Source organism: Paenibacillus polysaccharolyticus, from assembly GCF_900102085.1.
Lineage (GTDB): Bacteria > Bacillota > Bacilli > Paenibacillales > Paenibacillaceae > Paenibacillus > Paenibacillus polysaccharolyticus.
Genome location: NZ_FMVM01000001.1, coordinates 461,374 through 576,716, shown reverse-complemented (window position 1 = coordinate 576,716; position 115,343 = coordinate 461,374). Strand labels below are relative to the sequence as shown.

92 protein-coding genes, 1 pseudogene and 2 riboswitches (2 of these 95 only partly in view) are annotated in these 115,343 nt (G+C 46.7%); of the genes and pseudogenes, 76 read left to right on the top strand and 17 right to left on the bottom strand.

Features of this window, described 5'->3' with window-relative positions:
- The 11 genes from BLQ13_RS02435 to BLQ13_RS02390 form a co-directional block, all read left to right on the top strand.
- Positions 1-1,123: the 3' portion of a RelA/SpoT family protein gene (locus tag BLQ13_RS02435; protein WP_090915582.1), read on the top strand. Its footprint begins 1,055 nt before the window's first position; the window shows 1,123 of its 2,178 coding nt (coding positions 1,056-2,178); its start codon lies beyond the left edge, outside the window; the stop codon is at positions 1,121-1,123.
- Positions 1,124-1,135: 12 nt separating this feature from the next.
- Positions 1,136-1,585, top strand: coding sequence for a D-aminoacyl-tRNA deacylase (gene dtd, locus BLQ13_RS02430; protein WP_090915580.1), 450 nt, complete (start codon positions 1,136-1,138; stop codon positions 1,583-1,585).
- Between the two features lie 103 nt (positions 1,586-1,688).
- Positions 1,689-1,856, top strand: coding sequence for a hypothetical protein (locus BLQ13_RS28405; RefSeq protein ID WP_167375617.1), 168 nt, complete (start codon positions 1,689-1,691; stop codon positions 1,854-1,856).
- Positions 1,857-2,102: 246 nt separating this feature from the next.
- The gene (locus BLQ13_RS02425; protein ID WP_090915578.1) at positions 2,103-2,609 is read left to right on the top strand and encodes a type 1 glutamine amidotransferase domain-containing protein; all 507 of its coding nucleotides are present in this window, start codon (positions 2,103-2,105) and stop codon (positions 2,607-2,609) included.
- A 72-nt stretch (positions 2,610-2,681) separates the two neighbouring features.
- Entirely contained in the window at positions 2,682-3,128 is a 447-nt protein-coding gene (locus tag BLQ13_RS02420; RefSeq protein WP_090915576.1) for a hypothetical protein, read from the top strand.
- 969 nt (positions 3,129-4,097) lie between these two features.
- Complete coding sequence (gene hisS / locus BLQ13_RS02415) at positions 4,098-5,351, top strand: histidine--tRNA ligase (protein WP_090915575.1); 1,254 nt, start codon at positions 4,098-4,100, stop codon at positions 5,349-5,351.
- 190 nt (positions 5,352-5,541) lie between these two features.
- Positions 5,542-7,320 (top strand): aspartate--tRNA ligase, encoded by a 1,779-nt coding sequence (gene aspS / locus BLQ13_RS02410; protein ID WP_090915574.1) that lies wholly within the window; start codon positions 5,542-5,544, stop codon positions 7,318-7,320.
- Positions 7,321-7,338: 18 nt separating this feature from the next.
- On the top strand, positions 7,339-8,097 hold the full coding sequence (locus BLQ13_RS02405) for a tRNA threonylcarbamoyladenosine dehydratase (RefSeq protein WP_090915572.1): 759 nt from the start codon (positions 7,339-7,341) through the stop codon (positions 8,095-8,097).
- A gap of 203 nt (positions 8,098-8,300) precedes the next feature.
- Positions 8,301-9,599 carry an NCS2 family permease gene (locus BLQ13_RS02400; RefSeq protein WP_090915570.1) on the top strand — a complete coding sequence of 433 codons (1,299 nt, stop codon included), beginning with the start codon at positions 8,301-8,303 and terminating at the stop codon, positions 9,597-9,599.
- A gap of 38 nt (positions 9,600-9,637) precedes the next feature.
- Entirely contained in the window at positions 9,638-11,473 is a 1,836-nt protein-coding gene (locus tag BLQ13_RS02395; RefSeq protein WP_090915568.1) for an ABC transporter ATP-binding protein, read from the top strand.
- A 226-nt stretch (positions 11,474-11,699) separates the two neighbouring features.
- Entirely contained in the window at positions 11,700-13,886 is a 2,187-nt protein-coding gene (locus BLQ13_RS02390; protein ID WP_090915566.1) for a HelD family protein, read from the top strand.
- A 52-nt stretch (positions 13,887-13,938) separates the two neighbouring features.
- Here BLQ13_RS02390 and BLQ13_RS02385 read toward each other — a convergent pair whose 3' ends face one another.
- A complete protein-coding gene (locus BLQ13_RS02385; protein ID WP_090915564.1) occupies positions 13,939-14,916 on the bottom strand; it encodes a DMT family transporter in 978 nt (325 codons plus the stop codon).
- Positions 14,913-15,656, bottom strand: a complete 744-nt coding sequence (locus BLQ13_RS02380; protein ID WP_090915562.1) for an SDR family NAD(P)-dependent oxidoreductase — start codon at positions 15,654-15,656, stop codon at positions 14,913-14,915. The genes BLQ13_RS02385 and BLQ13_RS02380 overlap by 4 nt, the downstream gene beginning before the upstream one ends.
- Positions 15,657-15,800: 144 nt before the next feature.
- Here BLQ13_RS02380 and BLQ13_RS02375 point away from each other — a divergent pair, with 144 nt between their 5' ends.
- From BLQ13_RS02375 to crcB (BLQ13_RS02360), 4 genes are all read left to right on the top strand, one after another.
- A complete protein-coding gene (locus tag BLQ13_RS02375; protein WP_090915560.1) occupies positions 15,801-16,652 on the top strand; it encodes a LysR family transcriptional regulator in 852 nt (283 codons plus the stop codon).
- Between the two features lie 90 nt (positions 16,653-16,742).
- Entirely contained in the window at positions 16,743-18,050 is a 1,308-nt protein-coding gene (locus tag BLQ13_RS02370; protein WP_090915558.1) for a replication-associated recombination protein A, read from the top strand.
- Between the two features lie 2 nt (positions 18,051-18,052).
- Positions 18,053-18,454: a fluoride efflux transporter CrcB gene (gene crcB / locus BLQ13_RS02365; protein ID WP_090915556.1), complete on the top strand. Its 402-nt coding sequence runs from the start codon at positions 18,053-18,055 to the stop codon at positions 18,452-18,454.
- Positions 18,451-18,810 carry a fluoride efflux transporter CrcB gene (gene crcB, locus BLQ13_RS02360; protein ID WP_090915554.1) on the top strand — a complete coding sequence of 120 codons (360 nt, stop codon included), beginning with the start codon at positions 18,451-18,453 and terminating at the stop codon, positions 18,808-18,810. The genes crcB (BLQ13_RS02365) and crcB (BLQ13_RS02360) overlap by 4 nt, the downstream gene beginning before the upstream one ends.
- 132 nt (positions 18,811-18,942) lie before the next feature.
- Here the strand turns inward: crcB (BLQ13_RS02360) and mnmA are convergent, their stop codons facing one another.
- Positions 18,943-20,067, bottom strand: a complete 1,125-nt coding sequence (mnmA, locus tag BLQ13_RS02355) for a tRNA 2-thiouridine(34) synthase MnmA (protein WP_090915552.1) — start codon at positions 20,065-20,067, stop codon at positions 18,943-18,945.
- A 234-nt stretch (positions 20,068-20,301) separates the two neighbouring features.
- Between mnmA and cymR the strand changes: the two genes are divergently transcribed.
- The 16 genes from cymR to BLQ13_RS02275 all read left to right on the top strand — a co-directional run bounded on the left by cymR (position 20,302) and on the right by BLQ13_RS02275 (position 37,806).
- Positions 20,302-20,721, top strand: a complete 420-nt coding sequence (gene cymR, locus BLQ13_RS02350) for a cysteine metabolism transcriptional regulator CymR (protein WP_090915550.1) — start codon at positions 20,302-20,304, stop codon at positions 20,719-20,721.
- Between the two features lie 301 nt (positions 20,722-21,022).
- Positions 21,023-21,490, top strand: a complete 468-nt coding sequence (locus BLQ13_RS02345; protein ID WP_244159185.1) for an acetylglutamate kinase — start codon at positions 21,023-21,025, stop codon at positions 21,488-21,490.
- A gap of 309 nt (positions 21,491-21,799) precedes the next feature.
- On the top strand, positions 21,800-22,951 hold the full coding sequence (locus tag BLQ13_RS02340) for a cysteine desulfurase family protein (RefSeq protein ID WP_090915548.1): 1,152 nt from the start codon (positions 21,800-21,802) through the stop codon (positions 22,949-22,951).
- 164 nt (positions 22,952-23,115) lie between these two features.
- Positions 23,116-23,637 (top strand): PRC-barrel domain-containing protein, encoded by a 522-nt coding sequence (locus BLQ13_RS02335; RefSeq protein ID WP_090915545.1) that lies wholly within the window; start codon positions 23,116-23,118, stop codon positions 23,635-23,637.
- 10 nt (positions 23,638-23,647) lie between these two features.
- The gene (locus BLQ13_RS02330) at positions 23,648-23,857 is read left to right on the top strand and encodes a hypothetical protein (RefSeq protein ID WP_090915543.1); all 210 of its coding nucleotides are present in this window, start codon (positions 23,648-23,650) and stop codon (positions 23,855-23,857) included.
- A 341-nt stretch (positions 23,858-24,198) separates the two neighbouring features.
- Positions 24,199-25,266 (top strand): AI-2E family transporter, encoded by a 1,068-nt coding sequence (locus BLQ13_RS02325; RefSeq protein WP_090915541.1) that lies wholly within the window; start codon positions 24,199-24,201, stop codon positions 25,264-25,266.
- Positions 25,267-25,771: 505 nt separating this feature from the next.
- Positions 25,772-28,393, top strand: a complete 2,622-nt coding sequence (alaS, locus tag BLQ13_RS02320) for an alanine--tRNA ligase (protein ID WP_090915539.1) — start codon at positions 25,772-25,774, stop codon at positions 28,391-28,393.
- 129 nt (positions 28,394-28,522) lie between these two features.
- Positions 28,523-28,783 (top strand): IreB family regulatory phosphoprotein, encoded by a 261-nt coding sequence (locus BLQ13_RS02315; RefSeq protein ID WP_090915537.1) that lies wholly within the window; start codon positions 28,523-28,525, stop codon positions 28,781-28,783.
- Between the two features lie 124 nt (positions 28,784-28,907).
- On the top strand, positions 28,908-29,324 hold the full coding sequence (gene ruvX, locus BLQ13_RS02310; protein ID WP_186809628.1) for a Holliday junction resolvase RuvX: 417 nt from the start codon (positions 28,908-28,910) through the stop codon (positions 29,322-29,324).
- A 12-nt stretch (positions 29,325-29,336) separates the two neighbouring features.
- Positions 29,337-29,636, top strand: a complete 300-nt coding sequence (locus BLQ13_RS02305) for a DUF1292 domain-containing protein (protein ID WP_090915532.1) — start codon at positions 29,337-29,339, stop codon at positions 29,634-29,636.
- Positions 29,637-29,951: a DUF1292 domain-containing protein gene (locus tag BLQ13_RS02300; RefSeq protein WP_090915530.1), complete on the top strand. Its 315-nt coding sequence runs from the start codon at positions 29,637-29,639 to the stop codon at positions 29,949-29,951. It abuts the gene before it with no gap.
- A gap of 75 nt (positions 29,952-30,026) precedes the next feature.
- Entirely contained in the window at positions 30,027-31,067 is a 1,041-nt protein-coding gene (gene mltG / locus BLQ13_RS02295; RefSeq protein WP_244159184.1) for an endolytic transglycosylase MltG, read from the top strand.
- Between the two features lie 14 nt (positions 31,068-31,081).
- Positions 31,082-32,011 (top strand): peptidase U32 family protein, encoded by a 930-nt coding sequence (locus BLQ13_RS02290; protein ID WP_090915528.1) that lies wholly within the window; start codon positions 31,082-31,084, stop codon positions 32,009-32,011.
- Positions 32,012-32,028: 17 nt separating this feature from the next.
- Positions 32,029-33,357: a peptidase U32 family protein gene (locus BLQ13_RS02285; protein WP_090915526.1), complete on the top strand. Its 1,329-nt coding sequence runs from the start codon at positions 32,029-32,031 to the stop codon at positions 33,355-33,357.
- Positions 33,358-33,596: 239 nt separating this feature from the next.
- On the top strand, positions 33,597-35,879 hold the full coding sequence (locus BLQ13_RS02280; RefSeq protein ID WP_090915524.1) for a methyl-accepting chemotaxis protein: 2,283 nt from the start codon (positions 33,597-33,599) through the stop codon (positions 35,877-35,879).
- Positions 35,880-36,006: 127 nt separating this feature from the next.
- Positions 36,007-37,806, top strand: a complete 1,800-nt coding sequence (locus BLQ13_RS02275; RefSeq protein WP_338060857.1) for a peptidoglycan D,D-transpeptidase FtsI family protein — start codon at positions 36,007-36,009, stop codon at positions 37,804-37,806.
- A 33-nt stretch (positions 37,807-37,839) separates the two neighbouring features.
- Here BLQ13_RS02275 and BLQ13_RS02270 read toward each other — a convergent pair whose 3' ends face one another.
- Positions 37,840-38,988, bottom strand: a complete 1,149-nt coding sequence (locus BLQ13_RS02270) for an AI-2E family transporter (RefSeq protein WP_090915521.1) — start codon at positions 38,986-38,988, stop codon at positions 37,840-37,842.
- 172 nt (positions 38,989-39,160) lie between these two features.
- Between BLQ13_RS02270 and BLQ13_RS02265 the strand changes: the two genes are divergently transcribed.
- The gene (locus tag BLQ13_RS02265; protein ID WP_090915518.1) at positions 39,161-40,582 is read left to right on the top strand and encodes a polysaccharide deacetylase family protein; all 1,422 of its coding nucleotides are present in this window, start codon (positions 39,161-39,163) and stop codon (positions 40,580-40,582) included.
- 222 nt (positions 40,583-40,804) lie between these two features.
- Here the strand turns inward: BLQ13_RS02265 and ilvD are convergent, their stop codons facing one another.
- The 3 genes and pseudogenes from ilvD to BLQ13_RS02250 form a co-directional block, all read right to left on the bottom strand.
- Complete coding sequence (ilvD, locus tag BLQ13_RS02260) at positions 40,805-42,490, bottom strand: dihydroxy-acid dehydratase (protein ID WP_090915516.1); 1,686 nt, start codon at positions 42,488-42,490, stop codon at positions 40,805-40,807.
- Between the two features lie 325 nt (positions 42,491-42,815).
- Positions 42,816-43,064, bottom strand: a pseudogene (locus tag BLQ13_RS02255) (KGG domain-containing protein); the annotation flags it as partial.
- A 120-nt stretch (positions 43,065-43,184) separates the two neighbouring features.
- On the bottom strand, positions 43,185-44,225 hold the full coding sequence (locus tag BLQ13_RS02250; protein ID WP_090915512.1) for an acyltransferase family protein: 1,041 nt from the start codon (positions 44,223-44,225) through the stop codon (positions 43,185-43,187).
- 232 nt (positions 44,226-44,457) lie between these two features.
- Here BLQ13_RS02250 and BLQ13_RS02245 point away from each other — a divergent pair, with 232 nt between their 5' ends.
- The 6 genes from BLQ13_RS02245 (at position 44,458) to mgrA (ending at position 49,783) form a co-directional block, all read left to right on the top strand.
- A complete protein-coding gene (locus tag BLQ13_RS02245; protein ID WP_090915510.1) occupies positions 44,458-45,423 on the top strand; it encodes a sugar kinase in 966 nt (321 codons plus the stop codon).
- A gap of 90 nt (positions 45,424-45,513) precedes the next feature.
- The gene (locus tag BLQ13_RS02240; protein WP_090915508.1) at positions 45,514-46,179 is read left to right on the top strand and encodes a bifunctional 2-keto-4-hydroxyglutarate aldolase/2-keto-3-deoxy-6-phosphogluconate aldolase; all 666 of its coding nucleotides are present in this window, start codon (positions 45,514-45,516) and stop codon (positions 46,177-46,179) included.
- Positions 46,180-46,262: 83 nt separating this feature from the next.
- Entirely contained in the window at positions 46,263-47,039 is a 777-nt protein-coding gene (locus BLQ13_RS02235) for an alpha/beta hydrolase (RefSeq protein WP_244159183.1), read from the top strand.
- Between the two features lie 27 nt (positions 47,040-47,066).
- Complete coding sequence (locus BLQ13_RS02230; protein WP_090915506.1) at positions 47,067-47,834, top strand: HAD family hydrolase; 768 nt, start codon at positions 47,067-47,069, stop codon at positions 47,832-47,834.
- Positions 47,835-47,882: 48 nt separating this feature from the next.
- Entirely contained in the window at positions 47,883-48,623 is a 741-nt protein-coding gene (locus BLQ13_RS02225; RefSeq protein WP_090915504.1) for an NAD-dependent protein deacylase, read from the top strand.
- A 143-nt stretch (positions 48,624-48,766) separates the two neighbouring features.
- Positions 48,767-49,783: an L-glyceraldehyde 3-phosphate reductase gene (gene mgrA, locus BLQ13_RS02220; RefSeq protein WP_090915502.1), complete on the top strand. Its 1,017-nt coding sequence runs from the start codon at positions 48,767-48,769 to the stop codon at positions 49,781-49,783.
- 84 nt (positions 49,784-49,867) lie between these two features.
- Here the strand turns inward: mgrA and BLQ13_RS02215 are convergent, their stop codons facing one another.
- Positions 49,868-50,836: an AraC family transcriptional regulator gene (locus BLQ13_RS02215; RefSeq protein ID WP_090915500.1), complete on the bottom strand. Its 969-nt coding sequence runs from the start codon at positions 50,834-50,836 to the stop codon at positions 49,868-49,870.
- Positions 50,837-51,002: 166 nt separating this feature from the next.
- Here BLQ13_RS02215 and BLQ13_RS02210 point away from each other — a divergent pair, with 166 nt between their 5' ends.
- The 11 genes from BLQ13_RS02210 to ptsP all read left to right on the top strand — a co-directional run bounded on the left by BLQ13_RS02210 (position 51,003) and on the right by ptsP (position 64,669).
- Positions 51,003-52,184, top strand: a complete 1,182-nt coding sequence (locus BLQ13_RS02210) for a galactokinase (RefSeq protein ID WP_090915715.1) — start codon at positions 51,003-51,005, stop codon at positions 52,182-52,184.
- A gap of 1 nt (position 52,185) precedes the next feature.
- Complete coding sequence (galE, locus tag BLQ13_RS02205) at positions 52,186-53,175, top strand: UDP-glucose 4-epimerase GalE (RefSeq protein WP_090915498.1); 990 nt, start codon at positions 52,186-52,188, stop codon at positions 53,173-53,175.
- Positions 53,176-53,189: 14 nt separating this feature from the next.
- Complete coding sequence (locus tag BLQ13_RS02200; protein ID WP_090915496.1) at positions 53,190-54,788, top strand: UDP-glucose--hexose-1-phosphate uridylyltransferase; 1,599 nt, start codon at positions 53,190-53,192, stop codon at positions 54,786-54,788.
- A gap of 189 nt (positions 54,789-54,977) precedes the next feature.
- Positions 54,978-55,508, top strand: a complete 531-nt coding sequence (locus tag BLQ13_RS02195) for an MSMEG_1061 family FMN-dependent PPOX-type flavoprotein (protein ID WP_139168843.1) — start codon at positions 54,978-54,980, stop codon at positions 55,506-55,508.
- Between the two features lie 92 nt (positions 55,509-55,600).
- The gene (locus BLQ13_RS02190; RefSeq protein ID WP_090915492.1) at positions 55,601-56,764 is read left to right on the top strand and encodes an iron-containing alcohol dehydrogenase; all 1,164 of its coding nucleotides are present in this window, start codon (positions 55,601-55,603) and stop codon (positions 56,762-56,764) included.
- A gap of 306 nt (positions 56,765-57,070) precedes the next feature.
- A complete protein-coding gene (locus tag BLQ13_RS02185; protein WP_090915490.1) occupies positions 57,071-57,607 on the top strand; it encodes an NfeD family membrane protein in 537 nt (178 codons plus the stop codon).
- 86 nt (positions 57,608-57,693) lie between these two features.
- Positions 57,694-59,247, top strand: a complete 1,554-nt coding sequence (locus tag BLQ13_RS02180; protein ID WP_090915488.1) for a flotillin family protein — start codon at positions 57,694-57,696, stop codon at positions 59,245-59,247.
- Positions 59,248-59,414: 167 nt separating this feature from the next.
- The gene (glcT, locus tag BLQ13_RS02175) at positions 59,415-60,269 is read left to right on the top strand and encodes a glucose PTS transporter transcription antiterminator GlcT (protein ID WP_090915486.1); all 855 of its coding nucleotides are present in this window, start codon (positions 59,415-59,417) and stop codon (positions 60,267-60,269) included.
- 287 nt (positions 60,270-60,556) lie between these two features.
- Entirely contained in the window at positions 60,557-62,611 is a 2,055-nt protein-coding gene (gene ptsG / locus BLQ13_RS02170) for a glucose-specific PTS transporter subunit IIBC (RefSeq protein WP_090915485.1), read from the top strand.
- 77 nt (positions 62,612-62,688) lie between these two features.
- Positions 62,689-62,964, top strand: a complete 276-nt coding sequence (locus tag BLQ13_RS02165) for an HPr family phosphocarrier protein (protein WP_036617010.1) — start codon at positions 62,689-62,691, stop codon at positions 62,962-62,964.
- Positions 62,957-64,669: a phosphoenolpyruvate--protein phosphotransferase gene (gene ptsP, locus BLQ13_RS02160; RefSeq protein WP_090915483.1), complete on the top strand. Its 1,713-nt coding sequence runs from the start codon at positions 62,957-62,959 to the stop codon at positions 64,667-64,669. Before BLQ13_RS02165 ends, ptsP begins: the two co-directional genes overlap by 8 nt.
- A 256-nt stretch (positions 64,670-64,925) precedes the next feature.
- Here the strand turns inward: ptsP and gcvPB are convergent, their stop codons facing one another.
- The 3 genes from gcvPB to gcvT form a co-directional block, all read right to left on the bottom strand.
- Complete coding sequence (gcvPB, locus tag BLQ13_RS02155) at positions 64,926-66,434, bottom strand: aminomethyl-transferring glycine dehydrogenase subunit GcvPB (RefSeq protein WP_090915713.1); 1,509 nt, start codon at positions 66,432-66,434, stop codon at positions 64,926-64,928.
- A gap of 86 nt (positions 66,435-66,520) precedes the next feature.
- On the bottom strand, positions 66,521-67,876 hold the full coding sequence (gene gcvPA, locus BLQ13_RS02150; protein ID WP_090915481.1) for an aminomethyl-transferring glycine dehydrogenase subunit GcvPA: 1,356 nt from the start codon (positions 67,874-67,876) through the stop codon (positions 66,521-66,523).
- Positions 67,873-69,015 (bottom strand): glycine cleavage system aminomethyltransferase GcvT, encoded by a 1,143-nt coding sequence (gcvT, locus tag BLQ13_RS02145; protein ID WP_090915479.1) that lies wholly within the window; start codon positions 69,013-69,015, stop codon positions 67,873-67,875. The genes gcvPA and gcvT overlap by 4 nt, the downstream gene beginning before the upstream one ends.
- Before the next feature lie 229 nt (positions 69,016-69,244).
- Positions 69,245-69,345: riboswitch (glycine riboswitch) on the bottom strand.
- Between the two features lie 3 nt (positions 69,346-69,348).
- A riboswitch (glycine riboswitch) is annotated at positions 69,349-69,471 on the bottom strand.
- 344 nt (positions 69,472-69,815) lie between these two features.
- Here gcvT and gcvH point away from each other — a divergent pair.
- The 5 genes from gcvH to BLQ13_RS02120 all read left to right on the top strand — a co-directional run bounded on the left by gcvH (position 69,816) and on the right by BLQ13_RS02120 (position 75,868).
- On the top strand, positions 69,816-70,208 hold the full coding sequence (gcvH, locus tag BLQ13_RS02140) for a glycine cleavage system protein GcvH (RefSeq protein ID WP_090915477.1): 393 nt from the start codon (positions 69,816-69,818) through the stop codon (positions 70,206-70,208).
- Between the two features lie 443 nt (positions 70,209-70,651).
- A complete protein-coding gene (locus BLQ13_RS02135) occupies positions 70,652-72,115 on the top strand; it encodes a PTS mannitol transporter subunit IIBC (RefSeq protein WP_090915475.1) in 1,464 nt (487 codons plus the stop codon).
- Between the two features lie 66 nt (positions 72,116-72,181).
- Positions 72,182-74,290, top strand: coding sequence for a BglG family transcription antiterminator (locus tag BLQ13_RS02130; RefSeq protein WP_090915473.1), 2,109 nt, complete (start codon positions 72,182-72,184; stop codon positions 74,288-74,290).
- Position 74,291: 1 nt separating this feature from the next.
- The gene (locus BLQ13_RS02125) at positions 74,292-74,726 is read left to right on the top strand and encodes a PTS mannitol transporter subunit IIA (protein ID WP_090915471.1); all 435 of its coding nucleotides are present in this window, start codon (positions 74,292-74,294) and stop codon (positions 74,724-74,726) included.
- Complete coding sequence (locus BLQ13_RS02120; RefSeq protein WP_090915469.1) at positions 74,723-75,868, top strand: mannitol-1-phosphate 5-dehydrogenase; 1,146 nt, start codon at positions 74,723-74,725, stop codon at positions 75,866-75,868. Before BLQ13_RS02125 ends, BLQ13_RS02120 begins: the two co-directional genes overlap by 4 nt.
- Positions 75,869-76,160: 292 nt before the next feature.
- On the opposite strand, the gene BLQ13_RS02115 is transcribed toward BLQ13_RS02120, so the two are convergent.
- Together BLQ13_RS02115 and BLQ13_RS02110 are read right to left on the bottom strand one after the other, a co-directional pair.
- A complete protein-coding gene (locus tag BLQ13_RS02115; RefSeq protein WP_090915467.1) occupies positions 76,161-76,391 on the bottom strand; it encodes a cysteine-rich CWC family protein in 231 nt (76 codons plus the stop codon).
- A gap of 184 nt (positions 76,392-76,575) precedes the next feature.
- Entirely contained in the window at positions 76,576-78,621 is a 2,046-nt protein-coding gene (locus BLQ13_RS02110) for an endonuclease MutS2 (RefSeq protein ID WP_090915465.1), read from the bottom strand.
- 520 nt (positions 78,622-79,141) lie between these two features.
- On the opposite strand from BLQ13_RS02110, the gene BLQ13_RS02105 reads away from it, so the two are divergent.
- From BLQ13_RS02105 to BLQ13_RS02040, 14 genes are all read left to right on the top strand, one after another.
- Positions 79,142-81,478, top strand: a complete 2,337-nt coding sequence (locus BLQ13_RS02105) for a helix-turn-helix domain-containing protein (protein WP_167375616.1) — start codon at positions 79,142-79,144, stop codon at positions 81,476-81,478.
- Between the two features lie 294 nt (positions 81,479-81,772).
- Positions 81,773-82,726: an ABC transporter permease gene (locus BLQ13_RS02100; protein ID WP_090915459.1), complete on the top strand. Its 954-nt coding sequence runs from the start codon at positions 81,773-81,775 to the stop codon at positions 82,724-82,726.
- Positions 82,727-82,771: 45 nt separating this feature from the next.
- Complete coding sequence (locus BLQ13_RS02095; protein WP_090915457.1) at positions 82,772-83,644, top strand: carbohydrate ABC transporter permease; 873 nt, start codon at positions 82,772-82,774, stop codon at positions 83,642-83,644.
- Positions 83,645-83,728: 84 nt separating this feature from the next.
- Positions 83,729-85,228 (top strand): extracellular solute-binding protein, encoded by a 1,500-nt coding sequence (locus BLQ13_RS02090; RefSeq protein ID WP_090915455.1) that lies wholly within the window; start codon positions 83,729-83,731, stop codon positions 85,226-85,228.
- Positions 85,229-85,251: 23 nt separating this feature from the next.
- Positions 85,252-86,355, top strand: a complete 1,104-nt coding sequence (locus BLQ13_RS02085) for a glycoside hydrolase family 88/105 protein (protein ID WP_090915453.1) — start codon at positions 85,252-85,254, stop codon at positions 86,353-86,355.
- 122 nt (positions 86,356-86,477) lie between these two features.
- Positions 86,478-88,007, top strand: coding sequence for an extracellular solute-binding protein (locus tag BLQ13_RS02080; RefSeq protein WP_244159182.1), 1,530 nt, complete (start codon positions 86,478-86,480; stop codon positions 88,005-88,007).
- A 359-nt stretch (positions 88,008-88,366) separates the two neighbouring features.
- Complete coding sequence (locus BLQ13_RS02075) at positions 88,367-89,623, top strand: S-layer homology domain-containing protein (RefSeq protein ID WP_090915709.1); 1,257 nt, start codon at positions 88,367-88,369, stop codon at positions 89,621-89,623.
- Between the two features lie 26 nt (positions 89,624-89,649).
- Entirely contained in the window at positions 89,650-93,318 is a 3,669-nt protein-coding gene (locus BLQ13_RS02070) for a DUF5704 domain-containing protein (protein ID WP_090915451.1), read from the top strand.
- Between the two features lie 220 nt (positions 93,319-93,538).
- Positions 93,539-95,686, top strand: coding sequence for a type I pullulanase (gene pulA / locus BLQ13_RS02065; protein ID WP_244159180.1), 2,148 nt, complete (start codon positions 93,539-93,541; stop codon positions 95,684-95,686).
- A gap of 324 nt (positions 95,687-96,010) precedes the next feature.
- Complete coding sequence (gene pulA, locus BLQ13_RS02060; protein ID WP_090915449.1) at positions 96,011-98,887, top strand: type I pullulanase; 2,877 nt, start codon at positions 96,011-96,013, stop codon at positions 98,885-98,887.
- A gap of 289 nt (positions 98,888-99,176) precedes the next feature.
- A complete protein-coding gene (locus BLQ13_RS02055; RefSeq protein ID WP_090915447.1) occupies positions 99,177-99,809 on the top strand; it encodes a 50S ribosomal protein L25 in 633 nt (210 codons plus the stop codon).
- A gap of 148 nt (positions 99,810-99,957) precedes the next feature.
- Positions 99,958-100,473 (top strand): hypothetical protein, encoded by a 516-nt coding sequence (locus tag BLQ13_RS02050; protein ID WP_090915446.1) that lies wholly within the window; start codon positions 99,958-99,960, stop codon positions 100,471-100,473.
- Between the two features lie 288 nt (positions 100,474-100,761).
- The gene (locus BLQ13_RS02045; RefSeq protein ID WP_090915444.1) at positions 100,762-101,733 is read left to right on the top strand and encodes a helix-turn-helix transcriptional regulator; all 972 of its coding nucleotides are present in this window, start codon (positions 100,762-100,764) and stop codon (positions 101,731-101,733) included.
- A 38-nt stretch (positions 101,734-101,771) separates the two neighbouring features.
- Entirely contained in the window at positions 101,772-102,134 is a 363-nt protein-coding gene (locus BLQ13_RS02040; protein ID WP_090915442.1) for an HIRAN domain-containing protein, read from the top strand.
- 14 nt (positions 102,135-102,148) lie between these two features.
- On the opposite strand, the gene BLQ13_RS02035 is transcribed toward BLQ13_RS02040, so the two are convergent.
- On the bottom strand, positions 102,149-103,252 hold the full coding sequence (locus BLQ13_RS02035) for a glycosyltransferase family 4 protein (protein ID WP_090915440.1): 1,104 nt from the start codon (positions 103,250-103,252) through the stop codon (positions 102,149-102,151).
- A gap of 206 nt (positions 103,253-103,458) precedes the next feature.
- On the opposite strand from BLQ13_RS02035, the gene BLQ13_RS02030 reads away from it, so the two are divergent.
- From BLQ13_RS02030 to msrA, 6 genes are all read left to right on the top strand, one after another.
- Entirely contained in the window at positions 103,459-103,776 is a 318-nt protein-coding gene (locus BLQ13_RS02030) for a DUF3817 domain-containing protein (protein ID WP_244159179.1), read from the top strand.
- Between the two features lie 273 nt (positions 103,777-104,049).
- Positions 104,050-104,871: a TerC family protein gene (locus tag BLQ13_RS02025; protein ID WP_420848890.1), complete on the top strand. Its 822-nt coding sequence runs from the start codon at positions 104,050-104,052 to the stop codon at positions 104,869-104,871.
- A 560-nt stretch (positions 104,872-105,431) separates the two neighbouring features.
- A complete protein-coding gene (locus BLQ13_RS02020; RefSeq protein WP_090915704.1) occupies positions 105,432-106,883 on the top strand; it encodes an RtcB family protein in 1,452 nt (483 codons plus the stop codon).
- Complete coding sequence (locus BLQ13_RS02015) at positions 106,883-108,196, top strand: AAA family ATPase (protein ID WP_420848893.1); 1,314 nt, start codon at positions 106,883-106,885, stop codon at positions 108,194-108,196. The genes BLQ13_RS02020 and BLQ13_RS02015 overlap by 1 nt, the downstream gene beginning before the upstream one ends.
- 363 nt (positions 108,197-108,559) lie before the next feature.
- Entirely contained in the window at positions 108,560-108,817 is a 258-nt protein-coding gene (locus BLQ13_RS02010; protein ID WP_090915436.1) for a GlsB/YeaQ/YmgE family stress response membrane protein, read from the top strand.
- A gap of 224 nt (positions 108,818-109,041) precedes the next feature.
- Positions 109,042-109,557, top strand: a complete 516-nt coding sequence (gene msrA / locus BLQ13_RS02005) for a peptide-methionine (S)-S-oxide reductase MsrA (RefSeq protein ID WP_090915434.1) — start codon at positions 109,042-109,044, stop codon at positions 109,555-109,557.
- 77 nt (positions 109,558-109,634) lie between these two features.
- Here msrA and BLQ13_RS02000 read toward each other — a convergent pair whose 3' ends face one another.
- Complete coding sequence (locus BLQ13_RS02000) at positions 109,635-110,918, bottom strand: PQQ-binding-like beta-propeller repeat protein (protein ID WP_090915431.1); 1,284 nt, start codon at positions 110,916-110,918, stop codon at positions 109,635-109,637.
- Between the two features lie 239 nt (positions 110,919-111,157).
- Here BLQ13_RS02000 and BLQ13_RS01995 point away from each other — a divergent pair, with 239 nt between their 5' ends.
- Complete coding sequence (locus BLQ13_RS01995) at positions 111,158-111,748, top strand: restriction endonuclease (RefSeq protein WP_090915429.1); 591 nt, start codon at positions 111,158-111,160, stop codon at positions 111,746-111,748.
- A 125-nt stretch (positions 111,749-111,873) separates the two neighbouring features.
- Here BLQ13_RS01995 and BLQ13_RS01990 read toward each other — a convergent pair whose 3' ends face one another.
- Positions 111,874-113,520, bottom strand: a complete 1,647-nt coding sequence (locus BLQ13_RS01990) for an RNA polymerase sigma factor (RefSeq protein WP_167375615.1) — start codon at positions 113,518-113,520, stop codon at positions 111,874-111,876.
- 447 nt (positions 113,521-113,967) lie between these two features.
- Between BLQ13_RS01990 and BLQ13_RS01985 the strand changes: the two genes are divergently transcribed.
- Entirely contained in the window at positions 113,968-114,249 is a 282-nt protein-coding gene (locus BLQ13_RS01985; protein WP_090915425.1) for a hypothetical protein, read from the top strand.
- Between the two features lie 49 nt (positions 114,250-114,298).
- On the opposite strand, the gene fabV is transcribed toward BLQ13_RS01985, so the two are convergent.
- Positions 114,299-115,343, bottom strand: partial view of an enoyl-ACP reductase FabV gene (fabV, locus tag BLQ13_RS01980; protein WP_090915423.1) — the 3' portion only. The gene runs 152 nt beyond the window's last position; only the last 1,045 of its 1,197 coding nucleotides appear in the window; its start codon lies beyond the right edge, outside the window; its stop codon occupies positions 114,299-114,301.

Here is a 115,343-nt window from a genome sequence, read left to right as displayed (position 1 = left end):
TAAAATTACCTTTTTCCGGGAAATTCTTGAACTTCAAAATGAAGCGCAGGATGCTTCCGAATTTGTCGAATCGCTCAAAATGGATTTCTTCTCCGATCTGGTGTTTGTATTTACGCCAAAAGGGGAAGTTATTGAATTGCCAAGTGGCTCCGTACCGCTAGATTTTGCCTACCGTATTCATACCGAGGTGGGAAATCGAACCATTGGTGCCAAAGTAAACGGCCGAATTGTTCCGCTCGACTATCATCTCAAAACGGGCGATATTATCGAAATTTTAACTTCCAAGCATTCTTATGGTCCAAGTCAGGACTGGTTGAAAATTGCGAAATCTTCTCATGCAAGGGCGAAGATCAAACAATGGTTCAAGAAGGAACGTCGTGAAGAGAACGTAGAAAAAGGCCGGGAGAGCTGCGAGCGAGAGCTGAAACGTATGGGACTTGATCCTTCTGCGTGGATGACTGATGACAAGCTAATGGAAGCGGCCAAGAAATTTGCGTTTAATGATATCGATGATATGTTAGCGGCGGTTGGTTTTGGCGGGATTACAGCCGCTCAGATCGTCACAAAAGCAACGGAGAAGCTCCGTAAAGAGCAGGAAGAATCCAATCTGCTGGAACTGAATTCCGAGATGCGTGAACTGAAGCCGGCTCCTGAACGCAGAAACAGACCAACCAACGGTATTCGTGTCAAAGGCATTGATAACCTGCTGGTTCGCTTTGCGAGGTGCTGTAACCCTGTGCCTGGAGATGACATTATCGGTTATGTTACACGCGGCCGTGGCGTTTCTGTTCACCGCAGTGACTGTCCAAATATCCCTACAAGTGCGGATGGAGAAGAGGCAGCACGGGTAATTGAAGTCGAGTGGGAAGAGAATATCGAATCGAGCTACAGTGTCGATATTGAGATTACAGGTCATGATCGCAATGGACTGCTCAACGAGGTGCTTCAGGCTGTTTCCGAAAGTAAAACAAATATATCTGCTGTCACCGGACGGACGGATAAAAATAAATTAGCATTGGTGCACGTCACCATTCTGATTCGTAATACAGATCATTTGCATGCCGTTGTGGAACGAATCAAACGGGTGAAGGATGTTTATTCTGTACACCGAATTATGCAGTAAGGAGTCCGTAAGATGAGAGTGCTGGTACAACGCTGTAAAAAGGCTCAGGTAACCGTGGGAGATGAATTGACAGGCAGAATCGAATCCGGTTTAATGCTGCTTGTAGGCATAACTCATGATGACACGGAGAAAGATGCGATTTACTTGGCAGATAAAATTAGCGGGCTTCGCATTTTCGAGGATGAACAGGAAAAGATGAATCTCAGCTTGCTGGATGTAGGTGGTGCGGTTCTGTCCGTTTCCCAGTTTACGCTGTATGGTGATTGTCGTAAAGGCAAACGCCCAAGCTTTGTTGCGGCGGCTCGTCCAGAAGCAGCTGAACGTTTGTATGAAACGTTTAATCAGTTGTTGCGAGATAAAGGGATTCAGGTGGAAACGGGACGTTTCGGAGCGATGATGGATGTTACGTTTACGAACTGGGGACCGGTTACCCTTATGTTAGAAAGTCCTTCGCGAGACTGAAGTTCGCATAAATGCGCAGTGAAGGGGTCATAATGAGAGAGAAGTAAACGTTGGTATTACATTGTACTTGTAACTTTGTTGACCAAAGGAGTTTCTCTTAATTATGCGCCAATCTGCAAAAGTAACCAAGAACCAGAACGAGCCGCTAATGATGCCTGGCAATCTGGCGGAGTCACTTCAACTTGCCCGCTCTGCCGCTGCTCATGTGTCCACATTGTGGATGTTGCAAACATCAGATAAAGACAGGCAGGAGCATCATCCACGACCATAGCTTAACCATGTAATAAAACAAAATAGTTATGCTCAAAACCCCGGTTGTCTGACAATCCGGGGTTTTTTGCTGTATGATTCAAATTTAATCTTGGAGGCAGGCCGCAAAATCAATTCAAAATGAATGGATTGTTATAAAAGGCACTCCTTGGGGTAATAACAAAACGAGGCACAAAAGAAGTGCCAAGGATAGAATTAATCTCTCTAGGTTTAATCACATTCGAATACGGAAAGGAGACCATAGATCATGAGTAAAGTTGCTTTTTTGCTTGCGAATGAGTTTGAGGATTCAGAAATGAAGGTTCCGTACGATGAGGTGAAGAAGGCTGGACATGAGGTACACATTATCGGGTTAAAAGCGGGTGAGACGCTTCAAGGCAAGGGCGGCAAGGCTTCCTATACGACGGACAAAGCGATCTCAGAGGTTAACGCATCAGATTATGATGCTGTCGTTATTCCGGGTGGGTCTTCGCCGGAAAATTTGCGAACAGACGCAAATATCCTGAAATTTGTTACGGAAATCAATGCGGCTAACAAACCAATCGCTGCAATCTGCCATGGTCCGCAAATTTTGGCTAGCGCAGGTCTGCTCAAGGGACGAACAATTACATCTTATCCTCCACTCAAGGATGACATGGTCAATGCAGGAGCCGACTTCAAGGATCATGAAGCGGTTGTCGATGGGAACTACATTACTTCCCGTACACCTGAAGATGAACCAGCATTTGTTCGTGAATTGATGAAAGTAATATAAGCATTAAAGGGTAAACTGAATACGTTGATGGCATTCTAATGATATATTTTATTCCATAAAGGAGGGTTTGACATGGCAAAACATATTCAGGCGTATTTTCGAACCGAGGACGAGGCAGAGGGTGCAAGAACTTCACTATTGACGTTCCATACCGAGCAGCTTGAAGTAGGTCAACTGGATGCTGCCATTGGCAGGGATACACGAGTTATGGTTCCACTGGTTCCTTATAATACGGCTGGTGGTGTAGGCACGAACGGTGCTATGGGTGTAGGGGCAGCTCCTGGGGTTCCAGCTAGCGAAAATGTAATTCCAGTTGTCACTGATGTCAATCGTGACACTGAACGCGATCCCCGCAACAGAGTGAACGAGGACGGAGATATGCTGGATGCCTCAGATGTGACTTCGGCTGATTATAGTGACCTGCATTATGTTCTGTCTGCCAAAGTAAGAGATGAGGATTATGATGCGATTGTTCATAAGCTTCGCTCTAACCATGCCTATGTGGAAGAACTCGATTAAATTAATAGATATTAAGCTAGCCCTTACGTTGCCCGGTCTTCAATTACCGGGAAGACGTAAGGGCTTTTAATTATATGCGAAGATTTGTTGCATACTGCAAATGTGCTGGCGAAAATGAAAAGATGTTGTGGGAAAAACAAATATTAAAGCGCTATCATTTTTGTAATATTCCTGTAATGTTAGTAACACAAGCCTTTAACAATGTGCGTTTATAATAACAGACATGACCCCCTTTTTTTATATATCCTTTGAACCTGCACACCGTGTGCAGGTTATTTTTTTCTGTTTTTTTTCTATCTTAGGATGTTAGCCCTTGACTTTAGTACTGCGGTTCATTACAATCAGAAAATAATACGTTGACTGTAGTCAACAAAAGTCGTTTTTTTGAAACATATGACTGATTTGATGACGGGACCAAGTACTCCGTACCCACATGACCAGAGAGGAATCCCCAAGGCTGTAAGGATTCTCTTGATGAGCGGACGAATGACTTCCCCGAGAACAGACGGCGAACAAGGCAGAGAAAATCTGCGGATCTTAGTAGCTGGCCTGCGCATGACGTGCGTTATACGTGGAGCGGAAGAGCTGTTGATCTGGATGTAGCATTGAAAACATCCTGACGTAATAGCAATAACCTGAACGGCTACAGGCTCAGGCTTCCGGAATGTGGGTGGTACCACGGGTGAATGTATATAAAATCTCTCGTCCCTTTGTTTGCTTTTGATAAGCACACAGGGCGAGGGATTTTTTTGTTTTCACGTTGATTCTCCCTGTACACCGGAACGTAGAGTGTAGAACCAATCTGTAGAAGCGAAGCGTTCGCCTTTATCCCCGGATTTTAAACATTTTGAAATTGGATCAAAAAAATCCGGGGATAACAGCGATCGGAAGATGGTACTACAATCGAAGTGGTCAAGTGTACATTGAGAATTAACGTTTACAGAGAAAATCAATGCTGGAGGGATACAGATGGGTTTTCAGAAACCGACAGGAACACAGGATTTGCTGCCTGGTGTAGTGGAGAAGTGGCAGTATGTAGAAGAAAAAGCACGGGATCTGTGTAGACGTTTTAATTATCGCGAGATTCGCACGCCGATCTTTGAGCAAACGTCTTTGTTTGTACGCGGCGTAGGAGAAACGACAGATATCGTTGAGAAAGAAATGTATACCTTTGATGACAAGGGCAATCGTAGCATGACACTTCGTCCGGAAGGAACAGCTGGCGTAGTTCGTGCTTACGTAGAAAATAAGCTATATGGCGAACCGGATGTGAGCAAGCTTTATTATATCGGTCCGATGTTCAGGTATGAGCGTCCGCAGGCTGGTCGTCAGCGTCAGTTCCACCAGTTCGGTGTAGAAGCTCTTGGTGCAGTTGATCCGGCAATTGATGCTGAAGTTATTGCACTTGGTTATCAATTGTGTGTGGAGCTTGGCCTAAAGGATGTCAAAGTGGAAATCAACTCGGTGGGGAATGCAACTAGTCGGGCGGAATACCGCGAGACACTGCTGGGTTTCCTTAGACCAATGAAAGATACACTTTGCAAAGACTGCCAATCCCGGATGGAGCGTAACCCGTTACGTGTACTGGATTGTAAGGTGGATCAGGATAAATTCGTTGGGGCTCCGTCCATCTTGGACAGCCTGGATGAAGAATCATTGAGTCATTTTGCTAAACTACAAGCGTACCTGGACGATTTCGGCGTAGACTACGCGGTGAACAACCGTCTGGTGAGAGGGCTGGATTATTACACCCTGACTGCATTTGAGCTAAAAGCACAAGGGATTGGAGCCATTGATACCGTTGGTGGCGGCGGCAGATATAACGGTCTGGTTGGCGATATTGGCGGACCGGATCAGCCGGGCATCGGCTTTGGTATTGGTCTGGAGCGTATTCAGCTCATTCTGGAGCACCAGAATATTGAAGTAACAACACTGGCTCCGCTCGACGTATATTTCGTCGCTCTTGGTGAGTCAGCGGATCGTGAGGTCAATCGACTGTTGTTCAAGTTACGTCAATCCGGCTTATCTGGTGAGCGTGATTATCTGGGCCGTAAGATGAAAGCACAGATGAAATCGGCTGACCGTTTCAAAGCTCGCTATACGGCGATCCTTGGGGATGACGAACTGGAGCGTGGCGAGATATCACTCAAAGCGATGGATACAGGTGAGCAGCAGACCGTGAAACTGGATGATCTAGTTGCTACGTTACGCGGAAATAATTAAGAACCTAAGATGGAATGACAATTGTAGAATCGGCAAGTGGCTATGGTGAAAGGATTCCGGTTGTACGGATGGTAATCTCCAGAGACAGGATGCCTTTCGAATAATAAATCTTCACGTAACCGGATTGTGGGTGGCATGCTACAAGCTTGTCTTACACAGAACGGAAATTTAACATAAGAGGAGTTTGGTTATGAAAAGAAGTCATCATTGCGGCGCATTAACAAACGCACATATCGGTGAAACAGTAACATTGAACGGCTGGGTACAGACCCGCCGTGACCTGGGGGGCGTACTCTTCATCGATCTGCGTGACCGCAGCGGAATTGTACAAGTTGTGTTTAACCCGGCATATTCCGGTGAAGCATTGCAAATCGCAGATCGTGTACGCAGTGAATATGTCATTGCGGTAACAGGTAAAGTGGTTAAACGTGATGCAGAGACCGTAAACAAAAACTTGCCAACAGGCGAGATCGAAGTTCAAATTACCGAAATCGAAGTGTTGAACGCAGCCAAAACACCTCCATTCTTCATCGAAGATGGCGTTGAGGTAGATGAATCCCTGCGATTGAAATATCGTTACCTGGACCTGCGTCGTCCGGAAATGTTCGAAACATTAAAACTGCGTTCCAAAGCGTCTAAAGTGTTCCGTGATTATCTGGACGGAGAAGAGTTCGTTGAGGTAGAAACACCAATCTTGACCAAGAGCTCGCCGGAAGGTGCGCGTGACTATCTCGTACCAAGCCGTGTGCATGAAGGTGAATTTTTCGCTCTTCCACAATCCCCACAAATCTACAAACAATTGTTGATGGTTGGTGGACTTGAGCGTTACTACCAAATCGCACGTTGTTTCCGTGATGAGGACTTGCGTGCAGACCGTCAACCGGAATTCACTCAAGTCGACATCGAGACGTCCTTCTTGCAACAAGATGACCTGTTGCCGATGATGGAACAATTGATGGCGAAATTGCTGCGTGAAACGAAAGGCATTGAGCTGGAGCTGCCTTTCCAACGGATTACGTATGCTGATGCGATGGGTAAATACGGTTCCGACAAACCGGATCTGCGTTTTGGCATGGAACTGGTGGAAATGAACGATATCGTAGCAAACAGCGGTGTGAAAGTATTTGCTTCCGTCATTGAGAAAGGCGGCGAAGTGAAAGTACTGAACGCTAAGGGCTGTGGTACTTGGAGCCGCAAAGAGATCGACGATCTCGGACCATTCGCTGCCCGCTACGGCGCTAAAGGCCTTGCTTGGATTCAAGTAAAAGATGGCGAGTTCAAAGGGCCAATCGTGAAGTTCTTTACGCCGGAAGAGATTGAAGCTGTTAAAGAACGTACAGGCGCTGAAGAAGGCGACTTGTTGCTCTTCTCCGCTGACACGAAAAAAGTGGTTGCTGATGTTCTCGGTGCTCTGCGTCTGAAAATCGGACGTCAACTCGGTCTGATCGATGACAGCAAATTCAAGTTTGCTTGGGTTGTGGACTTCCCGCTGCTCGGCTATGATGAAGAAGCGAAACGTTATGTGGCGGAACACCATCCGTTCACACGTCCAAAAGACGAAGATGTACATCTATTCGACACAGATCCGGGTGCAATCCGCGCTCAAGCCTATGACCTTGTACTGAACGGTTATGAAGTTGGTGGCGGTTCGATGCGTATCTACAAGCGTGATGTACAAGAAAAAATGTTTGCTGCGCTCGGACTTACGCCAGAAGTGGCTAATGATAAATTCGGTTATTTGCTCGAAGCATTCGAATATGGTACACCACCACATGGCGGTATCGCCTTTGGTCTGGACCGTCTCGTGATGTTGCTGGCAGGACGCACAAATCTGCGTGAAACCATTGCCTTCCCGAAAACGGCAAGTGCAACTGATCTGTTGATGAATGCACCATCCGAAGTAGATGGATCTCAACTCGAACAACTTCACATCCGTGTAGCCCGTAAACCTGTCGCGGAAAAGAAATAAAGGAGGCATCGATTTTCAATGCTCCATCAATTTTCAAGAACAGAGCTTGCGATCGGACCTGAAGGTCTGAATACGCTCAGAAATAGCACGGTAGCCGTACTTGGCATCGGCGGTGTGGGCGGGATTGCTGTAGAAGCACTTGCCCGCAGCGGCGTTGGCCGGATCATCCTGATTGACAAAGATGTAGTGGATATCACGAACATCAACCGGCAAATTCATGCACTTACCACGACAGTAGGTCAGAAAAAAGCCGACTTGATGGTAGAACGTGTGAAATTGATCAATCCGGAATGTGACGCCATTGCGCTGAACATGTTTTATACGGAGGAAACGTATGAGGAATTGTTCAAGTACGATCTGGATTATGTACTGGATGCTTCCGATACGATTATCTACAAAATACATCTCATTAAAGAGTGTCTTAAACGCAAAATTCCGATCATCTCCAGCATGGGCGCTGCGAACAAAATGGACCCGACGAAATTCCAGGTTGCGGATATTTCGAAAACGTCCATGGACCCGATTGCCCGTGTGGTGCGCACCAAGCTGCGTAAAGACGGCATCAAAAAGGGTGTGAAGGTAGTATTCTCCACCGAAGAGCCACTCAAGCCACGTGCAGACGTGACGCAAAAGATCGTTCCAGAGAATGCGCCGGAGATTCGCAAAGCGAAACAGCCGCCGGCAAGTAACGCTTTTGTCCCGCCGGTAGCTGGTCTGATTATGGTCAGTGTTGCCGTGAAAGACTTGCTTGAAAAAGCAGAGAAGTCAGAGGCATAAGCCGAAACAACAGATCAAATTAAGCCACATCGTATACAGATACACAAATAAAGCGCGGGTGCTATGAGCACCTGCGTTTTTTGGTGCCGATATGTCAGGATTACGTCATGTACTTCACTTTGAAAACGGTGTATGATATGTTTTGCTGCGCGAAATGATGATACATATATAATGGTTTGCGGCTAGAGAGGGGAACAGAACAAATGAAACACGGGTGGTTGTCCAGACAACTGGGCATGGAACCAGAAGATCAGTGGAAGAAGGAAATTGTGGCTGGCGCCATATCCTATTTTGCGGTCGTTTATATTGTGATGGTGAATGCCAAGATTCTTTCCGATGCGGGGATGCCGTTGCAGGCGGCCATGGTAGGTACATTGCTCACATCCATTGTAGGATGTTTACTGATGGCTTTTGGGGGTAAATCACCGATTGTTGTAGTGCCCGGCATGGGAATTAACGCATTTTTCACATACACGCTTGTGCACTCGATGAAACTGACTTGGCAGGAAGCACTGGCTGTAGTGGCTGTAACTGGTGCTTTGTTTGCTGTCGTTGCCTTTACGTCGTTATATAAAATGATCAGCGAAGCGATTCCAAAAAATCTGCAGCATGGCATCACGGTTGGAATTGGATTGTTTCTAACCTTTATCGGATTGCAAAAGAGCAGCATTGTGATTGCTCATCAGACAACCTTTGTTGCCATCGGGCACTTCAATGATCCCAATGTCATTACGGCATGTGTAACACTTGTGCTCGCCGTTATTTTATTTATTCGAAATGTGCAAGGCGGTTTGCTCATCAGCATTTTAATTGGGACAGGACTTGCTTATGTGCTCGGAGCGGTACATCCCGGTGAAGCGGTATCTGCCATGGAAGCACTGCGGCAATATGGCGGTCTGTTTGGTGAATTATCTCTGATGAAACTGGCGGATATTGCATTCTGGATTGCTGTTTTTCTACTGTTATTAATAGTTGTGTTTGAAAATATCGGGCTCATCACCGCGCAAACGAATATGATTGGTCGTCCGGAACGTTTCAAGGGCAGTCTGCGTGCACTGTCGGTTAGCACGGTGCTGGCTGGTATCTTGGGTAGCAGTCCGCCGGTAGCGGCAGCGGAGACTACAGCGGGCATCGCGGCAGGTGGCCGTACGGGTTTGACTCCGCTGGTAACAGCTGTGCTGTTCGGCGCGACCTTTTTCTTCATTCCGCTGCTCGGGTATATTCCCGACAGTGCGATTGCCCCTATTTTGATCATCATCGGTGGTTTGATGGTACAGGGTGTCAGAGATATGGATTTCAGCGATTTTACCGAAGCATTTCCGGCGTTTCTGATCATGGTCATGATTCCTTTTACATATAGCATTGTGGATGGAATGGCCTTTGGCTTTATCGCGTATCCGCTGGCCAAACTGGCCGCTGGAAAAGGAAAAGAAGTGCCTGTCGTGATGTATGGCATTTCGATTCTGTTCCTGGCGAACTTTGTATTGCATGGTATTTTGTAAAACAAAAAGTGATGAGATAGAGAACGGGAGGAAGATGGATGGAAGAACAGGGAATGCAAGAACAGCAACAGCAACACTCGGAGTCGAATAAACCGAAAGTCGGAACAAAAGGATTCAAGGATTTTGTTAGACTGATCGCTTCCACAAATCCGCCAAAATTGATCCTGACCGTGGCTCTCATCTTGACATTGATTCAAACGACGGCGGGACTTATCGTTCCTTTGATGACCAAAGGTCTCATTGATGGACTGACCACATCTGCTCTAAATAAATCCGTTATATTTCTGCTACTCGGGGCGTTTGTGATCCAAGCCATTGCTTCAGGAATTAGCATCTATATGTTGAATTATGCCGGGCAACGTGTCGTGGCGACGCTCCGCACCAAGCTGTGGAACAAGGTACTGTCCCTCCGTATGCCATACTTCGACCGCAATCGTACGGGGGATACAATGAGCCGCATCACCAATGACACCAGTCAGATTATGACATTAATTGCGGATTATCTCGTATCATTTGTTTCTAACATCGTTGCGGTAATCGGTGGGGTTGCACTGCTCTTTTATCTGGATTGGGTGATGTCACTCATCATTCTAAGCCTGGTGCCGCTGACCATGCTGATCTTGTTGCCAGTCGGCAGAAAAATGTACAAAATCTCCAAAAAACAGCAGGATGAGATGGCTGGACTGACGTCGGTGCTCAGTCAGGTGATTAGTGAAATTCGTTTGGTCAAAGCGTACGGAACCGAGAAGCAGGAATCGGAGGCGGGAGATTCCCGCATTCGTAAAATGTTCGCTTTTGGATTACAGGAAGCACGCATTCTGGCGTTGATCGGGCCTTTGTTTACTTTTGTTATGACGGCTGTGCTCGTCGTTATTCTTGGTGTCGGAGGGATGCGGGTTGCTTCGGGGATATTGTCGCCGGGGGAACTGGTTGCGTTCATTCTGCTACTTTTCCAAGTTATAATGCCTATGGGGCAGTTCACAACGCTGTATTCACGTTTGCAAAAAGTCGTAGGTGCTACCGAACGCATCCAGGCGATTCTTGCGGATGAGGAAGAACCGGATCATAACACAAAGCTGGCTCCCCAAGGCAATGAAACAATTGCATTTCACGATGTGCATTTCTCTTATGTTACAGGCGAAGAAGTGTTGCATGGCATTAATCTAACGGTGCCGACTCGCAAAGTAACAGCCATTGTGGGTCCGAGCGGAAGTGGTAAGTCTACGCTGTTCTCCTTGCTGGAGCAGTTTTACTTGCCTGATTCGGGTCACATTTCGTATGGGGGAGAAGAGATAACAACGTATTCGCTCGCTTCCTGGCGTAGCAAAATTGGCTATGTATCACAAGAAAGTCCGCTGATGGCAGGTACGATTAAGGATAATATCACGTATGGCCTCAATCGTGAAGTAACGATGGAGGAGATCAGAAGAGCCGCGGAGATGGCTTATTCGGCTGATTTTATCGACAAACTGCCACAAGGCTTTGACACTGAAGTGGGTGAACGCGGAATGAAGTTATCCGGGGGACAGCGTCAGCGGATCGCCATAGCCCGTGCGTTGCTGCGTAGCCCGGATATTCTGATGCTGGATGAAGCCACCTCTAGTCTGGACAGTACATCCGAGTACGAAGTTCAGCAGGCGTTATCCAATCTGATGGAGGGTAGAACCACCATTGTCATTGCACATCGATTGTCCACTGTCGTGGATTCAGATCAGATTGTAGTATTAGAACATGGTCATGTGACTGGAACGGGAACTCACGCAGAATTAATCAACACACATCCCGTTTATCGTGAACTGGCGCAAAAACAGTTTGTGGCACAGGATGGAGAAGGTAGTACAAGCAGCAATGGGGAAATACAAAACAAAGAGTAGCGCTCGACAAATAAAGGGATGAGGAATGAAGGATTTCTGCGATACCTGTGAAGGTACCATTCAGCAGAGTCCTTCTTTTTTTGGCAAGGACTTCATGGTTTGATTTGTTCATATGGAAAATGGATATGGCTTTCAGTTGCCCTTTGTGATATATTGGGTATCCTTTTGTATTGCACGATCTACAGCGATGCAGAGCAAACATATATTCTTAGGAGGTAACTGAAACATGTCAGACAGCTTTCAAAGTGCCTATCAAGAAGAAGAGTACAGGTTAGCGCGAACGATGGATGAAGTGGATCGTCAGCTTACACGGTTACGGAACTTTCCGGTGTACACTGGTCACGATTTCACGGAGCAAGTGCTGGAAGCCGGACGTGAAGAACGCCGGAATGCCTTGTCCAAGAGCGCGCAACAACCCTATTTCGGACGCTTGGATTTCGAAGAGCAGGGCAGTGGTGAACGGAAACCGCTGTATATTGGCAAAGTCGGCGTAGACCGCGAAGAGATCGGTGAGCATCCGCTTGTCATCGATTGGCGCGCTCCTGTCGCGAGCCTGTTTTACTCTTTTACCGGAGGGGAAGCCTCTGCAACGTATGAAGCCCCTGAAGGGCTGATTGAAGGTCTGGTGTACCTGAAACGAAATGTCGTGATTCGTCAGCGCATACTGGAACGTGTGGCAGATACGTATAACCGGGACAGTGACCAGCCTGCCGTATCCGATGAGTTCCTCGTGTACCGCCTTGGTGAAAATAAGGACAATAAGTTGCGGGACATCGTATCCACGATCCAGGCCGAGCAGGATCAGATCATTCGGGCGGCGAGAAACACCGCATTGATCATTCAGGGGGTCGCCGGATCAGGGAAAACTACAGTGGCTCTGCATCGCCTTGCTTTTTTGCTGTACCAGTACAAGGAGCAGGTGTCGGCGGAGAAAATGGTTATTTTTGCACCCAACCATATGTTTCTCGATTACATCTCGGATGTATTGCCAGAGCTTGGTGTAGGGGATATTCAGCAACAAACTTTTCCCGATTGGGCGATGAATCTGCTAGGGCTGGAAATGCCACTTGCAGATGCGTCAGAGACGTTGCAGACGTGGTTCGAAACCCCTGCTACTCGGCCTGAACTGAACGATGATGTCCCTGGACGTTACAAAGGCTCGATTCGTTTCATGGAACTGATCCGGGAGTGGTTGTCGGGGATGGAAGAAGCATCTGTGCCGGATGGCGATTTCAGTCCATGGGACGGTGCGGTGCTCAGTAAACAGGAGATCGATAACTGGTTTGGAACGGAGTACAAACATTATCCGCTGGCTAAACGCAAAGAGCGGGTCATGGCACGTGTTCACCGCTGGATCGAAATGGAATTGAAAAAGCCGATGCCAGAAACGGTGCGTAAAGAACGTAAGAAAAAGGCAGCAACGCGGGAGAAATCCTATGCCAAAAAGTGGCCTGAATACAATCCGCTGACGTTGTACAAACAGCTGTTCAAGGCGGTGAAAGGCGGGGCTGTACCTGCTGAGCTAAGCAACTTGATACCCAAAGCAATCATGAAACAAACTGGTGCAGATTTGAAGAAAGATGTCATTCGAGAAGAGGACCTGCCGGCACTGGTCTATATCCATACGCTGGTGCATGATATTGAAGGAGCTGAGCGTTTTGACCACGTTGTCATTGACGAAGCCCAGGATTTCTCTCCGTTTCATGTTGCGCTGCTGGATCAGTTCGTGAAAGGACATTCCTTCACTATTTTGGGGGACTTGTCCCAAGGTATTCATGAGTACCGCGGTGTTCATGCGTGGGAAGAGATGAGTTCGTTGTTCCCGGAAGAACAGAATGCGTATTTTGCCTTAACCCGAAGCTATCGTTCCACGATGGAGATTATTGATTATGCCAATACCATCCTGGAGCAGGGTGTGAAGAGTGGGATTACGGCGATTCCCGTGTTCCGGAGCGGTGATCCGGTGCGTACGCTTGCATACGGGAGTGAAGGACGGACGGGGAGTTTAGAGCGGGCACTGAAGATGCTTACCTCGAAAGATTATCGGACGGTGTCCATCCTGACGCGAACATTGCATGAAGCCGAAGAACTCCATCGTGAGCTTCAGGCGGCGGGCTGGGATTTGAACCTGATCGACGGTGGTAAAAAGCAGTACAGCGGTGGACATTCGATTTTGCCTGTGTATCTGTCCAAAGGGCTTGAATTCGATGCAGCTATCGTGGCTGATGTTGATCAGGAGCACTATTATCCTGGCGCGGGTGATGCGAAGTTGCTCTATGTCGGCTGTACACGGGCTCTGCATGAATTGTGGTTATTCCACGACGGCAACATGCCGGCGTATGCGGCGACAACGCATAATCCCGAAGGTGAACAGGTTACGATTCAAGGCTGGCCGGATGAGACTGTTTCATAGATAAATAGATCACATAGTACTAAGCTATATAGATATAGAGGCATGACGCAGGTTAACCCTGACGCATGCCTTTTTTGTATTGGAAGATGAAGGTAGGTTTCTTATACAGAGGGAGATACGTCTTGTTTTTTCTTAGCTGAACGCGGTTCACTAGATAGATGCCCACCCCGATTAGTACTCCTCCAGCTCCGACAAACCATTGAACTTCTTCATTCAACAAAATCCAGCTTGAAAGAACGCCGAAGAACGGTGCGAGAAACAGGTAGCTGCTGGTCTGGGCGGGATCACTGTTCTGTAACAGATAAAACCAGAGGGAAAACTGCATGATGGAACAAATCAGCGTTAGATATAACAACGATAGGATAGAGACTGGAGTTATTGTAAAATGAGGCTGCTCCGTCCATACACTTAGCAGAAGCAATGCTACACCTCCGGCGAGCATCTGATAAGCCGTAAGCACGAAAGTGTCATAATCAACGCCCCAGCGCTTAATCAGGAGTGTGGATACGGCAAATGAAATTGCTCCGCCAAAACCGATCCAGGTCCCCGGGGTGAAGCTCATATGCCATCCAAAGGTAAACAAAATGCCGACAAACCCAACAATTACGCCAATCCACTGGCTTAATCGATATCTCAGGTTATATAGTAGCGCACTGAGAACAATGACGATCAATGGATTCGTAAATGTAATAATGGCCGATTCACCGGATGAAATCCAGTTCATGCTGTAATAGGCGCAACCCATCACCCCGGCGGATTGAAACAAACCGATGAGCATGATTTTACCCCAAGATCGCCATCCCCTCGGTAAGGGGTGCTTACGCAGGGCCAGGGCCATCAAACCACCAGCAAGGATGTACCGCAAGCCCATCAATAGAAAAGGTGGTGCGTAATTGAGTCCTATTTTACCTACAGGAAAAGAAGTTCCCATAATGAGCGTCGTCACGATAATTAAAACGATGTATTTGACTGGTTTTAAGGAAGCTGGTACGCGTTTCGCTCTAGCTGGATTATGAATTGTTGCGCTCATAATGTCTGTCCTCCATCGACAGTAATAAGTTGTCCTGTCATGGATCGCTGTTCAAGAGCAGCGCAGACCATGTGGGCGATGTCCTCTGGCTGAGCGATTTGCTGTAGTAACAATTGTCCGCCGAGTTGGTGCATTCGTTCCTCATTGCCAGCCCACCAACGTGTGGAGACAGCTCCAGGAATGATGGCATTTACACGTATGAGCGGGGAGAGTGCATGGGCTAGAGATAAAGTCAGACCATGTACTGCTGCTTTGGATACGGCGTATGGAAGAGATGAACCCGAACCGGTGCTGCCTGCAATACTGCCCATATTTACAATGGCACCTCCACCGGCCTGCTTCATTCCTTCTGTTACGGCACGAGCACAATGAAACATACCTTTCACATTCACATCCATCAGTTCGTTCCAGATATCATCTGTGACAGCTTCCAGATCGCTGAGGGGGATATGATGGGTCATGCCCGCGTTATTTACAAGGTCGGTGATGGGGCCATAGATTTCGGTTACTTTTGCGACCATTTGGCGAACCTCTTTGTCATTTGCAATATTCCCCTGAATGGAAAATGCTTGCCCGCCTTGATTTAGGATATGCTGAACGGTTTCTTCTGCGGCCTGCTGTGATCGAGAATAGTTCAATACGACCCGTGCACCGCGTTCAGCCAGCAAGGTACTGACCGCGCGGCCTATACCTGTTCCTCCGCCTGTAATTAAAACCACTCTATCGGTCCAGTATGTCATCTCGAACACTCCTTCTTTTGTTTTCAACCATTGAATTTCGAACAACAGATGAATATGTCATCATTGTAGTACGCTCTGGCAAGAGAGTATAATGATTACAAATGAACTGGATATCATTTTGAATGATGTCAGAGCGGAGGCATGATGGAGAGCGGGGATCTTCGAATATTTCAATGTGTTGCACAGGAAGGAAATCTGACCAGAGCTGCAGCCAAGCTGGGGTACGTTCAATCCAACGTTACGGCACGCATCAGGCATCTGGAAGCTGAAGTAGGCACACCTTTATTTATCCGTCACAATCGGGGAATGACGTTGTCTCCAGCGGGAGAGACGTTATTAACTTACGCAGATAAAATCATTGGTATGTTGAATGATGCATCCAAAGCGCTCCAGGCTACCAATACACCGTCTGGCCCTTTGCAAATTGGTTCCATACAGACAGCCGCGGCGGTAAGGTTGCCACGTCTTCTTGCAACATATTACAGCCAGTACCCGGAAGTTTCACTAGCGCTGGCTACAGGTCATTCACAAATGCTTATTGACCAGGTTATCGGGTATGAATTGGAAGGCGCATTTATTGGTTGTTCTTGCGACCATCCTGATATTAAATCTGTGGATGTATTTGATGAAGAACTTTTTGTGATATCGTCTCCTAGTCTGTCAGAGGAGGAACTGATCCGAAAGCCGATATTGGTTTACAGTATGGGGTGCTCTTACCGTAAAATTTTGGAGGACTGGATGCTTCTGAGTGGTGTTCACAGGCCTGTTATTATGGAATTTGGGACGCTCGAGGCGATTATCAGTGGCGTTGCCTCTGGAATGGGCATCTCTCTATTACCTGAAATCGTCATTCACCAGCAGATCAAAAGTGGTTTGCTGCGTAAATATGCTCTTCCGGTTGGCATGAACCGTATGATGACAAGATTTATTACTCGTAAGGATGCGTTTGTCAGCAGTGCGCTTGGGGCATTTATGGCGATGCTTCCGCAGGAATGATATGATAGCGAGTGGAGATTCATTTTAACATTTTGATCACGTTAATAACTGAATATCAGATTGGCAATCCGTTAAGGAAGTGATAAAACCATGGATTTATTTTCGTTTCAACAGGATACACAACCACAGGCCAGATTGCTTGCAGACCGCATGCGGCCTGAGCATCTGGATGAATATATAGGGCAGGAACATATTATCGGGCCAGGGAAGCTGCTACGCCGAGCCATTGAAGCTGATCAGATTTCATCCATCCTGTTGTACGGGCCTCCGGGATGTGGCAAGACAACACTTGCTCACATCATCTCTCAGCACACTCAAGGACAATTCGTGCGACTGAATGCTGTGGATGCCTCTGTGAAGGATGTACGAGAAGTCATTGAGCAGGCGCAGACGAATAAACAACTGTATGGAACCAAAACGATTCTTTTCCTCGATGAGGTACATCGTTTTAACAGTTCACGCCAAGATGCACTGCTACCAGCGGTGGAGAAGGGCACGATCATTTTTATCGGGGCAACGACGGAAAACCCCTTCCATTATGTAAACGGAGCCTTGATGAGTCGATCCACCCTTTTTCAACTGGAATCCTTAAATAAGGAGCATTCCCTGATTGCGATGCGCAGAGCGCTAAGCGATGCGGATAAAGGCCTTGGGTTTATGGAACTGAAAGCCGATGATGAAGCGCTGGCACACATTGCTACGATGGCGAATGGTGATATTCGCCGTGCCCTGAATGCTCTGGAGCTTGCCGCGCTAACGACACCGCCTGAGCAGGATGGAACGGTTCACATCACGCTGGCTGTCGCGGAAGAGTCGATCCGTCGTCCCATTGTCAAGGCAGACGAGTCCACGCAGTATGACGTATTATCCGCTTTTCACAAAAGCATTCGTGGTTCGAGTGATGCGGCACTGTTCTGGTTTCTGTATGCCGTGGAGAAACTGGGCATGGACCCCATGACGTTCATCCGTCGTCTGATTGCCGCGAGCAGTGAGGACATTGGACTGGCAAATCCGCAGGCGATGACCCAAGCCATTGGGGCGCTTGATGCGTACCGAAATAACGGCTGGCCGGAGGCCAAGCTAAATATTGCGCAAGCCATATTGTTTGCGGTGGAAAGTCCGAAGTCCAATGCAGTATATACTGCGATATCCAAAGCGATGAGCGCCATTGATGAGGTGAAGTCGGCCGAAGTACCGCTGCATTTGAGGGATACCCATTACTCAGGTGCTGCCAAGCTGGGACATGAAGGATACCAGTATCCTCATAACTACCCGGGACATTATGTGAAACAGGAGTATCTGCCAAAACAGCTGTCTCGAAGAGTATTTTACGAGGCGACAGAGCAGGGGAATGAGTCGAAGATCAGGCTGAACCAACAGCGGCGCAGGGAGCTGTAGAGATGAAAGAGTTAGCATATATCGGAGCTGGCGGGTTTCTGGGCACATTAACCAGATACACCATTCAACTGATGCTCCCCTCGGCCAATACAGGTTTTCCATGGGCAGTGCTGTTGATCAATGCGATCGGCAGCCTGTTTTTGGGCTTTTTTTTTACTATCGCTATTCCTGAGAAAATAACACCACAGCTTCGCCTCGCCATTGGCACAGGTTTTACTGGAGCCTTCACGACCTTTTCCACATTCACACTGGACTTCGTTCGTTTAACGGAGGGTGGAGAATGGTTGAAAGCAGCGGCTTATCTCCTTTTGAGTGTTGTGGCAGGACTGGTGCTCTGCGCCCTTGGGATCAAGCTGGGCAATCGAATGTTAAGTGTCTCCCCCAAAGAGGGTGATGGCCTATGATCATCTGGATAGGATTAGCAGGTGTGTTAGGCGCACTAGTCCGTTATAGTCTAGGAAAGGTTGTCTCCGGCAAACTTGGCACCGCTTTTCCTTGGGCAACGTGGGTAATTAATATCAGCGGTTCTATTATTTTGGGAATGTTGTACGGCGGGCATCAAGCAGGAAGTTTGCCAGACGCAATGTGGGTAGTATGGGGAACTGGCTTCTGCGGAGCGTACACCACGTTCTCTACCTTTGGGTATGAAACATTAACGTTAATGGGGCAACAGCGACAAGCCAGAGCCGTTATTTACGTGGTAAGTTCAGTGGTGGTGGGAATATTAGGTTGTCTGGCAGGAGTTTGGCTCACTGCATAAGTTAAATATTTAAATTTTTTTGCAAAAAAAGCAGGAAAAAAGCCATCCTTCATGGTATTACATGAAAGACGGCTTTTTTTGTAGGAATACAGGGAATTGACTTCACCACTCTCAAGTGATGAGTAAGTCCTGTTATTGCATCGCTGGTACAGGGACTTTCTGTACCTGATCAATCGTACCACCGCCAAGGCAAACCTCTCCGTCGTAGAAAACAACGGCTTGTCCTGGCGTGATCGCTTTTTGCTGTTGATCAAACTGTACATCCACACTGCCGTCCTTTTGCCAAGTCAATGTAACGCCTTGGTCCGGTTGACGATAACGGAACTTGGCTGTGCAGCGGAAAGGCACATTCGGTGTGCGCTCTGCACCTGCAATCCAGTTTACGCCTGTAGCCGTCAGACCTGTAGAGTACAAGCTGGCATGAGCGTCGCCCTGCACTACGAGCAATTGATTTTTCTCCAGGTTTTTATCAGCGACAAACCAAGGCTCGCCGTTGCCGGAACCGCCAATGCCAAGTCCTTGACGTTGACCCAGCGTGTAGTACATCAGACCGTCGTGACGGCCTTTGACTTCACCAGTTACGATATCAACCATGTCTCCGCCTTTGGCTGGCAGATAGTTGCTCAGGAACTCCTTGAAATTGCGTTCGCCGATAAAGCATACACCTGTGCTATCTTTTTTCTTGGCTGTGTACAGACCGGCAGCTTCAGCAATTTTGCGCACTTCCGGTTTAGGCAGGTGACCAATCGGGAACATGGCTTTGGAGAGCTGCTTTTGATTAAGAGCATTCAGGAAGTAAGTCTGATCTTTGTTGTTGTCCACACCGCGCAACAATTTGAACGTGCCGTCCTCTTCAATGAGGCGCGCATAATGGCCAGTAGCTACATAATCTGCGCCGAGATCCAGCGCTTTGTTCAGGAACTCACCGAATTTGATCTCACGATTACACATGACATCCGGGTTCGGCGTACGACCCGACTTATATTCATCAAGGAAATAGGTAAATACTTTATCAAAGTATTCTTTCTCGAAGTTGACAGTGTAGTACGGAATGCCGATCTGTTCGCACACCCGGCGCACATCCTCTGAATCTTCTTCAGCGGTGCAATGGCCGAACTCGTCCGTATCATCCCAGTTTTTCATGAAAATGCCGATGACATCGTAACCTTGCTCTTTCAGAAGCAATGCGGTAACCGATGAATCCACACCTCCGGACATGCCAACGACGACCCGTGTATTTTCATTTGTTTTGGACATCGTTATCACCATTTCTATATATAAATGTGTTTCGTTACTATTCTAGCATAACCCGACCGAACTTACGATACACCCGGCCAACTTTGGATAGTGTCCACTCCAGACGCACATTTTGCAATATCGTCAATCTTTCTTTTCCATAACGCATGCAGATATGTTAACATTACTTGAGGGTTATGATCGGAATACGGAGGATTAGATGTATTTTTTCGAAAATTGAAAGAGGTGACTCCTTTGAAAATATCGACAAAAGGCCGTTACGGCCTCACAATCATGATGGAGCTGGCCGCAAGAACCGGCGAAGGTCCAACATCACTGAAGAGCATTGCTGAGCGCAACCAGCTCTCTGAACATTATCTGGAGCAACTGATTGCGCCACTGCGTAATGCTGGCCTTGTTAAGAGTATCCGCGGTGCATATGGCGGTTACATTCTGGCAGGTGATCCTGCAACGGTGACCGCAGGGGATGTCATTCGTGTACTGGAGGGACCGATCTCGCCAGTAGACTTTACGGAAGAAGATGACCCGGCTAAGCGTGATTTGTGGCTACGCATCCGTGATGGCATTGCAGAAGTGCTGGATTCAACAACGTTGAAAGACTTAATTACTTTTGAGGATCAGGAAAAGAAAGATTCGTACATGTTCTATATTTAGTTTCCTTATAGTGTTTCAATCAACGCCAGCAAAAAACAACTTTACTGTTGATAGCAGTGAGGTTGTTTTTTTGTTCCGACTCCCGATTTTGATCAACATCTATTTGGGATGCACCAATGTAGGCTGCTCCCTATATATTGTTGTAAAAAGGAGTTGACGGATGATGTTTAATTATGTTCCGACGTATTATTATCCAACTTTTCGAAAAACGGATTCCTTGCAGTGCACAACAGCTAGCGTAGATTTGAACAGGAAACTCAGATCACTATGGGAACAGCATGTGTTCTGGACGAGATTAACCGTGAATAGTATCGTTGATGGACTTGGTGACATCCAACCTACAACCGCAAGACTGTTAAGAAATCCAAGTGATTTTGCTCAGGTACTTGCACCGATCTATGGGGCTGCTATTGCCAGTCAATTTGAAAAACTGCTTAGAGAACATTTAACGATTGCCGCAGAACTTGTTACTGATTTGAAGTCAGGCAATAGTACAGCAGCAGCAGATGCCCAGAAACGTTGGTATGCCAATGCTGATGAAATTGCTACTTTTTTAGCGCAAATTAATCCATATTGGTCAAAAGTGGAATGGCAAAGGATGATGTATGAGCATTTACGTCTTCTTACGGAAGAGGTCGGCAGTCGCATTGCGAAAGATTACGTAAGGAATGTTGAATTAAGTGATTCTATTGAGCCACAGGCTTTGGGGATGGCTGATATGATGACAAGTGGAATTGTCCAACAATTTCCTTCCGTATTTCAATATTAACAAGACACATAGAACGTATAGGATCATCACCAATTCTGCGTTTGACTCATAACATTCATGAATGAAAATAGGTTACTTTAGTTGAAAAAAAGTGGTAGAATATAATATGCACTCACGAAAGAATAGCGGCAATTAAATCTAAAGATGCGCTACATTTAGGAAGAAATTAAGAAATGAAGTTGATCATCTAGAAGATAACATAGAAGCCCCCATAATGGGGGCTTTAGCCATGCCAACAGAGATCAAAGCCTGCCTGTACCAGTGTTAAGATCATAAAAACGAAATCCAATAACTAACGGGGTGATATCGATGAATCGTATATATTTAGATCACGCCGCATCGACACCTATGCATCCACGCGTCGCAGAAGCGATGATGAACGTGATGACAGGGCAATATGGTAATCCATCCAGCATTCATGCCTTTGGACGTGAAGCCAAACGCACGGTCAGTGGAGCGAGAGACAGTATCGCGGCATCTTTGGGATGTAAACCGGACGAGCTTGTATTTACAGGTGGCGGGACAGAGAGCGACAATCTGGCGATTTTTGGGGCGGTTGCTGCCAGAGCAGATCAAGGCAAACATGTGATTACGACGGAGATTGAACATCATGCTGTACTGCACTCATGTCAAGAACTTGAGCGGCAGGGATACGATGTGACCTATCTGTCTGTGGACGAGTCTGGGCGCATCAAGCTGGAGGAACTGCGTGAAGCCATCAGACCTGACACCGTGCTGATCACAATGATGTATGCCAACAACGAAGTAGGCACGATTCAGCCGATTCGTGAGGTTGGTGAACTCGCGCGTCAGCATGATATTTTATTTCATACAGATGCGGTTCAAGCACTGGGCAGCCAGCCGATTTCCTGTAGAGACTTGCCTGTAGATCTGATTAGCTTCTCTGCGCACAAGATTAACGGACCGCAGGGTGTGGGTGCGCTGTATGTTAGACGTGGTGTAACATTGGAAGCCAGATCACATGGTGGCTTACAGGAACGACAACGTCGTGCAGGTACAGAGAACATTGCGGGGATTGCAGGTTTTGCAGAGGCGTTAAAGATCATTACAGAGAATGCAGAGGAGCACCAGCAGCATGCACTGGAATTAAAAAAAATATTGCTTGATCAGCTTGCCATTCATGTAGGGACAGAACATTTTCATGTCAACGGACATCATGATTATACGCTTCCCAATATTCTCAATATCAGCTTCCCCGAGGTATCTACTGAAACGATGCTGATGAATCTGGATATGGAGGGCATCGCTGTAGCAAGTGGTTCAGCTTGTACTTCTGGTTCCCTGGAAGTATCCCACGTACTCAAAGCGATGAACTTGCCAGAAGCATTTTTACAGTCTGCGATTCGATTTAGCTGGGGTTTGGGTAATACTACAAAAGAAATCATCACAACCGCCGAAAAAATTGGAACCATTCTTCAACGGCTACGTAATAAACCTTAAGGGGTTCTTTACACATGGAACAGAAGGAGGGAAGGAGTTCCATTTTCATCGGTTGAATAGTAGCGGTTTGATGATCGGCGTCTGATTGCCACTCATCAACTTTGGGCATACCTAGCAATAGCGCCGCGCCTATACAATGTGAAGAAGATGAGGGGGACCCAGCGATGAAGCTTCAGGAAATGATCGGACTTGCCGTTTTTGATGTTGAGGACGGGAAGCAGGTCGGTAAAATCCAGGATTTCATTGTGAATGATGATTGGGAGATTGAAGGCATTGAACTTGAGAATAAGGGCCTGTTTACCAATCATGTCAAAATGGTGCAATGGGAAGATATCGTTGCCTATGGCGAAGATGCCGTCATGATCCGTAATCAACAGGCTGTCCGCAAGACGGGGGCCGACGACATAAAATACACATACCTCCTTGGTCGTTCTAAATTGAAGGAGATGTCCGTGCTCACCGAAGAAGGTTTGCTGCTTGGACGTGTCTCTGATGTTTATTTTGACCAAGAGTTGGGAAATACAATAATAGGGATTGAAATTACGGACGGTTTTGTGTCCGATCTGATCGAGGGCCGTAAATGGCTGCCATGTACAAGTGATATGTCAATCGGAGAAAGTGCCATTATGGTACCGCCACTGAGTGAACAGCGCTTGGAAAATGCCATTCATTCTGTTAATGGATAGGTGAATGAATATGAAATGTCCAAATTGTAGTTCGAAAGATATCGGAAAAATTGGCTCCCATCAGTTTTATTGCTGGGGATGCTTTATTGAGTTAACGGTAAACGGTGAGAAAATGTCTGTGTATCAGGTGGAAGAGGACGGCACTTTAAGCTCTCTGGATGATTTGTTCTTCGGAGAAGAGTTGCCACAAGACTTCCCACATATTCACGCTTCTTCTTAATACGCGGTTTAACTTCCTCTATATGCGGTTTCATGACAATACATGTCATTTAATGATGTCGCAATCTGGCGACAGAAGGATATAGATGTAGTTACATAGTGGTCAGGAAGCATATGGTTGATTATATGAGGCAATGATTCATAAAATTCGCTTTCCTCTTTTTTAGAGGAGAGCGTTTTTTTGTTATGCAATGATGAACACAGAACATATTCTTATTCCCTTCCTCTTCTCATTTACCACATCTGCACGGAGTTAATAAAAATTCCCTCTCCTACATATACTGACTTTCAGAGCCAGTCCATATACTGAACTGTAGAGGCAGTCCAAAGGGGAGAATCGAAGTGGAGCAACTAACCAAAAATAAAATGTTTCGTTACGCGATCTGGCTCTTGCTCGGATTAATCATTCTATATTTTATCTGGCTGTTACGGCCGTTATTGTTACATATCTATGGATTTTTGAAAACGGTACTGGCCCCATTCATCGTTGCACTGATCATATCTTATGTGCTTAATCCGATTGTGAGCATGCTTGGTGGACGCAAAGTTCCACGTTCCATTGCGGTTCTGTTAATCTATGCTTTTTTTCTGACCTGCATTGGAGTCATCTTAATGAATGTCATCCCTGTGCTGATTGAACAGCTGGAAGAGTTAAATGAACATATGCCGGAATTGTCCATGCGGGCGCAAAACCTGATGAACAATATGGATCACAAATTAATGCCGCCAAGCATACGCACAGGCATGAACAGTTGGTTTTTTCAGATGGAAGACCGACTTACGCAAGGAATCACCGTGCTAATGGACAATATCGGAGCGACGATTAATGTGCTGTTTAACGTATTTATTGTGCCGTTTCTGATTTTTTATATGTTAAAAGATTTTGATGTATTTGAACGCACAGTAGTGGCTTATCTGCCTCGTTCTCGCCGTAAAGCCATTGTTTCTGTGATGAAAGAGATCGACACCGCACTCGGCAATTATATCCGGGGACAATTTATCGTCTGTGTGATTGTGGGGATCTTTGCCTATATCGGATATATCGTGATCGATATGCCTTATGCTCTGCTTCTGGCAAGTATTGTGGCGGTATTCAACATCGTGCCGTATCTGGGTCCTTTTCTGGGGGCGGCACCTGCGGTCGTGATGGCTTCAACGGTTTCTTTCAAAATGGTACTACTGGTCATCGCGGTGAACACACTCTGCCAAGTGCTAGAGAGCAATGTAGTTTCCCCGCAGGTGGTTGGACGAACGCTACACTTGCATCCACTCTCCATTATCTTTGCGCTTCTGGTCGGTGGAGAACTGGCGGGGATCGTCGGTCTGATTTTGGCAGTACCGGTCTTTGCCGTGTTGAAGGTTATCGTGCAACACTTCTTCGCCTATTACATCAAGCGGAGAACCGAGTGATCAAATGGCCGAGTGAAACAGGAAATCATCTGGAATCGCCTCAGAAGGCGCGTTGACACTGGGTAACTCTATCGATATAATGAGGGTGTATGTTTACTAAATTAAAATCGATGATGAAATGAAGTATGCCGAGGGTTCCTTTCCTCAGAGAATAGACTTCTTCGAATTCAGACATGTTCTGAGTTCGCTGGCTGGGAGAGTCTTGAAAGTTGAAGCGGCAGAAAGCTGATTTCGGAGTGCAGGACAACCCTGCCGGGCGCGACCGTTACTCGCATGAACGAGGCGATTGTTCGTTTTATCCTTCCAATGACGGGAGTTGAATCCTTTCAATAAGGGAAGAAGAACAATAACCAGGGTGGTACCGCGATAACATCGTCCCTGATCATTCAGGGGCGTTTTTTGTGTTTGTTTTTACAGATGTGTTACCTGGAAAACGTACAAACAATCTGTTAACCAACCGGGGCGATCTCGCTGCGGAACTTATAATTTGATGGGGGCAACCAGTATGAAAGCTAGTGAAATCCGATCCAAATGGATCCAGTTTTTTGCAAGTAAAGGTCACAAAATTGAACCAAGCGCGTCGCTTGTACCACACAACGATCCTTCCCTGTTGTGGATTAATGCGGGTATGGCACCGCTGAAACCTTACTTTGACGGACGGGAGAAGCCGGAGAACCCACGTCTTGCAAACTCACAAAAATGTATCCGTACCAACGATATCGAGAATGTCGGCAAAACGCGTCGTCACCATACGTTCTTTGAAATGCTCGGTAACTTCTCCATCGGTGATTACTTCAAGGAAGAAACAGTGACTTGGGCTTGGGAGTTCTTAACGAGCAAAGAGTGGATTGGATTCGATCCGGAACGTTTGTCTGTTACCGTATACCCGGAAGATGAAGAAGCCTTCAAGCTGTGGAACGAAAAAATCGGATTGCCAGCTGAACGCATCATCAAGTTAGACGAAAACTTCTGGGATATCGGCGAAGGCCCATGTGGACCTTGTACTGAAATCTTCTATGACCGTGGGGAAGCTTACGGTAACGATATGAACGATCCTGAAATGTACCCAGGTGGAGAGAACGAGCGTTATCTGGAAGTGTGGAACCTTGTATTCTCGCAATTTAACCATAACAAAGACGGTAGCTATACACCGCTACCGAACAAAAATATTGATACAGGTGCGGGTCTGGAACGTTTTGCTTCCATTCTGCAAAATGTAGATTCCAACTTTGACACCGATCTGTTCCAACCGATGATTCAGAAAACGGCTGCACTGGCAGGCGTTAAATATAATGATAGCGTTGAGATTGATGTTGCGCTCAAAGTCATTGCCGATCATATCCGTACCGTGGCATTTGCTGTAGGTGATGGCGTATTGCCAAGCAATGAAGGCCGCGGATATGTCATTCGCCGTTTGCTGCGTCGTGCTGTTCGTTACGGTAAAGTATTGGGCCTGGATCGTCCGTTCCTGTATGAGCTGACAACGACTGTTGGTGAAGTGATGGGCATGTACTATCCTGAAGTGGTAGAGAAGCAAGAATTTATTGCCAAAGTGATCAAAACCGAGGAAGAACGTTTCCACGAAACGTTGTCAGACGGACTTTCCATTCTGGCAGATATCAGTGCTGCAGCCAAAGCCGAAGGACGTACAGTGATTAGCGGACCAGAAGCATTCAAACTATACGATACGTACGGATTCCCGTTTGACCTGACTGAGGATTATGCGTCTGAACATGGTCTGACCGTAGATCGTGAGGGCTTCGATGAATCCATGCAGGAGCAACGTGATCGTGCGCGTGCAGGGCGTCAAGAGAACGAAAGCATGAAGATTCAAGGTGGACCGCTGGCTGACCTGGAGGTTAAAAGCGAGTTTGTTGGATATACTGACCTTTTGACGGAAGCAAAAGTGGTAGCTATTGTTACCGGAGATGTTCTTGCAGACTCTGTAGGAGAAGGACAGACTGCTCAGGTTATTCTGGATCAAACTCCATTTTATGCAGAAAGTGGCGGTCAAGTCAGCGACCAAGGCCTGCTTCGCAGTGGAAGTGCTGTAGCAAAGGTTCAAGGTCTGTTCAAAGCTCCGCAAGGGCAGCATGTGCATGTGGTGACGATTGAGTCCGGTGAGCTTCGTGTGGGTGATGTTATTCAAGCAGAAGTGGATGCAACCAAACGCGGCGATATCATTAAAAACCATACGGCAACACACTTGCTGCACAAAGCATTGAAAGATGTGCTGGGTACGCATGTTAATCAGGCTGGTTCCTTGGTGGAACCGCAGCGTCTGCGTTTTGACTTCTCTCACTTCGGCAGCATTACGCCGGAAGAGTTGACAGAGATTGAACGTCAAGTTAACGAGCAGATCTGGAATCGTCTGAATGTAAACATTGAGCTGAAAGGCATCGATGAAGCGAAGGAAATGGGAGCTATGGCTCTTTTCGGCGAAAAATATGGAGATATTGTGCGCGTCGTGCAAATTGGAGATTACAGTTTGGAACTTTGTGGCGGCTGTCACGTAAATAATACTTCAGAGATTGGAATTTTCAAACTGGTCAGCGAAAGTGGAATCGGCTCCGGTGTACGCCGGATTGAAGCTGTGACAGGCCGTGGTGCATATTTGTATGTGGAAAGCCAGCTGGAACTGCTCAAACAGTCCGCAAACCTTCTTAAGGCGAATGTAGCGGATGTGCCGAAGCGGATTGAAGGTCTGAATCAACAACTGAAAGAAGCTGCGAGAGAGACTGAATCGCTGCAAAGCAAACTCAGCGCGATGGAAGCAGGCCAGTTGACGGATCAAGTGGTACAAGCAGGTAATACCCAATTGCTGGCCGCTCGTGTAGATGCACCGAATATGGATGCACTTCGTACCGTCGCGGATGAGCTGAAAGTAAAACTGCCAGATGCTGTTCTTGTACTCGGTGCGCCGGCGGATGGCAAAGTGAATTTTGTAGTCGCAGTACCTGCTGAGCAGGTGAAACAAGGTCTGCATGCCGGTAAGATTGTGAAGGAAGTTGCTGCAGTATGCGGCGGCGGCGGCGGTGGACGTCCGGATATGGCTCAGGCCGGAGGCAAGGACGCAAGTAAGCTGGATGAAGCATTGAAATTGGCGATTTCCATCGTCAGCCAGTAAAGGACAAGCAAAAAACACAATTGCCTTATCCTTTGTGTACTTGTGGCAGTCAGAATATGTTATTATATAAACAGAAATCAATTCGGCAGGACATGGTCCCCATGTTCATGCAGGAGCGAGGTGTCATCAATGGACTCCATGGATAAGACGGTTAAATTTAATGTGAAAGGTGACGAACAGGAGGCATCTTCACAAGAGATTCTTCTCACGGTATATGACGCGCTGGTCGATAAAGAGTATAATCCCATTAACCAGATCGTTGGATATCTGATATCCGGCGACCCCGCGTATATTCCGCGTCACAACAACGCACGCAGTCTGGTCCGGAAAAAGGAGCGCGACGAGCTGATTGAAGAGCTTGTTCGTTCTTACCTGGCCAATCACCGGTAATATACGCCACTTCCGTTTGTCTGCAGCCTTGTAGGCAAACGGATAATGAACCGACAGAAGACAGACTGAAGTCTGCACAGACGAAAGCATATCGTTCTGAACAGGCTCAGGATGGGAGAGCATGATGAAAAAATTAGGTTTGGACTATGGGGACCGCAGAATCGGAGTTGCTGTCAGTGACGCCTTCGGTTGGACTGCCCAGGGATTGGAAGTGCTTGAACGCCGCCGGGATGAAGGTGAGTTCACACGGATTGCTGAGTTGGTGCGTGAGCACGAGATCAGTGAAATCGTGGTTGGACTTCCCAAAAACATGAACGGCACCGTAGGACCGCGCGGTGAAATATGTATTGCTTTTGCCGAACGTCTGCGTGGCGAACTGAATTTACCTGTTCACCTTTGGGATGAACGGCTGACAACGATGGCAGCAGAACGTACGCTGATTGAAGCGGATGTCAGTCGCAAAAAACGCAAACAGGTCGTGGACAAAATGGCCGCTAGCCTGATTTTGCAAAATTATTTGGATGCCAATAGTACAAGGTGAGGGGGATCAACAATGGCTGAAGATCAACTGGGTATGGAAGAAGAAGCTGAGATCATTTACATTGCAGATGATGAGGGTAACGAAGAGGAATTCGAAGTCATCATGAAATTCGAAGTGGACGGTTCGGAGGCCAAGTATATGATGGTTGCTCCGGTTGAACCTGAAGATGGCGAGACGGATGTGTATGCATTCCGTTATGAAGAAGACGGCGATGATATCAAACTTTTTGTGATCCAAGATGATGCCGAGTGGGATATCGTCGAGGAGACCTTTAATACATTTCTTGCTGAAGATGAAGAGGAAGCGAACTAAATGACGGAATATAATCGCAAGGACCTGAAATGGACAGATTCGCTGCGTCTGGCATTCGGTGCTCATGTGGAGCTCGAGGAAGAGAACGGTAAATCACATCCGTATGAACTGCTCGCTGAGTTTGAGGTACATGGGCAGCAATACGCGGTGCTCCGCAGTTCATTGCGTCCGTATGACGAGGTTGAACTGCTACGGGTTGTTCCGGGCAGCGAAGACCAGATCATGCCGGAGTTAGTTACGATTGATGATGACGATGAGTGGGAGAGCATTTCAGAGCTATATGATGAATGTACACTCCCGATTGACGAAGATTAATCAGCTTCAAATTGAAAAAACCGGAAGGGCGGAGAAGTCCGCTCTTTTTGGTTGTGTAAAGGAGTTGTGTCTCTGTTGAAAGGCAAAGTCATAGGTATTCTGCTTCTAATACTATTAATTCTGGCCGGAGGAGCTGGCGGGTATGTATGGAGCATGATGCGTCCGGTACAAGCTTCTTCCGAGCCTGTTGTATTTGAAATCAAGAGCGGATCGGGCATTTCCAAAATTGCGGACCAACTGCAGCAAGAAGGATTGATTCGAAACAGTCTCGTTTTCAAAGGTTATTTAAAGTGGAATAAGCTGGGTAGTAATTTTATGGCTGGAAAATACGCCATGAATCCAGGTGTAACATACGATGAGATTATTCATAAACTGAGTAGCGGCGAGGTTGTACCCGAAGAAATGGTGAAGTTTACGATACCGGAAGGGTATACCGTCTTGCAGACGGCAGGTAAGCTCGCTTACGAACATGTTGTTGATCGGGATGAATTCATCAAGCTGGCCAACGATCCCTCGGCCTTTGATGTGGATATCATCAAGGGAATTCCTGTGGATGAAGAACTTCGCTACGCATTGGAAGGTTATCTTTTCCCGGAAACGTACGAGTTGAAAAAGGGAAGTTCCACCCACGATGTTATGCAGAGAATGCTGGAAGAATTCGAGACCAAAATCAATTCCATACCGGATCTGGAAGCGAAGCTTCAGGAAAAGAAACTCTCCTTGCATGAATTGCTGACGATTGCGTCACTTGTGGAGAAGGAAGTTGTGGTGGAGAAGGAACGTGCTCTGGTTGCAGGTGTAATCTACAATCGGATTAATAAGGATATGAAGTTGGAAATTGATGCAACTGTGCAGTATTTGCTCGATAGACCGAAGGAGCGACTGTTTTTCAAAGACCTGAAGGTACAGAGTCCGTACAATACTTACTTAAACAAGGGTCTACCACCTGGCCCGATTGCCAGTCCGAGTCTTGCTTCCATCAAGGCAGCGTTGAATCCGGAAGCTTCGGAATATTTGTTTTATGTGACGAAAAAGGATGGAACTTCAGGGCATCTGTTTGCCAAGACATACAAGGAACATCAGCAAAATATAGCCAAAAGTAAGGCTGCGCAATAAGCGGAGGGGATTAGATGAGTACTAAACATGAACTGCTCGTGACAGCAGCAAATGTAACAGAAGCAGGAGCATTGCTTCAAGCCGGAGCTGACGCTTTATTAATTGGAGATGATCGCTTTGGCATGCGTCTGCCAGGTAACTTTAGCCTGGAAGAAACTGCAGAAGTGGTGGCTATGGCTACCAAACACGAAGCTCGGGTTATTGTTTCTATGAACAACCTGATGTCGAATGAATTATTAAAAGAATTGCCTGACTATGTGCAAGCGTTAGGCCGAATTGGCGTGCACGCGGTCGAGTTCAATGATCCATCTGTACTGGCTGCGATCAAGGAACATGCACCGCATATTCATTTGCATTGGAACGCAGAGATGACGTCTACAAACTATGCAACGGCCAATTACTGGGGAACCAAGGGGGCCAGCCGCGTTGTCCTTGCCCGTGAGTTGAACATGGACGAAATCACGGAGATGGTTCCATTTTTAAAAGTGGAGGCGCAGGTGCAGGTTCATGGCATGACCAATATTTATCACTCCAAGCGCAGCCTGGTTCAGAGTTACATGGCTCATCAAGGACGTCCAGTGGAAGGGCATCTCGGCAAGGAACGCGGATTGTTCCTGATTGAAGCCGAGCGACGGGATGAGAAGTTTCCGATCTATGAGGACATCAATGGAACGCATATTATGAGTTCAGAGGACATCTGCATTCTGGAAGATCTTCATCTGATGATGGAAGCAGGTGTGCACAGTTTCAAGGTAGAGGGGATTTTGAAATCTCTTGCTTACAATGAAGCGGTTGTTCGTGCTTATCGTAAAGCGATAGATCTTTATGAGGCAGACGCAGAGGCTTATGCATACGACGAAGAATGGTTACGTGAGGTCCGTGAGCTGCAAGACCCTGAGCGGGAATTGTCATTTGGATTTTTCTATAAAGAACAAGTGTATTAATAGACGAGGTGAACAAGATGGAAACAGTGGCGGTCAAACGGAAGTTTTCCGGTAAACGTAACCGTCTGGATAAACCGGAGCTCTTGGCTCCGGCGGGAAATCTGGAAAAATTAAAATTTGCGATTCACTATGGGGCTGACGCCGTATATATCGGTGGACAGGCTTATGGACTTCGTTCGAATGCGGATAACTTCAGTTTTGAAGAAATGCGTGAAGGAGTAGAATTCGCGAAAAAGTATGGAGCTAAAGTATTCGTAGCAACGAATATCTATGCCCATAACGAAGATGTGGCTGGCATTGAAGCATATTTGCAGAACCTGTATGATGCAGGCATCTCCGCGGTTATTGTTGCAGATCCGGCCATCATTGAAGTGGCTTTGCGTGCAGTACCGGGCTTGGAAGTGCATCTTAGCACACAACAGTCCACTTTGAACTGGCAAGCCGTGAAGTTCTGGAAGGACGAAGGACTGCCACGGGTTGTGCTTGGCCGTGAGACAAGCTTTGAAGAAATTGAAGAGATCAAGGCGAATGTGGATATCGAGATTGAGGCGTTCATTCACGGAGCGATGTGTTCTTCCTATTCGGGTCGTTGTGTATTGTCCAATCACTTTACAGACCGTGACTCTAACCGTGGAGGCTGCTGTCAGTCTTGCCGCTGGAAGTATGATCTGTTCGAGGATGCGAGAGAAGATGCGGTCTGGGTAAGCGAAGAGGAGATGCAGATGCAGGCTCCTGCTCCGTTTAAACTGGGAGATAATCAGTTGCCTCTGTTCCAGGAACAGGATAATTCCTTCTCCATGGGCTCGAAGGATTTGTGCATGATCGGTCATATCCCAGAATTGATTGATGTGGGTGTGGACAGCTTCAAAATCGAAGGACGGATGAAATCCATTCACTATGTAGCTACGGTCGTCAACGTATACCGTCAGGCGATTGACGCTTACATGGCTGATCCTGAAAATTATGTGTTGAAACCGGAGTGGGTGGAAGAAATGAATAAAGCGGCAAATCGTCCGCTGAATACCGGTTTCTTTTACGACACCCCTGATCATGAAGATCATATCTATGAGCCGGAAGAGAAAGCAGTGCCTTACGACTTTGCTGGTCTGGTTATGGGTTATGATGAAGAAACAGGCATGGCGACCATTCAGCAGCGGAATCACTTTAAGCCGGGAAATGAAATCGAGTTCTTCGGCCCCAATGGTACTTTTTTCAAACAAGTGGTAGGAGAAATTCAGGATGAAAAAGGCAATGTTCTGGATGCTGCCAGACATCCGTTGCAACTAGTGAAAATGAAAGTAGATCAGCCAGTTTCTTATTTTGATATGATGCGGAAAAAGAAGTAGGCTTATATTCCTAGTTTGAAACAAAATAATGTTAACGAATCGCAAATTTGTGTTATAAATTACAGGAATGGACCTCCGTATATCGGTATATGGGGGTCTTTTTTTTATAGAAAAATAGGAAAAAAGTTGTAATATATTTCTGAGGGAATGGAGGGAAAGCGGGAAAGCTGTCGAATACTACATATTTATAGGGGAGAGATTGAAAAATCTAACAAGAAAATTACTGGCAGGTGATTGGGATGGTACAAAAGAAGGGTAAAGACAGTGGGGAACACAGCACACAACCCGAGCAGGCTAAGCCTGATAAGACACAGAATGTAAAGAAAGTTAAACCGGTCAAAATCAAAAAAGAAGGGATACATAAGAAAACTTTTAAATTTGATCGTAGTAAGATCCGATTTGATTGGATCAAAGTGGATTGGTTGAAGAAACAACTGAAGAATCGTGATTGGAAAGGGCTTGGAGGCAGTTCCTTCAAACAGATTAGAAAGGTGAATCCGGTCAAATCTGTAGGGGTTAAACTATTCTTAATCTTTTTTGCAGCCATTATGATTGTTGTTATTAGTTTGGGTCTATTATCCTATTCCAAAGCTAAAAATACGATCGAGGCTAATGCATCCAGAGCAAATCAGGAGACGATTGATCAAACCAAGCAGAAGCTGGATATCATTTTGGAGCGTTTTGTGGATACGTCCACACAGATCTTCTTTGATCCAGAGATGCAGTCTTTGCTTCAGAAAATGTCAGATCCGAATCTGACGGCATATGATACGTTCGTCAATTCGAGTTCAATTAATAAACAGTTATCCAATGTAGCTTTTACAAACAAATCCATGGAAGCGATTTATTTGGTGCCAACAGATGAATCTAAATCCGTTATGGGAACTGGGAACAGCAGTTCAACGATGGGAAGCATTCGTCAGGAATCATGGTACACGGACCTTGTAGCACAGGGTGGATACCGCTGGCTCCCGACACAAGAGAAGACCGATGGCACAACACAGACTTTCCGAATTGCACGTTCGATGAAGAACCTGCAAGGTACAACACAGTCTTATGTACTGATTATTGAGTTGAAACTGGATGTGCTCGAGGAGCAACTGAAATCACTGGATCTGGGGGCAGGCTCGGTCATTCAATTGATTGCTCCGGATAACAAAGTCGTTGCTTCGTCTATGGCGGGACGTGCAGGAAAAGAAACGGAACTTGCATTTGTGAAAGATTTGAAAGAGCCTGCAGGAAGTACAAATACCGAATATGATATCGATGGCAAATCGACGAATATGCTGGCTGTATACAGTACGCTGGATTCATCTGCGTGGAAGATGGTCGGTATGGTTCCCACTTCGTTGCTGGTTAAGGATGCCAAAGGCATCTTGACAATGACCTTGTGGATGGCACTTGCATTTGCAGCTCTGGCTGTGGTAATCGGTGTCTGGATGGTTCGTATGATCGCTCGTCCGCTTAGCGGATTGAAAGATCTGATGCAAGAGGGTGCAAAAGGAAATCTGAAAGTGCGCACTCCGTATAGTTCCCAAGATGAGATTGGACAGCTTTCCGCTGCATTTAATACGATGATGGAACAAATTACGAAGCTGGTCGAGCAGACCAATCGTTCTGCACAGGAAGTATTGGATACAGCTACAGAACTGAGCAATGCTTCGAAGAAAACAGCTGTATCTGCTTCTGAAATTGCTGTAGCAACTGAAGAAATTGCTGGTGGTGCAGGCAGTCTGGCAACGGAAGCGGAACGAGGCAATGAGTTGACGGATAATATCTCTCGTCAGATGGAAAGTGTGATTGCAGCAAATGAAGAGATGGGCAGTTCTGCCCGTCATGTAGAGAAATCCAGTCAAACAGGAACACAGCATCTGAATCAGTTGATGACCAAAACGCAGAAGACCGAAGAAATGATTGGAGCGTTGGTTAACAAAGTGGATTCGTTAAAAGAGAGCACATCCTCTGTATTAAAGGTGCTCGATGTTATGCAAAATATTACGAAGCAGACCAACATTTTGTCTCTGAATGCAACGATTGAAGCAGCGCGTGCTGGTGCAGCTGGCCGTGGCTTTATGGTCGTAGCGGATGAAGTGCGTCAACTCGCTGCACAGTCCAGACAGTCCATTGATATGGTTGGGGAAATTACCGACAAGATCATGTCAGAGATGAACGAAACGGTAAAAGCTCTGTCCGATGCATATCCTTTGTTTAAGGAACAGATGGATGCTGTAAAAGATACGAATGTGATCTTTGCTTCTGTACAGGAGCAGATGGGTGCCTTCGTGCAACGTCTGGGTATGGTTACAGGCTCCATTGGAGAGTTGAGCAAATCTCAAGCAACGTTGTCTGAAGCGATGAGCAATGTTAGCGCTGTTGCCGAAGAGTCCTCGGCAACTTCAGAGGAAGTAGCTTCCTTGAGCAGTGAACAGCAAAACATCAGTAATCAACTCGTCAGCCTCTCTGGCAAGCTGGAGAATGTATCAACTGAACTGAAAGAAACACTCTCACGTTTTACGGTGTAATCAGCAGACACAACATGCTACAAATTACAAACGAACCTGCCTTTTCGAGGCAGGTTTTCTTTTGTTTTCCGGATAATTCCAGACAGGGCAGCGCATAATACACGAAAAAGGTGAGGGTGGAACAGGTGTGCAGTTGCAACTGGTGTGGAAACGTCGTATAGCCATAATAAGCGCCGGACTTACTATTCTCTTCGCAGTGTTGGTACTGAGACTGGGCTGGATTCAAATGGTTCAAGTGAACCGAATCATGCCAGGGTTTCAGCGAACCGTGCGGGAGATGTCGGTGCTGCAACGTGAACAGGGTGTGATGCTGGATTCTGGCCGTGGGCAGTTTACGGATGTCCACGGGCGTCCATTAACAGGAAAGTTGCAATGGGGGCTTGTGCTTTATCCATCCAATGGGAAAGTTAAGCATGATCTTAAGCTCAAACAACTTGCCTCCTTCCTTCATACAGACGTGAATCAGCTAAATAGGGAATGGCATAAAGCGAGAACGCCACATCTTTGGACTGGAGGCGGAGGCGGCTCAGAGCCTGTTTTATTAACGGATGCTCAAGTTGTAAATGTACGGGACCTGCACCTCCAAGGAGCTGATGTGTATCCTGTTATGACGAGGTATTTCCCGAAGGCCAGTGGAAGCCAGTGGCTGGGCTATTTGAACGAACAGCCCAAAGATCATGGGAGATTTCACAGACATCAAGATGAAGTAAAACAGCCTTTTGCCATGAAATCGGGAGCAGCTGGACTGGAAAGGACGCTGGAACCGTTGCTAAGAGGTGTGGGACCTACGTTAATAACTCGTATGGTAACAGGGAATGGGCAGGTCATTCCTGAGATGGGACCGCGCGTGATCGCACCTACGAATTCGCACTATCCATTAGTGGTGGAGACCACTGTTGATGCACGTATACAGCAAGGCATCGAAGAATTAACAGAAGTCACCGGGTTACAGGAAGGCGCCATAGTGGTTCTTGATACTGCAAATGCAGATGTACGCGCAATGGTATCACGTCCCTTTTATCAACCGCAGCATGTCACTCCACAGCACTCCTCCTGGGGGAATCGAGCGATACAAGCGGCTGCACCAGGCTCTATTTTCAAAATCGTAACGGCTGCAGCAGCTTTGGAAAATCAGGTTGTTTCTCGTGGTGAGAAGTTCCACTGCGAAGGAGCTTATGGAAAATATGGACTATCCTGCTGGAAAGAGCATGGACATGGTGAATTGAATTTGGAAAAGGGATTCGCGGAGTCATGTAACATTGTGTTTGCTGAGACTGCACGTAGACTGCACATGGAGCAATTGGAACAAACCGCTGATCGTCTGGGGCTTGCACGTTCTGTCGGCTGGCAGGCACAACATATCGCGGGGATGCCGGTATTAAAACATTTTGATCATGAAGAAGCCGGGCGTATTCGGACAGAAGCCGTGAAGTCTGCAGACGAAGGAGCCAAAATTCAGACAGCCATTGGACAGCGGGATGTTCTGGTGACTCCGCTACAAGCAGCAAACCTGATCGTGACATTGTTGCATGATGGAAAGGTAAATGCCCCCCGGCTTGTGCAACGAATCCGTTACGCGGATGGAGGTACGATGCTGGACATGCCTTTACATGCATTTCCTTCAGCAGAAGGACAGGTTTCTCCGACCACAGCTCATCTGCTGTTAAGCTGGATGAATACCGTAGTACGAGAGGGAACAGGAAAATCCCTGCAACACGCGAGATGGCATGTTGCAGGGAAGTCAGGGACAGCTCAGGTACAACAAAATGGGAAAGCCAAAAACAATCAATGGTTTATAGGATATGGGCCCGTAGAGAAGCCGAGATACGCGGTTGCTGTGTTAGTACAGAATGTCTCTCCAGAAGCCCCACATCAGGCTACAGCTCTGTTTCGCAAAGTTATGGACTATCTGGCAGAGTGCTCGTGATTGGTTCACAGGAAAAGATCACGAGCATGTCATCTACCGATGTTCTGTTCTCTCTGAAACATCAGGAGCAGGAGAATCAACTACTAATGGTGACGATTCGAATTCGTCAGTGGGCAGATGAATCCATTTTTGCAGATAACCTTGCTGTAGAAGTTCTTTTAACAAGATCAGAAGCACAGGAGATAACACGACACCTGCGAGTCCGAAGACCGACAGGGAAATTAACATAAACGAAAGCATCAAATAAGCAGAGGAAACACCGATGGAATTCCCTGAAATTTTCGGTTCAAGCAGTTGTCTCGTCAGCATGGTCACAGCCAAAACTACAATCAAGCCAATGGCAAGCGTAGTATTGCCCACGATAAACAAATAAACAATCCACGGAATAAATATCACTGGAACTCCGAGTAACGGTACCAGATCAAAAATGGCACAGATCGCTGCGATTGTAAAGGCATTGGAGGTTCCCAGAATCAGCAACCCCGCATATATCAATACAAAAGTAATAAGCATCATGATCAATTGTGCCTTCATATAAGAACGGATCGTTTTGAACACGTGAGTGCGCATAAATTCATTCGCCGTTTTCAGTGTTTTAGGCGTTTTGGCACGAGCAAACTTGCGCCAGGATTCAATCTCAATGCTGAGGAAAAATGCGAGAATGATCGCGATCCCAAAGTTTGTAATGAATGTGGAGAATGAGCTGAGAAAGCCAATAATAAACTGTGCCCCACTGGTTACCCATCGCGACAGGATTCCGGACAACGTAGCAAAATACTCATTTACTTTGTCCAGCATTCCTTCAGGAAGGGCATTGGACTTATCCTGTATGAGCAAGACCAGATTCGTGAACTCACGCTGGATCATCTCAACATACACCGGGAAATTGAGCTGAAGATCGGAAATTTGTGAAATGATAAAAAAGCCTAGACCGAAGAAGGCAGCCACAATGAGCCCAAGAAACAATAACACAGATATGGCAGTTCCAGCTGTTTTGGGCAATCCTTTCCGATGGAGGAATTTGGCTAATGGCTCAATCATCCAAAAGACAATAAATGAAAGAAAAACGGGTGCAGCGATATGATACAATTTACTAAAAGCAAACATGATCACATACACGGTTAACACGAGCAGAGCGATATCGAACACGGTGCGCCCGTACTTTTTATAAAGCGGCAACATGGGCATAGACTCCTTTACAGGCAGAAATTAGATTGTATTCATTGTACATGATAGTGGGGATTTGAGGAAACAGCATTTAATAAAAGTACTAACTATGATAAAATTAAAGGTGGTTTATTTTAGAAAGTGCCGTATGGCCGTAAATTAGCAGGAGAAGTGGGGAATTGACATCATGACAACGATGCTTCAGAGTATTTTACTGTGGTTATTGTATCTGTCCTCTTTTTATGCTTTTATTCCAAGTTTGATCAGCAGACTGTTCGGATTTCGTGTGTTCAGAAGGGGGAAAAGTGAGACACACTATGCCCTGACATTTGACGATGGGCCTGACCCTTTGTATACACCCCGGTTGCTTGAACTGTTACGCAAGTACAATGTGAAGGCAACTTTTTTTGTCGTGGGAGAACATGCGGCAAGTCATCCGGAGTTAATCAGACGTATGCATGAGGAAGGACACTTAATCGGAATTCATAATTATATTCACAAAACAAACTGGCTGATGCGTCCACGAACGGTTCGGGATCAGATCGATCGAACAGGTCAGATTATTCAAGAGATTACGGGTGAGAAAACCTGTTATTATCGTCCGCCATGGGGCATTATGAACCTGTTTGATTTTTTTAGTAAAAAAGATCGCAAGATCATTTTATGGTCCGCCATGTTTGAGGACTGGAAATGTAGCGTAGGTACGGAGCAATTGAAAAAACGTATGCTAAACAAATTAAAGGGCGGAGAGGTTATGTTGCTCCATGATCGCGGCACAACCTTAGGAGCAGATGCACACGCGCCAGAGCAGATGCTTGAGGCGCTGGAGGCCTTATTGCAGGAGGCCGAGAGACGTGGTTTGGAAAGTGTTCGTGTGGACACGTTGATGAATGGTAGCTCAATAACCGAATTGTCGTCAGTGATTGTACGGCAAGAAGTGGAACCCCGCTTGAAGCTGAAGCTGTGGAAACGTACCGTGGTTGCTTTGTGGTTAGGATGGGAAAAGCTGTTTCATTGGGCATACCATCTGCGAGCCGCTTCACCTAAAGATCCGATGCTCCATTTTCGTTCCCGTGTGTACCACGGTGCACGAGTTGAGATGCAACATGGTTATGTGATGCAGAACGGAGATCCGATTGTAGAGCTACATTTTGACAATCAAACATTATTCGAACTTGGTGTTACATCCCGTTCAACGATGCATCTAGCGATTCGTATGATCCGTACGATGGAACAACAACTGCCAGACCTGGCACAGATTGTTGCTGCAGATCCTGAATTACGTTCGGCAAAGGCACTTTATGGCGTGAGCATGATTAACCGTGGTCCTGAGAAATTTGGATTCACTGTGCAAGAGCTGGCACCAGGCCCGTTCAGCTTGGCCTCCAAGTTATATCTGAGGATGTTGCTTAGCGTTATTCATCCGGCAGGGCAAAAGCGCTTGAAACAGCGGACAGATCAATTGGTTCCTAAAATGATTGTGATGCCTGTTGAGGAACTGTTGAAACGTTATGGACAGCAACATCATACGGTCGCTTCAGGTGTAACTAAACAAGCAGAAGACGATTCCTTTGTTATAGAAAATGAGGTTTTGACGGAACAGAATTGATTTCATGGATGAGAACTGAATTCGATGGTGATGTTGTAACGGATTTATACACACGAATTTAATTATTCATTTGAATAGCGCAATTTTTCTGAGAAGAGTGTTTGTACGCAATTTCGATGCAAAAAAAGAATGTGCTCTGCCAGTGTGGCAGAGCACATTCTTTTTCGTTGTTTATATGCTTATATCCATGTAAGATGGCAAGATTGCAGCCGAACCTAGAACCTAGATTTTCAGAACGCCACCGTTGCTTGCATTGGTTACAAGTTTGGAGTAGCGAGCGAGCAAACCGGTTTTGACTTTTGGTTCAAAACCTTTCCAGTTCGCACGACGAGCTTCGAATTCCTCATCGCTAATTTGCAACTCAATCGTACGGTTGTTCAGGTCGAGTTCAATGATATCTCCTTCTTCAACAAAGGCAATTGGGCCGCCTTCCGCTGCTTCTGGAGAGATATGGCCGATGCTGATTCCGCGTGATGCGCCGGAGAAACGTCCATCCGTGATCAGACCGACTTTGGCACCGAGTCCCATACCTACGATTTGGGAAGTTGGCGCAAGCATTTCAGGCATACCTGGACCACCTTTTGGTCCTTCATAACGAATAACCACGACATGCCCTTCTTTAACTTTCCCGTTAGCGATTCCTTCAAGTGCTTCTTCCTGGGAGTCGAAACAGATCGCAGGGCCTTTGTGGTATCCACCAACCGAAGCATCAACCGCACCAACTTTGATGATTGCACCCTGTGGTGCAAGGTTTCCGAACAATACAGCCAGTCCGCCTTTTTCGGAGTGCGGGTTATCAAGCTTGTGGATTACGTTTGTATCTTTGATTTCCTGGCCTTCCACGTTTTCACGGATGGTTTTACCTGTAACCGTAATACAGTCCGCGTGGATTGCGCCCGGTTTCTTGAGCAATTCATTCAGAACCGCGCTTACACCACCTGCATTGTGAACATCTTCGATGTGCAGGTCAGAAGCTGGTGCCAGTTTCGCCAGATGCGGAACGCGGTTAGCAACTTCATTAATACGCTCGATCGGATACTCAATGCCAGCTTCGTGTGCCAGAGCAAGTGTGTGAAGTACCGTATTTGTGGAACCGCCCATCGCCATATCCAGAGCAAACGCATTGTCGATGGCTTCTACAGTTACGATATCGCGTGGTTTCAGATCCAGTTTGATCAGTTCCATCAATTGTTTCGCCGATTGTTTAACAAATTCACGACGTTCTGGAGCAACAGCCAGAATGGTTCCGTTACCCGGCATAGCTAGCCCCATCGCTTCTGCAAGACAGTTCATGGAGTTCGCGGTGAACATACCGGAGCATGATCCGCAAGTTGGACAACCGAACTGCTCAAGCTCAAGCAAGCTCTTGTCGTCGATTTTACCCGCCTGGAAAGCACCCACGCCTTCGAATACGGAAGTAAGGGAAAGAGCTTTACCGTTGCTGTCACGGCCTGCTTTCATCGGTCCACCGCTTACGAATACGGTAGGGATGTTGCAGCGGAGTGCGCCCATCATCATACCTGGTGTAATTTTGTCACAGTTCGGGATACAAACCATGCCGTCGAACCAGTGAGCAGATACAACCGTTTCCACGGAATCCGCAATAATGTCACGGCTTGGCAAGGAGTAACGCATACCGATGTGTCCCATCGCAATCCCGTCATCAACCCCGATGGTGTTGAATTCGAACGGAACGCCGCCGGCTTCACGAATGGCATCTTTAACAATTTTACCAAACTCCTGCAAGTGAACATGACCAGGTACGATATCGATGTACGAGTTACATACCGCGATAAACGGCTTGCCGAAATCCTCTTCTTTTACGCCCGCTGCACGGAGCAAACTCCGGTGTGGTGCGCGGTCAAACCCCTTTTTGATCATATCGGAACGCATTTTATTGGCTGACATGGTGTATTCCCCCCAAATATATAATATTGAGCAACATGAATGGAAAAATAAATGGCAGTACATCTGTCGTTTAATTTCATCCGTACTCTAAAAATTAAACCCGTGGGCTGGTGTCTGGCTCCCCGTAGTTTGTGAATTTCTTTGCTGCTTTAAACCCGTGAACACCCGGTTTTTCTATAGAGTCTATCACAACCATCGTCATATTTCTACAATCAATAGACATATAGAAAAGAAGCCACATTCCATTACCATGGAGTTTGGCTTCTGAATTAAGTTAAAGCGAGGTTCGCTTTGAATGGTATACGTCTTTTATAAGCTCAGTTTAACTACTTCCGCCTTTGCGACCGATTTCGCGATAAAATTCCTTGCTATGGTTTTCGGAAGTCGCTTCGCCGCCCTTACGTCCGATTTCCTTGTAGAAATCTGCATCATGAGCGTCCGAAGTCGCTTCGCCACCTTTTTTACCAATCGTCTGGTAGAAGCTCCGATCATGGTTTCTTGATGTAGCTTTCCCGCCTAACCTTCCGGCTTCTTCTCTGCTCATCTTGCGTTCTGATGTCTGCCCTTGTGCCATTACAAATCACTCCTTACCATGATAAGTTGTTTTTTGCATCGTGTATGCTGAATTACCACAGTTTTTCCAGCATGAAACAACTTAAATGGAAACGGTTGGATAATAGGAATGAGTTAAATCTCAAGCAGAACGTTTGAAAACACCATGTCGATGAATTGAAATCCGGGAGATGTCCGGCTCAATGAGTACTTTAAAGGTATGCCGTACAAGCGGGTGAGCCAGAGTAACCGAGAAGAGCACAGCAATACCAAGGATAACCGGGATGAAGAGTGCACTACCCATATAACTGTAGATCCCTGACCAGATCGCAAGCCGTACAAGAAATCCGTGTAAAAGGAAGACGTACAAAGTACGACGCCCCAGGTCTGTCAGTTTGGAGGTCAAGTTCGGAACCCAGGCAAGGAAAAGTGTAGCGGAGATGATCTCCAGCAGATACACGCCAAGCCGGAAAATCCCGGCATACCACTCCTGATGCCCCAGTTCTGCATAAGTTTTGCTTCCAAACAGCCATCCTTGCGGAATGTTTAAACCGCCATATGCAATATAGACCAGCAGAGCAACAGATAGGATTCCGGCTACTCTACGGCCCCAGCCTGGGAGCAGGCGCGCACGGATGGCTGCACCATAGTCATATCCAATTACGAAGAATGGAAGAAATACAAAGGTGCGGCTGCAACTGAGCCAAAAACCGTCGACAGGCAAGTAACCGGCAATGACTCCCAGTGCGATTGAAGCAATCAACCGATATACAGGTTTCCAAGAGATAGTGAGACGGACAAGTAACCTCCAGCAGAAATGGCTGGCAAGGAACCATAACAACAGGTACGGTGCAAAGAAGGATAAGCGCATATGGGGTGTATGAAACACGGTCGCATCCATCAATGCATATAACGTTTGGAACAGCAGATATTGTAGTGCAATCTGTTTCAGCACGTTGCGCCCCGAGGCACCCTGAATAGAAGGTTTGGCAAAATATCCGGTCACCCAAACGAACAGTGGCATATGAAACGTATAAATCCACAGAAACAATGCCTCTGCTCCGGCAAAGCGAGTAATGAGTGGTTCTAGTGCATTTCCCGCAAGTACGCACACAATTAACATAAAGCGAAGATTGTAAAAGAAAGATTCCTGATCATGTTGAATCAGTATCTGTTTTCTCATGATGTAGCCCCCTCGAAAACTTCATTAAAAGTTTATCTGCATTCGTTATATACATCTGTACTAAGGTTAATATGGATTCACTTTAATGATTGTGATTTAATTCACATTAGTAAACGTTATCTTTTCTCAAAGATGTGACAACAAAAAGAATGCTTCGGGATTGACAACGGTTGCATACGGGATGACAATGGTAGAAGAAGATGAGGTAGTCAATATTAAGGAGGAAGGCAATATGTCAACGAGTCCCTTTCAAAGCCCTGATATTATTACATTCGGGGAGAGTATGGGGTTGCTGACGGCCAGAGATACGAGAGGGCTTGAATATGCAGCTACACTGGACAAGACGTTCGGAGGTGCCGAAAGCAATCTGGCCATTGGCGTAGCACGCCTTGGACATACCAGCGGCTGGTTTGGACGGCTTGGCAACGATCCGATCGGAAACATGATTCTAAAAGCTATTCGCGGCGAAGGTGTGGATGTATCCCGGGCCAAATTAAGTGATCATGAACCTACAGGCCTGATGATTCGTGAGAACGCTTCCGGGAAAGCTTCGGTGCATTATTATAGGAAGTTATCCGCGGCCAGTGCGATGACACCGGATGATCTAGATCCGGAATATATTGCCGGGGCCAAGATTTTGCACGTCACAGGTATTACTGCAGCGATTAGCGAATCAGGTCTTTCCACGGTTGAAGCCGCCATACATATTGCCAAGCAGGCAGGGGTGAAAGTGAGCTTCGATCCGAATCTGCGCCTGAAGCTATGGTCAGCAGAGAAGGCACGCCCTGTATTACTACGTTTGGCTGAACAGGCTGACTACTTTTTACCAGGTTTGGATGAGATGAAGCTGTTATATAACGAAGAAAGCGATGATAAGGTGCTTGAACGCTTAGCTGCCATGGATGCCGTGTGCATTGTTAAGGGTGGGCCTGATTTGACCTACGTACTTGCGGATGGTACCCTAACGGAAGTTCCGTACTTTAAAGCAGATCAGGTTCTTGATACTGTCGGAGCTGGAGACGGATTCTGTGCAGGTTTTTTAGCGGGTCTGTTAAAAGGATACACTCCGCAGGAAGCGACCCGACTTGGTAATTTGAACGGATCAATGGTTATTCAGGCCGTCGGGGATTGGGAAGCACTCCCGACATGGGCACAGGTCGAGGCCAAGTTGAATAATGTTGCTCACGTCGAGCGTTAAGTCGCGTTAAAATCAGGATGACTCATCTTCGTTCTTTAAAAATGTAAAGTTTGTATACACAACCACCACATGAACAAGGGAGAGAATGAAATGAAGAAGCTTCAACTGTTGCAAAAGATGACGGACAATGGTGTGGTGGCGGTTCTGCGCGCAGATTCAGCTGACCAGGTCATTGCTATGGCCGAGCAGGCAATCGCGGGTGGGATCAAGGTTATCGAAATTACGATGACCGTTCCGGGTGCGCTCAAAGCGATCGAAAAATTAAGCCGTGTGTATCATTGGAATACGCAAGATCCGGAGAAATTCGCGATTATTGGCGCAGGAACTGTGCTTGAGGCGCAAACGGCAAGAGCTGCGATTATGTCAGGTGCCGAGTTTGTCGTAGGACCATCTCTTAACCCTGAGACCGTTCAGATGTGTAATTTGTATCGTGTGCCGATCTTGCCGGGTGTCATGACCATTGCTGACGTGCAGCGTGCACTGGAGCTTGGCGTGGATATTATCAAGCTGTTCCCTGGTAACCTGTATGATCCATCCATTATCAAAACGATGAAAGGTCCTATGCCACAGGCGAACTTCATGCCAACAGGCGGTGTGTCTTTGTCCAATCTTGGTGAGTGGATCAAAGGTGGAGCAGTAGCTGTCGGGATCGGCTCTGACCTGACGTCGGAAGCTGTGAAGACGGGAGATTTGAGTCATGTCCGCCGCAAAGCGGAACAATATATGGAAGCTTATCGCAAAGCCAAGGCTGAATAATGTTTCAAGATGGAAGGGAGCCTGCGACAAGTGGGCTCCCGCTTCCATAAGCCGCGGTAATTTGCGGAAGTGTAGAAAGGTGAATGATGTTGAGAAATCGTTATAATACGGGGCGCAAGAAGAGGGGCATTGGCAAGTTTCTGCTCGTACTTCTGGCGCTCATTGTTATTGGTTGCGGATATGTTGCATGGAAGTTGCTCACGCCTTATGGCCCACAGGAAGCAGCGCAGGCTGCGATGGAAACATCCGGCGGGGTTACCGTCAGTGAGCAGGAGAATTGGATCGATTTTAAGCCGGATAAACCTAAAGCAACTGGAAAAAGTATACTTTTCTATCCTGGCGGATTAGTTAAACCAGAAAGTTATGCTCCTCTTGCTCATGAGCTCGCTGTAGCTGGTCATCATACCATTATTGCTAAGATGCCGGTAAATTTGGCTGTAATCAAACCCGATCTGGCCGATGATATTTTGGCAGCATACCCTGAAGAGCAGTTCGTCATGGGTGGTCACTCGTTAGGTGGCTCCATGGCTGCACGATATGTAGTGGCACATCCAGATGCCCTTCACGGCATTTTTTTCCTGGCGTCCTATCCGGATGAAAAAGGAAGTGTGCAGAAGCTGGATATTCCGGCCTTATCCATTCTCGGCACGAATGATGAAGTTGTAAATATGACCAAGTATCAGGCTGGACGCATGTATTTGCCACCAGATACCGTGTATTACACCGTTGAAGGAGGGAACCACGCTCAGTTTGGTGACTATGGTCATCAGAAGGGTGACGGTGAGCCATCAATTAGTGAAGAGGATCAGTTGAAGCAGACGGTCAAAACGTTGTTATCTTGGTTAGATACTATCAAGTAGTCTATTTTTCAGCGGAGGTGAGGGTGAGTGGCTTTGCTACAGGTGCAGGGAGAGAAGATCCCCTGCAGGGCAATTCTGTTTGACAAAGATGGCACCTTGCTGGATTTTCTTCAATTATGGGGTCCTTGGGCTGAGAGTATGCTCGTGCAAATGCAAGCATGGATGCGAGAACGTGATGCCTCTTTTACCGTGGAACTCAAACATGTGCTGGGTACGGTTCACGATTCGGAAGGTCATCTCAGCGGCTACGATGTGCAAGGGCCGCTTGCCATTGCAACTGTAGATGAATGTAACGGCTGGTTGGCAGGTCAGCTCTATGCTACGGGTACGCCATGGAACGAAGCTATTACAACGATACGCCAGTTTTCAAGTATAGCGATGAAGTCTGTAAGAGAGCGGAAATCCGCTGAACCCATGCCTGGATTACTGGATTTACTACAACGTTGTAAGGAAGCAGGCATTCAGCTTGCAGTGGTGACTTCCGACAGTACATTAGCGGCTGAGACACATCTGGACTGGATGGGCATCCGTTCCTTTTTCAGTTCGATTGTAGGCTGTGACCGGGTAACGCGCGGCAAACCCGATGGTGAATCATTCCTGCTGGCTTGCCGGGAATTAGCGGTTGAGCCTCATGAGGCTGTAGTCATTGGAGACAGCAACGGTGATATGCAAATGGGCCGCCATGCAGGAGCAACATATACTTTGGGGTACTGTCTTCCATCGGACCAGAGTGCGCATTTGCATGATGCGGACGCCGTCATTCGTCATTATGATGAGTTAGGTATTGTGTTATAGATCCTGCGCTATGTTCGTATGTATAAGGAAATCAAAGGAGGAGAGAGGATGAACGCAACAGAGCAACTGGCTGCCTGGATTCAGGAAAGCTCACGCATTGTTTTTTTCGGAGGAGCCGGAACTTCAACGGAAAGCGGGATTCCCGACTTTCGCTCGGCTGCGGGACTGTACCAGACGGAGCAGCACTCCCCTTATCCTCCAGAGGAACTGTTAAGCCGACATTTTTTTGATCAGCACGCTGATATTTTTTATGACTTTTACCGGGGGAAAATGCTTCATCCCGATGCGGAACCGAATGGTTGTCATCGTTTACTTGCCAGGCTGGAGCAGAAAGGTAAACTTCACGCTGTCATTACGCAAAACATCGATGGTTTGCATCAAAAGGCAGGCAGCAGTCATGTGCTGGAGCTTCATGGTTCGGTTCATCGCAATGCTTGCATGGATTGCAAGCAGTTCTATTCGCTGCATGACATTATGCATTCGAAAGAGGTTGTACCTCGTTGCTCGTCATGCGGAGGTGTGGTCAAGCCAGATGTAGTTTTGTACGAAGAAGAACTGGATCAGGCAACGTTGTATCATGCCATCGACGCCCTGTCTTCAGCAGATTTATTGCTTGTAGGTGGGACTTCGTTGACGGTATATCCAGCAGCTCAATTAATTACGTATTTTCAGGGAAAACACACCGTTCTGCTCAATGCCACACCAACCGCTTACGATCACCGGGCAGACTTGTTGATTACAGAGCCGATTGGCGAGGTAATGAAGGGTGTAGACCAGCTTATTGGTTAACTTAAGGTTGTTAGTGAATCAGCTTATTGGGTAACCAAGGTTGTGAAGTAACTTCTGCCTTATAAAAATGGACTGAATTACTGCATCCTCCGGCTAAGGCTTGGATACAGGATGCGCGAACCTGTGGAAAGAAGGGATTCATGATGGTCTATGTAGCTGCTGAAACACGCTATGAAACGATGAAATATAACCGCGTGGGACGTTCCGGCCTCAAGCTGCCAGCGATTTCACTTGGACTGTGGCATAATTTTGGTGGAATTAACAGTCTGGAGAATGGACGCAACATGATTACACGTGCATTTGATCTCGGCATTACACATTTTGATCTGGCTAACAATTATGGCCCACCTGCAGGTTCAGCAGAGCAACTGTTTGGTCAGGTGCTGGCTCAGGATCTGAAACCGTACCGGGATGAACTGATTATCTCCACCAAAGCCGGATATTATATGTGGCCAGGACCTTATGGTGAGTGGGGTTCTCGCAAATACTTGATATCCAGTCTGAATCAGAGCCTTACACGAATGGGACTGGATTATGTGGATATATTTTATTCACACCGTTATGATCCAGATACGCCGCTGGAAGAAACAATGATGGCACTTGATCATATGGTTCGTTCCGGCAAGGCACTTTATGTTGGTATCTCCAATTATCCTGCAGAGCAAACGAGACAGGCGGCAGAGATCTTGAAAAGCTTAGGTACGCCATTGCTGATTCATCAACCAAGGTATTCCATGCTGGATCGCTGGATTGAAGATGGACTTCAGGATGTGCTGGACGAATACGGAGCAGGCAGTATTGCATTCTGTCCATTGGAGCAAGGTGTGCTTACGAACAAATATTTGAATGGCATTCCAGAAGATTCCCGTGCCAAAGGTCCTTCTGTATTTTTGAATGAAAATAATATCTCTCCCGAAACACTTCGTAAGGTACGTGCTCTGAATCAGATTGCGGCATCCCGTGGTCAGAGTCTTGCCCAGTTTGCACTGGCATGGGTACTGCGCAATGGAAGAGTCACGTCTGCGCTAATTGGCGCAAGCCGTCCGTCTCAGATTGAAGAGAATGTAGCTGCGCTTAGTCAGCTGGAGTTTTCCACGGAGGAACTGGAGCGGATTGAATCCATTTTGCGACCAGAGTCTACGAATAAAAACAAAGATTAGAACCTGTCCCATATTAGGGTAGTGTTCAGAAATAAATCATACACAAAAAGTGCATCTTAGCCATAAAGGTAAGATGCACTTTTTTTATTTTGAGCGTAGCGGACGCGCAAGCAGTTTCTCCCGATAGAGAGTGGGGGCTTCGCCGTGGAAACGTTTGAATTGACGGGAAAAATACAGAGCATCAGGCATACCAACAGATGCAGATACCTGTTCAATGGACAAGTCTGGACGTTCCCGAAGCAATTGACGTGACTTGTCGATCCGCAGTTTCAACAAATAGGTCACAGGGGTGAGCCCGGTTTCCTGCTTGAAAATACGCGAGAGATATGCACGATTATATCCGAGACTCTCCGACATTTGTTCAATGGATACGGGGTAAGCGTACTGCGTGGACATATATTGAATCATCTGTTTTACCGTCCGCCGGATGGAGGATTCTCCTGATGTTAATGTCTGTCCCTCGGTGAGATGGGTCTGGGCCTCGGCTAAAATCATGTACAGTGTACCGAGTGATGTATAATGTGCGCTTTCTTTTCGCTCGGCAAAAGCGTCCTGCATGACCGACAACCAGTTGGATATGTCACAGGCTGTACCGGCATGAAAAACCGATTTCTCGGGCCTAAACCCGGCCTGTTCGACGTGCCCGGCAGCTTCACTGCCTGTAAAGGCAATCCAGCGGTATTGCCACGGCTTGCGGTTATGGGACTGGTAGCTTACCAGTTGTCCCGGATGGATCAAAAAACAATCACCTGCGGCGAGATCGTAGGTGTGAAGCTCCGTACGGAACGTACCGGCTCCTTTTTCTACATAATGCAAAAGATAATAATCATATAGCTTCGGTCCAAGTGCATGTCCAGGGAGAGTCTGGCTTGCACCAGCAAACAGGACATGAAGTGCCCCTCGGTTATCATAGGTGGGATTGGAGGCAACCGAATAACTAAGTGCTCCGCTTTTGCTTACGGCTGTTTCCTGTGAGGGCCTGGAGCTGGACGAACTGGATGAACCTGTTGTGTTATGGGATGTTTCTGCCGGATTTGTTTTGGAATCTTTCATGTGGAATCCTTCTTTCCGTTGATTAGAGCTTCAGTCGTTAGATTCATTATATGATTAAAGGTCACATTTATCCATATGAATCACACATGGTTTCATTTTAAGAGAGGTCACTTCCTTGTATAATAACATTAAGAAAACCACAACAAAGAGGCGAGGTGCATCAGCTTTGAATGTAACTGATTTGCAACAAAAGTTTATTGAGAGGTACGGAGAAAGTGGAGCGGACATCCGTGTATTCCATGCCCCTGGGCGTGTGAATCTGATTGGTGAACATATCGACTACAACGGTGGTTATGTGCTCCCGGCCGCGCTTGAGTTTGGCACAACCTTGCTCATTCGTGAACGTACGGATAACGCATTACAGCTGGCTTCTACCAATATGGCTTACGAGGGGACTCTGGACAGAGCCTCCATTGGTCAGGAGAAAACGGGGGAGTGGACGGACTACCCGGTAGGCGTCATGGTACAGCTGCAAGGCAAAGGTGTGCAAGTGACGAGAGGGTATGATTTCCTCTACCACGGTGAAATACCAAATGGCGCAGGACTTTCCTCATCAGCATCTCTGGAGGTTCTCACCGGGTATGCGATTCAATCCATGGAAGGAGTACTCGACATTGACACCGTGGAGCTTGCGCTTTTGTCCCAGAAATCAGAGAATGAGTTTGTTGGTGTCAACTGCGGCATCATGGATCAGTTTGCTGTAGCCAACGGGGCGAAGGATCATACGATTCTCCTGATGTGTGATACGCTGGAGTACGAGAAGGTTCCTTTCCGTACAGGTGCTTACAAACTGATTATCGGTAACACAAACAAACGCCGTGGTTTGGTTGATTCGGCTTACAATGAGCGGCGCTCTCAATGCGAGCAGGCACTTGCCATTTTGAAGGAACAGCTGCCTGCACTGAATTACCTGGCTCAATTAAAGCCAGAGCAGTTTGACACCTTACAGGATCAGCTCAAGGATGAGAAAGTCAGACAGCGTGCCCAGCACGTTGTAGAAGAAAATGCACGAGTACTTGCATCCGTAGAAGCGCTGCAGAACAATGACTTGCAGACGTTTGGACAGTTGATGAATGCTTCACATGAATCGTTGCGTGATTTGTATGAAGTTAGCTGCAACGAGCTGGATGTCATGGTTGAGGAAGCGCAGCGAATTCCAGGAACACTGGGTGCACGTATGACGGGTGCAGGTTTTGGTGGATGTACGGTGTCTCTGGTACATGAGAATGATGTGGAACGTTTTGTGAGTGAAGTGGGTGCAGCATATGAAGCACGCACCGGTCTCAAAGGTGATTTCTATGTATGTGGTGTAGGCGAAGGTGTTAACGAACTCAAGGAGGCGAAGTAAAATGGCAATTTTGGTGACAGGTGGAGCAGGATATATTGGATCTCATACGGTGGCAGCATTGCTCGAACGTGGCGAAGAAGTCGTTGTACTGGATAACTTGCAAACAGGACATCGCGAGGCATTGCTTGGCGGTAAGTTGTATGAAGGTGATTTGCGTGACAAGGAAATCCTGACGAAACTGTTCGCGGAAAATTCAATTGATGCTGTCATTCACTTTGCGGCGAACTCGCTTGTCGGCGAAAGCATGAAAGAACCGGCTAAATACTACGATAATAACGTATTCGGCACACTTTGCCTGCTTGAAGCAATGAATGCAGCGAATGTACGTCGCATCGTCTTCTCATCTACAGCAGCAACTTATGGTGAGCCTGAGAAAGTGCCGATCGAAGAGAGCGACCGTACGGAGCCTACGAATGTATATGGTGAAACCAAATTGATGATGGAGCGCATGATGTCCTGGTTCGACAAAGTGCAGGATATCAAATACGTTTCCCTGCGCTACTTCAATGCAGCCGGTGCACACGAAAGTGGCAAAATCGGTGAAGATCACCAGCCGGAAAGTCACTTGATTCCGCTTGTATTGCAAACGGCACTGAAACAACGTTCGCATATCGCTGTATTCGGAGATGACTATGCAACAGAGGATGGCACATGTGTCCGCGACTATATCCACGTTAGTGATCTGGCTGATGCGCATCTGCGTGCAGTGGATTACTTGCGCAAAGGGGAGAACAGCAACGTGTTCAACCTGGGTAACGGCACTGGATTCTCGGTAAAACAAGTGATCGAAACCGCTAAAAAAGTAACAGGCCTGGATATTCCGGTTGTTCAGGAACCACGTCGTGCAGGTGACCCGGCTGTGCTGGTGGCATCTTCTGCGAAAGCAAGATCCGTTCTGGGTTGGAACCCAAAATGGACAAATCTCGAAGATGTCATTCAAAGCGCATGGAACTGGCATCAATCACGCCCGGAAGGCTACGGAAAAAACTAGGAGGCGAACATCTTATGTCACAGACTCAACCTGGAGCAGAGGCCACAGAGCGTACACCCGAGCAGCAGGAAGCACTGCATGCCATTGAGCGTCTGGTCGAATTTGCCTTACAGAAAAAATTGATCGAGGAAGCGGACTATGATTACAGTCGCAACCTGCTGATGGAACAGTTCGGATTCTCGGAGCCTTACGCCGGTGAATTGCATGCTACAGTTCCTGATAGTCCGCAGACCATGTTGGACACTCTCATTGACTATGGATATACAATTGGACTCATTCCTGAAAATAGCGATACCTTCCGTGACCTGTTGGATGCGAAAATTATGGGTCATCTGATGGCGCGCCCATCGGAAGTTGTGCGTGCTTTCCGCCATACGGAGCAAACGGAAGGCATCGAGGCGGCAACATCGCAATTTTATGACTTATCCATTAACTCGAACTACATCCGAATGGATCGCGTATCCAAGAACGTCTATTGGACGCAGGATACCGCTTATGGCGAGATGGAGATAACGATCAACCTTTCGAAGCCGGAGAAGAGTCCAAAGGAAATCGCTATGGCGAAATTGCTTCCACCTCCGGTATATCCGAAATGTCAGCTGTGTCGTGAAAATGTAGGTTATGCTGGTCGGGTGAATCACCCGGCTCGCCAGAATCTGCGTGTCATTCCGCTACAGCTTAACAATGAGCCGTGGTTGTTCCAATACTCGCCGTACGTGTACTACAACGAGCACTGCATTATTTTCCATCATGATCATGTGCCGATGAAACTGACGAAGGATACCTTGCGCAGACTGCTTGCCTTTGTTCAGGAATATCCGCATTACTTTATCGGATCTAACGCTGATCTTCCGATCGTGGGCGGTTCCATTCTGACTCATGACCATTTCCAAGGTGGACGTCATACGTTTGCCATTCAAAACGCACAGCCAGAGGCGGTCTTCCGTCATGCAGATGCACCAGGGTTGACACTTAGTCTTGTCAAATGGCCGATGTCCGTGATGCGTTTGCATTCCCATGATCCTGCAGAATTGCTAGAAGCGGGTAACGCGGTCTATGAAGCGTGGAAGGTGTATAGTGATTCGACAGTGGAGATCGAAGCGTTCAGCGAAGTAGACGGAGAGAAAGTACCTCACAATACGGTAACTCCGATTGTTCGCCGTAGTGCGGATGGCGGTTTTGAGATGGATCTCGTGTTGCGTAACAACCGTACAAATGACGAGCATCCGGAAGGAATTTTCCATCCACACCGTGAAATGCACCATTTGAAAAAAGAGAACATCGGCTTGATCGAAGTCATGGGACTGGCTATTTTGCCGGGACGCCTGAAGCAAGAGCTGGATGGCATTGCCGACATCTTGGCGGGTAATACACAGCTTGCAGAAGCTGCCCAGGCAGCGGATCACGAGCTGAACAAACATGTACCGTGGACAGAACAGTTGAAGCAGGGGCATGGCTCCAGCTTGACGAAGGAAGAAGCGGTTACACTTGTACAACAGCAGGTAGGTTTGAAATTCTCCGAAATTCTGGAGCATGCAGGTGTGTACAAACATGATGAAGCTGGACGTCAAGCATTCCGTCGCTTCGTAAGTAGCATGGGCTATACCGAGTAGGAAGACCATTTGGCATCCGTTCAATTGTGAACGGGTGCTTTTTGGCATGGTTCGAGATGTATAATAGAGTAAGGAACGAAAGAAGAACAGTTAGAATGACCCACACTACATAAGGAAAAGGGGACGATTTATTTGGAAAAGCAGCCGCTTGATCTTCCATTTATCTCAGATGCCAAGGAACTTAAAAGCATGGTTGGAGAATCCAGCGAACGTGTGCGCAATAAAGTAATCCCGTTTGTGGATTCGCATGTTCAAAATTTTATCACGAAGTCACCCTTGTTCTTCTTGTCCACTTCGGATCAGGATGGAAAATGTGATGTATCACCGCGTGGGGATGAACCCGGCTTTGTTCGTGTATTTGATTCGTATAGACTGGTGTACCCGGAACGCCCAGGAAATCGTCGAATCGATTCCTTGTTGAACATTCTGTCAGATCCAGGAGTAGGAATGTTGTTTGTGATTCCGGGTTTGAATGAAGTGCTGCGTATCAATGGAACAGCTCGGATTACAAAGGATGAAGAATTTATCAAAAGCATGAACTGGGAAGGTAAAACGATTGGAGCAGCCGTCATTGTTGAAGTCGAGGAATGTTTCATTCATTGTCCGCGTGCTTTTCATCAGGCAGGATTATGGGACGCTGCAACATGGGCAAAATCCGAAGAATTGCCATCCGTAAACGAGCTTCTTCAGGCACATTTGAAGATTAACGGCTTGAACTAAAGTGAGCGGCTATCGATTTGTTTTTCTATAAAAGGGGTACTATAATTGAGGTTGCACTAAAAACTAAACTCCATTGGAGGCGATTATAGATCATGAGATCTTTTCAATTTTATAACCCGACTCGTCTAATCTTCGGTAAAGGCCAGCTCGAAGCGCTGAAAACCGAGGTGCCGAAATACGGCAAACGGGTTCTGCTTGTATATGGTGGTGGAAGCATTAAACGTAGCGGACTGTATGATCAAGTGCTTGGTTTGCTTAAGGAAATCGGAGCAGAAGTAACGGAGCTCGCAGGTGTGGAGCCGAATCCGCGTCTGTCCACTGTACATAAAGGCGTGGACTTGTGTAAGACGAACGGTATTGAGCTCATTCTGGCTGTTGGTGGCGGTAGTGTGCTTGATTGCGCCAAAGCGATTGCCGTTGGGGCGAAATATGATGGAGATATGTGGGACTTTGCACAGCGTAAAGCTGTTGCACAAGACGCTCTTCCACTCGGTACAGTGCTTACCATGGCGGCTACTGGTTCAGAGATGAACTCCGGTTCCGTAATCACAAACCAGGAGACACAAGAGAAACTGGGCTGGGGCAGTGCGCATTCTTTCCCTGCATTCTCCATTCTTGATCCCGTAAACACATACACGGTACCTAAGGACCAAACGGTATACGGTATGGTGGACATGATGTCTCACGTATTGGAGCATTATTTCCATCTGGATCCGAACACACCTGTTCAACTCGGCTTCTGCGAGACGATTCTGCGTACAGTAATGGAAGCAGCTCCTCGTTTGGTGGATGACCTGGAGAACTATGAACTTCGTGAGACGATTCTGTATTGCGGAACAATGGCACTTAATGGCGTGCTGAACATGGGACTTGCAGGAGACTGGGCAACACACAATATTGAACATGCGGTATCTGCGGTCTACGACATCCCGCATGGTGGTGGACTTGCAATTCTGTTCCCGCACTGGATGAGACATAACCTTGATGTGAAGGTAGATCGTTTCAAACGTCTTGCGATCAACGTGTTTGACGTGAACCCTGAAGGTAAATCCGACAAACAGATTGCCGAGGAAGGCATTGATGCACTCAGCAAGTTCTGGACATCCATTGGTGCACCAAACCGTCTGGCCGACTATGATATTGATGACAGTCAGATTGAGGTTATGGCGGATAAAGCGATGCTGTTCGGGCCGTTCGGTAACTTTAAAAAGCTGCAACGTGAAGATGTGGTATCCATCTACAAAGCTTCGCTGTAAGTGAATTAAGAAGCTTGATGTGTAAGCTTAATATCTATTGGACTACTGATATAAACGCAAGTCTCCTGCTGGAGGCTTGCGTTTTTTAGTGTCTGGATTACTGTGAATCACTTCTATGATTCCACACCGTGAATTGGCATGGAAGAGAGAAATGGAGCATTCCTGAATAATATGATGCTAATACCCATTAGCGGCTTCTCAATACAACTCAGGAAAGATTTTGAAACATTTTGCCTAGATGTACGTATTTATTTACATGTGGAATGCACAGTTGGGAGAAATTGCAGCGGAGAGGAGGAAGAGGGGATGGAAGCAATCTATTGGGGGTGTCTCATCGGAGGTGCCGTTTTTGCCATCGTGAGTCTGGTGCTAGGTGACTTGATTGACGGTTTGCTGGATGGTGCTTTCGAAATGCCTGGTGTTGATTTTTTTAAACCTGTTGTACTGGCGGGATCCATCACTGCTTTTGGTGGAGCAGGCATACTACTGACGCGGTACAGCTCTCTTAGTGTGATGTCGAATCTGATCTTATCCCTGCTGATCGGTATTGCTGCAGCCATGCTGGTATTTTTCGCATATATCAAGCCGATGCGTAACAGTGACGTTTCAATTGCTTTCTCCATGAAGGAGTTAGCGGGCAAAATTGGTGAAATCACGATTCCGATACCGGCAAACGGATTTGGTGAAGTCATGATTCGTTTTGCATCTGGTAACACCATTCAGACAGCGACCAGCTTCGAACAGCTACCCATTGCGGCGGGGGCACGAGTGGTTGTCATTGATGTGGTGGACGGAGTATTGCGCGTATCCGAGTGGGAAGAAGATGTACTTAAGGATGTCTAGGTCAGTGAAATTTCCTAATAATGCGGGGAACTGACGATAGCAAAAAAATGAATTTTCATACTTACGAGATAAGGGGAGAGATGTGAATGGGTAATCTGGATTGGGATGTATTGTTGATTCCTGTTGTGGTTGTTGGTGTAATTTTGATTCTGGGTTTAGCTTTCTGGGCGAGATACAAAACGGTCGGTCCCGACGAAGCGATGATTGTAACCGGTTCATTCCTGGGTAGCAAAAATATTTCGGAAGATGAGTCAGGACGTAAAATCAAAATCGTGCGCGGCGGCGGTGCGTTCATCCTGCCTGTGTTCCAGCAGTCTGAATTTATTTCGTTACTGTCACACAAGCTCGATGTATCCACGCCTGAGGTCTACACAGAGCAGGGTGTTCCTGTTATTGCTGACGGGGTGGCGATCATCAAGGTCGGAAGCGCTGTAGAAGACGTTGCAACGGCTGCTGAGCAATTTATCGGCAAACCTGTTGACGCGCTGAGGGGAGAAGCCCAGGAAGTGCTGGAGGGGCATCTACGGGCCATTCTCGGTACGATGACGGTGGAAGAGGTATATCGGAACAGAGATCGTTTTGCTCAAGAGGTTCAAGGCGTGGCCGCACGGGATCTGAAAAAGATGGGTCTGCAGATCGTTTCCTTTACCATTAAGGATGTCCGTGATAAACAAGGGTACTTGGATGCACTCGGTAAACCAAGAATCGCAGCCGTGAAACGTGATGCTGAAATTGCCGAAGCGGAAGCGATGCGGGATGCACGGATTCAGAAGGCAAATGCCGAAGAACAAGGGCAGAAGGCCGAGTTGCTGCGTGATACCAACATTGCTGAGGCAGCCAAAGAGAAAGAATTGAAGGTCGCGGCCTTTAAACGTGATCAGGATACAGCCAAGGCGGAAGCGGATCAGGCGTATCATATCCATGAAGCACGCGCAAGACAAACGGTTGTAGAAGAGCAGATGAAAGTAGAACTCGTACGTAAAGAACGTGAGATTGACCTACAGGAAAAAGAGATTACGGTGCGTGAGAAACAATACGATGCGGAAGTGAAGAAAAAAGCGGAAGCGGATCGTTATGCTGTTGAGCAGGCTGCGGAAGCGGATAAAGCAAAACGGATGCGTGAAGCTGATGCAGTGCAGTATTCCATCGAAACACAAGCGAAAGCAACAGCCGAGCAGAAACGACTTGAAGGTCAGGCCATTGCGGATGCAGAGCGTGCAAAAGGTACAGCCGATGCAGAAGTTATTCGTCTTCGCGGTCTTGCCGAAGCGGAAGCCAAAGAAAAATTGGCTGAGGCGTTCCAGAAGTTTGGCGAAGCTGCGGTACTCGATATCATTGTCAAAATGTTGCCTGAACTGGCTGGTAAAATCGCTGAGCCAATCTCCTCGATTGACAAGTTGACGGTAGTAGATACAGGTAAGGGCGAGGGTGCTGCACGTGTCAGCAACTACGTCACGGAACTGATGGCTACTGCACCTGAGATGTTGAAAAGTGTGTCAGGCATCGACGTGGAACAACTGATCAAAGGATTGACCAAATCGAAAACAGCTACACCAGTGGCTGTGCAATCGAGTGAATCAGTAAAACAGACGTCACCTATTATCGAGAGCATTGTAGAGCGTAGCGATAGTAAAGAGTAAGAAATGGCAGCTTAATTACATGGCTGGTCTATTGACCTTATGGCGAATTTTTGTTACTTTTTAAGCGAGACGTCCGGCGCGGTTTGCCCGCTCCGGATGTTTTTTTTGATTTGGTTTGAAGATGTGTCAGGCACATCCAAGATGGTGTGAAAAAAAGAGGTGCAAAAATGAGCAGCCTGCATGTAGATAAAGCACTAAATAATAATGTAATTATTGCACAGCATCCTGAACACGGCGAAGTTGTGGTCATCGGCAAGGGCATCGGCTTTAACCGGAAGCCGAGTGATGACATCCCACTGACGGCTGTGGAGAAGATGTTTATTTTGAAAAACCAGCAGGAGCAGGAGCAGTACAAGCAACTTCTTCCGCAGGTGGATGAGGCTTTAATTGAGATTATTAACGAAGTCATCACGTATATCGCAGAGCGTACGGACGTTCCGCTTAATGAACATATTCATATTGCGTTAACAGATCATATTTCTTTTGCCCTTAAACGCAAGGAGCAGGGAATAATCATCCAAAATCCTTTTTTATATGAGACAAGAGAGATCTATCCAGATGAGTATCGGATGGGGGAATATGCCGTTCGTTTAATTAAGGAAAAGATGGGCGTGGATCTCGGCCAAGATGAGATTGGTTTTGTGGCTCTGCATATCTATAGCGCGATGACGAACCAGAACATATCCCAAGTACGAGAGCATTCTCAATTAATTACGGATCTGGTAAACCTGGTTGCAGACCAACTCGACTATTCATTTGAAACGCAGTCTTTGGATTATTCCCGTCTGTTAACTCACCTTCGGTTTGCCCTGGAACGTGTACGCCGTGGAGATAAGGTGGAGGAACTGCATAAGCTGGATTCCTTGCTCAAATTAGAATACCCCGAAATGTACTCGCTTGCATGGAAACTCACGAAGGTGATGGAGAAACGACTAAAATTGCCTGTGTATCCGGCAGAAGTTGGGTATCTAACGATACATTTACAGCGACTGAATCAACGGAAAGAAGAAGAGAATAAGTGAAATCATGTCAGAAATTTTAGCGAAATCACGTTTTTTCCTGTAAAGGCTTGCAATGCGTTCGAAGTGGTGCTACAATGGTGACCGTAATCAAGCAACTGAATAAACATAAGCGACGTGTTACTGACTCGATCAGGCATGAGTTAATTAGAGTGTGATTGTTCTACCTTATTAAGGGTATGCTATACCCCAAGGTAGGCGCAGTTCACTTTTATTAGTTCATGCCTTTTTTGTGTTCCATTGCTTGCATCACGACATACAGACTTAGACGAAAGGAAGAATACGACGCGATGTTTAAAAAGCTTTTTGGTGTATTGCAAAGAGTAGGTAAAGCTCTCATGTTGCCTGTAGCGATCTTGCCAGCCGCAGGTTTGCTACTCGGAATTGGTAACATGCTGGTGAATCCGGATTTCCTGCAATATGTGACTGCGCTCGATACTCCGTGGGTAAACTCGATTGCAACTATAATGATGAACGCAGGTCAGATCGTATTTGATAATCTGGCATTGCTGTTTGCTGTCGGGGTAGCTGTTGGACTCGCTGGCGGTGAAGGTGTAGCAGGGCTTGCAGCCATCATCGGTTACCTGGTGATGAATGTAACTCTGGGTTCTGCAGTAGGTGTTACGCCTGCCATGATCGGCAAAGTACCTGGTTATGCAAGTATCTTGGGTATTCCTACACTAAGCACAGGGGTTTTTGGAGGTATCATTATTGGTATCGCTGCAGCGCTGTGTTACAATCGGTTCTTCAAAATTGAACTGCCGTCTTACCTTGGATTCTTTGCGGGTAAACGATTTGTTCCTATTGTCACTTCAGTAGTTTCCCTGTTGTTAGGGTTACTGCTCGTGGTCATCTGGCCACCAATCCAGAACGGATTAAATGCCATTTCTCACTTCATGGTAGATACCAGCCCGACTTTGTCGGCCTTTATCTTCGGTGTTGTAGAACGGTCACTGATTCCGTTTGGTCTGCATCACATTTTCTACTCCCCATTCTGGTTTGAGTTCGGTGAATATGTGAACAAAGCCGGCGATGTTATTCGCGGGGACCAAAAGATTTTCTTCAGCCAGTTGCGCGATGGCGTTGAATTGACTGCGGGAACGTTCCAAGTTGGTAAATTCCCGTTCATGATGTTCGGTTTGCCGGCAGCGGCACTTGCGATGTACCATGAAGCAAGACCTGAGCATAAAAAATATGTTGCAGGGATCATGGGTTCAGCTGCGCTGACATCATTCCTGACAGGGATCACAGAACCACTCGAGTTCTCATTCCTGTTCGTAGCACCGATTTTGTTTGCAGTACACTGTATCTTTGCAGGTTTGTCTTTCATGACGATGCAATTGCTCGATGTCAAGATCGGGATGACCTTCTCAGGCGGTTTCATTGACTTCCTGATCTTTGGTATCATTCCAAACCGCACACCATGGTGGGATGTTATTATCGTCGGTTTGATCCTTGCCGTGATCTATTACTTCGGATTCCGATTGATCATTCGCAAGTTCAATCTCAAAACACCTGGACGTGAAGAGGCATCTGCGGAAACTGCATCCGGCGGTTCTTCAGGCTCCACAGACGATCTGCCTCACAATATCCTCGAAGCCTTTGGCGGGAAGGAAAACATTAAACATCTGGATGCATGTATTACTCGTTTGCGGATTGAAGTGAATGAGAAATCCAATGTACAAAAAGATCGTTTGAAACAATTGGGTGCATCTGGTGTGCTTGAAGTGGGTAATAATGTTCAAGCCATCTTCGGAACACGTTCCGATACGATCAAGTCCCAGATGCAAGATATCATTGCAGGGCGTACACCTGCACCAACTCCAGTTGCTGAAGTTAAACCAACTCCTGAAGAGGAGAAAGCACAAGGAGAACAAGGTGAACGCATTGTCACAGAGGATATCGTGATGCCAGTCAATGGTGAGCTGATGGATATTACCAATGTACCTGATCCAGTCTTTGCTGAGAAAATGACAGGTGACGGGTTCGCCATTTTGCCACATGACGGAACGATTACATCCCCTGTGTATGGTAAAGTATTTAATGTATTTCCAAGCAAACATGCCGTGGGCATCATGTCCGACGGCGGTAAGGAAGTGCTTGTACACATAGGTGTTAATACGGTGAAACTGAAAGGCCAAGGTTTCAACGTACTGGTTCAGGAAGGTGACCTGGTATCCGCAGGACAACCGATTATGGAAGTGGATCTGGAGTATGTCAAAGCGAACGCTCCTTCGATCATTTCTCCGGTGATATTCACCAACCTGCCAGAAGGTTCTACCGTCACTTTGAAGAAGAGTGGCGTGCTCAAAGTTGGCGATCAGCCGATCATTGAGATAAAATAAGAACTGTTCCAACGATGGCAAGCAAGTGTAAATATATGCAATGCCTAAACTAAACTACTGAAAGCGAGATGATTGTAATGCAACAAACATTCAGAATTACAGACGAAGATGGTATCCACGCACGTCCGGCAACTGCCCTGGTTAATACAGCAAACAAATTCAAAGGTGCTGAATCCTTCGCAGAAGCTAACGGCAAAAAAGTAACATTGAAATCCATTCTGGGCGTTCTTTCCCTCGGTCTGGAGCAAGGTGACACCATCAGCATCATCGTTGAAGGTGAAGGCGAAGCTGAAGCTCTTCAAGCTCTGACAGACGTTATGGTTAACGAAGGGTTGGGCGAAATTAATGCTTAATGTTTCCGGGATCGCGGCTTCGGCGGGTATTGCTATCGCCAAGGCGTTTATCTTGGAGCATCCTGACTACTCTGTAGAAAAACGCCAGATTAACGACGTTGACGCAGAGATTGCTAAACTTGACTCGGCGCTGGGTAAATCCCGCGCTGAGCTTGAGGCAATCAAAGAGCGTACTTTACAAGAGCTTGGCGAGAAAAAAGCGGAGATTTTTGCATCGCATTTGCTCATCCTGGATGACCCGGAACTGATTGATCCGGTGAAAGCGAAGATCGCTGATGACATGATCAATGCAGAATTCGCATTGAATGAAACAGCTTCCCAGTTCATCTCGATGTTCGAAAACATGAAGAGTGCATACCTGCAAGAGCGTGCTGCGGATATGCGTGACGTTACGAAGCGTGTGCTAAATCACTTGCTTGGTATCGACTTCATGAGCCCGGCTGAAATCAGTGAAGAAGTGATTGTGCTTGCAGAGGATTTAACACCTTCTGATACAGCTCAATTGAACCGCCAATACGTAAAAGGTTTTGCAACCAACATCGGTGGACGTACTTCTCACTCCGCTATCATGGCTCGTTCGCTTGAGATTCCGGCTGTGGTTGGAACGAAAGACATCTTGGCTCAAGCGAAACAAGGAGACTTGATCATTGTTGACGGTCTGGACGGTCAAGTTCTGGTTAACCCTACAGATGACGTCGTTGCTGAATACCGTGCCAAACAGGAACAGTATGATGCACAGCGTGCGGAGTGGAGAAAACTGCGTGACGAACCAACGGTTACGGTGGACAACGTTCATGTGGAACTGGCTGCAAACATTGGTACACCTAACGATGTTACAGGTGTTCTGGAGAATGGCGGCGAGGCTGTAGGTCTGTACCGCACCGAGTTCCTGTACATGGGCAGAGACAAGCTTCCTTCCGAAGATATTCAGTACAATGCTTATAAAGCGGTACTCGAAAAAATGGAAGGCAAACCTGTTGTAGTTCGTACACTTGACATCGGTGGAGACAAAGAGCTTCCTTATCTGGATCTGCCAAAAGAAATGAATCCATTCCTCGGCTTCCGCGCAGTTCGTCTGTGTCTGGACCGTCTGGATATCTTCCGTACTCAATTGCGTGCGTTGCTGCGTGCAAGTGTACACGGAAACTTGCGTGTCATGTTCCCTATGATCGCAACACTGGGTGAATTCCGTGAAGCCAAAGCTGTCCTGCTCGAAGAGAAGGAAAAGCTGGTTGCTGAAGGGATCGCTGTTTCCGACAGCATTCAACTCGGGATCATGGTCGAAATTCCATCAACAGCTGTGATGGCAGATCAATTCGCCAAGGAAGTAGACTTCTTCAGTATCGGTACTAACGATCTGATTCAGTACACGATGGCTGCTGACCGGATGAACGAACGTGTATCTTATCTGTACCAACCATACAACCCAGCTATTTTGCGTTTGGTCAAAATGGTTATCGATGCAGCGCATCGTGAAGGTAAATGGGCTGGCATGTGCGGTGAGATGGCAGGAGACGAAACAGCAATTCCATTGCTGCTTGGTCTTGGACTGGATGAGTTCAGCATGAGCGCAACTTCCATTCTGCCAGCGCGTAGCCAAATCACCAAATTGTCCCGTGCGGACATGCAGGAACTCGCTGCCAAAGCGTTGGAAATGCAAACCGCTGAACAAGTGGTTGAACTGGTTCAAAGCATTCAAGCGTAATTTTGCCGGAGTTTCCTCCGGATCTGAGGTCTTTCTTTTTCCGATAAAGGGCTGACTTAGTGCAGCAATATTGCCGGTGTCCACGTAGTAGTGGAGACCGGCTTTTTTTGTTTCTGACAAGTGAAACGGCGGCTGATGTTACAAATGCGATAAAAGGATAAAGAAAACCCCCTTGTGAGAAGGAGAGAACGCCTCATCATACACAAGGGGATTATTCTTTTAACGGAGTGGGCCGTGTAAATTAAGCACAACTTATTTAGCTACAAGCACAGTTTAATACAGGTTTGCGTGCTGCGGTCGTTTCATCGAGACGAGTTACCGGCGTGCCGTACGGAGCGTTGAGCACCAATTCCGGTGTTTCTTCGGCTTCCTTCGCAATACGGATCATTGTATCGATAAATCCGTCCAGCGTCTCTTTGCTCTCGGTTTCCGTTGGCTCAATCATAATGCACTCCTCGACATTAAGCGGGAAGTAGATGGTTGGCGGGTGATAGCCAAAGTCCAGCAGGCGTTTGGCTACATCCAGTGTGCGTACACCATACTGCTTCAGGCCACGGCCTGACATGACAAATTCATGTTTGCACACGCCAGGATAAGGAATCTCGTAATGAGGTGCCAGGCGAGCCATCATATAATTGGCGTTCAGCACAGCACATTCGGACACACGGCGAAGCCCTTCTGGTCCATAAGTGCGGATATAAGCATAAGCACGAACAAGAATACCGAAGTTGCCATAATAGGCTTTGACCCGACCGATCGATTGATCTCCTTCGTAATCCAGAGCGTACATGCCTTGATCATTTTGAACAACCATCGGTTTAGGTAAGAACGGGATCAGGCGGCTCTTCACACCGACAGGTCCGGCACCAGGTCCACCACCACCGTGAGGTGTGCTCATCGTTTTATGCAAATTCAGATGCACCACATCAAAGCCCATATCTCCCGGACGTGTAATGCCCATGATGGCATTGGAGTTAGCTCCGTCATAATACAATAATCCGCCAGCTTCGTGTACGATGGACGCAATCTCTTGAATATCCTTTTCAAACAAGCCGAGCGTATTCGGATTGGTCAGCATGAGTGCTGCGGTATCTGAACCGACTGCTGCACGGAGAGCATCAAGATCGACCAGACCGTCCGTACGCGACGGGATTGTCACCGTTTCGAATCCAGCTACGGTTGCGCTGGCCGGGTTCGTGCCATGAGATGAATCCGGTACGATAACCTTGGTACGCAGTTCGCCACGGCTTTCGTGATAAGCTCGAATCATCATAAGTCCGGTCCATTCCCCGTGTGCACCGGCAGCAGGTTGCAGGGTTACGGCATCCATACCGGTCAGACCTGCAAGATCATTTTGTAAAGTATGGAGCAGTTCGAGAGCACCTTGAAGACTGGATTCATGCTGATAGGGATGGATCTTGGCAAAGCCGTTGTAACGTGCTACATCTTCGTTGATCTTTGGATTGTATTTCATTGTACATGAACCAAGTGGATAAAAGCCGTTATCTACCCCGAAGTTGCGGCGGGACAATGCCGTATAATGACGAATAACATCAACCTCGAATACTTCCGGCAACGCGGCCGCTTCCGAGCGCAGCATTTCCCGGGGAATCAACGTATCAGCATGCTGACGGGGAACATCACATTCCGGCAAGGAATAGGCCACACGTCCGGGACTGCTCAGTTCAAAAATCAGAGTTTGTTCGGGAGCAACGGATGGTGCGACTTGCGGACTGGTCGAATTTCCTAATGCTTGCGAGTCCATTCCAGTCTGCACATTGACTGACTGATGTAGGTTAGATGTTTCCGATGAAGCTCCCGCAATGGTTACTTTTGTGGTCGTTTCCTGAGTCACAGCGATCCCTCCAATACACGTGCGAATTCATCGATCTCTTCTTTGCTGCGTCGTTCGGTGACCGCAATGAGCATATGTCCTGCCAGTTCCGAATATTCACGTCCGAGTTCATAACCGCCGATGAAGCCTGCATCCAGCAGTTTCAGCTGAAGAGCATCCACATCGGTTTCTTCAGGGAGCTGGATGACGAACTCGTTAAACGTAGGGGCAGTAAAAGTGAGTTTCACTCCGGAAATAGCTGTTAACGTATTTCGTGCATAGTGACTCTTCTGCAAATTCAGATCAGCAACATCAATCATGCCTTGTCTTCCCATGGTAGACATATAGACAGAAGCACTGAGTGCTAACAAAGCCTGATTTGAACAGATGTTGGACGTCGCCTTTTCACGGCGAATGTGCTGTTCACGTGCTTGCAACGTAAGCACGAAACCGCGTTTGCCGTTGCGGTCGGTCGTCTGGCCGACGATTCGACCAGGAATCCGGCGCATGTGAGCCTGGGACACGGCGAAGTATCCGCAAGTGGGTCCGCCGAGCGAAGCGGCGATTCCGAGGGGCTGCGCATCGCCTACAACGATGTCGGCGCCCAGCTTGCCTGGGGCTTCCAGCAAACCGAGCGACAGCGGGTTGGCGCTCACCACGAGCAGCCCTTTGTGCGTGTGCACAAGGTCGGCAGCCTGTTTTATATTTTCCACGGCACCAAAGAAGTTCGGGCTCTGAATCATAACCGCTGCGGTATCTTCCGAAATGGCCGTTTGCAGGGCATCCCAATCGGTAACCCCATCTTTATAACCAATCTCTACAATCTCCAGACTCAGGCCATGTGCATATGCCTGCAATACTTGACGGGCTTCAGGGTGCACGGTGCGAGATACGATAAGCTGTTTGCGACGGGTAGCTGCGGCGGCAAGATTACCAGCTTCTGCAAAGGCCGTTGCTCCGTCATACATACTCGCGTTGGCTACCGCCATACCTGTCAGTTCACAAATATACGACTGAAATTCAAAGATAGCCTGCAATTCTCCTTGGCTGATCTCCGGCTGATAAGGGGTGTAGGCTGTATAGAACTCCGAACGGGAAATGACATGGTTGATGACTGAAGGGATGTGGTGGTCATAGATGCCTGCGCCGAGGAAGCTGGCGTGTGTTTCAAAGTTGGCATTGGAGCCAGCTTGCTTTGACATATGGCGAGTTAAGGCATATTCATCCAGTTTGGAGGACACAGGCAACTCGCCTTGGTAACGAATTTCCTGCGGGATATCTTTGAACAAATCTTCAAGAGTATCCACGCCGATCGTGGCCAGCATAGCGCTCTGGTCTTGTTCTGTCATGGGGATGTAGCGATGCTTGCTCATGCTTGCTCAGCTCCTTGGGTAGGTGTCTTTGACGTACGTGTCCGTTTATGAAAAGGGGTCTTGACGACCTCGGCTTTTAGCTTTTTGCCACGAATCTCAATCTCCAGTGGTGTACCCAGTGCAGTATATTTGCTGTCAATCAGGGCAAGCCCCAGATTACGTTTCAAGGTTGGCGATTGTGTACCGGTTGTCACTTCACCAATCTGAACGCCATCCGCATAGATCGGGTAATGGGGCCGCGGTATGCCACGCTCCAGCACTTCGATACCGATCAGCTTGCGGGCAGGGCCGTCATTTTTTTGTTGCAACAAAGCTTCGTGTCCGATAAAAGACCCGGCGTTCAGTTTCACAAACATGCCCAGCCCTGCCTCCAGTGGAGAGATGGTTGGTGATAATTCCTGCCCGTATAAAGGCAACTTCGCTTCGAATCGTAGTGTATCACGTGCACCAAGTCCTGCTGGAACGAGGCCTACATCAGCACCGGCTTCCATCAGTCCGTTCCATACGAGGGCTGCCTGATCAGCTGCAACATACAGTTCAAAGCCATCTTCTCCGGTGTAACCGGTTCGTGATAGCAGTAGCTTTACTCCGCATACCTCGGCATGCTGCACGAAGCGGAACGGTTCGATGGAGCTTGCATCAATCTCTGAACCTGTAACCTTCGAGAGAATATCGACCGCTAAAGGGCCTTGTAGCGCAAGCAACGCCGTTTGCTCGGAATCATTGGTCATGTTCACCCCAGGTATAATGTGCTCCTGCAACCATGCCCAGTCTTTGTCGATATTGGAGGCATTGACGACCAGCATGTAGTGTTGCTCCGCGAGTTTATAGATGAGCAGATCATCCACTACACCGCCATCGGGATAACACATCAGTGTGTATTGTGCCTGACCTGGTACAGTTGCGCTCACGTCGTTGGTTGTCATGTTTTGCAAAAAGGCTTCTGCCTGTTCACCCGTTACGGTGAATTCGCCCATATGGGATACATCAAACAGCCCGGCGCGCTCGCGCACGGCTTCATGCTCTTTTTGAATACCGCTAAACTGCACGGGCAACTCCCAACCGCCAAAATCAATGCAACGTACACCTTCATATTGCGCGTATAGGGGGAAGAGTGGTGTTCTTAATAAATCAGACATCCAATCACCTCGTCATGGGCCGTAGTAGGCCAAGTATGAAAACACGTACTGTGAGCCAGATCAATAATGCTTAAGTAATTTTGGTAATCGAGAGTTAACAGCCGACTGTTCTACATTTTTTCATTGGTTATGTTCAGTACGATTCTAGAACCTGCAATTCATTTTTGGGGAAAAAGGAAAAGGACAGGCCAAAGAACCGGCATGCCAAGTAGCACGCTGTATTCTTAGGCTCTGTCCCTTGTACCTGAGAGTTACCCCGCCGTTTATTCAGACAGGTTTCCCCTTGGGTGATCATAACGTCCGTATAGGACGTTTAGATGCTCTCCAGAGTTGCGTCCTGTAAAAGTCCTTTTGCCTGAGAGATTCACCCCCGCTTGTCGGTGGTTTACTCCTTCGGCGCCGCCTCATGCACATCCCCAAACCGGGTGTACGGGCAATCTCTCCCTTTACATTCATCCGCGGTTCATACGTAGTCCAATTAACTTCAGTTGCTCTTCTCATTAAAACGTGAATACAGTCCTGATGTCAAGAACGATATCATTGAAATTGTGTAAAATACGAATATTTAATGTTTATACTATATTAATGTTCGGTTATTTTAAAAGAGTGCGCTTACTATTCTAATATTCACCATTATATGCAGAAAGAGTAGTGTGAGGACACACGGTGAGGTGTCGAAATTTAAATAAACTGTGAGCTAACTTGACATTTGAATCTGAAATATCATACGCTGTTGTTTGGGAAAAAGGTGAAGGTCAAAGAACGCATGCACTCATTAATGAAAAGCGAGGCGGATATCGATGAGCGAATTGAGAAATGATTTCCTGTACAGTAAAGAGCACGAATGGGTGCAAACCGTAGGGGAGGATACCGTACGTATTGGCATTACCGAGTTCGCGCAGCATCAGCTGGGTGACATTGTGTTTGTAGAATTGCCTGATCTTGAAGCCGGTGTAAAAGCAGAAGACAGCATCGGTACGATTGAATCCGTCAAAACGGTATCTGATCTGTTCTCACCTGTCAGCGGCACCATTGTTGCAGTGAATGAAGCTTTGCAGGATTCGCCAGAACTGGTCAATAGTTCTCCTTATGAAGAAGGCTGGATGATCGAAATCCGTGTCGATGGAGATGTAGCAGCTGCATTATCCACATTGCTGAAGGCGGATGCTTATCTTAAACATACTGAGGAATAGAATTCGACTGGATTGTCGAGTTGATTTGTACTTATTGACATATATATAATCTCGTTTGAATATAAAAAATCTTGTTCTTTAAACCTGTGTGAGCTATGGAGCTTACGCAGGTTTTTTGCTGTTTTTTTACGTATTTTGGAGGAGATTGAATAGGAGTGACATAGCATCATGAATAAAAAAAATGCAAACGGACCAAGCTATTTTATTGCTTTGTATGTTGTATATGAATAAAGTCATAGGCAAGAAAAGCCTTGCGTATCAACGGATTGAGCATATATTCCTAATGAAAAGCGATTACATAATCCAATGTTGTCATCAATGTTCATGACGAAAGTACGCTTTCATTTGATTGAACAGGAAGGGTTTCTCGCTTAGGATTACAGCAGGGGATCAATGATACCCCTTTCATAAGAATAATGACTTGATTCAAGGAGGATAAACCAATGAGTAATTTGGATCAAACATCCAATTCCAAAGGTGGGTTACGTGTTGGTGTGCAACGCTTCGGACGATTTCTGAGCGGTATGGTCATGCCCAATATGGGAGCATTTATTGCTTGGGGATTAATTACAGCGATGTTTATTAAAACAGGATGGTTTCCGAATGCGACAATAGAGCAGCTTGTAGGGCCGATGATTACTTATTTGCTGCCGCTACTGATCGGTTACACCGGGGGTACGATGGTGCATGGCACACGTGGTGGTGTCGTCGGGGCGATTATGACCATCGGTGTCATTGTCGGAACGGATATTCCAATGTTCCTCGGGGCCATGATTGCGGGGCCTTTCGGTGCATGGGTGATCAAGAAGTTTGATAAATCCATTGAGGGCAAGATCAGAGCCGGTTTTGAGATGCTGGTCAACAATTTCTCGGCAGGAATTATCGGCGGTATTTTGGCGATCTTTGCTTTGCTCGGTATCGGGCCGGCAGTAGAGGCCATTAGCAAAGTGTTGTCTGCAGGCGTACAAGGTTTGATGAACCTGGGCTTGCTACCACTCGTCAATCTGATTATTGAACCGGGTAAAGTATTGTTCCTGAACAATGCCATTAACCACGGGATTTTAACACCAATTGCAACAGATCAGGCAAGAGAATTAGGTAAATCCGTTCTTTACATGCTTGAGTCTAACCCGGGACCGGGACTAGGTATTTTGCTCGCTTATTGTTTCTTCGGTCGTGGAATGGCGAGATCTTCTGCACCTGGTGCGGTGGTCATTCATTTCTTCGGCGGGATTCATGAGATTTATTTCCCGTACATCCTGATGAGACCTATTTTGATTCTGGCAGCCATCGCCGGCGGTGTAGCGGGTACGTTAACGTTCATGCTAACTGGCGCGGGATTGGTTTCGGCACCATCACCAGGCAGTATCATTGCCTATTTCCTGTTGACACCAAAAGGTGGATATATCCCAATGCTTGCCGGGGTTATCGTGGCAGCGGTGGTTTCCTTCCTGATTGCCTCTCTGCTACTCAAAACGGGTAAACAGAAGGAAGAGGATCTGGAAGAAGCCTCCAGCCGAATGAAAGATATGAAGAGTCAAGGCAACACGGCAAACGCAACCATCACAGCGGATAACCATGAAGCGAACAGAGCAGCGGATATCGCAACTTCCGTTGCATCCAAGGCAAAAGCAGATGTGAAAAATATTGTTTTCTCCTGCGATGCAGGTATGGGTTCGAGTGCTATGGGTGCTTCGATTCTGCGTAAGAAAATGAAAGCCGAAGGAATTGAGGTTGCTGTAACTAACACGGCGATCAGTGAAATTCCGCAAGACGCAGACGTTGTTATTACGCAAAAAACACTAACGGATCGTGCACGGTCGGTAGCACCTAATGCAGAGCATATATCCATTGACAACTTCCTAAAAAGCCCGGAATACGATGCGCTTGTTGAACGTTTGAAGTAAAAGGGAGCAGACTGCGAACCAGCTTCAAACAAGGGCAGCCGTTTTCCCAGAGCCGGAGGCTGAGATATGAGTATTACCAAAAGACAACGTGAAATCGTGGAATTCCTGTTGGAACATCCCCATGAAGTCACGGCGGGTGAAATTGCCGTTGAAGTAAAAGTGAGTACACGTACCGTGCATCGTGAGTTGCTGATGATTGAACAGTGGCTTGAACCACTCGGTATGCGCCTCGAAAAAAAGTCGGGAACCGGAATACGCATTGATTCCGGTTCAGATGACCTCAGTGCATTACGCCAGAAACTGGAGGGTAATGAATATGTAGAGTTTACGCCGGAAGAGCGTAAGCTCTTCATGCTTTGCATCCTGCTGGATGAAGCTGAGCCGGTCAAACTTCTTGCTCTCGCTTCGGATCTCAAAGTGACCGTTTCGACGGTCACCACCGATCTGGATGATCTGGAGTCACGCATTCGGCAGGCGGGTCTGAAGCTTGTTCGAAGGCGAGGCTACGGTGTCAAAATCACCGGAAGTGAAGCCATTCATCGCAGAGCCATTGCAGCGCTTGCTTTGGAAGTACTGGATGAGTCGGATCTCTTTGGTAGACAGCCTGAGCAAGGAGGCTCCATCGTTAATCAAAAGTTGCTCAGTATGATTGGTCATAGCGATGTACTTACCATTGAAAATGCACTATGGCAACCGGATATCGAATGGCTTGAAAAGATACCTGAACGGCAGTATATGAAACTGCTCATTCAGTTATCAGCAGCTGTGGTTCGGATACGTAAAGGTTTTAATATAGAACGTTCTTCCTCAGGGATAAGAACGATTGCAGGCACTGGGACCGTGGCGGAGCAACATGAAGAGAGAGTGCCAGTTTTCATGGCTTCGCGCCTTTGCAGTGTTCTATCCTCACAGCTTGGAGTCGGCTTCTCGGATGAAGAGCAAGCTTATTTTCACCAATTGCTTACGGAGACAGAACAGCAGATTCATTCTTCACGACTGCTTCCGATCGATGATCTGATTCTGATGGACAGGGTGCATTCGCTTACGGACCAGATGCAACAAAGAACAGGTTATGCGTTTCATGAAGACCGCTTGCTACGTGAAGGTTTAATTGCACATATGGTACCGGTAATGGAGCGACTTGAAGGGCATCAGATGATACGTAACCCACTGCTACAGCAGATTCGCAAGGATTATGACACTCTTTTTGAACAGGTGAAAAGGTCCGTGTTGCATGCATGGCCGGGAGCAGAAGTGCCGGATGAGGAGATCGGTTTTCTAGTCATGCACTTTGGTGCATCCATTGAACGGTTGCGAGCATTGAAGCAGGAAATTCGGGCCATCGTTGTATGCAACAGTGGCATTGGCTCCTCGCGCATGTTATCCAGTCGGTTGTCGAAGGAATTTCCGGAGATCCAGATTATAGACAGTGTCTCTTGGTACGAAGCCGCACGAATGCCAACCGATGAGTATGATCTGGTGTTGTCTACGGTCGATTTACCGATGGAGGAAGATCAGTATTACAAGGTCAGTCCGCTATTGACAGGCGAAGAAAGCGAGAGCTTGCGACATTTTATCAAAACTACAACGTTACAGCGGCAACATCGCAAATCCCGCGACATGGGCAATGAGACAACCACTCGTAGAATCTCCGATGCGGACGGAATGGAAGCAACGCTGCTTGAAATTGTACGCATTATCGGTAAGTTTCAGGTACATGCAATGGATAATGCGCATCTTGATTTTGCTCAAAGTGTGCTTGGGATGTGTAAGGTTGCACATCGCTCAGGCATATTGAAGGACCCGGGTGAGGTTGCCAAGTTACTTGAGGTTCGCGAGTCGATGGGAAGTCAGAAGATTCCCGGGACGCAGCTGGCCCTTTTCCATACACGGAGTGAGAGTATCTACAAGCCGTCCATCAGTCTTTTTCAACTAGAGGAACCTCTGCTTCGAACAGTGGAGGACCCGGAAGGTGTCAGTCATGTATTACTGATGCTGGGGCCAAAGGAGTTGTCCAAAGAAAGTTTGGAGGTGCTCAGCGAGATTAGTGCACTGCTTCTGCAAGAAGAGATGATTACACTGCTGGGCAAAGGAAACAGGGATGAAATCATCCATTACCTTTCCCGTGAACTGGTTGGGTTCTATCGCAGTAAAAATGAAATTGGAGGTATTTAACATGAGTATGTTAACAAAAGACAAAGTCATCATGAACGCGACGGCTCAGGATAAATATGAAGCGATTCGTATGGCAGGACAGATTTTGAAGGATGCAGGTCATATCACTGCAGATTACATTGACAAAATGATTGAGCGTGAAGAGATTGTATCCACTTATGTCGGCAATGGACTGGCTATTCCGCATGGTACAAAAGAATCCAAAACGTTCATTCTCTCGACCGGAATCTCGGTAATTCAGTTCCCGCAAGGGGTTGATTTTGGAGAGGAAAAAGCTTATATGGTCATTGGCATCGCTGCACAAGGCGGCGAACATATGGAGATTCTGACGAGCATCGCAGTAATCTGTGCCGAAGAAGAGAATATGGAAGCACTGCGTTATGCGAAAACGGCTGAGGAAGTAATCACCATTCTAGAAAGTGAAATGGAGCTATGAAGGCCCTCCACTTTGGCGCAGGTAACATCGGACGCGGATTTATTGGTTTGATTCTGTCCCGTGCCGGATATGAAGTGACGTTCTCGGATGTAAATCAGGAACTAGTGAATGCTCTTCGGGGGCGCGGGGAGTACACCGTAGAGCTTGCCAATGAAAGCAAAGATCAGGAGACCGTAACCGGAGTAACAGCCATTAATGGACGGGAGTTGCAGACAGTTGCTAAGGCCGTGGCAGAAGCTGACCTGGTTACAACCGCAGTTGGTGTAGGCATACTAAAGCATATTGCACCAGGAATCGCAGAAGGTCTGGAGCAAAGAAGACGTGCAGGTTCTATACAAAAGCCGTTGCATATTATCGCTTGTGAAAATGCCATCGGTGGAAGCGCTCAGCTCAAAGAGCATGTGTATGCTTTGCTGGATGAGCAGGCTCGCGGGTTTGCTGATGAATATGTTTACTTTCCTAATTCGGCCGTAGACCGGATTGTACCGATCCAGAATCATGAAGACATGTTGCATGTTCAGGTGGAGCCTTTTTATGAGTGGGTAGTGGATCGTTCGCAAATGGCACCTGCATTCAAACCAATGGATGGTGTTGTTTATGTAGATGATCTTGAACCGTACATTGAGCGTAAGCTGTTTACTGTAAATACGGGACATTGCGTTGCGGCATATATCGGCTATGTACAAGGATATGATACCATTCAGAAGGCTATTGCCGATGAAAAGGTGAAATCTGTGGTATATGGAGCACTGCAGGAAACGGGTCAGGTGTTGGTAAAACGCTTTGGTTTCAACCCGGAAGAACATGAGCAGTATATTGTAAAAATTTTGGGACGGTTTGTTAATCCTTATCTGACCGACGAGGTAACCCGTGTGGGGCGCTCGCCACTGCGCAAGCTTTCCCCGAATGATCGTCTCGTTCGCCCGGCACTTCTGGCGTATGAAGAAGACATGCCAGTGACACATCTCGCCATGGGAATGGCCGCTGCCTGCAAGTTTGATGTGTCTGATGATCCCGAAGCGGTGGAGCTACAAAGCATGATCCGCGAAAAAGGCGTCGAAGCCGCGTTATCGCACTATACTGGTATGGATGAGAATCATCCGGTACTGGTGGAGGCAGTGAAGCAGTACAAACAGATGTAATCGGTTTGTATAACAGTAATCGAAGTCTGGCATAGTGTATTGAAAGCTCAGCGTGGATCCACTAAGGCTGGGACGTTAGCAAGTTTATCTATCTGTTTATACAGAAATATAGATGAAAAAGAGATACCAAACGTAATAACGAACTTAAGTCTGGAATATAAAGAAACCATCCCTTCAAATTCATGATACAGTTCCATTTGAGAGGGAATGGTTTCTTTTATTTTTCGATCCTAGTTAACAATAGGCTCTTCATATCGCTTTTAGCGAATAAGAGCTGGTTATAGCAAAATAGTTACTCATGCTCACGTACATAGTTCTCCACACATTGCTGACAAATGCATGACTTGCCGCGTTTCTCGGCTGGAATGCGTTCAAACACACCTTCGGGGAAGGAAACATGGCCGCACCAACATTCCGAATGTGGTTTACCTTCAGCATAGGCACAAGCATTTCTTTCCCCGCAAAGTGGACATATCAGCGCATTGAGCGTTTTGCCAGGAGTGCTGTCCTGTTGATCAGACATGGCCTATCTCCCTCCTTTTTCATTGTTTTGCATTCCGGACAGTGACCTTTTGTTGATTTCAGTATAACAAATACATTGGTTTTGCTCCCAACTTTTATAATCGTGACTTACTCCATCTACACCGCAAGTACTCGTATGAGGGTAACGTATGCACAGGTTGATTTTTTAAATCGTGGGCGTACCTTCATTCTTCCGGTGGTAGCTCAATTTGTAATCCCTCTACATGCTTGCGCCCCATGAGTTTGCGTTTTTTGCGGTTTTCTTTGCTTTCCAGCACAATGTCGAGATCATAATCGGCTGGATACAACTCGTCAGCAGAGATGTGCAGACGCAGACGTTTCTTATGAATTTTTAGTTTACGGCCCCGAATCATGACCCCGATCTGTCCACGGTTATCCTCTTCTTCACTTACTATACCTGCCTGATCCAGATAGGCAACGTAGACGCGGTCTCCTTTACGAAAGGCACGTATTGGTGCTGGTGCCGGATCGGAGACGGGAGGCGCACCGTTTGGAGATATAGTCTTATTTGGGACGGTCGTATGTGCATTTTTCTCTATAGAATCAGTGTGTTCCATAGAGACAGGCAAGGTAGTGTGATGTTCACTATCTGTTTGTGATTGCGATTCTTTTGCAACATCTTGCATCATGTTCTTCGTGAGAGCTTCATCCACAACAGATTTGGAACGAGCGATGATATGCCGGGGCATGCCCAGCTTCAGCGCGATAGAATATGCATAGCTTTCACCGGCTTCTCCAATCCGAAGTCGATACAGAGGTTGGAGAGATACGGTGTCAAACTCCATGCGTGCATTTTCAAATCCAGATGTGGCTGAAGCAAAATGCTTAATTTCCCCAAAATGTGTTGTAGCTACCACGGTTGCTCCGCGGTGATGCAATTCCTCCAGCATAGCAATGGAAAGTCCTACACCTTCTCCTGGATCTGTACCTGATGCCATCTCGTCAATCAGTACAAGCGTTGAAGGATTCGCCTGCTCCAGAATGGTAATCATATTCCGAATATGCGCTGAGAATGTGCTGAGTGCCTGCTCAAGACTCTGTCCATCGCCAATATCCACTGCGATCTGTTCATACACGGCCATTTCACCTCTTTCATCCACAGGAACAAGCAGCCCAGATTGCACCATGAGAGTGAGCAACCCCAATGTTTTGAGAGCAACGGTTTTACCGCCTGTGTTCGGGCCTGTAATGATAAGGGACGAGTAAGTGTATCCGATGGAAAAATCAAGCGGGACCATGGACGGCCCCATCAAGGGGTGTCTCGCTCGTTGCAGTTTAACTTTACCGTTGCTATTAACGCGTACGGATCGACCATCTATAGCCGCCGCATATTTTGCTTTGGCAAACAGGAAGTCAAGCACGCCAACGGTTTCTGTATTCAGTGCAATTTCCCGGCTGTACGATTCGGTCAGAGAAGTCAAGTCTCCAAGGATTTTCATCTCTTCCCTGGACTCCTCGGCTTGCAGTGAAGAGAGTTCCATCTGCAGTCCTGACAGCTCGGCTGGTTCGATATATACGGTTTGGCCGCTACCCGATTCGTCGAGTACACTGCCTTTAACCTGTTTACGGAACTCTTTTTTAATGGGCAGTACTGTTTTTCCATTTCGCTGGCTCACGACCTGCTCCTGCATGATCGAACGGTGCTTACTAACCAGTGAATCCAGCTTGCGCTTCATGCGTTCCTCATGCACGGTCATTCTTTTTCGAATTCGTACGAGTTCCTTGCTCGCTTGATCCTGAATTCGACCGTTGTGGATACAACGTTCAATTTCACTTCGTAAGGATTCCATAAGCATCATAGAGGAGGCATAACGACTAACGATGGGAGCGATGCCGGATTTACTCTCCATATACTTCATCAGTTGTGTGCAGCTGTGTAGAAATTGGGCGAGATGACTGAAGTCGCGTTCACTGAACAGATATCCCGTGCCAAGCAGGTTGATAATCGTTTCCATCCCCTCCAGCGAAGGGATTGGCACGCTCGCCCCAAAACGGACAAGAGCTGTGGCCTCCGCAGCTTCGTCCAGACGCATCTGAATCAGATGCACATCGGTCATCGGTTTGAGTTCACGGGCATAACGTTTGCCCAGATAGGAAAGGGCGCAGTCAGCAATGTTTTTTTGAATATGATGGAAGCCAAGAATGGTTAGGGTTTGTTCGTTTGAACTCTTGATATTTGCCGTCTTGTTAGCCTCATTATTGTTATTCATGTTTAAATCTCTCCTTCATGTAAAATGTTTTTGTTGTGCTTATAGTGAAAAATATTCCTCATGGAAAACACAAAAAGGGCGGAGAATGAACAAACGTCATTCTCCGCCCTGAACGTATGGGAAAGCAGAGTCCATAAAGAGGGTCTATACAAAAAAAAATCCGCGCTGAACACAGCGCGGAAATAGACCCGGACATAGGCAATCCCGGAGGCGATGTTTGATTTCCGCTGTTCTTAACTAAGTACAGGGATCTGACGCATCATGAAACACACGTATGCCTTGACGGCAAAAGTGTCATGAAAAGCCAAACTCCTGAATATGAAACTTGATTAGTTAAGAACGCTCACCGACATCAAAATCTCTCCTTCGACCTGAGGAATATACATGTAATATAAACTGGAAATCACTTCAAGTCAACAATTCTGAATAAAGATGTGGACTTGATTATGATTGGGTTTTAAAATAACAATAGTAATTTAATCCAATGTAAGCGATTTTTTATAAAAGGGAGATGCTCTTCTTGCCTAAATATCTACTGCGTCTGCTCTGCTTTACGATGATTCTTGGGGCATTGCCAGTCATTGTGATTGGTTCCGTCTCGTATACGATTGCCTCGCGTGATATCGAACAGAAAGTGCGCGAGAGTAATCTTCAGATACTACATCAGACTCAGATGCGAGTGGAACAAGTATTACGAAGTTTACAACTGTCCTCAATCCAGTATGTCAATTCACCTTTGGTGCTTCGTGCAATGAAGCAACCGCTGAATAGTAGCGAATTTCAAGAAATTCGTGATTTGACATCCGGTTTTAACAATCTTCAGGCGGTCACAAGTATTGATCAGGCTTACCTTGTAAATCTGGAACAGGACTGGGTCGTATCGATGCGTTCATTTGGTAAAATCAATGATTTCAGCATTCGAGACCGAATCGGTACTTATCTTACATACACCAACAGTTTGTTCTGGGTGACTCAGAATAAAAGTTCATCCAAAGAGAGCGTGCCTGTATCTGCTGGCATGGGTGAGGCTTTAACGGAACAGGCTCCTACCTTGATCTCTTCTGATAATGTAGTCAGCATGGTTTTTAAAATTCCGATGGTGCCCACAAATGTGAAACCGAAAGGGTTCCTTGTCATTGATATTGCGGATGCAGAACTGAGCAGCTTTTTGAGCCGGAATCCGAATTCGGGTGATTTGTACGTTCTGGATAAAGACCAGAAATACTTTCTGAATGACACGAATTATGGAAATAAATACGATCTGCTCAACCAGGACATTCAGGAGAAGGTTCAGACAACGGGGGAAGCACAAGGTTTTTACAGCGCAGAAGTGGAGGGCAAACCCGTAGCCGTCAGCTACAGGCAGTCTCCGCTAAACGGCTGGTTATACGTATCGGTTGTTTCGCTTGGACAGATTACAGCCCAGTCGCAAAAAATCGCAGTGGTGACCGGTGTGGCGACGTTAATCATGTTATTGGTGACAGGGCTCGTGGCCATCTACGGTAGCCGGCGTATGTACTCACCAATCTCTAGACTGTTGCAGTTTACAAAAGGGTTAGATTCTCCGCTCCCTCCAGCTGGACGCCGTCAGGATGAGTTTATTTATATTGAGGAACGCTTGTCTACCCTGTTCAGTTCGGAGAGAACGATGCGTGAGCAGATGAAGGGGCAACATGTGCATCTTCAGGAGTTTTTCATGACCAAGCTGCTGACAGGTAAAATATCGGAAGAAGATTTCAGATATCAGGGCGAATTGTATGATTTCCCGACCGGATGGTCACATCTGGGCGTACTGATGCTTCAGATTGATACGCTTGAAGGCACGAGATATGAGGAGCAGGATCGGGATCTATTGCTATTTGCGGTCAATAATATGGTAGGTGAGTTGATTCCTTCCGAGATTCGGTTCACACCGGTCATGCTAGATGATGCGCAGGTTACCGTGCTTGCTTCTGAACTGAGTGATGAGATGCAGCTGAAGGAATGGATGCACACACAGGCCGATTGGATTCGTGAACGGGTTGTAACCTATCTGAATCTGCCAGTAAGCATAGGTATTAGCCGGGCTTATTCCAGCATTGGAGATACGCCTAGAGCCTACCAAGAGAGCAAAGAAGCATTGCAAGGCAGAGTCAGCTTGGGTAGCCGTATTATTTTACATTATGAGGACATCCAACCAAGAGGTCAGATGGAAGCTGCGCTGTATACGCAGTTACGAATGATCGAAGATCAGTTGGCTTCAGCGATCAAACAGGGAGACGAAGAGAAAACAGATATCTATTTTACACAATATTTAGGATTACTTGCGGATAAAAAGCTGCATTTCAGCGAGTATCCAGTCATCATGGTGCAGTTATTGTCACGGGTATATCAACTTGTGCAAGAGCAGGGCGGAGATGTGGCAGAAGTGCTTGGTGAGAAAGCTTCCATGGCATACTTGCTGAAATTATCTACACTGGACGAGATGACGGGTTGGTTCCGTAAGCGTTTATTTCTGCCTGTGATTCGTTACTGGAAGGAACAAGAGGAGTCACAATATATGAATATCGCCCGCCGGATGATTCGACTGATCGAGGAACGGTATGATCGGGATTTATCACTGGAGGCTTGTGCCGAGGAGTTGAACTTTCATCCGGTCTATCTAAGCCGGGTCTTCAAGAAGGAAGCGGGTGTTAATTTTACCGAATATCTAGCAGAGTACCGCATGGAAAAAGCCAAAACGTGGCTACAGACGACAGATTTGAAAATATCGGAAATCGCCGAAAAATTAAATTACACGAACCCGACAGCTTTTATCCGTACATTTCGCAAAATAACAGGAACAACTCCCGGCAAGTACCGGGAGCAGCAACGCTAGAGAACATGGCCTGCTCTGCCCCCATGGCAGGCAGGCTTTTGTCGTTCAATTTAACTTTCTTTTTGAGCCCATTCGCAGCTTATAAGCCATAGTTAAACCAGGAACATGCAGGTTGAAAGCAGTTCATTTCTAGTAGCGCCAGCCATTCTTAAGTGGTTAAAACCCTTGATACACAAGGAAAAACAAGAGGCTAAAACGAGATGATAGCCAGTGATTCGATTATCCGCCACAATGGAGACATGAATTCAGGAAGTGATCTTTTGTAATCGTTTCCAACGTGGGGAGGAAGACACTATGAAAGCCGAAACGGCTGCTCGAACAAGGCCCGCTACCCGCAGTGACAAAAACCTGCTCTGGAGGGACGTCATCAAAAACCGGTGGCTGTACATTATGCTGATTCCGGGAGTGCTTTACTTTGTTATCTTTAAATACATACCGATGTATGGGATTACGATGGCTTTTCAGGATTACACACCGTACAAAGGCATCCTGGGGAGTGATTGGGTAGGATTCAAACACTTCCAGCGTTTTTTTGGAGAACCGCAGTTCTGGACCTTATTTAGAAACACGTTTTTACTTGCGATTTATAATCTGGTTTTCTTTTTTCCATTACCTATTGTGCTTGCGCTCATGATGAATGAGGTTAGGCGGGAGCGGTTTAAACGCTTCGTGCAGACACTGGTTTACGTTCCACACTTTGTTTCCTGGGTTGTTGTGGTTGGTGTGTTCTACATGCTGTTCACGACTGAAGGCGGTGCAATCAATGAACTGCTCTACAACCTGACGGGACAAAAAATTGCCTTTCTGCTTGAACCAGGATGGTTCCGTACGATGATTGTAGGACAATCCATTTGGAAAGAAGTAGGCTGGGGCACAATTATCTTCCTGGCGGCACTCTCTGGCGTAGATACGCAGCTTTATGAGGCTGCTCGGATTGACGGTGCTAACCGCTGGCGTCAGACCTGGCACATTACGTTGCCAGCGATTCGGAGTACCATCATCATTTTGCTCATTTTGCGTCTGGGTCACTTCCTGGATACAGGCTTTGAACAGATCTTCCTGATGCTGACACCTACTAACCGTGACGTGGGCGAGGTATTTGATACCTACGTATACACGAAGGGGCTTACCCAGGCACAGTACAGTTATAGTGCTGCTGTCGGATTGTTTAAGTCGGTTGTCGGACTGGCGCTAGTGCTTGGTGCCAACACGTTAGCCAAAAAATTCGGGGAGGAAGGCGTCTATTAATGCAATATTGGCAGACGCTCTTCATCAGACAGGAGTGAACATTAGATGCAACAGGACAAAACATGGAGCAACCGGATCTTTGATTTTGTGAATCATGGCTTGCTGCTTTTGATTGGTATTGTGACCGTAATCCCGTTCATTTATATTTTGGCTGTGTCGTTTACCAGCCCGCATGAAGTGGCCAAAGGAGGATTTATTCTTTTTCCGAAAGAGTTCTCCTTGGCAGCTTACCGTTACATTTTTTCTACGGATACATTGATTCGAAGTCTTGGTGTATCGATCTATATCACCGTTGTGGGTACGCTAATCAACTTGCTGTTTACATCGCTTATGGCTTACCCGCTATCCAGAAAGTATTTGCGCGGACGCCAGCCGATTCTGCTGGGAGTACTGTTCACGATGCTGTTCAGTGGCGGTATGATTCCAACGTATTTCGTCGTTAAATCCCTGCATCTTACCGATACACTCTGGTCTTTGATGTTGCCAACGGCTATCAGTGCGTTCAACCTGATCGTACTCAAAAACTTCTTCCAAGCCATCCCGGATGAGCTGGAAGATGCGGCCAAAATCGATGGCTGTAACGATGTCAGCGTTTTGTTCCGCATTGTGCTTCCACTCTCGATGCCAGCCATGGCTACCTTTTCACTCTTTTATGCCGTGGCACACTGGAACAGTTTCTTCAGTGCCGTCATCTATATCAACGACAGTGAGAAGTGGCCTGTACAAGTTTGGCTCCGTGAAATTGTCATTTTGGCACAAAGTCGAATTGGAGATACGAGCATTGAAGAAACTGAAATTCAACCGCTTACGATTCGTATGGCTGTTATCGTATTCTCTACCATTCCGATTATGCTGGTCTACCCATTCCTGCAAAAGCATTTTGCCAAGGGAGTGATGCTCGGTTCGGTAAAAGGCTGATTAGTGCAGTGTGTGGTGTGAAGCGTATTACTGAATTGTGAATATCAGTCTGTGACTGTATATCAAAAAGGGAGGTTTTCATGAATGAAGGCAACAAAAAAGAAAGCCGTAGCTGTTCTGAGTACACTGGCTCTGGTGACCGGTTTACTGGCAGGATGCGGATCAGATGAAGGTCAGGCTGCCGAAGGAGGCGTACAGAATGTATCTATCGCTATTGCACAGGTGGGTGACGTGCCGAGCAAGGGCAACGATGTACAGAAAAAAATTGAGGAATATACCAAAACCAAACTGGACATCCAGTGGATACCGGCATCTGCGTACAATGACAAAATTAATGTCATGATCGCCTCCAGCGACATGCCGAAAATCGTAAAGGTGCAATATAACCCGACGGTAACGAATGCGATGCGAAATGACGTATTTTGGGAAGTCGGGCCTTTACTCAATGATTACAAAAACCTTTCTGCCCAAAACGGACGTTTCTTTGACAACATCAAGGTTGAAGGGAAAATTTATGGCGTGCCGGTATTCTCCGATATTGCACGGGCAACTGTTATTTACCGCAAGGATTGGTTCGACAAGTTGAATCTGAAAGTACCAACAACACCGGATGAATGGTATGAAACGATCAAGACGTTGTCTACTTCCGACCCGGATGGCGATGGACAGGCGAATACGTTTGGATTGATGTTGTTCAAAAAGTATAACGAAGATCAGTATTCTTTTACGACTCGTCTTGGTGTGAGCTTTGGCGCACCGAACAAATGGAAGGTTGAGAGTGATGGTAGCTTTACACCAGAATTCATGACACCGGAATATATGCAAGTGATGGATTTGTTGAAACGTTTGTATGAAGAGAAATTGTTGAACCAGGACTTCGCTGTATTTGATTCAACGGAAGCGGAGAAAAAGTATGATTCCGGTGTTGTCGGCATGCGTGTAGGTGTGGCACAGAATGGTAAGAGCCAGCAGGAACGTCTGTCAAAAAATAATCCGGACGGTGTTGTAGATATTGCCGGTCTGTTAGGGCCAAATGGTGACCGTGTAGCTGGACAGACAGGTAACTCGGGTATTCTGGCTTTCCCGAAAGCAACGGTAAAATCGGAAGAGGAACTGAAAAACTTGCTCTCCTTCCTGGATAAATTGATGGATCCAGAGATGGCAACGCTGCTAATGCGTGGTCTGGAAGGCAAACATTACACCAAAGTCGGAGACAACGAAGTGGAAATGAGTGATTTCGATGCTTTCCAGCGTGAAGTGAAGCCATATCGGGATAATTTCCCTTATGTTGATGGTTACAATGTACCTAAACTGAAGGACACCGAGCTTGGAGAAAAAGGAACAGCTTTGGTGAAGGAACTGGCAGAACATGCAGTACCAAACCCTGCATTGACGTTGTATTCTCCAACATATGGTGACCGCGGAGCAGATCTGGATCAGATGATTGCCGATGCGCAAACCAAATACATTATGGGCAAGATCGATCAAAGCGGCTGGGAAAAGGAAATTGAGAATTGGGCTAATGCAGGCGGTACCAAAATCCGCGAGGAATATGCCGAGGATTACAAAAAACAGGCTCAATAAGGAGCGAAACCGGAGGTTTGATCATGAAGGAAACGTTACAACATACACCGATGCGCATGGCCGACCAGTTTATGGAGAGTTATCGCAGCCATGAGCTGTATGCGACTTGGCATTATGAGAACGGTTGTCTGCTCAAAGCACTGGAAGAACTCTACGCTCGTACAGGTGAACAGAGATATTTTGACTATATTCAGGAACTTATGGATCATTTCATTCAGGAAGACGGATCGATCCGGTCCTATACGATTGAGGAATATAATCTGGATCAGATCAACCAGGGAAAATCACTATTTTTCCTGCTGGAGAAAACAGGTCAGGAAAAGTATCGCAAAGCTTCTGAGTTGCTGATGACGCAACTGAAAGGGCAACCGCGCACAAGTGGGGGCGGTTTCTGGCACAAGAAAATCTATCCGTTCCAGATGTGGCTGGATGGATTGTATATGGCGACACCTTATCTGACTCAATATGGAGCCGTGACTGGTGAAGAGAAGTGGTTTGACAAGGCTGCTTTGCAATTGCTTTTGGTGGAAGCACAAACTCGTGATCCACGCAGTGGTCTGCTCTACCACGCTTGGGACGAGAGCAAAGAGCAACGCTGGAGCTCCGGAGATACGGGATGTTCGCCACATGTCTGGAGCCGGGCAGTGGGCTGGTACGTGATGGCGGTTGTAGATACGCTGGATTATCTGCCAGTTGATCATGAGCAACGTGGACAGATTATCGGTATTTTCGAGCGACTCGCAAATGCGCTTATCCATGTACAGGATCAGGAGACAGGATTGTGGCCGCATCTGCTCGATCAGCCAGGACGCGAGCGGAATTATCTGGAGGCTTCGGGCACTTCGATGTTTGTATATGCCCTTGCCAAGGGTGTGCGCAAAGGATTCTTGAGCGGGAAGTTCAAAGCGATTGCGGAAAAAGGATATCAAGGCCTGCTGCAACATCTGTTGCAAACAGACCAGGAGGGTATGCTTTCCCTGACACAGTGCAACGGGGGAGCGGGTCTTGGAGGAACTCCGTATCGTGACGGGTCCTATGAGTACTATGTGACTGAATCGATTCGTATTAATGATCCGAAATCGGTTGCTCCATTTATTTTGGCAGGGGTAGAGATGGAACTGGCATAATGCCGGTTCTTTTCTCCAAAGCATTATGATAGCGCATACATTATGAGCTTGAAGACATCTATGATTGAGGAATGAGGGCAAGTCCGCTGAACAATAGGTTTATCCAAAAGGAGAGATGGTTCATGAGTCCAAAAAGTCCAAAACGTTCAAAGAGTCCAATGTTTCGCGTAGGAAGCTTCGTTATTGTTGGCGCGATGTCTGCCGGTTTGCTGGCTGGATGTGGGGGAGAAAAAGCTCCAGCCGCCGGGGAAGGCAAAATGCCCATTTCCATTTCATTGATGCAGGTGGGTGATGTGCCCGCTAAGGAAAATGCAATCGAGAAGAAGATTGAGGAATACACGAATACCGATGTAAACGTGCAGTGGATTCCGCAATCGGCGTTCGACGACAAAGTCAATGTCATGGTGGCATCAGGGGAGATGCCAACGATTATGCGTGTCAATTATGTACCCACAACTTTTAATGCGGCAAAGACAGGATTGTTCTGGGAACTCGGGCCTTACCTGAAAGATTACAAAAACTTGTCTGCCCAGTCGGAGGCTCATTTTAATAACATCAAGATCGAAGGTAAAATCTACGGCATCCCGAATTTCCGGGATATCGGACGAACGGCAATCGTATATCGGAAAGACTGGTTTGATAAGCTGAAACTGGATATCCCGAAAAATCTGGATGATTGGTATGAGGTTATGCGTTCTGTCCGCAAGGATGATCCAGATGGTAATGGCAAGGAAGATACGTATGGTGCGTTGTTGTTTAAAAAGTATAACGAGGGTGTATCTTCACCGCTGACCCGGATTGCTGTAAGTATTGGTGGAGTCAACAAATGGGGTGTAGACGACGCTGGTAAATTAACACCAGAATTTCTGACTCCTGAATATGTGGATACGATGAAGCTGTTCAAGCGATTGTTTAATGAAGGGTTGATCAATAGTGATTTCCCTGCACTGGACCCTTCCGATGCGGACAAAAAAATGGATTCAGGTCTCGTTGCTATGAAACTGAACGGTGTTGCTCAGAACGGGAAATCATCCCAGCAACGGCTCACACCTAATGCACCGGATGGTGTCATTGATGTAGCGCCGTTTCAAGGGCCAGATGGCATTCGCATTGCCGGTGAGCCTGGAAACTACGGTATGCTTGTCATTCCCAAAGCATCTGTAACGGATGAAGCGCAACTCAAAAAGGTACTCACCTTCCTGGATCAGCTGATGGACGAGGAACTTAGCACGCTGCAATTGCGTGGTTTACTCGATGTACACTACAGCAAGACCGCTGACGGTAAAACGGAACTGAAAGACTTCGACGCATATCAGCGTGAGGTTAAACCATATCGTGATAATCTGCTAAGTGTGGAAGGATACAATGTGCCTGAACTGGTCGATGTTCCTATTGGTATGAAAGGCACGAAGATGGCTCGAGAAAATGAACAGTATGCAATTGCTAATCCTGCACTTACGCTGTCCTCGGTGATCTATACAGAGCGCGGTCAGGAACTGGATCAGATGATCTGGGATGCGCAGACCAAATACATTATGGGCAAGATCGATGATGCTGGCTGGGAACAGGAAGTTGCCAACTGGAGAAAAGCAGGCGGTGACCAGCTGATCACAGAACTGGAAGCTTCGTATAAAGAACTGAACGGGAAATAAATGAGACTGCCATAAAAAAAGGTTGATTTCATGTAAGGAATAGGTTTATTCTATAAAAGAGTAGAAATTCCATAATTTAATAAGTGAGACCACACCTTAAAGCATAAGGCTATGAATCTGCGGATTCATGGCCTTTTTTGTATTTTTAGGATAAATATTAGGTCTCAAGGAGGGGGAGATAGTCACCTTAGAATCATGGGGAGGTATGAAAATGATACCAAAATACTAGTTATACATGGTAGAATATTGATTATAATTCCATATTTAGGATTTTGACTTATGTTTGATAAGCAAGTCATCCGTTTGAGCAAATGAAGCATCCCCATACTAAGGTACATAGGAGCGTGAACAGATTGAAAATGAAGCGAGTGGTTCAAGTTAAGAAGAAAAGAAGATTTGTTTATATGATAGGACTGTTAATAGCAGTCATGATGGCAGGTACATGTCTTTCTTTTGGAATGGGGTCTGGGGAGTGGACGACAGTGGTTAGTGCTGCGGGAGTGAGCGACAGCGTAGAGAGTCGGTTCAGCGATATCAAAGGACACTGGGCTCAGGCAACGATTGCAAAAGCATATGAGAAAAAATTGATTTCCGGCTATCAGGATGGCACTTTCCGCCCGAATGGTAAGATCACCCGCGGGGAATATGCAGCAATACTAGCTCGCGCGACCAGAATCGAGAATGCTCAGGGGCAGTCTTCTTTCTCTGATCTTCAAGGACATTGGTCTGAAACGGCTGTCCGCCAGTTGGTGGGACAAGGCTTTATTGACGCTGGTGATTATACAGGCGGCTTTAAGCCTAATACGGAACTGACACGATATGAAATGATGAAGTGGATTGCAAACGGACTGATCAAGTCGGACAGCAGTTTTCAGAATGCTTTTAATGATACGAAAAACACCCTACTGCCTACACCCGAAGTAAACCGCGGAACGATTCGTAACGAACAGATTCCTTACCTCGCCCTAGTGCGCGGAACAGGCATTGTCGGTGGATTTCAAGACGGCACGTTAAAACCGGCAGATACGACAACTCGTGCAGAGGTTTCTGCTATTCTGCTTCGCTACATGGACGTGGAGGGAACAGATGCTTCCAAGTACAGCGACCTGAACGAGATGCGGGAAGTGGGCACGACAGGTACGAATTTAACGACGATTAGTAATTATAAGTATAGCTCTGGCTCTGTCATGATTTCAGATCTATTAGAAGCTGATATTAGCCTTAGTAACAAGTCTGGAGTATTACAAATTCATCGTTTTATCGTTGTGGATGCGACTCAAAGTAAACCAGAAGGAATTTATGCTAAGCTTTTTATGCCTGAAAAATATGCAAGTGGTTCGTATAGGACTTTTGTAGATATTTCCTTCAAATCTAATTTAGAAAGTTCTAATTTGATCACATTCAATAGGGGGTTATCTGATTCACTAATACAGTTTAATCGTCTCAATTTGGATGTGGCTAAGAAACAAGGTATTAATACAATACCTATGGACTCGGGACAATTATTAAAGAAGGGTATTCAAAAAAGATTTTGGGTTACTTCAACTCTGAGAAACACATCGTGGTCTTATTCTCTGAAAACAGATCAATTAGGTGAATTTAGAATTCAAAGGTAGTTCAGTAGGATGGTGAGTAGGTTGTAATGAGAAAAGCAATATATTCTTGTGTAGCTATATTATTTGGAGTGTTGATCTTACAACTCACAGCGTTAATATTGACGTCAAACATAGTAAATGCTGTTACAAGTGAGTATGGACCTAAAAGAATGAAGAGCCCTCAGTATGTTACCATACTAGCGAACCCTAGAGTGGGAAATCCAGGAGTGTATTGGTACCAAGAGAATAATGGGAAATTTAGAGCTGATCATTCAGGAGGACCGACCTATGCAAATAATGCAGGGAGTTGCTCAAATCCATTTCCTGCAGCTACAGAGGTTCCCGATAGTGTAGATTTTAGTAATTGGCCACCAACAGACTGGCCTGATTACAATTCTACAAGAATCGATACTAATAAAGTTAAAAACATACGTATTCATGATGTTAAATATCAAGGAAGAGCAGATCAAAATTCGTATACTGGTATAGGAGATATTAGACCTCCGTTCTTATCAACTGTTGTTGCGATCAGGACAATCACTGGAGGATATCATGTACCAACGGAGCATAAGCCATTTGATAATGGTGGTAGAACAACTGCTGGCTGTCCAAAGTACAACGTAGCCTACTTCACCCCTATGGACATCATTTGGGAAGGTGATCTAGAGGAAGAAAAAGAGATTGACGTTACACCTGATACTACCCTTACCATTGGCCAGACCAAACAGATGGTAGCCAAAGTAAAGACCAAAGGCTATGGTTCCACAACGTGGAATGAGGGGGTCGATGTATCTGGCAGGGAGACGGAGATTAAATGGTTTTCTTCGGACGAAGCGGTGGCAAGCATTGAACTAAAGACAGGTATGTTAAAAGCAGAAAGCCCTGGAACGGTTACGGTACGTGCAATCTGGAACAATGGTACATATCTCATTTCGGATACAGCCACCGTTACCGTGACGTCCGAACCGGGACTGGTTGTGAACCTGCCCAATGCCTGTAAATCTACGACAACACCATTGCAGGCGGAAGCGGTCCTTACCAAATCGGATCGAAGTATCCATAAATTGACGGTGCATCCCAAATTGACGTGGAGCAGTTCGAATGCTTCTGTGGCGACAATCGGTGCTGATGGCAAAATTACAACAAAGGGCATTGTGGGTACTACGATCATCAAAGCTCATTTCCTGGATACCGCCCAGCGTATAGATGAACAGGCTGAACAAGAGCTTGAGGTCAAGGAATGCTCTAATGGCGGAGGTGGAGGAGACACGGGCGGTGAAGATCCAGGAAACGATCCTGCGAATGCCTGTCCGGTGAGCATCAGTCCACCAAGTCGAGGCGCAGTACTTGAAGCTAAAGAGATGGATCCTTCGGTTCAAGGGGTGCTCAGAGCAGACATCCGGGGTGCCGAGAAATTTGATGTTACACGAGGAATCCCAACGTCGGAAGATTTATATGCAAATGTTCTCGCCAAAGGATATTTGTTTCAGCACCGATGGGTGAACATGACGGGCACAGTGACCTATGATGTTAAAGTCAAGAAGACGTACCACAAAACGTGGACAATACCAGGCCGACCTTCCCGCGGTGAGGGGGATCCAGGCACACAACCAGAGCCCAAAGAACGTGATGTGCCAGGTGATCGATCGATGCGAGTAACAAGGGGATATAGTTATTGGCAGATTGATAACTTAGAGGTCTACAAATTAAATGAAGCCAAGGTGTCTAACTATGCGCTTGGTGGTTACGGAGGTGTAGTTACGCTGACACCAAATTCCTACATACCTCCAACTCTACAATCTATGACGGATACTGCTGTGCAGAGCCATGTTAAACCTTCGCCATGTCGTGAGATTGATCTGGGTACCCAGACTGTCCCTGGAGGTTCCACTGAGCCGCCTACGCCGATGGAAACTTCACTTTTTCAAGCAGAAGCAGAAGCGGTGGTTCAGGAGAATGCGGTTAACAATGACAAAGTGGTCTTTAATGGTACGACTATTATGAATAATACCCCAGCCCAGAAGGAAGCCCCCAGACCTGGAATGATTCCACAGCCTCATATGATCGGGGATGATGTGTTATATCAGAACAGATTAACCATTCAGAACACACTGATGAACAGAGCAGATCAGCCGAGCACGGGTGACATATTCTACGGACTACTCCCTGAAAACGTAAACGGTGGACAAAATCAGCGGTTTTCAATTCCCGGTATCAATCCGGTCACGGTACATACACCAGTGGTCAACTATGCTTGGGTTTCGGATGACCAGCCGCATAACCAGAAAACAAAGCCAGATCCTGTGCGGGCGGCGTTAATTCTGGAGCGTCCATTCCTGGTTCGTATCCCCACGTCAGGACAACATCTAGATGGAGTACGTTATCCAGGTTACGGAAATCGCGATTACGGGAAGTATTTTCGCAGTAAACAGGTGCGTTTCCCGTTCGATGTTTACACGGATGGCAAAAGCAGCTTTATTCCAGCCCAAACTTGGGTTAATATTCCCGTCAATCAACTGGATACTACCTTTGTGCTTCCTGTCTGGATTGATGAAGGCGCATATCAGATTGAGTTCCGCAACATCGCAGAGAATGCACCCATGCAGTTCACAGAACAACCTGATGCTAATACGGATCTGACACATCATGTCGCAACGGATACGGTAGCTGTGGAGGTCATTGGGCGATTGTATGATTTTCGAATCACAGATATCGCGGACTATCATTGGGAGAGGGTGTTTCGTCAAAGACCAGGAAGTCCCGAGCCTACGGGTGTTAACTACTGGACAGGAACAAATGAAATTGATGGAGATCCGAGGGGCAACCTGGCTCCGTATGTTTTGCCAATCCGCCCAGGTAGCCACCCTGTGCAGGGATACCGCAATGTCGCTGTGAAGACAGGTTATCACTTTAAGTTTGATGTGAAGACCAAGGGGAACATGTTTGGCAAACAGGATGGTATTCGAATCACACCAACTTTCTTTTATATCCCCAAAGACGGAACCAAGAGGCAGGAAGTGGATTTGTACTACCATCGAGGGCAGCAGCAACTTATCCGTATTGGATCTGCACAGGATGTTGAGAAGCGTTATGTAGTGCTGAACGCAAGGCTACGAAATGTGCCTGGAATGGAACTCAGCGATACAGCACGCTATCAGTACACCCATGAATGGACACCAGAAGATCGGCAGTTGTATACGCTGGAACAGGCGATGGTTCGGTTTGTGACCCAGACGTCACATCGTCAAACTTGGACAGGCAGGTACGATTGGATGATTCTCCCGTCACAGATTCGTACACTCATAGGTCCAAAAACAGACCTTCCTTCCGGGGTGGATATAGATCGGGCGAATGCCGCCATACAGCGCTGGTACGGAGAATATAGCCTGCCAGCCGATGTATATGCTGTTCCCAAAGGCACGAATCTGGAGCGTCTGACCCGAGAAACTTTGCTAGATGACAAGGCTCCTGTATTCCTGCAAGATGGATACATTGTAGTGAACTTTAATCTGGAAACGTTACAAAATGGCAATACACTCGCGCCTCATCTGCAATATATGCACGCCCCATTAATGAATCAATGGAAACTGGAAGGTTTTAATGGAAGTCCAGCGGATGAACAGGGGATAAGATGGCAGACGAGAGATGGAGATGTGGTGTGGTATCATGCAGATCAATCCAGCCGTGATGATTTTCAAGCGCAGGTACCTCATTAGCGAAACGACGGGTTTGAAATAAAAGTAGAAGCTTTATATACGAAGAAGCTGTGATGTGAGTCTGCGTCACGGCTACTTCTTTTTTGTATAAACAGATTATGCTTGATCCGTTGAACGGGTATAAAGGGTAAGGAGCACTTTCCTGATACTCACTTGGCACCACGCTCTACATTCCGTTTTACATGAATAACATACGACGCTCACCGAGAGGGGAATTGATATGATTGACGAAGTTCAACAACAGCAACAGCAACAGCAGATTGCCCGGAAAACAGATATGGCTTCAATCACGAGTACATATAAAGGGGGGGATCTTGGGGTTACCCTTCAACCGGCTGTTTGTTCTTTCAAAGTTTGGTCTCCCATTGCGATTCAAATGGAACTGCTTCTGTACCCACCCCTCACAGGTGGAAGTCCCGATGACATCCCGAACGCGTTGAAGCAGAGCAACATCCCAATGCATTCCGGTGAACAGGATGTTTGGGTTTTAGAAGTGGAAGGGGATTTACGAGGTTATCGCTATATGTTCAAGCCAACTTTTGCCGATGGAACTTCAACGATCACGGTTGATCCTTACGCGCGAGCTGTAACCATGAACGGTGAAATGGGTGTTATTGTGGACATGCAAGAGACTCACCCTGAGGGTTGGCAACAGGATGAACGTCCCGAATTGAGTCATCCCACGGATGCTGTCCTGTATGAGCTACATGTCCGGGATTTCTCCATTCATGCTTCTTCCGGGATTGCGAACAAAGGAAAGTATCTGGCTTTCACCGAGACTGGGCTTCAAGATGCAACAGGTAATACGCTTGGAATCGATCATTTGGTTGAACTAGGCATTACACATGTACACCTGTTGCCTGTATTTGATTTTGCTACGGTAGACGAGGCGAAGGTAGATGATGATCCTAAGGATGCCTCTAACTATAATTGGGGTTACGATCCGCTGCATTACAATGTTCCGGAAGGATCTTATGCATCACGCGCAGATGAACCCGTAACGCGAATTCGTGAATTCAAGTCCATGGTGCTTGCACTTCATCGTAAAGGGATAGGTGTCATTATGGATGTCGTGTACAACCACACGTTTGATACAGCGGAGAGTTCATTTGAGAAGCTCGTTCCCGGATATTATTATCGTCAGCATGCCGACGGAACGTACAGTAACGGTTCAGGCACAGGCAATGAGGTGGCAACAGAACGAGCTATGGTTCGTAAATTTATTATCGATTCGGTGCGTTTCTGGGCAGAGGAATATCATGTGGACGGTTTTCGTTTTGATCTGATGGGGCTGATGGATGTTACGACGATGAAACAGCTCGCATCCGAGCTTCATACTGAGGTATCTCCCTCCATCTTGTTATACGGCGAACCTTGGGGAGCAATGGAATCACCTTTGGGTGATGAGATGACCTTGAAAGGAACACAGCGCGGAGCAGGCTTTGCAGTGTTTAACGATAATTTCCGTGGTGTCATTAAAGGAGACAGTGATGGGGACGGCCAAGGTTTTGCGACGGGTGAAGACGGGAAAGAATCGGAGTTATGGACAGGCGTGCAAGGGTCTATTCATGATTTTACGGAAGGTCCATCTGAGACTATTAATTATGTAACTGTACATGACAATCTTAATCTGTGGGATAAGGTGGCGCGTACGCAAGGGTTACAAGATAAGCTAGGCTTTCTGACGTATGATGAGGATGGGAGTATCCGGGGGTTCGACAATGTGGAAGAGGCTGTGCGACAGGCTGATCCTTATCTTCAGATCGATCCAGCGCATGTGCTCGGAAACGAAACCGTGAGACGCTGCCTTCTTGCAAACGGTATTGTACTTACCTCACAAGGTGTTCCGCTGATTGCGGCAGGAGATGAGATGTTACGAAGTAAATACGGGGACGCTAACAGTCATGAGAGTGGAGACGTAGTCAACGCCATACATTGGGATCAGAAGCAACGATTTAAGCCCGTATTCGACTATTACCGTGGCCTGATTCGCCTGCGGCGGGAGCATCCTGCTTTTCGCCTGCGTACACGCGAAGCGATTGAGAAGCATGTTCGACTTTTGCAAAAAGATAAAGGACTTTTAGCATTCGAGTTGCAGGGTGCAGATGTGAATGATGCATGGCAACGGATTATCGTGATCTACAATGCGACCAAAGAATCTCATCGGATCTCTATCCCTTCAGGCACATGGAGAGTGGTTGTTGAAGAAGGACATGCTGGTGTAAATACGCTTCGTACCATCCACGATCAGAACACTCAACATAGCAAAAAGAGCACCAAGAGCAGCTCAGACAATCAAGAGACTAACAACAATCAAGTACAGGTCAGCATGTTATCCATGACCGTATTATTTTCGCAGTCCTCTTGAAGAAAGTCAGGCTTGTACAAGGATGATAAAATGTCTGCTTTTATCTAACAACAGGGCAGTAAGTCATAACGATGTATTTCAGTTTAAAAGTCATTCAGTGGAACACTCTCTTTGATATCAAAAGAGGGTGTTTTTTTGATTCCATAGGTACATACGTTGTCAACCGCTGCGCTTGTTTACATATGATAGATGAAAGCGATTGCTCATCAATTGTTTCGATCTAACCGATATGTTGAGTACAGACAACCCCGGGTTGACAAAAGGCGTCCCACTTCGTAACATCGGGACAATACGAAATTAAAGGATATAAAGGCGGTGAGAACGATGCCGGAATGGACTTCTTTTTGTTATGAAGGCAACGATCTTGGCTTAACTTATACCAGTGCTGCGAGTACGTTCAAAGTATGGGCGCCTACAGCACAGCTGGTTAATATATTAGTTTTCGAATATGAGGGAGAGTATAACGATCTTGGCGAAGTGTCCCATCATGAGGATGGTCAGGCATTTGAGATGACACGTGACCCGGACGGGATCTGGCAACGGACTCTTTCGGGCGACTGGGCAGGACACTTTTATATGTATCGCATCGTTCATCATGATCAACGGGTAGAAATAGTAGCGGACCCTTACGCCAGAGCAGTTACAGCCAATGGGCAACGGACGGCGATCATTGATCTGAATATGACTCATCCAGAGGGATGGGATCAAGATGTAAAGCCCGCCTTTGTAAGCCCGGTTGATGCGATCATCTATGAACTGCACGTAAGAGACTTCTCTTCCGATCCTCAGGCCGAACTTCCGTACAAAGGAAAGTATATGGCTTTTACGGCTACCGGGCTTACCGATGAGACAGGCAACCGAATTGGCGTCGATCATTTGGTTGAACTGGGGATTACCCATGTACATCTGCTGCCTGTGGCCGATTACCAGACGGTAAATGAACTCGCAGTAGCGAACACCGATCCAACGGCCAAAGTACCCTATAACTGGGGCTATGATCCGCAACACTATAATGTACCTGAGGGTTCCTATTCGACGAATCCCCGAGATCCTGCTGTTCGTATTCGGGAGTTCAAAGCGATGATTCAGTCCTTGCACCAGCAAGGGATCCGTGTTGTGCTTGATGTCGTGTACAACCATACGTACAGTGTGGAAAAAGGCCCTTTTGAGCGAATCGTGCCAGGTTACTTCTATCGTTATTATGAAGATGGTACACTCAGCAACGGTTCAGGTGTAGGGAATGAACTGGCAACAGAACGTCCTATGGTACGAAAATATATTCTGGATTCCTTACGCTATTGGGCAGAAGAATATCATATTGACGGATTCCGGTTTGATCTGATGGCACTGATTGATCTGGACACGATGAGTGAGCTTACCCGTCAGTTAAAAGAAAAGATAGACCCTACCTTTCTGATCTATGGAGAGCCGTGGATGGGAGGCGACTCTCCGCTGGGTCGTCAAACCCTCAAGGGAACACAGAGAGGCAAAGGATTTGCTGTATTCAATGATCATTTTCGCGGTGCGATTAAAGGAGACAGTGACGGTAGCAGTAGAGGATTCATCACAGGTGCCGGCGGCTTGGAATATGAAATAGGCAAAGGTGTTGCGGGAGCACTGGATGACTTCACCTCATCCCCCGCCGAAACCGTTAATTATGTGACCGCCCATGATAACCTGAATCTCTGGGATAAAATGGCTACCTCGCTCCATCTTCGACATGATCTGGGCTTTCCTGTATGGAAAGACGGACAGCCTGTGGAGGGAGGCAGTGCCGAGTCGGCGGTTAAGGCTGCAGATCCGTATCGATATGTCGATGAAGCAGATGTATTGCATAATGAAATGGTTCGCCGTTCCATTCTTGCATCTGGCATCCTGCTTACTTCACAGGGAATACCGTTTCTACATGCCGGTGATGAGATGTTAAGATCCAAGGCTGGAGATCATAACAGTTATCGAAGCGGTGATGCGGTAAATACGATCACTTGGGCCAATAAAGCCCGATTCAGGCCTGTATTTGACTATTATCGTGGGCTGATCCACTTGCGGCGCACCCATCCGGCGTTCCGTATGATGGAGGCAGAACAGATTCGCAGACATCTCCGCTTCATTCGGATGGATGGAAACGTTGTTGCGTATATGCTTGAACATGGAGCGAACGAAGATTCATGGCATCGGATTATGATTATCTATAACGGTTCGGAGGAATCTCAGACCATACACCTGGATGAGGGTGAGTGGAAGGTTGTTGTGAATCATCATACCGCTGGAACCGACGTGATTGAGACGGTTACGGGGGAGGTTCAGATGGAACGTTGGTCGCTTATGGTTCTGTACGACAAGGAGCTCACGCCCCAGTCAGAACCGGCTGCACTGCAAATCGCTCTTCCGCGCAGGGTATTTGCTCCGCAGGAAACTTCTCAGCTACGAGCAACGGTGAGAGATCATATCGGCAATGTATTGGAAAATGTACCTGTGGTATGGAACTCTTCTGATCCAGACATGGTTCGTATAGAAAAAGATGGCACTATTCGTACATTGAGTCGTGGTGTAGTGTCAATTACGGCAAGCGTCGGTTCGATCACAGCGTCTTGTACCGTTCAGGTCGATATCCGCTACGCTGAGCGAATCGAGATCATAGGTGAACCAGTGCTATATACAACTCGAGTTAGTCGTTTCCGTGCGTTGGTGCTGGATCAATATGGGCAACCCCTTACAGATGCTCATATTCGCTGGAGTTCTGCTCATTCGGATGTAGCTGCTGTAAGCCAAGCGGGAATCGTGAGGGCGCTGACTTCGGGGAAGTCCATGATCATCGCAGAAATAGGCTCCGTTCGTGCGGCATATGCGGTTACGGTTCACAGATACCTGTCACGAACCGTGACCATCTGTTACGAACGCGCTGATGGCTGTTATGACGGCTGGGATGTTTGGGTATGGGGAACGGGTATGGAGGATGGAGCCATTCGCTTGGAGCGGGTAGGCCATGTTGCGAAAGCACGGTTCCGCGTAGCTCCCGGTCTGCATCATCTGGGTTTTGTCATCAGGCTGAATGAGTGGGAGGCCAAGGACACTTGTGGAGATCGCTATGTGGATATCATGCCTGAGGATGGTGATCTGCAGATTAGGGTACAAAGTGGGTCAGATGAAATGCAGATTGTGCGAGAAAATCCTGAAAAGGATGATCTGAATAGTGCATGATGTGTGCTTCTCTGTAATGTTTTGAACAGGTAATTCGTTTCATCACTCCAAGCACTAATCTTACAGTCGGAAGGAATTCCGGCTGTTTTCTTATGCTCCAAAACACATATAATTACAAAAAAAGGATAAAAAACTCCGGGTTTATGTTTTAGATGCCGGATCATTGGGGTAAATATAGATATGGCCCAACATATGGCCTCAGAAAAAAGACCGTTTTGGTCTATGAGAGAAGCCGTAGAGCTTGCCAACAAAACCAAAGTAGGGATCCCTTGAAGGAGGATGTTCAACCATGAAATCCAACGGAAAAATGGCTCAACTTACAGCAACGCCAAGAACTGAAAAGAAAGGTGCAGCATTGCGCCTGTTAAGACAAGGTGGACGAGTTCCTGCCGTAGTATACGGACCGGGACAAGAAGGTGCCGCCATACATGTGGATGAAAAAGAAATGCTGAAAATGGCTCGTACAGGCCGCTCAGAGATGTTTAACCTTAATGTAGAGGGCGGAAAAACCGTTCCTGTACTGATCAAGGATCAGCAGGAGCGTAATGGACGTCTGCTACACGTTGACTTTTTACAAATTTCGAAAAATAAACCGATTAGCGTTAGTGTATCGATTGATTTCCAAGGTACTGCTGCTGGTTCCAAAGCAGGCGGTGTCTTCCAGACGCAAGAAACGCAACTGGAGGTTGAAGGTTTGCCAGCAGATCTGCCAACTTCGATCGAAGTCGACGTCAGTGGTCTGGAAATTGGTGACCGCTTGACAGCAGGCGATATTAAACTGGATAAAGGTTTGACGCTCGTGACATCACCAGATTCTATCGTGGCTTCGGTTATGCCGCCGCAAGCTGTTGAAGAGGAACCAACCGCTTCTGCTGATGAAGCGGCTCCAGAAGCAGAAGAAGGTCAATCTGCAGAAGAATAGGCGAACGCTGGAATTTCAAAAATTCTGCGTAAATCAGGTCCAAGCTCAGTCCACTTCTTGTGGGCTGGGCTTTTTCATATGGATTTAAGGAGCGTATTTGTGGTACAACGTGAGATAGATGAAATCGAAAAGAAAGCAGGTTTGCCCTATGTTTGACCCCACGATATACGATAATTTAAAAGTAGCTTTCGAGAATTACCTCTATGACCTGGACAATCTGGATGAGAGCATTCACATTACCCATCGCAGGGATCAATTAGAAATGGCAAGCATGTCCCGGGAATTCACCTTGCGGTTCTGCCTGAGAGATCATGCTGCTGTGACTGCTGAAGTGGTACTGAAAAGTTCGCTACAGGCTATAGCCGCAGAGATTCTGGAGACCCCAGGTAGCCATCCCGGCTGCGAACTGGAGCTTCGCTTTGCGTGGGTAAACAAAGAACCGGAGACACGTTGTCACGACATCCAGGTGGTCTTGCAGGAAAATTGGCCCGATCAGCGGATAGTTCAGCATATCCACTATCTTTTTGGAGAAGCTCCGGTCTCATTTAACGTTTCTGCAAGTGTCTATTTTGATCGGCAAGTGAACGAGGAGCAGATGCATGATATTCCAGTGTTATGCGATTGTATGGTTCACGTGCTGAACAAGTTGAAAGAAATCAACTAATAAAAATATACAAATAAAACTTTTTGAAGCCTTGTCTCTTCTAGAGATCAGGGCTTTTTTTGTATTTTTTTTAGATATTTGTATAGGCTTTCAGGCTTAGGAAAATCAGATTTCGGGTTATTAATTTACGCAAGCAAGTAAGAGAATGTATATTTAGAGAGGGGAAAAGTGCAATTGGACTATAAATAAAAGGTGAAATTGCGAAAATTTATTTGGGACTAAAGATTTAGATGTGAACTAAAGGAACTAGTTTTCCTTGCCGATAAAATATCGAAGGGGAGAAACTACATGACAGAGAAATTAATTCGTCTGCTGCGTATACTTCAGGCTATACAAGCTAATCCCGGAATATCTGCAAAGGAATTGGCGCTGAAATGTGGTACAACGGTGCGCACAATTTACCGCGATCTCCGGATTTTGGACAGGGTTGCTCCCATAATGAACGAAGGATATGGAAAGGGTTATCGATTTATCGGTGAGTTTGCCATGTATCCTTTAGATTTTACCGAACAAGAGGCCATGCTATTCTGTATGCTTCCGGCCTTAGTCGATACATCTAAATTACCTGCTGAATTTGACTCAGCATATGATAAGGTTATATCGGCACATACCAAACTAAAAACAAGGAACAGTGAAATTGTGGAAAATATTGCAGGGATTATTCGGATGGGGATACCTGCTTACCGTGAAGAAGGAAAGGATCCAAACTTGTTAATTCCCATTATCGAAGCGATTTTAGATGGACGGACGATTCAGGCGCAATATCATACGCTCACCAATAACGAGATTACGGTTAGGCAAATAGACCCTTATTATCTCGTACCGCGTGATCAACGTTTTTATCTGATTGGATACTGTCATCTACAGCAGAAAGTTCGATTGTTTCGCATTAGCCGCTTCCTGGATGTAACACGAACCAATGTTGCATTTGATATGGGTGACTTCAATATCACTCAGTATATGAAGAATACTTGGTCTGTTGACCGAGGGGACGAACATATTCATTTTAAGGTAAGATTCTCCGAAAAGGTGGCCCCTTACATAAAAGAAGAAGAGATGTTTGTTCGTCCACGAATGACAGATCTTATGGATGGTGGTTTGTTATTTGAAGTAACACTGAATAGCAGTCGCGAATTTTTGCAATGGTTATATCAGTTCGGTGCTGAGGCCGAGGTACTTGAACCTCGCGAGTATCGGAGAGAGATTCGCAAACAACTTTTGGAATGGTTGGAGCACTATAAAGATGAAGAGGCTTTATAGCCATAAGCCAAGGAATATCTGTAAAAAGGAGCATTCGTATGAGTAACAAAATTTTTGCCGCTTTGATGGGCATGGAAAACTATCATGGAGCACAGGCTCTGCATGTGGGGGATACACTGTATCTTGTAAAGGACCCAGATAATCGCTTGGATCATCAAGCCATTAAAGTGGTTATCCCCCCAATAGGGGAGGTGGGGTATATCGTAAACCATGCTGCTATGGTACCTCATGGATGCTGGACTGGTGCGGGATTCTACGATGTCTTCTACCAACAAACTTGTGCAAAAGTAAGATTTATGATGAAGGATATGGTAATTATTGAACTGATCGAAATCATGCATGTACCTGTATCTCAGATGGACTCTATTATTACGGAATGGCAGTTCCGTGAGAAAGCCTGATCAAGAAAAAAGGCTCATGAACGGATGAGCCTTGTGTAAGCTGCCTCCAAGTAGAGAGCGGTTCTTGACCAACTGAAATGAGAACTTGCTGTTTCGCGGCCACTTCTTCCCATGGATTGCACAAGATCAGGTCGTGTGGCCAATTGACGCAAGGATGAAGCAAACTGCTGAGGGTGCTTATACTCTGATATCAAGTATCCGTTCATTCCCGAATGGATAATCTCCCTTATACCCCCATTATCCGAAGCGATGACAGGAATGCCGGAGGCCATAGCTTCTACATTCACCAAGCCAAAGGCCTCGTGGTTCTGTGAAGGACAGACCAGGCAGTCTACACTTCGATAGAGCTGATCAATCTGTTCATGATTCATCTGCCCTAAAAAGGCGGCATGAACGTTATGTTTTTGTGTCAGTTTACGTAATGAGCGTACATACTTTGGAGGGCCCTTACCTGCAATGACCAGCTGGACAGGTACTTGCTTTTGTGCTAAAGCAATAGCACGAATTAGAATATCGACCCCTTTGCCAGGGATGACTCTGCCTGCATACAGGACTGTGAAACGTTCAGTAATTCCAAACTTCTCTCGCAAGTGAAGCCGTTCTTCATTGCTGGCAACGGGTCGGAAACGGTCAAGATCAGTACCTAGCGGAACGACATTTAACCGTTTCGTTACAGGAGGGAAACGGCGGCTGAGTCTACGCTTCAATGATTGGCTGTTCACGGCAATACAATCCGCTTTTTTCAGACTAGACAGTTTCCGAGGTCCGGGTTGAACGAATGTAAGTGAGTGGAGATAGAGGATAACAGGTGTTTGCGGAAAGGCTTGTTTAATGGTAGCCATGCTGTGAGGTCTGTTATCCACTTGAATAACATCAACATCGAGTGTACGAAGCAAACGAATAACTGACCGGGTATAATCTACAATACTGGATGCAAAGATTCGCTGAATCGTTATCTGTCCGATCTGTTGAAGTGCCGGCAGCCCTTTAATTTGACGACTTACAACGGTTACCTGATGACGGCGGGCAAGTTCGTGTGCGATACCTAATATACAGATTTCCACGGAACCATTGCCAGGCAGTGGTAACTTCTCTGGTGCAACCAGAACGATCTTCATGAATCCACTCCTCCTTGTCCGACATGTTCATGACACATTTCATGCATTGTATGTTAGAGGTGGATATTTGGCTCCTGTGAGACGTATATTGGATCATGCAAATGACATGGAATATAATACAGCCTGGCTGGATGCAAATCGACACTGCTTTTGTGATATACTGTACAGGGTTCAACTAGCGTGTATTGCATAGAAGCAGGAGGAAGATGATGTTACGTTCAATGCTGGGTCGTTTCCGGCTAATGTTATGGTTACAGGGGATTTCATATATTTTACTGTTGTTCGTTGCGTTTCCCCTTCGGGATGCAGGAGTTATGCCTCAAGCGGTGACTTGGTTCGGAAACTTGTATGGTTTTTTGTTTCTGATGCATCTCTTGTTTATGGTATCTTTATACACAACTCAGAAGTGGCGTTTGCGCCGTCCCATTGCGCTATTCTTCATTTCGTTTATACCGCTGGGCAATATGATTTATGATTTTTTTGTTTTTCGAAAATTGGCCCTTAACACTGAAAATAAAGCTTGACTTTATTTTATGTTATGAAATATGATGTATACAGGTTATTCACCGGTCTCAACTAAAACTACATATTCCTGTTAAAGGGGAGTAGCTTTTACAGTAAAGTCGTCAATTCGGGATCACATCCCCGGCTTTATTGGCAGCATTTTGTTGTTAGCGAGACCTTTACCAAGTTTTTATGCTCGGTAAAGGTCTCTTTTTGTGGTTATAAAAGGATCTTTACCAGCGATGGTAAAGATCCTTTTTTTTGTACATCATAAGCATATTAAGGAGGAGTCAATGTTGGATGCAGCACTGTTATTAGAATATGGGTGGGTACTTTTAGTCCTTGTTGTCCTTGAAGGATTACTGGCAGCAGATAATGCTTTGGTACTCGCAATTATGGTAAAACATTTACCTGAGGAAAAGCGTAAAAAAGCATTGTTTTATGGTTTGATGGGGGCGTTTGTTTTCCGTCTGGGGTCGCTATTCCTAATCTCATTCCTTGTGGATGTGTGGCAGGTTCAAGCGATCGGGGCATTGTACCTTCTGTACATTTCGATAAACCATATCGTCAAAAAGATATTGAGTGGTCGAAATAAAACAGACGAGGCAGCTGACGATGCACCAAAAAAACCAAAGAAACAATCTGGATTCTGGATGACTGTATTTAAGGTTGAAGTCGCAGATATTGCTTTTGCAGTAGATTCAATCTTAGCAGCTGTTGCTTTGGCGGTTGCGTTGCCACCAAGCGGCTTGCCGCCAATTGGCGGCTTGGATGGTGGACAGTTCATTGTCATCTTCCTCGGCGGTTTTATCGGGCTCGTTATCATGCGTTTTGCAGCATCGTTTTTCGTGAAATTGCTTCATTCGCGTCCGGGTCTAGAAGTTGCTGCTTTTGTAATCGTAGGTTGGGTAGGGGTTAAGCTGTCCGTAATTACATTGGCGCACCCTTCCTTAGGCGTACTGGATGAGCATTTCCCGGAAAATAAAATATGGAAAATCGGTTTTTATGTTGTACTGATCACGATTGCGGTATGTGGATGGTTCCTTTCATCCAAAGTACCTGAGAAGGAAGATGAGAATCCTGTGGAAGAATTGCAAGAACAGGCTAAACTCTAAGGTCATGATCATGAGAATGTTGTTTGCCTGATGAATATGACAGAAACAGCGGTGAATAACCTAATAAACTGATGAAAAAGAGGAGGATGTCCCCGGACAACCTCCTCTTTTTCATCATTCGTTAGAATATAAGAATGCATTAATTTCCAAGAAAAGGGTTGACATTTGAAAAGATGTGCTATTAATATATACATATCAATGATGAAGGGAGGCCGAGAGACATGACGTTAGGTTATGAATTGAATCTAGGACACAGAAGCATCGACACAATTGTATATCCGGCTCATCGTCTTTTTGGCCTCATACGGTCGACATAAAGAACGGGCATATTGTTTATAGAATACAGCGTGTAGCGCTATAGGCAATGTGTGTTCTTCGCGGTATCCAGCGATGGATAACAGGTGCAAACTCATTTGTGCTGTTATCCGTTATTGTCATGTAGTAGAAGCCATGGACGATCAGTCCATGGCTTTTTTATGTATTTTTTACAAAACAACACGCGGCAAACTATATTTGCTGAACGGAACAGGAAGGAATTACAATCATTTATGAATAACGAAATGAACAATGTTGGAAATTTTAGCAACATGACTGAGGGTTATCGCCATCAAGTGAAATTACCAGCGGGAGAACTTACCGTATATGCGGCACAGCAATTATTTTCTTCTCTGGACTACAAAGTATTCGAGATGGCTAACAATAATCTGCAGATTCCGGATATCTCTTATATGGGTTATACTCCGGACGTGCATGTCGGTGTAGGAACATGTATTGGGACGACGGCGGTATGGGAGGCACAGAGTGGATATGTATCACCTTCGATCGTGGGTAGTGATATCGGCTGTGGCATGCGAGTTCATCTGACCAATCTGCATAAGGATGATCTGAAAGATGTAAAGCTGCGCCGCAAATTGGTTAAAGCGATCGAAAAAGTGTTACCGATGGAAGCCAGCCAGCGAGGCCATTTTTCCGATATAAGATTAGAGCATATTGTGAAAAAAGGACTACACGGACTGCCGAAAAAATATATTCCGGATAGCTATACACCGAAAAAGTCGACTTCACTGACGCATGTGGAGAGCAGTAAGTTTACGTATGACGAGAATGTACTGAATCTTGTTCCGGATATGACCTGGCACCGTTCGCATCGTCAATTGGGGACGCTGGGGGGAGGGAACCATTTTGCCGAGATTCAGGCGATTGAGATTGCTGAGGAAAATCGCGAAGTAGCTGAGGCTTGGGGGCTTTATGATGGACAGATTGCTGTTATGATTCACTCTGGTTCCCGCGCTTGGGGCGGATATGTTAGCCAGACAAGTTCGACAGCGATTGCCAAAGTCATGCAGCGGCTGGGCCTTGGAACTTCCGATCCCCGATTGGTATTTGCCCCGCTGGAGCATGCGGAAGGCCGCCATTACGTCAACATGATGTATTCCGCATTGAATTATGCCGTAGTGAATCGCCATCTCATCGCTTATGCAATCCGGGAAGCATTCCGGGATGTATTCGGGTCAAAATGCGAATTTCGTACACTGTACGACCTAATGCATAACTATGCTTGGGAGGAATCCCATGCAGAGCGTGGTTCGGTGTTTGTACACAGGAAAGGGGCAACACGGGCATTGCCTGCAGGCCACCAGGATAATCCAAAACCTTACATGGCTACAGGCCATCCAGCTCTGATTCCTGGCTCGATGGGGACGGCCTCGTATATCATGGTCGGTCAGCCAGAAGGCTCAGACAACTATTATTCGATATGTCATGGTGCGGGCCGTGTACGGTCACGTACTGCAACGAAACGTTTGGTGACGGTTGAAGATTTTGCTACAGCTCTTGGCGTAGGAACGGCGGACGAGATCGTTGTGAACCAGCGATCCTTGGAATCCATTATTGATGAATCACCTCAGGCGTATAAAAACGTTGATGAAATTATAGATAGTGTTACCGGCGCCGGACTGGCTCAAGTGGTAGCCAAATGTAAACCGCTTGCTGCGGTAAAGGGAGCGAAATGATGAACGATAACGATAAACAGATGAATCCAATGAACGAAACAAAAGCCATCTATTCCTACGACGAGCAGCATGATACACGTATCCGGGTTGAAGGATACGCGGTCTATTCAAGACTGATTCGGGGAATAGGTGAGGCACTGCTAAAGCGTTACGGCGTTGAATACAAGTTGTATTCAAGTTCTGATCCGAACAACGAATATTGGGAACTGTTGCGGGAAGACTTGCAGAACGGAAGTGACGAGGTCGAGCTTGTTGCTCGTATCTTTGAGGATCTCGAGCTTCAGACTCTTCATTATGATGATGATGGAGATGTTCCAACATATGGTGTGCATTATTCCATCCGCAACAACGTATTTGATTATCCCAAATGGGGCGTAGCTTTGGTACGGGTACCTTTTTTCCGAGAGAACGGGATCTATAGTGAAGACTTTGTGTTCGCTGTAGGGGATGAAGAGATGAAGCATTTCCTGGGAAGTGTAAGAGAACGCGAACGTCAGCAAAATATGAAAAAAGTAACGGTTTATACGGATGCCCGCAATGGCAGTGACCGTCATGTAGAGTCCATAACTCGTTCGGTGAGCCGAGAAGATGTAGTTCTCTCCGCACAGATCAAACAGGATATTTTCCGCTCGCTAGATCAGTTCTTTGAAGCGGATCGTTCCTTTTACCGGGACTATGACATCCCTTACAAACGCGGTATTCTGCTCTATGGGCATCCAGGGAACGGAAAAACAACGCTGGTGAAATCGATAGCAGGCAGTATTCCTGGACCGGCAGCTTATTGGCAAATTACGGAGTACACCAACAGCGAGTCTGTGCGTGAAGTGTTTGATGCAGCCAAACGACTGGCACCGATGGTGCTGATCATTGAAGATATCGACTCGATGCCGGATGAAGTTCGTTCCTTTTTCCTGAATACACTGGATGGTGCGACATCCAAAGAAGGGATTTTCTTGATCGGTACGACAAACTATCCGGAAAAAATCGATCCAGGTCTCATGAACCGTGCCGGACGATTCGACCGAGCCTATGAGATTCCACTGCCTGATGAAGCTTTACGCTTGCAATATTTGCGGCAACGTGGGTTTAGCGTGTTTGCAGGTGAAGAAGGGACGATCGAAGCGGCCCGCTTGACAGATACGTTCTCGCTTGCCCAACTCGGCGAATTGTATGTCAGCGTTGCGCTGGAGTGGCATCAAAACGGGCGAACCGATATTGTTCAGGTCATTCAGTCCATGCGGGGAGAACTGGACAAAAGTCATAAACATAATTGGCTTGCACAACCGGGCAAGGGTCGGGCTGGATTTTATTGATCTGTTATATGAGTCTTGTTTTCTGATCTAATACGTTGACTGATACCATTCTGATGGACTATAAAGTTTGGAGTATAAATGGTTCTGAGCCATAAATATAAATTCACCTTTACTGGGTATACTAACCTTGTCTTTGGTAACATACAATGACTCTCGGGAGGTACATATCGCAGCCATGTGCTGATGAGATGCCGGAAACTGACACGGCCTGTTGTCATGCCCTCGCAGAGCACCTGTTAGCAGAGAAAGAAGCATTTTGGACAATGGTAATATGCAACAATTTTTATGCCAGTTGTTTAAATGCCTTCGGAGCGGTTAATAGTAGTCAGACGCAACAAAATTTATAAAATAGAGGTGAATGATATGGGTTGGTTATGGTCATTAATTATCGGTGGTATCATTGGTTGGCTCGCAGGTCTGATTGTTGGTCGTGACATCCCAGGCGGTATTATTGGTAATATCGTTGCTGGTTTTATCGGTGGATGGTTAGGTGGAGTCATTCTTGGAGACATGGGTCCTGAGATGGGCGGATTCCACATTGTACCGGCATTGATTGGTGCGATTGTGCTTGTAGCGATTGTCAGCTTGATCTTCCGTTCGATGGGACGCAGCCGCGGGTAAACTAGAGCGAGCGATGTTCCTGATTAAGAAGTTATGGTGCAGCTGAAAGCTGTATGAACCATATCAATATGAATGCTTCCATGCGAAGCTGAATGAAGAGGTTGATGAAGAGCCATTGCGGTGGCTTTCCATCAACCTCTTGTTGTTTTACAATGTAGGAATATGAATGCGTGTCTGAGCTAATGCTTTCATGATATTGTTTTGAACCAGAGGAGTTGAATGGGATGGAAAAAGCAACGTTTGCTGGCGGATGTTTCTGGTGTATGGTTACCCCGTTTGAGGAACAACCAGGCATCCACGGTATCGTATCAGGTTATACAGGTGGCCATGTCGAAAATCCGACCTATGAGCAGGTGAAGACTGGGGAAACAGGGCACGTGGAAGTCGTGGAGATTACATTTGATCCAGATGTATTCCCTTACGAGCGCTTATTAGAATTATACTGGCCTCAGATTGACCCCACGGATGATGGAGGACAGTTTCAGGATCGAGGATCGCAGTATCGTACCGCCATCTTTGTACACAATGAACGCCAGCGGCAGCTTGCCGAGCAATCCAAACAGGAACTCGCGGTCAGTGGGCGGTTCAATCAGCCCATCGTGACCGAGATTCGGGATGCTGTTACTTTTTACCCGGCAGAGGATTACCACCAGGACTATCACAAGAAAAACGAGAAGCATTACAAGGAAGACCGGGCACTGTCCGGTAGGGACGAATTCATTAACGAGAATTGGAAATAAAAGAAGCCGGAGAGCACCGCGAGGAGCTGTTCCGGCTTTTTCTTGACTAAAGCTATGTCAGGTAAGAGCAACATTCATTATTTAGCCGACGACGACTTGAGTGCATACTTAGAAAGAGCTTCACCCTTCATCGAATAGATCACTTCATTCATATAAGTGGAGATACTTTCTAATGAAGGAACAGCAGTGCTAACGATGTACACATGCACGTCTTCCAATGTCTGTGGGTTCAGAATATATCCTGTTTTAGCAAAATCAAGCTGGTATTGCCCGTCTTGTGTTCGGTCCACATGCATGAGCACAGGCTGAGCATCCTTGAACATACGCTCCGTCACTTTGCCTTTCATCGTGTATAACTCAAGCTTTGAGCCAGTGAGCACGGTGTACCCATTACCCGCTGTTTGAATATACGCATCTCCGGCGATTGCACGCCCCCATGCAAGCTTGCCATCCGAACCAAATCCCATCAAGCGATTGCCGGTGGTTTCGAAGTTGGCACGCATCAGGACGGAACCATCATCCAGAATCGCCAGAGCTTCACCGCCGCCATCTCCTTGTGTATTGGCCTCAGCCGGGAATTGATAGAAGGACAGACGGTTTAATGAGGTGTCATAGATTTCAACTTTCGGATTGGCAACCGGTTGCCAGAAGTTTCCCGACTTGACCTGTTTGCTCGCATCGACAACAATCCTGCCCTTAGCTGCTTTGAGTACAGTGCCTGCAATTGTTTTTTCGGTCAACAGCTTACCTTTTTGGTCATAAAGAGAAAGGGTAGAACGCACAGAGCCATTGGATTGTACGCCCTGACTTGTAGCGACCAGTAGATTATCGTTATCCATGAGCGAGATGTTTGCTGACGAATTCACGGTTTTCACCCAGTTGGTCTTGCCGGACGTATTAAACGAATATAATTTCTTGCTTTTATCCGAATACTCCATATACACGTAGGCCGTACCGTTGCTTGCATATACAGAGTTGGAGTAGGTTGTATAAGGGCCACTTTTCTCATGGAAAATAGTGCTCCACTTGAGCTGTCCTGTTTTGGCATCCAGTGCTTGAAGTGAATCGAGCTGCCAGTCCAGCGTTGTTTTGCTACTGGTTTTGGTTACGGGCTGAGAAGTGTGTACATATACCAGATTTTTAGCAGGTACAGCGTAAATGTTCTTGATCATGACGTCTTTCTCCGTATTAGCCTCATTTAACATGAGGGAGGAGGAGGTCCATGCCGGTTTAGACAAGGATTCTGTGGACGCCGCCGCGTATCCTGTAGTTGTATTCATGTTCAAGAGCAGCATGCCACTGAGCAAAAGAACGGCCCAAGTTGTGGATTTGCGTTTGCGATTCGTATAAGTAGTATGCAAGTGATAAACCACCTTTCGTCTTCGGTAAAATAACACCGATTGTAGAATTCTACCATTGATTTCTAGTGTAATTCAACCGAACACGCTGTAACCTTTTTACACCACGGATGTGATAATGCAATGTTAAAAGAGGTGAAACAGTTACAGGGAATTCATCTTCTTTAGAAGACCTTTAAAGTTTGATATATTTAGGGCTGTGACAAGAGAAATACGAAGTAACGATGACGAGGAGAAGCGGCATGAATTGGAGTGAAAACATCATCTTATGGGTTATCGCAGGCATTGTCCTGTTGTTGCTGTTAACCTGGATGACTCGGCGGATCATTTATCGTGGGCAACGCATACGAAGTGAGGCGAATCCCCAGAAAATCACGATAAAGGATATCGATAAAATGGAGGATGGATCAGAGTTTGAATTATATCTCTACAATCTGTTCGAGCGCCTCGGTTATGAAGAGGTTCACAAAACGACGAGCAGCCGGGATTTCGGTGCAGACCTCGTGTTTGTGGATAGGCTGGGCAGACGCACGGTGGTACAGGCCAAACGCTACGGTGCCAATCATCCTGTTGGTCTTAGCGCGGTGCAAGAGATTTATACCTCCATTCGTTATTATGAGGCGGATCGATCCATTGTACTGACTTCTGCCCGGTACACGGAGGCTTGCCGCACGCTGGCTGCGGTGAATGAGGTAAAACTGCTGGATCGCGAGGACTTGATCGAGCTGATTGCCCTGTTTAAGTCGCGCAGGCTGGACGAAGCGATGGAACTGATCGAAGAGCATGACCACGAACCCATTGAGACGTGGCAGTCTCGGCGCAAGCGATCCTGATGTCAGTAAGGTAAAGGAGAAATCCGGCATATATAATTGCGATTGAAAACTACCCATGACGCACATGCATCATGGGTAGTTTTCAATCATTTTCATACGTTCTTCGTATACAATTCCGAAGCGACTTACTTGACTGGTCCCATCCAGGTTGAAATCGTCTTCTGCTGGTGCGGCAACGGCGGTTTCAACTTCCCGTTATCGATCAAATGCTTCAAAATATAAGCGACCAGCCGGCCTCCGCCGGTGTTGCCTCTCACCATGTAAGCAAGCTGCGGCTCCAAATGTTTCGGCTGATTTTGCAGGAACAGGTTGAGCATTTTGTCATAGAGCTTGCCGACAGCAGGCGCATACAGAGCGGACAAATCCGGCATTGCCTTGTTCAAACGATCCAACGTTTGCGGAGAGTCAAACCAAACCGCATTGAACTTGTACCCCTCCTTCGTCTTGCGGATGTATCCTTTCTCCAGCAGGAACGAATACTGCTCGGCGTTCTCTTCGTTGTCGGGTAGTTCCCCTTGTTGGAACGCATGACAAATCTCGACATTCCGGTATTCCAGGAAACGCCAATCGATCTCGCGATCGCTCCAGTAAGTATTGAATTGCCATAAGTATAAAGGAGTGTCTTCGACGTAGCGGAGCGACGGACCGAAGGTGACGTAACTACCCATATCAAAACCCGGATCGGGATAGTGGCTTCGATCTAACGCCGCATAGGCAATATATTGACCTCCGTCTTTTCGCATTGGTGCGACCGCATCGAAGTTTTCGCCCGCTGGCATGCTCCGCCAGGATTGCTCCTCGATGTTTTTGGGCAGCAAGGTCCAGAGCAGGAAGTTATAGTCGCCGTCCGGAACGTACACTCCGCTATCCTCGACTTGACGGCGAACTTCCATTAACGCGTCAAAATGAACATCAGCCACTTCGGCAGCGCAATCTTGCCAAAATGCATGACCGGCTACGGCCAACTCGAAGAGGTCCCAGACGATGGTATTGCTTTGGTATTTGCCGGGAGAGGTTTGGATGAGAAAATTGTAATCAGCCAGGTGCCGTACTTCGCCTTCCAACAAAGACGGCGGCATTCCCAGTTCCTCCGCGATTTGATGTACAGTACGCGCCTTGTGATAAGCCGCATAAACAATATTTTGCGCCAAGGCGCGTCCAAGAAAATCGTTGGTTTCGCCCAGTCTGCCGGCCGAACCCGAATGGCCCATTTCCCCCATGCTGACCGGATTGACACTTAAAGTTCCTGTTGTACGCATACGTTTCATCCCTTTCCGTAACTTCTTTTTAGCCTCGCTCAAATGCCACTTCACCGTGCCTTCAGGAATGTTCAGAGCAATCGCGATATCGCCGATTTTAAGCTCATCGTAGTAGTGCATGACCACGATCCGGCGATGGATGTCGGACAGAAACGCGACTTCTCGGCGCAGCTCCCGTGAAGCTTCGGTTGCCAGTAGCCGGTCAAGCGGCTCCCGGGAAGGGGCGGCAGACAATTCAGACATACCGTTGATTTCAATCGCTTGGGGAGCGTGCTCGCGCTTTTTCAACCAATTCACCCAAGTGTATCGAGCAACCGTCCAGACGTAAGCGTCAAGGCTTCTAATGTCTCGCACCCCAGAGAAGGATTTCAACAACTGCAGCATAATCTCCTGAGCCAGATCCTCCGCCTCGGCCCGGTGCTTGACCCGGTTTAACGCAAAACCGAAAATCGGTTTGACATAGCCCCGAATTGCTTCCGTGGCTTCTTTTTCGTTTTTACTAAATGAATCCATTTTTTCCTCCATATTTGCATCTGTAATTCCTGACAATTATATAGTGTGCCAGCAGAAATAAAGGTTGGGATTATTTTTTTGAAAGTTTAACGTCCTATCGGATCACTCATACATATGAAATCACAAATATCATAAGTAGGTCACTTTAATGGTTAAAGAGACGTTATGGCTTTTTGTTAATCAAGTTTAAGATTACTTTAGATGTAAAGGCCTCACTTTTAGTATATAAAGATACTTCTTTTACGTTCAACTATGGGAGGTTACAAACTAGGAGCAGGAGCCCAAGTTTTTCTTTGAGTACTTGGAATACTCCTTCGTTCCTTAGTTAACGAGGAGTGGTCTCGATTGTATACGGATATATATGAGTTTGGGCTGGTTGCACCTTCACTTGCAACGTTACACATGATATATTGAACGTAGTTCAACTGAAGGAGTGTGTTCATCATTATGGCACGTACACAGACACAAAAGGCACTACGCAAAGCAGAGCGGTCCGGACAATGGACCCCAGAGCAAAGCCGCAGAGTGAATGGAAATTATGGCGCATTATCGCAACATGTTCGCTTGACACCAACCAAGCACGAAAAATTGCAAAAGGTCAAACACAAGAAGCAAATCATCCAGGATGGTGGTGCTTCTTTTTATTTTATCTTCGGAGCGAGTAGGTCAGGAAAAGGTGATGAATGTGTGCGTGGATGTAAGGAGACGTACGGAGACGTATGGAAATAAAAAAAGGAGAAGCATGGAATCTCCTCCTTGGATGCAATATACATTAAACTTATGACTGAACGAGATGAAGTACTTCCACGTTTGGATCCACATCGGCCTCATAATCGACGCCATCGGTTTCGAAACCAAACAGCTGGAAGAACTCGCGGCGGTAACCTTCAAGATCGGACAGGTCATAGATATTCTCGCTCGTAAGATCGTTCCAGATCTTCGCCACTTCCTCCTGTACGTCTGCTCTCATCTCCCAATCATCGATCCGAATGCGTCCTTGCTCATCTGTTGGCACTTCACCGCCAGCGTACAGACGATCCGCAAACAGACGTTGCAACTGTTCGATGCATCCTTCATGCAGTCCTTTTTCCTTCATCACTTTGTACAATGCGGAAATATATAGTGGCACAACTGGAATAGCCGAGCTGGACTGTGTAACCAGTGCTTTGGCTACGGTAACGTAGGCACGTCCGCCTTTTGCGCTCAGTTGCTCATGCATTTTGCGCGCCGTTGCTTCCAGATGATCTTTCGCTTGACCGATTGAGCCTTCACGATAAATGGCTTGCGTCAGCTCAGGTCCGATGTAAGAGAAGGCAATCGTTGTTGCATTGTCAGCGAGTACGCCGCCTTGCTTCAGTGCATCCATCCACAGTTCCCAGTCTTCTCCGCCCATAACGTTAACCGTCTGACGAATCTCTTCTTCTGTCGCTGTTTCGAGAGTCACTGAAGTGATCTCGCCTGTATGGAAATTGACGGTTTTGTTGGTGTACGCTTGTCCGATCGGCTTCAGCACGGAGTTGGACACTTCACCTGTATTTGGATCGGTACGGCGGGCCGAAGCAACGCTGTATACGACCAGATCCACTTGACCCAATTCGCTGCGAATCAGTTCAACAGCTTTATCACGGGTTTCATTGGCAAAAGCATCGCCGGTGATGCTGTAGGATTTAAGACCTGCGGCATCCGCAGCCTTCTCAAATGCCGCAGAGTTATACCATCCAGCAGAAGCTGTTCGTTTATCCGTAGAGCTGGAGGGACGGTAAATACCAATTGTATTAGCGCCTGCTCCAAAAGCGGAGACGATGCGCGAAGCCAGTCCGTAA

Coding starts and splice junctions, on each gene's coding strand:
- BLQ13_RS02235 (WP_244159183.1), top strand. CDS start 46,263: ATGATGTTGAGAAATCGTTATAATACGGGGCGCAAGAAGAGGGGCATT.
- mnmA (WP_090915552.1), bottom strand. CDS start 20,067: ATGTCCAAAACAAATGAAAATACACGGGTCGTCGTTGGCATGTCCGGA.
- BLQ13_RS02420 (WP_090915576.1), top strand. CDS start 2,682: ATGGCAAAACATATTCAGGCGTATTTTCGAACCGAGGACGAGGCAGAG.
- BLQ13_RS02405 (WP_090915572.1), top strand. CDS start 7,339: ATGCTCCATCAATTTTCAAGAACAGAGCTTGCGATCGGACCTGAAGGT.
- BLQ13_RS02385 (WP_090915564.1), bottom strand. CDS start 14,916: ATGAGCGCAACAATTCATAATCCAGCTAGAGCGAAACGCGTACCAGCT.
- alaS (WP_090915539.1), top strand. CDS start 25,772: ATGAAAGCTAGTGAAATCCGATCCAAATGGATCCAGTTTTTTGCAAGT.
- gcvPA (WP_090915481.1), bottom strand. CDS start 67,876: ATGAGCAAGCATCGCTACATCCCCATGACAGAACAAGACCAGAGCGCT.
- BLQ13_RS02245 (WP_090915510.1), top strand. CDS start 44,458: ATGTCAACGAGTCCCTTTCAAAGCCCTGATATTATTACATTCGGGGAG.
- BLQ13_RS02195 (WP_139168843.1), top strand. CDS start 54,978: ATGGTTGGAGAATCCAGCGAACGTGTGCGCAATAAAGTAATCCCGTTT.
- ptsP (WP_090915483.1), top strand. CDS start 62,957: ATGCTTAATGTTTCCGGGATCGCGGCTTCGGCGGGTATTGCTATCGCC.
- BLQ13_RS02050 (WP_090915446.1), top strand. CDS start 99,958: ATGTTTGACCCCACGATATACGATAATTTAAAAGTAGCTTTCGAGAAT.
- hisS (WP_090915575.1), top strand. CDS start 4,098: ATGGGTTTTCAGAAACCGACAGGAACACAGGATTTGCTGCCTGGTGTA.
- BLQ13_RS02035 (WP_090915440.1), bottom strand. CDS start 103,252: ATGAAGATCGTTCTGGTTGCACCAGAGAAGTTACCACTGCCTGGCAAT.
- BLQ13_RS02075 (WP_090915709.1), top strand. CDS start 88,367: ATGAAGCGAGTGGTTCAAGTTAAGAAGAAAAGAAGATTTGTTTATATG.
- BLQ13_RS02080 (WP_244159182.1), top strand. CDS start 86,478: ATGAGTCCAAAAAGTCCAAAACGTTCAAAGAGTCCAATGTTTCGCGTA.
- BLQ13_RS02215 (WP_090915500.1), bottom strand. CDS start 50,836: ATGAAAGATTCCAAAACAAATCCGGCAGAAACATCCCATAACACAACA.
- BLQ13_RS02130 (WP_090915473.1), top strand. CDS start 72,182: ATGAGTATTACCAAAAGACAACGTGAAATCGTGGAATTCCTGTTGGAA.
- BLQ13_RS02180 (WP_090915488.1), top strand. CDS start 57,694: ATGGGTAATCTGGATTGGGATGTATTGTTGATTCCTGTTGTGGTTGTT.
- BLQ13_RS02165 (WP_036617010.1), top strand. CDS start 62,689: ATGCAACAAACATTCAGAATTACAGACGAAGATGGTATCCACGCACGT.
- BLQ13_RS02395 (WP_090915568.1), top strand. CDS start 9,638: ATGGAAGAACAGGGAATGCAAGAACAGCAACAGCAACACTCGGAGTCG.
- BLQ13_RS02090 (WP_090915455.1), top strand. CDS start 83,729: ATGAAGGCAACAAAAAAGAAAGCCGTAGCTGTTCTGAGTACACTGGCT.
- BLQ13_RS02250 (WP_090915512.1), bottom strand. CDS start 44,225: ATGAGAAAACAGATACTGATTCAACATGATCAGGAATCTTTCTTTTAC.
- BLQ13_RS02010 (WP_090915436.1), top strand. CDS start 108,560: ATGGGTTGGTTATGGTCATTAATTATCGGTGGTATCATTGGTTGGCTC.
- BLQ13_RS02115 (WP_090915467.1), bottom strand. CDS start 76,391: ATGTCTGATCAACAGGACAGCACTCCTGGCAAAACGCTCAATGCGCTG.
- galE (WP_090915498.1), top strand. CDS start 52,186: ATGGCAATTTTGGTGACAGGTGGAGCAGGATATATTGGATCTCATACG.
- BLQ13_RS02390 (WP_090915566.1), top strand. CDS start 11,700: ATGTCAGACAGCTTTCAAAGTGCCTATCAAGAAGAAGAGTACAGGTTA.
- BLQ13_RS02110 (WP_090915465.1), bottom strand. CDS start 78,621: ATGAATAACAATAATGAGGCTAACAAGACGGCAAATATCAAGAGTTCA.
- BLQ13_RS01995 (WP_090915429.1), top strand. CDS start 111,158: ATGAATTGGAGTGAAAACATCATCTTATGGGTTATCGCAGGCATTGTC.
- BLQ13_RS02240 (WP_090915508.1), top strand. CDS start 45,514: ATGAAGAAGCTTCAACTGTTGCAAAAGATGACGGACAATGGTGTGGTG.
- BLQ13_RS02270 (WP_090915521.1), bottom strand. CDS start 38,988: ATGTTGCCGCTTTATAAAAAGTACGGGCGCACCGTGTTCGATATCGCT.
- BLQ13_RS02400 (WP_090915570.1), top strand. CDS start 8,301: ATGAAACACGGGTGGTTGTCCAGACAACTGGGCATGGAACCAGAAGAT.
- crcB (WP_090915556.1), top strand. CDS start 18,053: ATGAAAGAGTTAGCATATATCGGAGCTGGCGGGTTTCTGGGCACATTA.
- aspS (WP_090915574.1), top strand. CDS start 5,542: ATGAAAAGAAGTCATCATTGCGGCGCATTAACAAACGCACATATCGGT.
- BLQ13_RS02095 (WP_090915457.1), top strand. CDS start 82,772: ATGCAACAGGACAAAACATGGAGCAACCGGATCTTTGATTTTGTGAAT.
- BLQ13_RS01985 (WP_090915425.1), top strand. CDS start 113,968: ATGGCACGTACACAGACACAAAAGGCACTACGCAAAGCAGAGCGGTCC.
- BLQ13_RS02070 (WP_090915451.1), top strand. CDS start 89,650: ATGAGAAAAGCAATATATTCTTGTGTAGCTATATTATTTGGAGTGTTG.
- BLQ13_RS02125 (WP_090915471.1), top strand. CDS start 74,292: ATGAGTATGTTAACAAAAGACAAAGTCATCATGAACGCGACGGCTCAG.
- BLQ13_RS02100 (WP_090915459.1), top strand. CDS start 81,773: ATGAAAGCCGAAACGGCTGCTCGAACAAGGCCCGCTACCCGCAGTGAC.
- msrA (WP_090915434.1), top strand. CDS start 109,042: ATGGAAAAAGCAACGTTTGCTGGCGGATGTTTCTGGTGTATGGTTACC.
- ruvX (WP_186809628.1), top strand. CDS start 28,908: ATGAAAAAATTAGGTTTGGACTATGGGGACCGCAGAATCGGAGTTGCT.
- pulA (WP_244159180.1), top strand. CDS start 93,539: ATGATTGACGAAGTTCAACAACAGCAACAGCAACAGCAGATTGCCCGG.
- BLQ13_RS02225 (WP_090915504.1), top strand. CDS start 47,883: ATGAACGCAACAGAGCAACTGGCTGCCTGGATTCAGGAAAGCTCACGC.
- ilvD (WP_090915516.1), bottom strand. CDS start 42,490: ATGTCAGCCAATAAAATGCGTTCCGATATGATCAAAAAGGGGTTTGAC.
- BLQ13_RS28405 (WP_167375617.1), top strand. CDS start 1,689: ATGCGCCAATCTGCAAAAGTAACCAAGAACCAGAACGAGCCGCTAATG.
- BLQ13_RS02190 (WP_090915492.1), top strand. CDS start 55,601: ATGAGATCTTTTCAATTTTATAACCCGACTCGTCTAATCTTCGGTAAA.
- BLQ13_RS02290 (WP_090915528.1), top strand. CDS start 31,082: ATGAGTACTAAACATGAACTGCTCGTGACAGCAGCAAATGTAACAGAA.
- BLQ13_RS01990 (WP_167375615.1), bottom strand. CDS start 113,520: ATGGATTCATTTAGTAAAAACGAAAAAGAAGCCACGGAAGCAATTCGG.
- BLQ13_RS02330 (WP_090915543.1), top strand. CDS start 23,648: ATGAAATGTCCAAATTGTAGTTCGAAAGATATCGGAAAAATTGGCTCC.
- BLQ13_RS02015 (WP_420848893.1), top strand. CDS start 106,883: ATGAACGATAACGATAAACAGATGAATCCAATGAACGAAACAAAAGCC.
- BLQ13_RS02135 (WP_090915475.1), top strand. CDS start 70,652: ATGAGTAATTTGGATCAAACATCCAATTCCAAAGGTGGGTTACGTGTT.
- BLQ13_RS02280 (WP_090915524.1), top strand. CDS start 33,597: ATGGTACAAAAGAAGGGTAAAGACAGTGGGGAACACAGCACACAACCC.
- dtd (WP_090915580.1), top strand. CDS start 1,136: ATGAGAGTGCTGGTACAACGCTGTAAAAAGGCTCAGGTAACCGTGGGA.
- BLQ13_RS02085 (WP_090915453.1), top strand. CDS start 85,252: ATGAAGGAAACGTTACAACATACACCGATGCGCATGGCCGACCAGTTT.
- BLQ13_RS02340 (WP_090915548.1), top strand. CDS start 21,800: ATGAATCGTATATATTTAGATCACGCCGCATCGACACCTATGCATCCA.
- BLQ13_RS02380 (WP_090915562.1), bottom strand. CDS start 15,656: ATGACATACTGGACCGATAGAGTGGTTTTAATTACAGGCGGAGGAACA.
- BLQ13_RS02045 (WP_090915444.1), top strand. CDS start 100,762: ATGACAGAGAAATTAATTCGTCTGCTGCGTATACTTCAGGCTATACAA.
- BLQ13_RS02040 (WP_090915442.1), top strand. CDS start 101,772: ATGAGTAACAAAATTTTTGCCGCTTTGATGGGCATGGAAAACTATCAT.
- BLQ13_RS02305 (WP_090915532.1), top strand. CDS start 29,337: ATGGCTGAAGATCAACTGGGTATGGAAGAAGAAGCTGAGATCATTTAC.
- BLQ13_RS02370 (WP_090915558.1), top strand. CDS start 16,743: ATGGATTTATTTTCGTTTCAACAGGATACACAACCACAGGCCAGATTG.
- glcT (WP_090915486.1), top strand. CDS start 59,415: ATGAGCAGCCTGCATGTAGATAAAGCACTAAATAATAATGTAATTATT.
- BLQ13_RS02025 (WP_420848890.1), top strand. CDS start 104,050: ATGTTGGATGCAGCACTGTTATTAGAATATGGGTGGGTACTTTTAGTC.
- BLQ13_RS02285 (WP_090915526.1), top strand. CDS start 32,029: ATGGAAACAGTGGCGGTCAAACGGAAGTTTTCCGGTAAACGTAACCGT.
- BLQ13_RS02120 (WP_090915469.1), top strand. CDS start 74,723: ATGAAGGCCCTCCACTTTGGCGCAGGTAACATCGGACGCGGATTTATT.
- BLQ13_RS02300 (WP_090915530.1), top strand. CDS start 29,637: ATGACGGAATATAATCGCAAGGACCTGAAATGGACAGATTCGCTGCGT.
- crcB (WP_090915554.1), top strand. CDS start 18,451: ATGATCATCTGGATAGGATTAGCAGGTGTGTTAGGCGCACTAGTCCGT.
- BLQ13_RS02335 (WP_090915545.1), top strand. CDS start 23,116: ATGAAGCTTCAGGAAATGATCGGACTTGCCGTTTTTGATGTTGAGGAC.
- BLQ13_RS02200 (WP_090915496.1), top strand. CDS start 53,190: ATGTCACAGACTCAACCTGGAGCAGAGGCCACAGAGCGTACACCCGAG.
- mgrA (WP_090915502.1), top strand. CDS start 48,767: ATGGTCTATGTAGCTGCTGAAACACGCTATGAAACGATGAAATATAAC.
- gcvH (WP_090915477.1), top strand. CDS start 69,816: ATGAGCGAATTGAGAAATGATTTCCTGTACAGTAAAGAGCACGAATGG.
- BLQ13_RS02315 (WP_090915537.1), top strand. CDS start 28,523: ATGGACTCCATGGATAAGACGGTTAAATTTAATGTGAAAGGTGACGAA.
- BLQ13_RS02055 (WP_090915447.1), top strand. CDS start 99,177: ATGAAATCCAACGGAAAAATGGCTCAACTTACAGCAACGCCAAGAACT.
- BLQ13_RS02030 (WP_244159179.1), top strand. CDS start 103,459: ATGATGTTACGTTCAATGCTGGGTCGTTTCCGGCTAATGTTATGGTTA.
- pulA (WP_090915449.1), top strand. CDS start 96,011: ATGCCGGAATGGACTTCTTTTTGTTATGAAGGCAACGATCTTGGCTTA.
- BLQ13_RS02265 (WP_090915518.1), top strand. CDS start 39,161: ATGACAACGATGCTTCAGAGTATTTTACTGTGGTTATTGTATCTGTCC.
- ptsG (WP_090915485.1), top strand. CDS start 60,557: ATGTTTAAAAAGCTTTTTGGTGTATTGCAAAGAGTAGGTAAAGCTCTC.
- BLQ13_RS02375 (WP_090915560.1), top strand. CDS start 15,801: ATGGAGAGCGGGGATCTTCGAATATTTCAATGTGTTGCACAGGAAGGA.
- BLQ13_RS02425 (WP_090915578.1), top strand. CDS start 2,103: ATGAGTAAAGTTGCTTTTTTGCTTGCGAATGAGTTTGAGGATTCAGAA.
- gcvPB (WP_090915713.1), bottom strand. CDS start 66,434: ATGGACTCGCAAGCATTAGGAAATTCGACCAGTCCGCAAGTCGCACCA.
- BLQ13_RS02185 (WP_090915490.1), top strand. CDS start 57,071: ATGGAAGCAATCTATTGGGGGTGTCTCATCGGAGGTGCCGTTTTTGCC.
- BLQ13_RS02020 (WP_090915704.1), top strand. CDS start 105,432: ATGAACAATGTTGGAAATTTTAGCAACATGACTGAGGGTTATCGCCAT.
- gcvT (WP_090915479.1), bottom strand. CDS start 69,015: ATGTCTGATTTATTAAGAACACCACTCTTCCCCCTATACGCGCAATAT.